Origin of the sequence: Halomonas binhaiensis, assembly GCF_008329985.2 — a bacterium.
Lineage (GTDB): Bacteria > Pseudomonadota > Gammaproteobacteria > Pseudomonadales > Halomonadaceae > Halomonas > Halomonas binhaiensis.
The window spans coordinates 1,957,705-2,073,047 of the sequence record NZ_CP038437.2; the positions used below are offsets into that span (position 1 = coordinate 1,957,705).

Annotated in this window: 104 protein-coding genes and 4 tRNA genes (2 of these 108 only partly in view); 68 read left to right on the forward strand and 40 right to left on the reverse strand. The window is 57.3% G+C overall.

What is annotated here, in order from left to right:
• The 3 genes in view from E4T21_RS08520 to E4T21_RS08530 are tightly spaced (at most 2 nt apart) and all read left to right on the forward strand, a layout consistent with a single transcriptional unit that may run on beyond the window.
• On the forward strand, positions 1-1,197 hold the 3' portion of the coding sequence (locus E4T21_RS08520) for a hypothetical protein (RefSeq protein WP_240349335.1). It extends 222 nt beyond the left edge of the window; 1,197 of the gene's 1,419 nt are visible here — the last part of the coding sequence; the start codon falls outside the window, past its left edge; its stop codon occupies positions 1,195-1,197.
• A 2-nt stretch (positions 1,198-1,199) separates the two neighbouring features.
• Positions 1,200-2,081, forward strand: a complete 882-nt coding sequence (locus E4T21_RS08525; RefSeq protein ID WP_240349336.1) for a hypothetical protein — start codon at positions 1,200-1,202, stop codon at positions 2,079-2,081.
• Positions 2,078-7,057, forward strand: a complete 4,980-nt coding sequence (locus tag E4T21_RS08530) for a coiled-coil domain-containing protein (protein WP_149284589.1) — start codon at positions 2,078-2,080, stop codon at positions 7,055-7,057. Before E4T21_RS08525 ends, E4T21_RS08530 begins: the two co-directional genes overlap by 4 nt.
• Before the next feature lie 177 nt (positions 7,058-7,234).
• Here the strand turns inward: E4T21_RS08530 and cfa are convergent, their stop codons facing one another.
• Positions 7,235-8,386 carry a cyclopropane fatty acyl phospholipid synthase gene (cfa, locus tag E4T21_RS08535; protein ID WP_149284590.1) on the reverse strand — a complete coding sequence of 384 codons (1,152 nt, stop codon included), beginning with the start codon at positions 8,384-8,386 and terminating at the stop codon, positions 7,235-7,237.
• Between the two features lie 541 nt (positions 8,387-8,927).
• On the opposite strand from cfa, the gene E4T21_RS08540 reads away from it, so the two are divergent.
• Positions 8,928-9,230 (forward strand): MTH1187 family thiamine-binding protein, encoded by a 303-nt coding sequence (locus E4T21_RS08540; protein ID WP_149284591.1) that lies wholly within the window; start codon positions 8,928-8,930, stop codon positions 9,228-9,230.
• An 87-nt stretch (positions 9,231-9,317) separates the two neighbouring features.
• On the opposite strand, the gene E4T21_RS08545 is transcribed toward E4T21_RS08540, so the two are convergent.
• Positions 9,318-10,202 carry a LysR family transcriptional regulator ArgP gene (locus E4T21_RS08545; RefSeq protein ID WP_149284592.1) on the reverse strand — a complete coding sequence of 295 codons (885 nt, stop codon included), beginning with the start codon at positions 10,200-10,202 and terminating at the stop codon, positions 9,318-9,320.
• Positions 10,203-10,339: 137 nt separating this feature from the next.
• Between E4T21_RS08545 and E4T21_RS08550 the strand changes: the two genes are divergently transcribed.
• The 5 genes from E4T21_RS08550 to E4T21_RS08570 all read left to right on the forward strand — a co-directional run bounded on the left by E4T21_RS08550 (position 10,340) and on the right by E4T21_RS08570 (position 15,694).
• Positions 10,340-10,954: a LysE/ArgO family amino acid transporter gene (locus E4T21_RS08550; protein ID WP_149284593.1), complete on the forward strand. Its 615-nt coding sequence runs from the start codon at positions 10,340-10,342 to the stop codon at positions 10,952-10,954.
• A 246-nt stretch (positions 10,955-11,200) separates the two neighbouring features.
• Positions 11,201-12,292: a 4-hydroxyphenylpyruvate dioxygenase gene (gene hppD / locus E4T21_RS08555; RefSeq protein WP_149284594.1), complete on the forward strand. Its 1,092-nt coding sequence runs from the start codon at positions 11,201-11,203 to the stop codon at positions 12,290-12,292.
• 183 nt (positions 12,293-12,475) lie between these two features.
• On the forward strand, positions 12,476-13,942 hold the full coding sequence (locus tag E4T21_RS08560; protein WP_149284595.1) for a sodium-dependent transporter: 1,467 nt from the start codon (positions 12,476-12,478) through the stop codon (positions 13,940-13,942).
• Positions 13,943-14,184: 242 nt separating this feature from the next.
• On the forward strand, positions 14,185-15,039 hold the full coding sequence (cobA, locus tag E4T21_RS08565) for a uroporphyrinogen-III C-methyltransferase (protein WP_149284596.1): 855 nt from the start codon (positions 14,185-14,187) through the stop codon (positions 15,037-15,039).
• Between the two features lie 238 nt (positions 15,040-15,277).
• Positions 15,278-15,694 (forward strand): septal ring lytic transglycosylase RlpA family protein, encoded by a 417-nt coding sequence (locus E4T21_RS08570; protein WP_420827731.1) that lies wholly within the window; start codon positions 15,278-15,280, stop codon positions 15,692-15,694.
• Between the two features lie 211 nt (positions 15,695-15,905).
• Here the strand turns inward: E4T21_RS08570 and E4T21_RS08575 are convergent, their stop codons facing one another.
• The 4 genes from E4T21_RS08575 to E4T21_RS08590 are packed head-to-tail and all read right to left on the reverse strand — an operon-like array spanning position 15,906 to position 19,718.
• On the reverse strand, positions 15,906-16,988 hold the full coding sequence (locus E4T21_RS08575) for an ABC transporter substrate-binding protein (protein ID WP_149284597.1): 1,083 nt from the start codon (positions 16,986-16,988) through the stop codon (positions 15,906-15,908).
• Complete coding sequence (locus E4T21_RS08580) at positions 16,985-18,427, reverse strand: sensor histidine kinase (protein WP_149284598.1); 1,443 nt, start codon at positions 18,425-18,427, stop codon at positions 16,985-16,987. Before E4T21_RS08580 ends, E4T21_RS08575 begins: the two co-directional genes overlap by 4 nt.
• A gap of 32 nt (positions 18,428-18,459) precedes the next feature.
• A complete protein-coding gene (locus E4T21_RS08585; RefSeq protein WP_149284599.1) occupies positions 18,460-19,122 on the reverse strand; it encodes a response regulator transcription factor in 663 nt (220 codons plus the stop codon).
• Entirely contained in the window at positions 19,119-19,718 is a 600-nt protein-coding gene (locus tag E4T21_RS08590) for a helix-turn-helix domain-containing protein (RefSeq protein ID WP_149284600.1), read from the reverse strand. Before E4T21_RS08590 ends, E4T21_RS08585 begins: the two co-directional genes overlap by 4 nt.
• Before the next feature lie 483 nt (positions 19,719-20,201).
• On the opposite strand from E4T21_RS08590, the gene E4T21_RS08595 reads away from it, so the two are divergent.
• From E4T21_RS08595 to E4T21_RS08680, 18 genes are all read left to right on the forward strand, one after another.
• The gene (locus E4T21_RS08595; protein ID WP_149284601.1) at positions 20,202-21,206 is read left to right on the forward strand and encodes a Bug family tripartite tricarboxylate transporter substrate binding protein; all 1,005 of its coding nucleotides are present in this window, start codon (positions 20,202-20,204) and stop codon (positions 21,204-21,206) included.
• Entirely contained in the window at positions 21,203-21,658 is a 456-nt protein-coding gene (locus tag E4T21_RS08600; RefSeq protein ID WP_149284602.1) for a tripartite tricarboxylate transporter TctB family protein, read from the forward strand. The genes E4T21_RS08595 and E4T21_RS08600 overlap by 4 nt, the downstream gene beginning before the upstream one ends.
• Positions 21,658-23,175 carry a tripartite tricarboxylate transporter permease gene (locus E4T21_RS08605; protein ID WP_149284603.1) on the forward strand — a complete coding sequence of 506 codons (1,518 nt, stop codon included), beginning with the start codon at positions 21,658-21,660 and terminating at the stop codon, positions 23,173-23,175. The genes E4T21_RS08600 and E4T21_RS08605 overlap by 1 nt, the downstream gene beginning before the upstream one ends.
• 382 nt (positions 23,176-23,557) lie before the next feature.
• Entirely contained in the window at positions 23,558-24,868 is a 1,311-nt protein-coding gene (urtA, locus tag E4T21_RS08610) for an urea ABC transporter substrate-binding protein (protein WP_187775136.1), read from the forward strand.
• A gap of 77 nt (positions 24,869-24,945) precedes the next feature.
• Positions 24,946-26,562 (forward strand): urea ABC transporter permease subunit UrtB, encoded by a 1,617-nt coding sequence (gene urtB, locus E4T21_RS08615; RefSeq protein WP_149284605.1) that lies wholly within the window; start codon positions 24,946-24,948, stop codon positions 26,560-26,562.
• A 3-nt stretch (positions 26,563-26,565) separates the two neighbouring features.
• Positions 26,566-27,696, forward strand: a complete 1,131-nt coding sequence (gene urtC / locus E4T21_RS08620; protein ID WP_149284606.1) for an urea ABC transporter permease subunit UrtC — start codon at positions 26,566-26,568, stop codon at positions 27,694-27,696.
• Positions 27,693-28,526 carry an urea ABC transporter ATP-binding protein UrtD gene (gene urtD / locus E4T21_RS08625; protein ID WP_149284607.1) on the forward strand — a complete coding sequence of 278 codons (834 nt, stop codon included), beginning with the start codon at positions 27,693-27,695 and terminating at the stop codon, positions 28,524-28,526. The genes urtC and urtD overlap by 4 nt, the downstream gene beginning before the upstream one ends.
• Positions 28,526-29,218 (forward strand): urea ABC transporter ATP-binding subunit UrtE, encoded by a 693-nt coding sequence (urtE, locus tag E4T21_RS08630; RefSeq protein WP_149284608.1) that lies wholly within the window; start codon positions 28,526-28,528, stop codon positions 29,216-29,218. Before urtD ends, urtE begins: the two co-directional genes overlap by 1 nt.
• A 208-nt stretch (positions 29,219-29,426) precedes the next feature.
• Entirely contained in the window at positions 29,427-30,320 is an 894-nt protein-coding gene (locus tag E4T21_RS08635) for an urease accessory protein UreD (RefSeq protein WP_149284609.1), read from the forward strand.
• A 53-nt stretch (positions 30,321-30,373) separates the two neighbouring features.
• Positions 30,374-30,676 (forward strand): urease subunit gamma, encoded by a 303-nt coding sequence (gene ureA / locus E4T21_RS08640; RefSeq protein WP_149284610.1) that lies wholly within the window; start codon positions 30,374-30,376, stop codon positions 30,674-30,676.
• Positions 30,677-30,757: 81 nt separating this feature from the next.
• Positions 30,758-31,138 (forward strand): urease subunit beta, encoded by a 381-nt coding sequence (locus E4T21_RS08645; protein WP_149284611.1) that lies wholly within the window; start codon positions 30,758-30,760, stop codon positions 31,136-31,138.
• The gene (gene ureC / locus E4T21_RS08650; protein ID WP_149284612.1) at positions 31,135-32,838 is read left to right on the forward strand and encodes an urease subunit alpha; all 1,704 of its coding nucleotides are present in this window, start codon (positions 31,135-31,137) and stop codon (positions 32,836-32,838) included. The genes E4T21_RS08645 and ureC overlap by 4 nt, the downstream gene beginning before the upstream one ends.
• Before the next feature lie 51 nt (positions 32,839-32,889).
• Positions 32,890-33,429, forward strand: coding sequence for an urease accessory protein UreE (ureE, locus tag E4T21_RS08655; protein ID WP_149287116.1), 540 nt, complete (start codon positions 32,890-32,892; stop codon positions 33,427-33,429).
• Positions 33,389-34,120: an urease accessory protein UreF gene (locus tag E4T21_RS08660; protein WP_420827732.1), complete on the forward strand. Its 732-nt coding sequence runs from the start codon at positions 33,389-33,391 to the stop codon at positions 34,118-34,120. Before ureE ends, E4T21_RS08660 begins: the two co-directional genes overlap by 41 nt.
• 88 nt (positions 34,121-34,208) lie before the next feature.
• A complete protein-coding gene (gene ureG / locus E4T21_RS08665; protein WP_149284613.1) occupies positions 34,209-34,889 on the forward strand; it encodes an urease accessory protein UreG in 681 nt (226 codons plus the stop codon).
• A 69-nt stretch (positions 34,890-34,958) separates the two neighbouring features.
• Positions 34,959-35,567, forward strand: a complete 609-nt coding sequence (locus E4T21_RS08670; protein WP_149284614.1) for a HupE/UreJ family protein — start codon at positions 34,959-34,961, stop codon at positions 35,565-35,567.
• Between the two features lie 116 nt (positions 35,568-35,683).
• Positions 35,684-37,141, forward strand: coding sequence for a phospholipase D-like domain-containing protein (locus E4T21_RS08675; RefSeq protein WP_149284615.1), 1,458 nt, complete (start codon positions 35,684-35,686; stop codon positions 37,139-37,141).
• Between the two features lie 53 nt (positions 37,142-37,194).
• Complete coding sequence (locus E4T21_RS08680) at positions 37,195-37,533, forward strand: LapA family protein (protein WP_240349337.1); 339 nt, start codon at positions 37,195-37,197, stop codon at positions 37,531-37,533.
• Here E4T21_RS08680 and E4T21_RS08685 read toward each other — a convergent pair.
• Positions 37,466-38,455 (reverse strand): YihY/virulence factor BrkB family protein, encoded by a 990-nt coding sequence (locus E4T21_RS08685; protein WP_149284616.1) that lies wholly within the window; start codon positions 38,453-38,455, stop codon positions 37,466-37,468. The two genes, E4T21_RS08680 and E4T21_RS08685, sit on opposite strands and share 68 nt — an antisense overlap.
• Positions 38,456-38,581: 126 nt before the next feature.
• Here E4T21_RS08685 and apbC point away from each other — a divergent pair, with 126 nt between their 5' ends.
• Positions 38,582-39,388, forward strand: coding sequence for an iron-sulfur cluster carrier protein ApbC (gene apbC, locus E4T21_RS08690; RefSeq protein ID WP_187775172.1), 807 nt, complete (start codon positions 38,582-38,584; stop codon positions 39,386-39,388).
• 111 nt (positions 39,389-39,499) lie between these two features.
• Positions 39,500-40,066 (forward strand): dCTP deaminase, encoded by a 567-nt coding sequence (gene dcd / locus E4T21_RS08695; protein WP_149284618.1) that lies wholly within the window; start codon positions 39,500-39,502, stop codon positions 40,064-40,066.
• Positions 40,067-40,213: 147 nt separating this feature from the next.
• On the opposite strand, the gene purN is transcribed toward dcd, so the two are convergent.
• Both purN and purM read right to left on the reverse strand, forming a co-directional pair.
• The gene (gene purN / locus E4T21_RS08700; RefSeq protein ID WP_149284619.1) at positions 40,214-40,936 is read right to left on the reverse strand and encodes a phosphoribosylglycinamide formyltransferase; all 723 of its coding nucleotides are present in this window, start codon (positions 40,934-40,936) and stop codon (positions 40,214-40,216) included.
• Positions 40,933-41,994, reverse strand: a complete 1,062-nt coding sequence (purM, locus tag E4T21_RS08705) for a phosphoribosylformylglycinamidine cyclo-ligase (RefSeq protein ID WP_149284620.1) — start codon at positions 41,992-41,994, stop codon at positions 40,933-40,935. Before purM ends, purN begins: the two co-directional genes overlap by 4 nt.
• 207 nt (positions 41,995-42,201) lie before the next feature.
• Here purM and E4T21_RS08710 point away from each other — a divergent pair, with 207 nt between their 5' ends.
• Both E4T21_RS08710 and hda read left to right on the forward strand, forming a co-directional pair.
• Complete coding sequence (locus E4T21_RS08710) at positions 42,202-43,326, forward strand: AI-2E family transporter (RefSeq protein ID WP_149284621.1); 1,125 nt, start codon at positions 42,202-42,204, stop codon at positions 43,324-43,326.
• Positions 43,323-44,024 (forward strand): DnaA regulatory inactivator Hda, encoded by a 702-nt coding sequence (gene hda, locus E4T21_RS08715; protein ID WP_149284622.1) that lies wholly within the window; start codon positions 43,323-43,325, stop codon positions 44,022-44,024. Before E4T21_RS08710 ends, hda begins: the two co-directional genes overlap by 4 nt.
• 27 nt (positions 44,025-44,051) lie before the next feature.
• Here the strand turns inward: hda and E4T21_RS08720 are convergent, their stop codons facing one another.
• Positions 44,052-44,639, reverse strand: a complete 588-nt coding sequence (locus tag E4T21_RS08720) for a carboxypeptidase regulatory-like domain-containing protein (RefSeq protein ID WP_149284623.1) — start codon at positions 44,637-44,639, stop codon at positions 44,052-44,054.
• 165 nt (positions 44,640-44,804) lie between these two features.
• Complete coding sequence (locus E4T21_RS08725; RefSeq protein ID WP_149284624.1) at positions 44,805-45,188, reverse strand: phasin family protein; 384 nt, start codon at positions 45,186-45,188, stop codon at positions 44,805-44,807.
• A gap of 369 nt (positions 45,189-45,557) precedes the next feature.
• Between E4T21_RS08725 and E4T21_RS08730 the strand changes: the two genes are divergently transcribed.
• Entirely contained in the window at positions 45,558-46,937 is a 1,380-nt protein-coding gene (locus E4T21_RS08730) for a class II fumarate hydratase (protein WP_149284625.1), read from the forward strand.
• A 171-nt stretch (positions 46,938-47,108) separates the two neighbouring features.
• Here E4T21_RS08730 and E4T21_RS08735 read toward each other — a convergent pair whose 3' ends face one another.
• Together E4T21_RS08735 and argF are read right to left on the reverse strand one after the other, a co-directional pair.
• Positions 47,109-47,798, reverse strand: coding sequence for a response regulator (locus tag E4T21_RS08735; protein WP_149284626.1), 690 nt, complete (start codon positions 47,796-47,798; stop codon positions 47,109-47,111).
• 378 nt (positions 47,799-48,176) lie between these two features.
• Positions 48,177-49,097, reverse strand: a complete 921-nt coding sequence (gene argF, locus E4T21_RS08740) for an ornithine carbamoyltransferase (RefSeq protein ID WP_149284627.1) — start codon at positions 49,095-49,097, stop codon at positions 48,177-48,179.
• Positions 49,098-49,339: 242 nt separating this feature from the next.
• Between argF and grxD the strand changes: the two genes are divergently transcribed.
• Positions 49,340-49,687 carry a Grx4 family monothiol glutaredoxin gene (gene grxD / locus E4T21_RS08745; RefSeq protein ID WP_149284628.1) on the forward strand — a complete coding sequence of 116 codons (348 nt, stop codon included), beginning with the start codon at positions 49,340-49,342 and terminating at the stop codon, positions 49,685-49,687.
• Positions 49,688-49,786: 99 nt separating this feature from the next.
• On the opposite strand, the gene rnt is transcribed toward grxD, so the two are convergent.
• Positions 49,787-50,455, reverse strand: coding sequence for a ribonuclease T (rnt, locus tag E4T21_RS08750; protein WP_149284629.1), 669 nt, complete (start codon positions 50,453-50,455; stop codon positions 49,787-49,789).
• A gap of 201 nt (positions 50,456-50,656) precedes the next feature.
• On the opposite strand from rnt, the gene E4T21_RS08755 reads away from it, so the two are divergent.
• From E4T21_RS08755 to E4T21_RS08775, 5 genes are all read left to right on the forward strand, one after another.
• Positions 50,657-51,874, forward strand: coding sequence for an argininosuccinate synthase (locus tag E4T21_RS08755; RefSeq protein ID WP_149284630.1), 1,218 nt, complete (start codon positions 50,657-50,659; stop codon positions 51,872-51,874).
• A gap of 26 nt (positions 51,875-51,900) precedes the next feature.
• Positions 51,901-52,209: an HlyU family transcriptional regulator gene (locus E4T21_RS08760; RefSeq protein WP_149284631.1), complete on the forward strand. Its 309-nt coding sequence runs from the start codon at positions 51,901-51,903 to the stop codon at positions 52,207-52,209.
• A gap of 147 nt (positions 52,210-52,356) precedes the next feature.
• Positions 52,357-53,322, forward strand: coding sequence for a sulfurtransferase (locus tag E4T21_RS08765; RefSeq protein WP_149284632.1), 966 nt, complete (start codon positions 52,357-52,359; stop codon positions 53,320-53,322).
• A 20-nt stretch (positions 53,323-53,342) separates the two neighbouring features.
• Positions 53,343-54,551, forward strand: coding sequence for a YeeE/YedE family protein (locus E4T21_RS08770; protein WP_149284633.1), 1,209 nt, complete (start codon positions 53,343-53,345; stop codon positions 54,549-54,551).
• Between the two features lie 18 nt (positions 54,552-54,569).
• Positions 54,570-54,761: a hypothetical protein gene (locus E4T21_RS08775; RefSeq protein ID WP_149284634.1), complete on the forward strand. Its 192-nt coding sequence runs from the start codon at positions 54,570-54,572 to the stop codon at positions 54,759-54,761.
• 102 nt (positions 54,762-54,863) lie between these two features.
• Here the strand turns inward: E4T21_RS08775 and E4T21_RS08780 are convergent, their stop codons facing one another.
• From E4T21_RS08780 to folD, 9 genes are all read right to left on the reverse strand, one after another.
• Positions 54,864-55,163 (reverse strand): hypothetical protein, encoded by a 300-nt coding sequence (locus E4T21_RS08780; protein ID WP_149284635.1) that lies wholly within the window; start codon positions 55,161-55,163, stop codon positions 54,864-54,866.
• 117 nt (positions 55,164-55,280) lie between these two features.
• The gene (gene nth / locus E4T21_RS08785) at positions 55,281-55,916 is read right to left on the reverse strand and encodes an endonuclease III (protein WP_149284636.1); all 636 of its coding nucleotides are present in this window, start codon (positions 55,914-55,916) and stop codon (positions 55,281-55,283) included.
• 142 nt (positions 55,917-56,058) lie between these two features.
• Positions 56,059-57,060 carry an RnfABCDGE type electron transport complex subunit B gene (locus E4T21_RS08790; protein WP_240349338.1) on the reverse strand — a complete coding sequence of 334 codons (1,002 nt, stop codon included), beginning with the start codon at positions 57,058-57,060 and terminating at the stop codon, positions 56,059-56,061.
• Positions 57,061-57,070: 10 nt separating this feature from the next.
• Positions 57,071-59,113 carry a methionine--tRNA ligase gene (gene metG / locus E4T21_RS08795; RefSeq protein ID WP_149284638.1) on the reverse strand — a complete coding sequence of 681 codons (2,043 nt, stop codon included), beginning with the start codon at positions 59,111-59,113 and terminating at the stop codon, positions 57,071-57,073.
• A gap of 91 nt (positions 59,114-59,204) precedes the next feature.
• On the reverse strand, positions 59,205-60,698 hold the full coding sequence (gene thiI / locus E4T21_RS08800) for a tRNA uracil 4-sulfurtransferase ThiI (RefSeq protein ID WP_149284639.1): 1,494 nt from the start codon (positions 60,696-60,698) through the stop codon (positions 59,205-59,207).
• Between the two features lie 186 nt (positions 60,699-60,884).
• Complete coding sequence (locus E4T21_RS08805; protein WP_149287119.1) at positions 60,885-61,166, reverse strand: hypothetical protein; 282 nt, start codon at positions 61,164-61,166, stop codon at positions 60,885-60,887.
• A 161-nt stretch (positions 61,167-61,327) separates the two neighbouring features.
• Positions 61,328-62,068 carry a 5'-methylthioadenosine/S-adenosylhomocysteine nucleosidase gene (mtnN, locus tag E4T21_RS08810; protein WP_149284640.1) on the reverse strand — a complete coding sequence of 247 codons (741 nt, stop codon included), beginning with the start codon at positions 62,066-62,068 and terminating at the stop codon, positions 61,328-61,330.
• 37 nt (positions 62,069-62,105) lie between these two features.
• A complete protein-coding gene (locus E4T21_RS08815; RefSeq protein WP_149284641.1) occupies positions 62,106-62,573 on the reverse strand; it encodes an S-ribosylhomocysteine lyase in 468 nt (155 codons plus the stop codon).
• Positions 62,574-62,768: 195 nt separating this feature from the next.
• Positions 62,769-63,632, reverse strand: coding sequence for a bifunctional methylenetetrahydrofolate dehydrogenase/methenyltetrahydrofolate cyclohydrolase FolD (gene folD, locus E4T21_RS08820; RefSeq protein WP_149284642.1), 864 nt, complete (start codon positions 63,630-63,632; stop codon positions 62,769-62,771).
• Positions 63,633-64,020: 388 nt separating this feature from the next.
• On the opposite strand from folD, the gene E4T21_RS08825 reads away from it, so the two are divergent.
• From E4T21_RS08825 to E4T21_RS08875, 11 genes are all read left to right on the forward strand, one after another.
• Positions 64,021-64,097 (forward strand) — tRNA-Pro (locus E4T21_RS08825).
• 68 nt (positions 64,098-64,165) lie between these two features.
• Positions 64,166-64,242: transfer RNA gene (locus tag E4T21_RS08830), tRNA-Arg, on the forward strand.
• 60 nt (positions 64,243-64,302) lie between these two features.
• Positions 64,303-64,377, forward strand: a tRNA-His gene (locus E4T21_RS08835).
• 103 nt (positions 64,378-64,480) lie between these two features.
• A tRNA-His gene (locus tag E4T21_RS08840) sits at positions 64,481-64,555 on the forward strand.
• Between the two features lie 391 nt (positions 64,556-64,946).
• Positions 64,947-66,287, forward strand: a complete 1,341-nt coding sequence (gene tig / locus E4T21_RS08845; RefSeq protein WP_149284643.1) for a trigger factor — start codon at positions 64,947-64,949, stop codon at positions 66,285-66,287.
• A 79-nt stretch (positions 66,288-66,366) separates the two neighbouring features.
• The gene (gene clpP / locus E4T21_RS08850) at positions 66,367-66,987 is read left to right on the forward strand and encodes an ATP-dependent Clp endopeptidase proteolytic subunit ClpP (RefSeq protein WP_149284644.1); all 621 of its coding nucleotides are present in this window, start codon (positions 66,367-66,369) and stop codon (positions 66,985-66,987) included.
• A 79-nt stretch (positions 66,988-67,066) separates the two neighbouring features.
• Positions 67,067-68,365 carry an ATP-dependent Clp protease ATP-binding subunit ClpX gene (gene clpX, locus E4T21_RS08855; RefSeq protein ID WP_149284645.1) on the forward strand — a complete coding sequence of 433 codons (1,299 nt, stop codon included), beginning with the start codon at positions 67,067-67,069 and terminating at the stop codon, positions 68,363-68,365.
• Positions 68,366-68,559: 194 nt separating this feature from the next.
• Entirely contained in the window at positions 68,560-70,968 is a 2,409-nt protein-coding gene (lon, locus tag E4T21_RS08860) for an endopeptidase La (protein WP_149284646.1), read from the forward strand.
• A 177-nt stretch (positions 70,969-71,145) separates the two neighbouring features.
• On the forward strand, positions 71,146-71,418 hold the full coding sequence (gene hupB / locus E4T21_RS08865; protein WP_149284647.1) for a nucleoid-associated protein HU-beta: 273 nt from the start codon (positions 71,146-71,148) through the stop codon (positions 71,416-71,418).
• Positions 71,419-71,552: 134 nt separating this feature from the next.
• The gene (locus E4T21_RS08870; RefSeq protein WP_149284648.1) at positions 71,553-73,373 is read left to right on the forward strand and encodes a SurA N-terminal domain-containing protein; all 1,821 of its coding nucleotides are present in this window, start codon (positions 71,553-71,555) and stop codon (positions 73,371-73,373) included.
• 276 nt (positions 73,374-73,649) lie between these two features.
• Positions 73,650-74,708 (forward strand): CobW family GTP-binding protein, encoded by a 1,059-nt coding sequence (locus E4T21_RS08875; RefSeq protein WP_149284649.1) that lies wholly within the window; start codon positions 73,650-73,652, stop codon positions 74,706-74,708.
• A 41-nt stretch (positions 74,709-74,749) separates the two neighbouring features.
• Here E4T21_RS08875 and E4T21_RS08880 read toward each other — a convergent pair whose 3' ends face one another.
• Positions 74,750-75,520 carry a UDP-2,3-diacylglucosamine diphosphatase gene (locus tag E4T21_RS08880; protein WP_149284650.1) on the reverse strand — a complete coding sequence of 257 codons (771 nt, stop codon included), beginning with the start codon at positions 75,518-75,520 and terminating at the stop codon, positions 74,750-74,752.
• Between the two features lie 66 nt (positions 75,521-75,586).
• Positions 75,587-76,078, reverse strand: coding sequence for a peptidylprolyl isomerase (locus tag E4T21_RS08885; RefSeq protein ID WP_149284651.1), 492 nt, complete (start codon positions 76,076-76,078; stop codon positions 75,587-75,589).
• Positions 76,079-76,281: 203 nt separating this feature from the next.
• Here E4T21_RS08885 and E4T21_RS08890 point away from each other — a divergent pair, with 203 nt between their 5' ends.
• A complete protein-coding gene (locus E4T21_RS08890) occupies positions 76,282-77,961 on the forward strand; it encodes a glutamine--tRNA ligase/YqeY domain fusion protein (RefSeq protein WP_149284652.1) in 1,680 nt (559 codons plus the stop codon).
• A 1-nt stretch (position 77,962) separates the two neighbouring features.
• A complete protein-coding gene (gene cysS, locus E4T21_RS08895; RefSeq protein WP_149284653.1) occupies positions 77,963-79,402 on the forward strand; it encodes a cysteine--tRNA ligase in 1,440 nt (479 codons plus the stop codon).
• Positions 79,403-79,486: 84 nt separating this feature from the next.
• On the opposite strand, the gene E4T21_RS08900 is transcribed toward cysS, so the two are convergent.
• Positions 79,487-80,497: a DUF1853 family protein gene (locus tag E4T21_RS08900; RefSeq protein WP_240349339.1), complete on the reverse strand. Its 1,011-nt coding sequence runs from the start codon at positions 80,495-80,497 to the stop codon at positions 79,487-79,489.
• A 203-nt stretch (positions 80,498-80,700) separates the two neighbouring features.
• Between E4T21_RS08900 and osmF the strand changes: the two genes are divergently transcribed.
• From osmF to E4T21_RS08940, 8 genes are all read left to right on the forward strand, one after another.
• The gene (gene osmF / locus E4T21_RS08905) at positions 80,701-81,612 is read left to right on the forward strand and encodes a glycine betaine ABC transporter substrate-binding protein OsmF (protein ID WP_149284655.1); all 912 of its coding nucleotides are present in this window, start codon (positions 80,701-80,703) and stop codon (positions 81,610-81,612) included.
• An 18-nt stretch (positions 81,613-81,630) separates the two neighbouring features.
• On the forward strand, positions 81,631-82,806 hold the full coding sequence (locus tag E4T21_RS08910; RefSeq protein ID WP_149284656.1) for an ABC transporter permease: 1,176 nt from the start codon (positions 81,631-81,633) through the stop codon (positions 82,804-82,806).
• Entirely contained in the window at positions 82,803-83,747 is a 945-nt protein-coding gene (locus E4T21_RS08915; RefSeq protein ID WP_149284657.1) for an ABC transporter ATP-binding protein, read from the forward strand. Before E4T21_RS08910 ends, E4T21_RS08915 begins: the two co-directional genes overlap by 4 nt.
• Positions 83,740-84,477 (forward strand): ABC transporter permease, encoded by a 738-nt coding sequence (locus E4T21_RS08920; protein ID WP_240349340.1) that lies wholly within the window; start codon positions 83,740-83,742, stop codon positions 84,475-84,477. Before E4T21_RS08915 ends, E4T21_RS08920 begins: the two co-directional genes overlap by 8 nt.
• Positions 84,478-84,608: 131 nt before the next feature.
• Positions 84,609-85,823 (forward strand): thiamine pyrophosphate-dependent dehydrogenase E1 component subunit alpha, encoded by a 1,215-nt coding sequence (locus tag E4T21_RS08925; RefSeq protein WP_149284658.1) that lies wholly within the window; start codon positions 84,609-84,611, stop codon positions 85,821-85,823.
• 1 nt (position 85,824) lies between these two features.
• On the forward strand, positions 85,825-86,802 hold the full coding sequence (locus tag E4T21_RS08930) for an alpha-ketoacid dehydrogenase subunit beta (protein ID WP_149284659.1): 978 nt from the start codon (positions 85,825-85,827) through the stop codon (positions 86,800-86,802).
• 56 nt (positions 86,803-86,858) lie between these two features.
• Entirely contained in the window at positions 86,859-88,562 is a 1,704-nt protein-coding gene (locus E4T21_RS08935) for a dihydrolipoyllysine-residue acetyltransferase (RefSeq protein ID WP_149284660.1), read from the forward strand.
• Between the two features lie 11 nt (positions 88,563-88,573).
• Positions 88,574-90,499 (forward strand): protein kinase domain-containing protein, encoded by a 1,926-nt coding sequence (locus E4T21_RS08940; RefSeq protein WP_149284661.1) that lies wholly within the window; start codon positions 88,574-88,576, stop codon positions 90,497-90,499.
• Here E4T21_RS08940 and csiR read toward each other — a convergent pair.
• The 4 genes from csiR to rarD all read right to left on the reverse strand — a co-directional run bounded on the left by csiR (position 90,465) and on the right by rarD (position 95,107).
• On the reverse strand, positions 90,465-91,181 hold the full coding sequence (gene csiR, locus E4T21_RS08945; RefSeq protein WP_240349341.1) for a DNA-binding transcriptional regulator CsiR: 717 nt from the start codon (positions 91,179-91,181) through the stop codon (positions 90,465-90,467). The genes E4T21_RS08940 and csiR overlap by 35 nt on opposite strands.
• Before the next feature lie 87 nt (positions 91,182-91,268).
• Positions 91,269-92,984, reverse strand: coding sequence for a SulP family inorganic anion transporter (locus tag E4T21_RS08950; RefSeq protein ID WP_149284662.1), 1,716 nt, complete (start codon positions 92,982-92,984; stop codon positions 91,269-91,271).
• 128 nt (positions 92,985-93,112) lie between these two features.
• Complete coding sequence (locus tag E4T21_RS08955) at positions 93,113-94,204, reverse strand: NAD(P)/FAD-dependent oxidoreductase (RefSeq protein ID WP_149284663.1); 1,092 nt, start codon at positions 94,202-94,204, stop codon at positions 93,113-93,115.
• 9 nt (positions 94,205-94,213) lie between these two features.
• On the reverse strand, positions 94,214-95,107 hold the full coding sequence (rarD, locus tag E4T21_RS08960; protein WP_149284664.1) for an EamA family transporter RarD: 894 nt from the start codon (positions 95,105-95,107) through the stop codon (positions 94,214-94,216).
• A 178-nt stretch (positions 95,108-95,285) separates the two neighbouring features.
• Here rarD and E4T21_RS08965 point away from each other — a divergent pair, with 178 nt between their 5' ends.
• Positions 95,286-96,101, forward strand: coding sequence for an amidohydrolase (locus E4T21_RS08965; protein WP_149287122.1), 816 nt, complete (start codon positions 95,286-95,288; stop codon positions 96,099-96,101).
• Positions 96,101-96,802 (forward strand): pseudouridine synthase, encoded by a 702-nt coding sequence (locus E4T21_RS08970; protein ID WP_149284665.1) that lies wholly within the window; start codon positions 96,101-96,103, stop codon positions 96,800-96,802. The genes E4T21_RS08965 and E4T21_RS08970 overlap by 1 nt, the downstream gene beginning before the upstream one ends.
• A gap of 5 nt (positions 96,803-96,807) precedes the next feature.
• Here the strand turns inward: E4T21_RS08970 and E4T21_RS08975 are convergent, their stop codons facing one another.
• From E4T21_RS08975 to gloB, 7 genes are all read right to left on the reverse strand, one after another.
• The gene (locus tag E4T21_RS08975) at positions 96,808-99,021 is read right to left on the reverse strand and encodes a GGDEF domain-containing protein (RefSeq protein ID WP_149284666.1); all 2,214 of its coding nucleotides are present in this window, start codon (positions 99,019-99,021) and stop codon (positions 96,808-96,810) included.
• Between the two features lie 218 nt (positions 99,022-99,239).
• Positions 99,240-100,835 (reverse strand): ABC transporter ATP-binding protein, encoded by a 1,596-nt coding sequence (locus tag E4T21_RS08980; protein WP_149284667.1) that lies wholly within the window; start codon positions 100,833-100,835, stop codon positions 99,240-99,242.
• Positions 100,825-101,976 (reverse strand): ABC transporter permease, encoded by a 1,152-nt coding sequence (locus E4T21_RS08985; RefSeq protein ID WP_149284668.1) that lies wholly within the window; start codon positions 101,974-101,976, stop codon positions 100,825-100,827. Before E4T21_RS08985 ends, E4T21_RS08980 begins: the two co-directional genes overlap by 11 nt.
• Before the next feature lie 2 nt (positions 101,977-101,978).
• The gene (locus E4T21_RS08990) at positions 101,979-103,058 is read right to left on the reverse strand and encodes a microcin C ABC transporter permease YejB (RefSeq protein ID WP_149284669.1); all 1,080 of its coding nucleotides are present in this window, start codon (positions 103,056-103,058) and stop codon (positions 101,979-101,981) included.
• Between the two features lie 35 nt (positions 103,059-103,093).
• The gene (locus E4T21_RS08995; protein WP_420827740.1) at positions 103,094-104,887 is read right to left on the reverse strand and encodes an extracellular solute-binding protein; all 1,794 of its coding nucleotides are present in this window, start codon (positions 104,885-104,887) and stop codon (positions 103,094-103,096) included.
• Between the two features lie 125 nt (positions 104,888-105,012).
• Entirely contained in the window at positions 105,013-106,230 is a 1,218-nt protein-coding gene (locus E4T21_RS09000; protein ID WP_149284671.1) for a transglycosylase SLT domain-containing protein, read from the reverse strand.
• A gap of 91 nt (positions 106,231-106,321) precedes the next feature.
• On the reverse strand, positions 106,322-107,089 hold the full coding sequence (gene gloB, locus E4T21_RS09005; RefSeq protein WP_149284672.1) for a hydroxyacylglutathione hydrolase: 768 nt from the start codon (positions 107,087-107,089) through the stop codon (positions 106,322-106,324).
• Positions 107,090-107,248: 159 nt separating this feature from the next.
• Here gloB and E4T21_RS09010 point away from each other — a divergent pair, with 159 nt between their 5' ends.
• The 4 genes from E4T21_RS09010 to nudC all read left to right on the forward strand — a co-directional run bounded on the left by E4T21_RS09010 (position 107,249) and on the right by nudC (position 110,257).
• Positions 107,249-108,073, forward strand: a complete 825-nt coding sequence (locus E4T21_RS09010; protein ID WP_240349342.1) for a class I SAM-dependent methyltransferase — start codon at positions 107,249-107,251, stop codon at positions 108,071-108,073.
• A gap of 86 nt (positions 108,074-108,159) precedes the next feature.
• Positions 108,160-108,624, forward strand: a complete 465-nt coding sequence (rnhA, locus tag E4T21_RS09015) for a ribonuclease HI (protein WP_149284673.1) — start codon at positions 108,160-108,162, stop codon at positions 108,622-108,624.
• Positions 108,625-108,701: 77 nt separating this feature from the next.
• Positions 108,702-109,484 carry a DNA polymerase III subunit epsilon gene (gene dnaQ, locus E4T21_RS09020; RefSeq protein ID WP_149284674.1) on the forward strand — a complete coding sequence of 261 codons (783 nt, stop codon included), beginning with the start codon at positions 108,702-108,704 and terminating at the stop codon, positions 109,482-109,484.
• Positions 109,484-110,257 carry an NAD(+) diphosphatase gene (gene nudC / locus E4T21_RS09025; RefSeq protein ID WP_149284675.1) on the forward strand — a complete coding sequence of 258 codons (774 nt, stop codon included), beginning with the start codon at positions 109,484-109,486 and terminating at the stop codon, positions 110,255-110,257. Before dnaQ ends, nudC begins: the two co-directional genes overlap by 1 nt.
• 82 nt (positions 110,258-110,339) lie before the next feature.
• Here nudC and E4T21_RS09030 read toward each other — a convergent pair whose 3' ends face one another.
• Complete coding sequence (locus E4T21_RS09030; RefSeq protein ID WP_149284676.1) at positions 110,340-110,642, reverse strand: SCP2 sterol-binding domain-containing protein; 303 nt, start codon at positions 110,640-110,642, stop codon at positions 110,340-110,342.
• 168 nt (positions 110,643-110,810) lie between these two features.
• Here E4T21_RS09030 and sohB point away from each other — a divergent pair, with 168 nt between their 5' ends.
• The gene (gene sohB / locus E4T21_RS09035) at positions 110,811-111,842 is read left to right on the forward strand and encodes a protease SohB (RefSeq protein WP_149284677.1); all 1,032 of its coding nucleotides are present in this window, start codon (positions 110,811-110,813) and stop codon (positions 111,840-111,842) included.
• A 198-nt stretch (positions 111,843-112,040) separates the two neighbouring features.
• Here the strand turns inward: sohB and E4T21_RS09040 are convergent, their stop codons facing one another.
• On the reverse strand, positions 112,041-112,370 hold the full coding sequence (locus E4T21_RS09040) for an ArsR/SmtB family transcription factor (RefSeq protein WP_149284678.1): 330 nt from the start codon (positions 112,368-112,370) through the stop codon (positions 112,041-112,043).
• A 465-nt stretch (positions 112,371-112,835) separates the two neighbouring features.
• Here E4T21_RS09040 and E4T21_RS09045 point away from each other — a divergent pair, with 465 nt between their 5' ends.
• Positions 112,836-113,531: a 7-cyano-7-deazaguanine/7-aminomethyl-7-deazaguanine transporter gene (locus tag E4T21_RS09045; protein WP_149284679.1), complete on the forward strand. Its 696-nt coding sequence runs from the start codon at positions 112,836-112,838 to the stop codon at positions 113,529-113,531.
• A gap of 31 nt (positions 113,532-113,562) precedes the next feature.
• A complete protein-coding gene (locus E4T21_RS09050) occupies positions 113,563-114,330 on the forward strand; it encodes an alpha/beta fold hydrolase (RefSeq protein ID WP_149284680.1) in 768 nt (255 codons plus the stop codon).
• A gap of 196 nt (positions 114,331-114,526) precedes the next feature.
• Here the strand turns inward: E4T21_RS09050 and E4T21_RS09055 are convergent, their stop codons facing one another.
• Positions 114,527-115,343: the 3' portion of an ABC transporter substrate-binding protein gene (locus tag E4T21_RS09055; protein ID WP_149284681.1), read on the reverse strand. Its footprint extends 284 nt past the window's final position; 817 of the gene's 1,101 nt are visible here — the last part of the coding sequence; its start codon lies beyond the right edge, outside the window; its stop codon occupies positions 114,527-114,529.

Consider the following 115,343-nt stretch of genomic DNA (forward strand, 5'->3'; position numbering starts at 1 on the left):
GCATTGCGTGAGTATTATCCAGCGCTTTGCCATGATGATCTGAGCTTTGTGATCAATCTGCTCGCGACTCCCAGTGAGCTTCATCTGCGGGACGAGGGAGAAGACATCGAGCGCGTACGACGCAGTACCAAGCGTACAGCGCTGGTGGAGAAGCAAGGGCAGACCGGGCAGGTGCGTCTGACGGCCAGTGGGCGCCAGGCCGTGACGCTGGCCAGTGCCGTAGAGGACCTGCTGTATTCCGAATATGATGCAGCCAAGGTGCTGGCGGCTTTGGCCAGGGATGACTTTGGCCGGGTACCAGATATCACCAATCAGATTCTGCTGGCCATTCGCGGACTCACCCAGGAGCTGCGTCGGGTCCGGGAAAACCCCACCCGAGAGGGCAAGCTGTCGGTACTGCTCGACAACGAACGCCATTATCACAATGCACTATCGAGCATTCAGCGCACCTTGCTGGATGCCCGGGCTCAACTGGCCAGCCCTGCGCTTGGCGAGCGTTTTGATGTCTGGTGCTCGAACCAGGACGACGAATGGGATCTGCGTGTGCTGTCCAGTGCCATCGGTCGAGTGCTGACAGCCATTGAAAACCTGTCGCGGCGCTTGTCCGAACTGATCGCGGATATTGCCGAAGGGCGGGTACAGTCCATGGGCGTAGTGGACTTCAGTGCGCTTGCGGCACAGATACTTCAGGCACCACTTCCCGAAAGGCTGGCCGAGCCAGTGGTCAAGCGCATGATGCCGTTCTTTCAGGGGGTTTCCTTTCCTCGCGTCATGCCTTTGGTGCCATTGCTCGAGACGCGTCGTGCCGAGTCCAGTCCAGTGGCTCTGGTATATGACGAGGCTGGTGATACGCACCTGGAAGAAACGCAGTTGGCGCGTTATCTCTCATCGCGGGGCACAGAACTGCGCCAGCGGGTTGCCCAGGCGCCATTGTCGCTGCCCGATGCATTGTCTGAAGGCTGGCATCTGTGCGAGCTGGGGGATTGTCTGCCGCAGCTGATCAACACCTTTGTCGATACTGGCCTGCTGTCCGAGTCCCTGGTCGTGGGCGTCGAATACAAGCCCTTTCGTCTCGTCCTGCCTGATGGAAGGGTAATCGATGGCCCCGTGACGCCGACGCTACGTCTGGCGGCCGACGGCATTGTCCATCACGCTGCCGAAGAGGCTCTACCTCCCACCTCTGCCAAGGAAGTTTGATCATGAACATGACGGAAATGGGCGAGGTGGTCGCCTACCTGCTGCGTTATCGTGCTGTTGAACGCCTGCCGTCAGGAGGGCGCAAGCGCCGGGCGGCGAGGGACGGTCAGCTGTCGGAGCGTGATGTCTGCGCTCTGATTGATGATGCCAGTGACCTCGAACGTGAGAACCTGAGGGATTTTCTTGCCGGGCAGGGCTTGAGGCTGAAGGTATTCGAATCCGGCGATTATCCAGGGATTGCGCCGGGGTCTCGCTACTATGCCCTGTTGCCAGATCCGGACATGGACCAGCCACCGCTGTATACCCGTGAACCGGTATTCGATGCATTGCGCCTGCGCCAGGAAAGCCGTGCTGAGCTGGCGACGTGGTATCTGCAACTATGGCTGTTGATGCACACCCTGATGTACACCCGCTATAACCGAGCGCTGTCTGACGTCAGCCGCTATCAGGAAGCCACTTTCAGTGGCGCGGAGCTGCTCGACCTGCTGCGTGACCAGGTCGAGACATTACGAAGCCTGGGCGATGGTGCCAATGAGGTCCAGCGTAGTCTGCTGGATGAGCGGGGCGAGGACCTCAGCCGGCGAGTGAGGGCCTTCATTGACCTGCATGTGAGAGCGGGATTTCTGGAGAGCCTGCGGGATGATGACCCGTTGGCCGGAGATGTCTGGCAGCAGACATTGCTGGGGGCGTTGGAGAGCGAACAGGTTGGCGTGCATCAGTTGGAGCACTTGCAGGCATTGGCGGATGGACGGTCCGTCGATGGCCATGTTGCGGGCCGGGAAGACATGGTCGCGGATGATGTGGGCCAGGGCGGTATGGATCAGGATGATATGGACCAGGGCACTGGCGGTCAGCGGGTGGTGAGCCAGGAGGTGACGCAATGAGTGTGATCAATCGCATCGAAGTCGCCAACCTGCTCAACAAGCATGGCGATGTTTCCTCGCCATGGGATGCCAAGATGCGCCATCTGATCCTTGATCTGCGTGGCCAGTCGAGTGCGGTCAGCATGGAAAACGGCTTCGGCAAGACGACTCTGGCGGAAGCTCTGATCGGCCTCCTGTCACGCGATCGCACGCTGCTGTCACGAACCCGGCGCAAGTGTTCACCCTCCAGCGTAGAAGGGCGTGGCCGCAGTTGGTCGCACTTGCGTGTGGAGTTCCGCAGTCGCTCGGAGCAAGGCGGCCAGGAAGATCTGCTGGCCAGTGCTGGGGAAGAAGTTTCCGGCGCCACCTTCGTGTTCGGTTTCTATGGTTACAGCGATGGCAGTGGTCTGTCTTTCTATCACTATGCCGGGCGTCTCGAAGACGTGCCGGTGCATCACCTGACCCAGGACGCCAAGCTGGCGCTGTATGCCAATGCTGATGTGAAGCAGGCCATGGGTCGCCATGGGGTGCGACTGACGCACAATCGCGATGAGTGGCTGGATGCCATCAACGCGCATGTCTCACGTCGGGAACTGGCCCAGTTGGCTGCTTTCCAGAAGGAAGGGGGGGCCGACAAGAGTCAGATCTTCAATGCGATAAAGCCTCGTGGTGGAGAAAAGCCTGACCAGGCCTTCTTCTTTGAAGTGCTGGCGCCGGAGATCCTGGCGGGTGCTACCCGAGGCGAGACGGATGAAGGCGAGGAACTGATCGAGGAAGTCATTCTCAATTCCGGCACCAACATCACTGAATTGCGCCACCGCCTCGAGGATGCCGAGACGGATCAACGCCGTACTGAAGCGAAGGTGGCCTGCCTCGATGAAGTCCGGGCCCTGGGTATCTCACTGATCGAGGAGCGTGCCAGTCTGGCGCGCTTGGATGATGGTCTGATGCTCAGCGAGCGCCTGCTGGCCGGCCAGGTGCTCGCAGGTTTGCCGGGTATTCCACGCTTCCCTGATGAGAGTGCTGGTGAAGGGGTTGATAGCAAGGATGTGGTTGATAGCAAGGATGTCGCAGGCTTGGCATGGGTTCGGGGCGATACAGGGAGGCCGCGAGTATCCGTGTGGCTGCTGGCTCGGCTCAGTCGTCAGTCGGAACGTCAGGTGCGCGAGGCCCTGAGCGAGCTCGGTGTGCGCCTGGATGCTCACCGCCAGTTGGTGCATCTGGCCGATGCCGAATGGCCCGCCAGTCGTGAGCCGCACCATCTGGCCTTCGATGCCGCTCGTGCCTGGCTGGACGATAGCCATGCGTTTACCGACGATGCCGCGCGTTATCGTGCCATCAAGCGTCTGGATGAGGCTGCCGAGGCCTTTGAATCCCTGGATGGCAATGTCTTTCGCGACGAGGTGGTGGCCGATGGGCTCTATCGCAATGAGCTGAAGTCGGACATCCAGGCCCTGGAAGCCCGTATCGAGTCAATGGACCAGGAGCGGGAAAGCCTGGCCTCCCGCCAGCGGGAGTTCGTCGATAATCAGAGTTTCTATACCCAGGCGTTGGCAGAAGGTCTGTTCAGCGAAGCCGAACTTAACGCGCCTGAAGCGACGCTCGAGGGCGCACAGCAGGAGCAGCAGCAAGTCCGCGATGCGCTGTCCCGCCATCTTGGGCGCATTGGCGAATATCGTCGCCTGGATGCAGATTACCGTGCTTTTTGTACGGCCAATCCCAGTGTGGAACCGGCACAGCTGCTGGCCGAGAAAAGTGAGCGACTCGAGGCCCTGGACGAGCGCCTGGCGGAGCTGCACGAACAGGTGCAGCATTCGCGGGAAAGCCTGGAATCTGTCCGGCAACAACATGAAGGCCTGATTTCCGAGCGTGCTCGACTTGAAGGTGAGCTGGCACCGCTACGTGAGGGACAGTCCGCCTGGGAAGCCTACCAGGAGGCCTGGCCGGATACTCCGGTAGAGGGGCTGTGGGCCAGCCGTCAAGCAGCATTGTCCAAGCTCGAGGCAGAAGTGGAGCGCCTGGAGAACCGCCAGCAGGCGGCAGGGCAGCTACGCAAGCGGCTGGTGCCATTGGCGGAGTCTGCCGAGTCATATCGACAGGTGCATGGTGACGACGAGCCCGTGCATCTACGTGATCGCCTCTATGCCCAGGCCAGAGAACTGGATGATGAGCGCCACCGTCTACAGCGTCAGGAAGAGCAGTGTCGCCAATTGCATGCTGCCCTGATGGCGTTTCGCCAGCAGCACGACGGCAGCCCTGAAGATTGGCTGGGGGAAGCCCGGGCAGGCTATCCGCGCTTGCTTGGCGAGCGTGAGGTTCTGGAGCAACGCATTGCGGCACGGGAAAGCTATCTGGAAACGTTGGCGGGAGACCCGCTTGCCCGCCAGGTTGCCGAGAGTGAAGCACAGCGCCGCCTGGATGCCGAAGGTATCACCTTTTCGCCCTTGCACCAGGTGTTGGCTGAACTGGCTGACAATGACGCTTGTCGGCGTGACTGGCTGATACAGGCGGCAGGCCAGCTGTTTGCCCCTGTGGTCGTGGAAGATCAGGCCGATATGGCGGCCCGATGCATGATCGAGCATGGCCTCAATGTGCCGGTACTCAGTCGAGAACGTCTTGCGACCTGCCTGTCGCAAGGGCAACCGCCGTTGGGTGCTATCTGTGGCGCAGAAACCTTGGCCGTCAAGGCTGCCCTGAACCCTGAATATCTGGTCGAGCTGCGCAGTGAGACTCAGGCCCGTCTGGCCCAGGAGCAGGAAGAGCGCAAGCGTCTGGATGCCGACATTGCCCGCTTCGATCCACATGGAGAGACATTCCTGCAAGCGCTGGCCGCTCGTCAGGCAGTGGCGGAAGATGTGGAAGGCGAACTGGAACGCATTGATGTGCGCCTGACGGAGCTGGATGCTTTGGCAGCGCTGTTGGCCCCGCGTATCAGCGAGGCAGCCTTGCAGTTGATCGACGATTTTCAGCGTTACCTGACAGAAGGCGGTGACAAGGCGCTGCAGGAAGCCAGCGAGACGTTGGCTGAAGTGGATATCGAGCTGGCGGCGTTGGCCCCCAGGCTGCAACAGGCCCGGGAAGAGTTCTCTGTCCATGCTGATGCCTGGCTGGCTGCCGAGGCGTTCAAGGCGGCAGGTGGTGTGGAACGCCTGGCCTCCATTGATCATCGTTTGCTGGAGCTTGGTGAACGTGAGGCCGCTGCGGCACAGCAACGTGCTGCGGCAACCGAGCAATGGGAGTTGCTCAGCCGCGAAAGTGAAGCGATTTCCGGTCAGCGTCAGGCAGTGTTTGATGATGGGGAGCGGGATCATCTGGCCACCCTGGAACGTTATGTCGAGACAGGCGGCCCGGATTTCATGGCGACGGCGGAAGACGTCCAGGCCGAACTGGAAAGCGCGCTGCAACTGGCCCAGCGCCGAGCCAGCCTGGATGTCAAACGCATTCGCGCCTATCTGGATGTGCGTGACGAGAAGGGCGCGGGCACGATGCTGGCTTCACGCATTGCCAGGCTCAAGAAGGAACGCGATGAGCTCAATGCCGAGCGGCGCTCCAAAGGAGCTGAGCTGGTTGATGTGGAACGGCGCCTGGATGTTCAGCGCCAGGCCCTGAACCTTTGCGACGAGCTGGCCATCGCCTGGTTGACGACATTGCGTGAGCTATCTTCCGGCTGGCGCGAGCGTCTCCAGGGAGTGGATGGGCGCGGTTGTTCGTGGCCTGCCGATCATCCAGATGTCGATGCACTCGATCAGGCTCTGGAGCAATGGTGGCTGCTGGCGAGTGGCAAGCATCAAGATGACGGCGAAAATGTCGACCATGAGCTCAGGTTGGAAGGGCTCTCCCAGAGTGCCAGCCAGTTGCAGGATGGCTTGACCCGCCTTGGGCTGGGCGAGCGAGCCCGTGTACGCGAACGTCAGACCAAAGAGGTTCAGGCGCTGGAGCAGCGCCTGGGCAGCGCGCTGGAGGAAGCGGCAAGCAGCCGCCTGTTCAACGAGACCGAGCGAGCCCGCCTGGGTGTCATTTCCGGACCGCAGCACAATTCCGGAGCGCAACATCATGGCGCAGGCAATGCGGCCATCGAGCAACTGACAGCACTGCATGCTCAGTTGGAGTCTCAGCTAGGTACTCATCGTGAGCGGGTGGCTCATCTGCAGACTTCACGCCAGCATATCGAAGGCACTCTGGTCGAGCGTCTTGGCTCGATCATCAGTGATGCCGCCGGCAACCTGGATATCCTCAAGCGCGTTGCCCGCAAGGGGAGTGAACTCTCTCGAGAAGGTGATACCCAATCCGGGGCCTGGTTCGAGGTCAAGGCAGCCTTGATCGACAGCGATGCCCTGCGTGAGCTGATCATTACCCTGCTGGCAGATATCGATGAGCACCAAGCGGCCGTGAAGCGACGTGCCGAGCGTGATGGCATTGCCCTGGAAGAAGGCGAACGCCTGCGGCGTGATGATGACCTGCTTGGACGTATTCGCCGGCGCATCTATCGTGGCCTGTTCAAGGATGTGACCATCCGCCTGCGCCATCCCGCCATTCGTCCCCATGGGCGCCTGTTCTCCTTGAATGAGGCGATGTCCGAAGGACAGCGTGAAGCGGTGTCGTTGATGTGGCTGGTCAAGTTGTCCGAATTTGCCATTGAGCGTGAATTGCATGAGTTACCTGGCCAGCGTCGCCGTGCCCGCGCCATGCGCGAAAGTGTCATCCTCCTCGATGGACTGTTCTCCAAGCTGTCCCATCGACGCCTGATCCAGGATTCTCTGGAGTCCCTGCGTAATACACGTGGCCGCTTCCAGATGATTGGCCTGATCCATAACCCCAACTATGAGAACGACCCCGAGATCTTCCCCACTTACCTGGTCGGCAGTGTTATCGGCGGTGGTCAGGGGGGGCACGTGATGGTGCGCGATGGCAAGGCGCTGGCGCCGGAGGATCAGGGCAGAAGTGTGGGCGAGGCAAGCCTGTTCGGCATCCATGTCACGGCAGCCGAGGCAACCTGAATGCTGTGTGTCGATCATGGCCGGTATCAGATGATACTGGCCATGATCCAAGCCTTGGCGGCAGAAGCCTTGATGTTGAAACCCAGATGCTGAAACCTGGGAGTTGAAACTCAAGTGCTGAAGCCGTTGGGAGCATGAGCATTAGCAAGCGTAGGCACAGGCACTTTTGCACAGGGCCTAGCGCGGAGCGTCATAACGACCGCTTTTACCCTTGGAAAACGCCACTTGCCATAACTGCAGATTGCGTGCACGGAAGGCCCCGGCGCATACCGATAGATAGTAGCGGAACATGCGGTGGGTTCTTTCGTTGTAGTTGTGCGCTATCTGGTACCAGGTGGCATCCAGGTTGTGCAGCCAGGCCATCAGCGTGAGATCGTAATCGGCACCGAAGTTCTGCCAGTCCTCCATGACGAGATAATCTTCACTGGCCTGGGAAATCTGGCGTATTGATGGCAGCACGCCATTGGGGAAGATGTAGCGGTTGATCCAGGGGTCGGCGGAGACGCGAGAGGTATTCGAGCCGATGGTGTGCAGCAGGAACAGGCCGCCATCCGGCAACAGGCGATCTACCGTGCGGAAGTAGGTGTCGTAATTGCGCTGACCGACGTGTTCGAACATGCCGATGGACACGATACGATCGAATTGACCTTCCAGTTCGCGATAATCGGTCAGGCGAATCTCTACCGGCAGCCCATGACAGCGTTCCCTGGCCAGCTCCGCCTGCTCCTTGGAAATAGTGATGCCAGTCACCTTGGCGCCGTGATGGCGGGCGGCATGTTCGGCGAAACTGCCCCAGCCACAACCGATATCCAGCACGTGCATGCCTGGTTCGAGCTTCAGCTTTCTGCATGCCAGTTCCAGCTTGGCTTGCTGGGCTTCGTACAGGTTCGATGCCTTCTTCCAGTAGCCGCAGGAATAGGACATGGTGGGATCGAGCATACGCTCGAACAGGTCATTGCCCATGTCGTAGTGGGCTTCGCCGACGATGTAGGCACGTGCCTTGCTTTGCAGGTTGAAAAAACCTGACTGAAGGCGATACATCAGTCTTTCTGATGGTGTATGGGCCCGCTCGCCAAGACCATGACGCAACACCAGGTACGTGAATTCATCGATGCTGTCGGCTTCCCACCAACCATCCATGTAAGCCTCGCCAAGCCCCAGAGTGCCTTGGTGCAGCACTCGGCTGAACAGGTCCGGGTGATAGACCTTGAGATCCTGAGGAGCATCGCCGTTCAAGCGCACTCCGGAGCCTTTCAGCAGATTTTCCACCACGCGCCGGGCCCGGGTATCGGGCAATGCGATGGGGTGAGGACGTGAGTCGCTGGTCATGGAACCTCCCCTTTCCGTAGGCGGCGACACGCCGGTGAGCCATGCCGGGTGAGCGGGACACCCGGGAGGGCGCTATGTTTACGCTTCAGGAAACACTGAATAAATATCTGTGCTACGAGTCTGCGCCCTGGACACCTTTCGACCCACATGGATGTGAGAAGTGCGATCGTTGGTCAGGAACGAACGTAGCCGCTTGAGCATGCTCGCCGAGTTATTCAGTACTTCCTTGGGAACTCTGTATAAATGTCTGCGCAGACGAATTGCTGCGTTGCGCGGTGCTCGAAGGCTCGCCTAACCCCATGTTATGTCTCGCCTTCTGTGCTCCGTGCGCCTTGCACTTCATCCTGCTCGTCGAGTTATTCAGCGCTTCCCTTGGTACGGGTTGTTTCAGTGAAGGTTTAATTTCTGCATATGTTGCAAAACAGCATAGACCAGTCATTCAGAAAAGTGAGTGATGGCCATGCACAGGCATGAGTGAATGTCATGCCCAATGAGTTCAAGTAATAGCACAATGTCGCCATAAAGTTTAGGAGACTAACAAATGTATGTCATCGTCGATCTATGCGTCGTGCCCCTGGGAGTCGGAGTCTCCGTGTCCGAGCACGTTGCAGCGTGCCAGAAAGAGATTCGGGCTTCCGGATTGAGCCACCACATGCATGCCTATGGCACCAATATCGAGGGGCCGTGGGATGAGGTCATGGCGGTGGTCAAGCGTTGCCACGAAGTGGTCCATCAGATGGGAGCGCCACGCATCACCACCACCATGAAGCTGGGCACGCGCACCGATCGTGACCAGTCGATGGCCGAGAAGGTCCAGAGTGTGCATGACAAGCTGGACACATGATGTACAGGAGCATGTAACCGTAGCCCCTGGGAACGTAGCCCCTGGGAACGTAGCCGCTGGCAACGTAGCCCCTGGAATGTGCTGAATTCAGAGCGGGGTGAGCGAGTGCTGCGCTTCCTTGGCCAGGTGGCTGGCAAGGGCTGACAGCAGGTCGCCGCCATGTCGCCAGTAATGCCAGTACAAGGGCACATCAAGGTGGATGCCAGGAACGACGTCTACCAGTCGACCTGTTTCCAGTTCCTGATGCGCTTGGATTTCCGGCATCAGGCCAAAGCCGATTCCCGCCAGGGCGAGTAGCAGGAAACCCTCGACAGAGCCGCACAGATGATGGGGGAATGGGCTTTCTACGCCAAGCTGTGCCAGGTAGCGGTGTTGTAGCTGGTCGTTAGGACCGAAGACGATGACAGGTGTCGTCTTCAGGTCCTCTGGCCTCGGCCCATGTGGCAGGTGTTTGGCGATGAAGTCCGGTGTCGCCAGGGCGCGATAGCGCATCACTCCCAGGCTGACCACGCGCGCGCCTTGCACGGGTTGATCACTTGCACACAGGCAAGCTGCCACTTCTCCCTGGCGCATGCGCTCCAGGCCGACGTCCTGGTCTTCGATGACCAGGTCGAGCTCTATGGAATGCTGCTGCACGAAAGGTCCCATAGCCTGGGGCCACCAGGTTCCCAGGCTGTCTGCGTTGATGGCAATGCGCAGGCGCTGACGCTCTCCGGCCAGTTGAGGCAGGGAAGTGGCCAGCTCGTTCTCCAGCAACTGGACCTGTTGTACGTGGTTGAGCAGACGCCGGCCAAGGTCGGTTGCCTTTGGTGTCGGAGTGCGTATCAGCACAGGCTGGCCAAGCCGTGCCTCCAGCAGTTTGATGCGTTGCGATATGGCGGATTGGGTTAGCCCCAGGGCCTTGGCCGCGCGTTCGAACCCTTGGTGATGCAGCACAGCAGCAAGGGCTTCGAGCAGTTTGTAATCCAGCATAAGAAACTCTAATGGGTCATTTCTAAGATTCGTTTCTCTTATTTAAGCCTCATCGGTAGTGTGCGTAAACAACCGCCAGACACAGATGATGATGTTCTGGCCCGGGCACATAGAAAAACCGTAGAGGAGGCGCAAGGATGTGGTGGTCACTATTGCATGGACTGGGTACCGGGGCAGGACTGATCGTCGCCATCGGGGCACAGAATGCCTTTGTACTGGACAAGGGGTTGCGTCGCCAGCATCCGTGGCGGGTGGCGTTGATCTGTGCCGCCTGTGATGCCGTGCTGATTGGCCTGGGTGTGCTGGGGCTGGGCACGCTGATCGCCCAGAGTGAAACGGCCATGAGCGTGGCGCGTTTCGGTGGTGCCGCTTTTCTGCTGTGGCTGGCCTGGGGAGCACTGCAGAGAGTGTTACGCCCCAAAGGGCTGGAGGCACAGTCGAGCGTCATGGGGCGGCGCCAGGTCATGCTGGCTACCTTGGCGGTGACCTTGCTCAATCCACAGGTATATCTGGATACGGTCGTCATGTTGGGAGCCATTGGCGCGGTGCAGTCACATCCCGTTGCGTTCTATGCAGGAGCAACATTTGCCTCCTTTACCTGGTTCTTTACATTGGTCGGCGTTACCGGCTATCTGGCACCGCGGCTGAAAAGCCCGCGAGTGTGGCAGGTCATTGATGGCAGCATCGTTGTCATCATGCTGGTGGTGGCATGGCAACTGCTTTCTCTCACTCCGCCACAAGCCGCGCTGTAATGGTCGAGCTGTAACGTATTTCTTACGCGATGTAAGGATTATTTTACGCCTGGAGGGCAGAACAACTGGGGTTATCGAGGGTGTCAGAAAAACGATACGCCTGGGGCAGAAAAACAGTGGCTGAACAAGGCTGAGTAGGACGTTGGAGCGATTCCGGTACTGGCCGAGCCGCTCTAATCTGGGGGCATCCGAGGAGAGACTTCCTTTCTGACAACGACAATTCTGATAATCCCTGGAGGCATCCCCATGACCGCAGTCGCTCCCATCAACACGGCCAATCCTATCGGTACCGACGGTTTCGAGTTTGTTGAGTTCACGGCGCCTGATGCTGCTGGTATCGAGGCCCTGCGCGAACTGTTCGTGAAACTGGGTTTTACCGAGACTCGCCGTCACAAGAGCAAGAATGTCAGCCTGTTTCAGCAGGAAAACGTGAACTACGTGCTCAATGCCGAGCCTGACAGTCATGCTGCTGAATTTGCCAAGATCCATGGCCCCAGTGCCTGCGCCATGGCCTGGAAGGTCGCTGATGCCAACCAGGCGCTGGAATACGCCCTGGCCAATGGTGCCGTCCGCGTCGACAACCCGGTTGGGGCAGGAGAAGTCGGCATTCCTGCGGTGCGCGGCATTGGTGGTTCACTACTGTACTTCGTCGACAACAAGGTCGATGACCAGGGCCGCACCATCTATGACATCGATTTTGATCCGGTTCCCGGCACCAGTGCACAGGATAATAGTGTCGGCCTCGAGGTGCTGGATCACCTGACGCACAATGTCGAGCGTGGCCAGATGGATCCATGGGCGGATTTCTATACCCAGATTGCCAACTTCCGTGAGAACCGCTATTTCGATATCGAAGGCAAGAAGACTGGCCTGCATTCCCGGGCCATGACGGCACCCTGTGGCAAGATGCATATCCCGATCAACGAGTCTGCGGACGACAACTCCCAGATTGCTGAATTCATCCGCGAATACAAGGGTGAAGGCATCCAGCACCTGGCCATGGCGACCGATGACATCTACGCCACGGTACGCAAGTTGCGCGCCAATGGCATTGCCTTCATGTCCACGCCAGATACCTATTACGAAAAGATTGATGTGCGAGTGCCTGACCATGACGAGGATGTCGAGGCGCTGCGTGAGCTCAGCTTGCTGATCGATGGGGGCAAGGGCCAAGGGGTATTGCTGCAGATATTCACTGACACGGTGATTGGCCCGATCTTCTTCGAGATTATCCAGCGCAAGGGCAATGATGGCTTTGGAGAAGGTAATTTCCAGGCATTGTTCGAATCCATCGAGGAAGATCAGATCCGTCGTGGCGTGATCAAGGCGGATGACTGATAGCGACCCTGCGCTAGCGTGATACGCCAGTGCCCAGGCCAGTGCCGCTCGAATCAGAACAATTTGTCACTGGCCTGCACAATGACAACAAATTCCGTCACAATAGTGGTCGGGGACGGTATCCCTTGTTCCCAACCATGCCGATAGGCGGGTCATAACAAGCAGAGCGATGTCTGGTGATTCATGACGACCAATGAACAACCCCGTACCCAATGGCTTGGCCGTTGGGGATTCGTGCTGGCTGCTACCGGTTCTGCGGTAGGGCTTGGCAATATCTGGAAATTTCCCTACATGACTGGTGAGTACGGAGGAGGGGCCTTCGTACTGGTTTATCTCGCCTGTATCCTGTGCATCGGCATGCCGGTGATGATGGCTGAAATAGCGCTGGGGCGTCGCGGTCGCGGAAGTCCCATTGATGCCATTCGTCGTGTCACTACGGAATCTGGCCGTAGTTCAGCCTGGTCGCTTTTAGGCTGGATGGCCATGGCCTGTGGCTTCATGATCCTGTGCTTCTACGTCGTGGTCGCAGGTTGGGCGTTTTCCTATCTGTGGAAGATGCTTTCCGGGGGCTTGGCAGGTACCAGTGTCGATGACATGGCCGCCATCTTCGGGGCCAACAATGCCAATCCCTTCAATCTTGGGGCATGGAGCACATTGGTCACGGTGGCCACCATGGTCATCGTCGGCAAGGGCGTGCAGGCAGGTATCGAAAGAAGTGTCAGCTGGATGATGCCTGGCATGGTGGTCATGCTGTTGATCATGATTGTCTATGGCATGTTTTCCGGCGGTTTTGGCGATGCGCTGCACTTCCTGTTTGCGTTCAATGCCTCGGACCTGTCCAGTGAAGGCACCCTGGCCGCAATGGGACATGCTTTCTTTACTCTGTCGTTGGCGTCAGGCGCAATTCTGACCTACGGCAGCTATCTGCCACGCAATGCATCCATCGGTCGTACCACCTTGGCTGTGGCGGCGGCAGATACGGCGGTCGCGTTGATGGCGGGGCTGGCCATCTTCCCGGTGATCTTTGCCAATGGCATGGAGCCGGGTAGCGGTCCCGGCCTGATCTTCATGAGCCTGCCCTTGGCCTTCCAGGCCATGCCCTTTGGGACGCTGTTCGGCATCCTGTTCTTCATCATGCTGGCCATGGCGGCGCTGACATCGTCCATTTCCATGGTCGAGGCCACGGTGTCCTGGTTGACGGACAACAAGGGAGTCAGCCGTCGGGCGGCTGCCTGGGGAACGGGTATCGTGTTGTGGATCATCAGCACGCTGGCCATGCTGTCGTTCAACCTGGGTGCGGACTGGACCGTGGCAGGCAAGAACTTCTTCGATTGGCTGGACTTCCTGACATCCCGTTTCATGATGCCATTGGGTGGCCTGGGCATGGTGCTGCTGGCTGGTTTCGTGCTGAAGAGCCAGGTCATGCGTGATGAGCTTGCGTTGTCACCTTTTGTCCATGGCCTGTGGCTGTTCATGGTTCGCTATGTCAGCCCGCTGGGGATCCTGGTGATCTTTGTCGATGCCCTGGGTTGGATCAGTCTTGATTTTAGCCTGCACTGGTATTGGCTGGCGCTGATCCTGATCGTCATTACCGTTATCGGTGAACTGGCAAGTCCGCGTTTGTGGCGGCTGGCTGGCTCCAAGGCTTGATGTCAGTCTGAAGTGAATTGCCTGGTTGTGAGATGCCCGGCCATGCATGAATAAAGCTTCTGCTGACCGTTAAATGCCGTGCCTTCGGGCACGGCATTTTTGTTGGCGAGATCCCGTCTCTGGAGAGGTCACTATTCGATGGGGAGGTTAAATGAGGAATAAGGATTCTAAGGTTTAATTCCTATGTGGCATAATTGGTAGTCTCATGCCATGCCTCATGCCCGCGTTTCCGGAGTTGTTTCATGATCACATCCCAGGCTTCCTCTCAAGTGCCGATGCCGCCTGCCAGTTCTTTTCCTCAGGGGCATGTCTGTCTGGTCGGGGCTGGCCCTGGAGACCCCGAACTGCTGACGCTGAAAGCCTGGAGGCGCTTGGCTCAAGCGGAAGTGGTGCTGCATGACCGCCTGGTCAGTGAAGAGATTCTGGCGTTGGTGTCGGATACGGCTCGCTGTCTCTATGTGGGCAAGGAGCGCTCGCATCACAGTGTGCCGCAGGATGGTATCAATCAGGCCCTGGTAGAGTGGGCCAGGCAGGGCAAGCGAGTGGTGCGCCTGAAGGGCGGGGATCCTTTTGTCTTCGGTCGTGGTGGGGAAGAGCTGGAAGCGCTGGTGGCAGCGGGAATTCCCGTGGAAGTGGTTCCAGGTATCACGGCGGCTGTTGGCTGCGGTGCCTATGCTGGTATTCCTCTGACGCACCGGGAGCATGCCCAGTCGGTGCGCTTCATTACCGGCCACCTCAAGGAAGGCAACTGCGATCTGGATTGGCCGACGCTGGCAAGTCCTGGCCAGACATTGGTTTTTTATATGGGGCTGGGCAGCCTGGCCATCATCAGTGAAGAACTGCGTCGCCATGGGCTGGCTGGCAGCACTCCTGTGGCATTGATCGAGCAAGGCACCACTCGGCGTCAGCACGTGCATGTTTCCACTTTATCTAATTTGCCCGAGCTCCAGGGACAGGATAATATTCGACCGCCCACATTAATCATCGTTGGCAGTGTTGTTTCGCTGCATAAAAAGTTGGCCTGGTTTGATCATGAGCAAGCTGGAAGCCGTGGGTGGGTGCACGGCAAGCATCCTTCGCCGTCCGAGCGCTCCTGATCCCGGCACCTTTGGAAGAACTGACTATACTGGCTGTGTTCGAGGCTGGTTTGCTGGCCCGTACATTTGCACATGAGAGCTAGGTGGCTGTTGCCTGCGTGGTCTATTGGCAACAGCACTCTGCTGTCAGCTTCTAGGTTGAAATCTTTTAAAGATGGACAGCTTTCTAGGCTGAAAGCGAGAGGAGTCAGTAGTTCTTCCTCGGATGTATCCCCATTGGGGCTTCATGAGGCTAAGGATGAGAAATGTCATCAGGTTGATGCGATCGGTACGCCCGACGCTAAGCGCTATGATCATGACCGCGGCACTTGCCGCTAGCGTTTTCCCTTCCGCCGCGATGGCGCACGGGGCCGACGACCAGGACGTAATTCAGCAGGGAACAGCTTCTTACTACGCAGACAGGTTCCAGGGGCGACGCACTGCCAGTGGTCAGCCATTCGACCAGCGGCAACTCACCGCTGCACATCGCTCTCTGCCATTCGGGACCAAAGTGTTGGTCACCCGAGCAGATACCGGGCAGTCGGTGGAAGTGACGATCAATGATCGTGGCCCGTTCGTGAAAGGCCGAGTGATCGATCTGTCGAAGAGTGCGGCAGATGAACTGGGAATGCTCTATCGTGGTACCGCGCCGGTGCGCCTGACATATCTGCCCTGAAATCGCTCGTCGAAGAGCAGGGACTACAGTAGTCAGACCCACCGGTACGATGAAGGAGGCGTACCACCCGCACATCACTTGGCAGAAGCCAGGGGATGGGCATGTGGAAATGCACTTCTCGAAATGTCTGTCGTGGTTATATCAATCCCCCAGGGCTTTACGGCCTTGGGGGATTGTTTTTGGATGCATGGAAGGCCTTATGGTGAAGGCTTTATGGGAATAGCGTCTGCGGCCCACTGAATTCGCGTTGCCATCGGCTCAGTAATGCGCGGCGCTTGAGATCGTCCAAGGTGGTCAGAAGCCCGGGGCCAAGCGGAGTTGGCCTGAGCCCCTCTGGTCTCAGGCGGTACAGTGCATTGGCGGTACCAGGTCCATCAAGCTCAGGATGCAGAGCGCCGAGATGCCCTTCCTTGGCCAATATGTCCTGACCATTGACGCTCAGCAGGTAGTCGAGGAAGTGTTTGGCGTTGATGGAGTGAGGTGCCTGACGAGGCACAAATGCCAAGCGCTGAATCACCAGGGCATAGTCGTTGGGTATTCGCCATTCCAGGTCGGGATCGGCGTCGATGTCCTGGCGAACATAACTGCCAAGCAAGTTGTAGCCGATCAGATAGCGGCCATCCTTGAGGCCTTCCATCATGGCTCCCGTTGTGTTGACCAGCGCCGCGTCGGCATGCCCGAGTGCTGCGATCAGATCCCAGTATTGAGGGGAGAGGCGAGACTCTTCAATGGCATAGGTGTAACCCGCCCCGCTGGCAACAGGGTCGTAGGTAACGACCTTCCCGCGTAGTTCATCTCCATGATGGCGCAGAAGATCAAGCAGATCGGCATGGCTATCAACGGGCCCATAGCGCTTGATGATGGCGCGGTTGACGACCATGATCACGGGCTCAAAGGTGAAGGCAAACAGTTCCTGGCGCCATTTGGCTTCTGCCGGCCAGCGCCGAGTGACAGGCGTATCCACCGCCTGGGCATAGCCATCGTTGGCCAGGCGATACTGCCAGGGCATGGCAGAAGAGATCATCAGGTCCGCTTCGTCGGGGGCCGCAAGAAAGCGCTCATCCAACTCCAGCGTGGCGAAGTTGCGATAGGTGATATCGTATTGGGGATTGCGCTGGTGGAAGTCTTCCAGCAAAGGTCTGACATAGGGCAGGTCCAGAGCGGCGTGAATCACCAGAGGAGCAACTGGCTCGCGTTCTGCCGGCAGGTGCAATTGCTCGAAAGCACTGGCTGTGAATGGCCAAGCCAGAGCAGTGATGATAGTAGCCATAAGGAACAACGAACGCAGCCTCATGATGTCCTCCTTGTGCCAGTGGACGGAGAGAAGTGCAGCTCCACCGACAACCCCGGAGGCTGAGCATCGCTGGCATCTTCCAGGACAAGCTGCGCACCGAGGCTTCTGGCAATGCCATCGACAATGGCCAGCCCGAGCCCCGAACCATCAACAGAGGGGAGGGAGGGGCCCTCAGCGGTTTTGGGACAAGAGCCCTCAGACAATACACTCCCTCGATGGAAAGGCCTCAACATCAATAAACGTTGTTCAGCCGGTATACCGGGGCCATCGTCTTTCACCCACAGCGTCGGTGGGCTGGCATTTACCCCTACGGTGACCTGCTGCGCACCATACCGGCATGCATTATCGATCAGGTTGGCCAGGACCTCGGCCAATTGCCAATCCTGCGCATCCACCATTACCGGGGTGTCCGGTGCCTCGAGCCCCAGGTCCACACCCTGACGCTGGCAACTTGGCCAGTGTTCCTTGACGGCCTCCCTGGCCACGTCGGTGAGATCGGTAGATACCAGTTCGGGTTGGTACTCCGGGTTGCCCAGGCGAGTCAGGGACAAGAGTTGCACCGCAAGTCGCGAGGCCTTCTGACTAGTGTCCTGCATGGCGAGCAAGGCCTCCCGCCAGGCTTCGGGATTATTCTGGCGCAGGGCCAGTTCGGCCCGAGCAGACAGCCCGGCCATGGGCGTTCGTAGCTGATGAGAGGCATCACCGATGAAGCGCTCCTGATTAGCCTTCACTCGGCGCATGCGGGCCAGCAGTTCGTTGAGTGTGTCACGCAGTTCGGCCAGTTCTCGCGGTAGGCTGAGTTCCAGCGGAGTGAGGGTGCGCGGGTCTCTGGCTCGAATGTGGCGGCGCAGTCGGGTCAGAGGGGCAAGTGCCAGGCGAATGGCTACCAGCAGCGCAACGATGGACAGGGCGGCGAGTGCCAGCAGGTAGGCCAGGCTCTGGCGAAACAGCTTCCAGGTCAAGGCGTCGCGTCCCTCGCGAGTGTGGGCGACACGAACCTCGTAGGCTTCGCGTACACTCCAGTTCTCCAGGCGCGCCTTGCGTACCCCCAGGCGCAGGGGCATGCCGTTCCATTCGATGTTGCGAAAGGCCAGGGGAGCATCTCCTGTGCCTGTCGTGCGTGCAATGCCGGGAAGATCTGCATTTCCGGTGACGACTTTCCCCTGAGCGTCCACCAGAGAATAAAATACTCGCTCATCATGTTGGGTGGCGAGCATTTCCAGAGCCGCAGGAGGCAGATCAAGCCATAAACGATTTTCCTGCCATTGCGTCTGTTCGGCGATAGCCAGGGTGGAGGCTTCCAGCAGTCGATCGAAGGCTCGGTCCGCCGTGCGATGAGCATCCAGCCAGGCTTGCCACAGCACTAAGGCACCCACCACCGCCATGGGTAGCAGCAGCCAGGTGAGCAAGCGCCGGTTAAGAGAGTCGGAGCCGAACATGAGCTTTCAAGTGTTCATTAGGTTTCAAATGTTCACGAAGTTTCAAGTACATAGCCCAGTCCTCTTACGGTTCGCAGGCTGATGTCATGCCCGGCAAGGCGCTTGCGCAGGCGGTGGATATACACCTCGATGGCATTGTCACCAACGGCATCATCATCGCCAAAGGCCTGCTCCACGAGTGTGGCCTTGTCTACCGGCTGGCCAGCATGGCGCATCAAGTAAGCGAGCAGGCGCTGTTCCCGGGGAGGAAGGGCGAGGGGCTCTGCATTCAGCGTGAAGCGTTGGGCCAGGCTATCGAACCCCAGGCTGCCAATGTTGAGCTGGGTCGTGGAGCCGCTGCGACGCAGCAGGGCTCGAATACGTGCCTCCAGTTCCTCTAGAGAGAACGGTTTGGCCAGATAATCGTCAGCCCCCAGGTCCAGTCCTTTGACTCGGTCTTCGATGGCCGCCCGGGCAGTCAAGATCAGGACGGGGGTATCGCGATCATGCTGACGCAGGACTTCCAGCACCTCTAGCCCTGTGCGGCCAGGCAGGTTGAGATCCAGAAGTATCAGTTGGAAGTGGTGGCCATTCTGCAGGGTGGCATAGGCCGCATCGCCATCACCCAGGTACTGCACCTGATGCCCACTATCTATGAGTGCGTCGCGCAAAGTGGATGCGAGTAGCGCATCGTCTTCCACCAGCAGAAGGTTCATGGCGCCTCTCCTTCCAGCCTTGCCGCCATTATCTCCAGGTGCTCTGCGAGCTGTTCGGCATCAAGACGTCCCGAAGGGCCCGACAAGGCCAGCCACAGCCGCGAATGGTGCGCTGAATGACTGGCCAATGCCAAGGGGCGGCAGATCATCAAGCCTCCATTCAATTGCTGGGCGGGAGAGGCATCGTCATTGAGTGGCCAGTGGCTGCCCGTGACAAGGTCGTGCCGCAGGCTGGTGTCGGGAAGGGCAGCCAGTTTGCACGAGACGGTATCTCCGACGACCTCCAACAGGCTGGCGGTTTCGCCGCATTGCCGGGCCAGGGCGGTCAGCACTGGCTGTACCCGGACCGCCAGGTCGCGACTGGGAGGGTGGCGCTGTGCCAAGCGCACCGGTGCGCTACCCAGCATCCAGCGACCGTCTTCGCCACGTTCGGTGTAATGGAAGCGTTCCAGGGAGGCCAGCAGACGCAACAGGGTACTTTTGTAATACCCCGTGGCCTGGGCCAATTCTGCCAGACTAAAACTTTCCTGTGCCGAGTCGAAAACATCAAGCACGGTGAGGGCGCGTTCGACGGCCTCTACGCGATCCTGTGCCATAGCCGTTTATCTCTGTGGTGCAAGTCATCCAAGCATGGGCTGCTTGGTCAAAGGGCTAAATCAAAATCCAAAGGCTGAATCAAGACCCAAAGACTAAGGTAAAGCCTAGGGCTCGCTGAAAGCAGACGGCTCTCATGAACCAAGTAACGCCATTCGGGTTGCATGAGGCGTTTGGTCCGGACTGTTCGTGCGAGCTGCTTCGGCACACATCGTAGCCTTCTGTACAGGTGCTGCTCGACAGGTGTTGCCGACAGGTGCTACTAGCATTCAACTTTGGTCGGAATTGTGCATTAACGCGTTGACCCGACCCAGGGTCGCCATTAGCTTTCCACTCTAAGGAACGATGTTCTGCCTTACAGAATTGTAAGGAAAGTGTCAGGTTCCAGCAAGCCTTAACTTATTTTGCTCCGTTTAAACCTGAAGATGTCACGTCATATGAGTTCTGACCGTGATACGACGCCAACTATAAAAGGGGATATCTCCATGGCACGCTCCAAGTACTCATTCAAGGTCATTGCGATTGCCGCACTGGCTGGCTCGGCAGCCCTTGCAAGCACCACCGTTCTGGCATTTGAGCCGAAAGGCAAGGTTGAGTGTATTGCTCCCTCCGACCCGGGTGGCGGCTGGGACTTCACTTGCCGTAGCGTTGGCACGGTGCTGGAGGAGCTGGACCTGGTTCCGCGCAGTGTGCAGACCGTGAACATGGCGGGTGCGGGTGGTGGCGTGGCATACGCGCATACTGTCAGCAAGCGCGCTGGTGATGAGCAGTTGTTGGTGGCGGCCTCTACCGCGACTACCACACGCCTGGCTCAGGGACAGTTTCCGGGCATGGATGCCGAAATGGTGAATTGGATCGGTGCTCTGGGGGCAGATTATGGCGTCATCGCAGTGTCGGCCGACAGTGATTACCAGACCCTCAATGACCTGATGGACGCCTTGAAGGAAGACCCGCGGGCCGTCAAGTTCGCAGGGGGGAGTGCCAAGGGCGGCTGGGATCACCTCAAGGTGCTGATTGCCGCTCAGGCTGCCGGTGTCGAGAACCTGCCGCGTATCCCGTACCTGTCCTACAACAACGGCGGCGAGGCCATGACGCAGGTGATCGGCCATCATGTCGATGCCTTCACCGGCGATATCACTGAGGCGCAGGGCTTCATGGAATCCGGTGACCTCAAGGTGCTGGCAGTACTGTCTGACGAGCGCCTGCCGGGTGAGTTTGCCGATATCCCTACGGCCAAGGAGCAAGGTATTGATGCCGTTGGTCCGAACTGGCGTGGTTTCTACATGCCGGCGGATATTTCGGACGAGGCCAAGGCTTATTGGACGGAATCTCTGGATAGTCTGTACGACAGCCAGCAATGGCAGGATCTGATGTCTGCCAATGGCCTGATGCCTTTCCACATGAGCGGTGATGAGTTCGACACCTACGTCAAGGAACAGATCGCCGAGATCAAGCAACTGTCTACCGATATCGGACTGATCCAGCAATGAATACCATCAACGACCGTATCTTCGGGGTCCTGATGATCGTCCTGGCCGTCGCGTACGGCTGGGGCGCTACCCAGTTTCCGGAGCCGTTCGGGGGCACTGAAGTGGTAGGCCCCAAGACGTTCCCTTATCTGTTGGCTGTAGTACTGGGCCTGTCGAGCCTGTATATGGTAGTGCGCCCCGATCCGGATAATGCCTGGCCGTGGAGCCGTACCGGTGTCGAGTTGATCATCGCACTGCTGGTACTGGTGCTGTACGCCGCGTTGCTGCAGCCGCTGGGCTTCATCATCAGCACCACCCTGGCCGTGGGCACGCTGTGCTGGCGCATGGGCGCACGTCCGCTCAATGCCTTCATCACCGGAGCGCTGGCCGGCGTGGTGGTGTTCTTCCTGTTCAACTTTGCGCTGGACCTGTCACTGCCGCTGGGTCTGCTGTCCTTCCTGGAGGTGGGTTGATGGAAATCTTCGGCTATCTGATCGATGGTTTCGGGGTCGCGTTATCCCCCGATAACCTGATGTTCGCGCTGCTGGGGGCTTTCCTCGGCACGCTGATCGGTGCCTTGCCCGGCCTGGGGCCGGCCAATGGTGTAGCGATCCTGATTCCGCTGGCGTTCTCCCTGGGCCTGCGTCCGGAAACAGCGTTGATCATGCTTACCTCGGTGTATGCCGGGGCCATGTATGGCGGGCGCATCTCGTCCATTCTGCTCAACATTCCCGGCGACGAGCCAGCGATGATGACCTGCCTGGATGGCTATCCCATGGCCCAGAAGGGCAAGGCCGCCGAGGCCCTGGCCATCTCCGCCATCGCCTCCTTCATCGGCAGCCTGATCGCTACCATCGGCCTGATCCTGCTGGCACCGATCCTGGCGGACTTCGCCCTGACCTTTGGTCCGGCGGAATACTTTGCCCTGTTCATGCTGGCCTTTGCCACCCTGGGCGGCATTACCGGCAAGAACCCGATGAAGACGGTGGTCGCGGCCTGTCTAGGTCTGATGATCTCGACCATGGGCATCGACAGCACCGGGGTGCAGCGTTACACCTTCAATGTGCTGGAGTTGTATGAAGGGATCGACTTCATCATCGCCATCGTCGGTCTATTCGCCATTTCCGAGCTGCTGTTCTTCATCGAGGACCGGGTCGGCAAGGGCAGGAAGACCATCGCGGTGAGCAAGCTCAAGCTGAGCTGGTCGGACATTCGCGGCATCTTGCCGTCCAGTCTGCGCGGCGGCGTGCTGGGTTTCATTGCTGGCGTGTTGCCGGGAGCCGGGGCCTCGCTGGGCAGCTTCATCAGCTACACCCTGGAGAAGAAGATCGTCGGCAAGAAGGGCCACTTCGGTGAAGGCGATCCGCGTGGCGTGGCGGCGCCGGAAGCCGGCAACAATGGGGCTTCCAGTGGGGCGCTGGTGCCCATGCTGACCCTCGGCGTGCCGGGCAGTGGCACCACAGCGGTGCTGCTGGCGTTGTTGATCTCGCTCAACATCACCCCGGGCCCGCTGATGTTCACCCAGCATGCGGATATCGTGTGGGGCGTGATTGCGGCGCTGCTGATCGGTAACTTCCTGCTGTTGCTGCTGAACATTCCGCTGGTGGGCATCTTCGTCAGACTGCTGTCGGTGCCGCCGATGTACCTGCTGCCGATTGTCACCATGGTGGCCTTCGTCGGTATCTATTCGATCAGCAACACCACCTTCGATCTGTACTTCATGGTCGCCTTCGGTGTCGCGGGCTACTTGCTGCGCAAGCTGGAAATCCCGCTGGTGCCGGTCATCCTCGGCCTGCTGCTGGGTCCGGAAATGGAGAAGAACCTGCGCCACGCCATGGACATTTCCGATGGTGACTGGATGGTGCTGTGGAGCAGCGGCCTGTCCATTGGGCTGTGGGCTTTCGCCATTGCCGGTCTGATCCTGCCGTATATCGTCGGGCCGATCCTGCGCCGGCGCATGGCATTGAAGACAGAAGTGACGGGCGATTGATTCCCGTGTGACTGATGCAGGGCTTGATGCCCTCGTCCGACACCTTTTGGGCACCTCGACGGTGCCCTTTTTTTGTGTCTTTCGCATGGGCTGCACCGGCGCGGTGCCAGGCATTTTGTTCATGCACGGTAATGAAGCGCTGCATGCTCACAAGTTCTCAGGAGAGAGCACGATTGGTGCAGCAAGGAGTTGCAGGAAGAACCGTTGGAAAGATAGGTATAAAGGCAGGTGTCAGGACAGCAGGAAGACGATTGGCATGACAGTTAGCAAGAAGTTGGCAGGACTCTTGCAGTGTGTAGAAGGCATAGAACATGCCTAGAGCATGTATAGAACATTTATAGAACAACAAGCCTCGCACACAACAACAATGCTGGAGAACACCATGTCACGCATTCCTCTGTCTCTCGTTCATGCTCTCAGCGTCACTGCCCTGACTCTGGGTAGCAGCGGATTTGCCCTGGCGCAGGATGATGGGCCGATCAAGGTCGGTATCCTGCATTCGCTTTCAGGCACCATGGCCATCAGCGAGTCGACGCTGAAAGACACCATGCTGATGCTCATCGAACAGCAGAACGAAGCGGGAGGATTGCTGGGACGAGAGCTTGAGCCTGTCGTTGTCGATCCGGCCTCCAACTGGCCGCTGTTTGCGGAGAAGGCCAGGGAATTGCTGGCTCAGGAAAAAGTGGATGTCATTTTTGGCAACTGGACGTCAGTGTCACGCAAGTCGGTATTGCCGGTCGTAGAAGAGCTCAATGGCTTGCTGTTCTATCCCGTCCAGTATGAAGGCGAAGAATCTTCCGAGAATGTCTTCTACACGGGGGCAGCGCCGAACCAGCAGGCAATTCCTGCGGTGGACTACCTGATGAATGAACTGGGCGTGGAACGCTGGGTATTGGCTGGCACTGACTATGTCTATCCGCGTACTACCAACAAGATTCTGCAGGCCTATCTCAAGTCCCATGGCGTCGCTGAAGACGACATCATGGTCAACTACACACCTTTTGGTCACTCCGACTGGCAGAACATCGTTGCCGAGATCAAGCAGTTCGGTAGCACAGGCAAGAAGACGGCGGTGGTCTCGACCATCAATGGCGATGCCAATGTACCGTTCTACCGGGAACTGGGTAACCAGGGTGTCGACGCGGCGGATATTCCCGTCGTGGCTTTTTCAGTGGGCGAGCAGGAGCTGTCGGGTATCGACACCGCGCCACTGGTCGGACACCTCGCGGCCTGGAACTACTTCATGAGCGTGGATGACGATGCCAACTATGACTTCATCGATGCCTGGTATGAGTTCACTGGTGACGACAACGCGGTGACCAACGATCCCATGGAAGCCCATTACATCGGCTTCAACATGTGGGCCGAAGCAGTGCGCAAGGCTGGCACCACAGAGCCGGATGCGATCAAGGAAGCGATTATCGGTGTCAGCGTACCCAATCTGAGTGGCGGCTACGCCACCATGATGCCCAACCACCATATCACCAAGCCTGTTCTGATTGGTGAGATTCAGGATGATGGCCAGTTTTCCGTTGTCTGGCAGACACCATCCTCCGTGGCAGGTGATGCCTGGTCCGATTATCTGGAAGGTTCCAAGGACCTGATCAGTGACTGGAGGAAGCCTCTGGAGTGCGGTAACTACAACGTGGTCAAGGGCTCCTGTGGTGGTGCTGAAGTCGCAACGGCCGAGTGAAGTTCGCCTACCACATGCCATGGGCGGGGGTGTCACCGGTGTTGAGACACCCCGCCTCACGTTGAAGGAAACTCTCGATGAGACGATTGTCTTGCGGTCGCAGGCTGTGCATTGGGCTGGCCATGATCTGCATGCTGCTGCTCGGCCAGGGCGTCAGCGCCGCTCCAGCCAGTGATGATCCTGGCGCTATGCTGCTCGAGAATCTGGCAGAGGCCAGTTTTCGCGACAAGGAAGCGGCTATCGACAGCATTGCGTCCAGCGGCGATGAACGCGCCCAACAATGGCTTGAAGCCTTTGCCGATGGACGGCTGCAACAGGTCAAGGACAGTGGGCAGTTTGTCATTGTTCTGGAAAGTAGAGGGCGTGAGTGGCCGATTGCCGACGCCTTGACACTGAAACCCATCGGCGAGATGTCGCGCCGTGATCTTTCCCGCATCAGGATCAACAATGCACTGCGCAGCCATCTCGATGGCATGCAGACGCTTCTCGACTTGAATGCCGAGGATGCCGAGCTACGCCTGAAGGCAGCCCGTGATCTGTTGGGCGAGGTTAGCCAGGATAGCCGCGAGGACATTGCCCGGCTTGCACAAGAGGAAGAGGATGCAGATGTTGCAGCAGCCTTGAATCAGGCCTTGGCCATCTATGCCCTGGGGCAGGGCAATGCCTCGGCCATCTCAACGCTTTCCGGCAGTTTGAATCCCAAGGTGCGTGCGGCGCTGGTACAGGCGTCCCGCAGCGAGGATGGCTATCTTGCTGAACGGGCTTCTCAGGCCTTGGCGGATATCGAACAGTTGCTGACGCTGAATCGTGCTGCTGAAACACTGTATTTTGGCCTGTCTCTGGGATCGGTGCTGGTACTGGCCGCCATTGGCCTGGCGATTACCTTTGGTGTCATGGGGGTAATCAACATGGCCCATGGCGAGTTGATCATGCTGGGAGCCTACACCACCTGGGCCATGCAGCAGCTGTTGCCGCATCAGCCTGGGGTTGCCTTGCTGCTGTCGATTCCTGCCGGCTTTCTGGTGGCTGCCCTGGTTGGCGTCGCTATCGAGCGTGGTGTCATTCAGTTCCTCAAGGGACGTCCTCTCGAGACACTGCTGGCTACCTTCGGTGTCAGTCTGATTCTTCAGCAACTGGTGCGTACGTTGGTCTCTCCACTCAATCGCAGCGTGGTGACGCCAGAGTGGATGAGTGGTTCGGTGATGATCAATGACGCGCTGTCGTTGACGTTGAACCGCCTATATGTGCTGGGCTTTGCGCTGGTGGTATTTGCGGCCTTGATGCTGGTGATGCGGCGTACTCGCCTGGGCCTGGAAGTGAGAGCAGTGACACAGAATCGTGCCATGGCTCGAGCCATGGGAATTCGTGCGACTCGAGTCGATATCCTGACGTTTGCCTTGGGCTCCGGCGTTGCCGGCCTGGCGGGTGTGGCGCTGTCGCAACTGACCAATGTGGGACCCAACCTGGGCCAGAACTACATCATCGATTCCTTCATGGTGGTGGTGTTCGGAGGTGTGGGTAATCTGTGGGGCACGCTGGTGGCGGGGCTGTCGCTTGGGGTCATCAATCAGGTGCTGGAGCCGTGGGCAGGCGCTGTGCTGGCCAAGATTCTGGTACTGGTGCTGATCATCCTGTTCATTCAGAAACGCCCGCGCGGAATGTTTCCGCAGAAGGGCCGTGCCGCAGAGGGCTGATGCATGTGGCTGACAAGACCTTTCAGTGAACGCTCGACGCTTGTCTTCATGGCGGTGCTGGTCGCTGCCATGGCGCTCGTGGTGGCGGCAAATCTTCTGATCCCGGCAGATCATCCACTGCATGTCTCGACTTATACCGTTACCTTGCTGGGCAAGTATCTTTGCTACGCCTTGCTGGCGGTGGCGGTGGATCTGGTGTGGGGCTATCTCGGCATCCTGAGTCTTGGCCATGGGGCTTTCTTTGCCCTGGGTGGCTATGCCATGGGCATGTACCTGATGCGCCAGATCGGTGATCGAGGCGTCTATGGAGACCCTGTTCTACCGGACTTCATGGTGTTCCTCGATTGGGACACATTGCCATGGTACTGGCAAGGCTTCGACATGGCGGGCTTCGCCTTCTTGATGGCGATGCTGGTGCCCGGTGTACTGGCCCTTGTCTTCGGTTTCCTGGCTTTTCGCTCACGGGTCACGGGGGTTTATCTATCGATCATCACCCAAGCGTTGACCTTCGCACTGATGCTGGCCTTCTTCCGCAATGAAATGGGCTTCGGCGGCAATAATGGCCTGACGGACTTCAAGGAGCTGTTGGGGTTCAATATTGCCGCCGACTCCACTCGTATAGGACTGTTCATCGCCTCTGGCCTTGCCTTGGGATTGGGCTACGTCCTGTGCCGGGCAATCGTTGCCAGCAAGTTGGGCCGGGTATGCGTGGCGGTGAGAGACGCTGAAGCCCGTACGCGCTTCCTTGGCTACCGGGTCGAGCGCTATCAACTGTTTGTGTTCGTGATATCGGCCATGTTGGCAGGGGTGGCGGGGGCGCTGTACGTGCCCCAGGTAGGCATCATCAATCCCAGCGAATTCTCCCCGTTGTTCTCTATTGAAGTCGTGATCTGGGTAGCCCTGGGAGGGCGTGCCACGCTGTACGGTGCAGTGATCGGAGCCCTGGTGGTGAATTATGCCAAGAGTGTCTTCACCGGGGTGATGCCGGAAGCCTGGCTGTTTGCCCTGGGGGCGCTCTTCATTCTGGTGACGGTATTGCTTCCCAGGGGGATTGCGGGGCTGCTCAGGCAGCGTCAGCGAGGTGATGAAGAGATGCAGGATGAGACTGCATTGACCAGGGAGGTCGGCGCATGAATTTTCTATCCCACCTTGCCGACCGAGAGCATGTCTTTGATTTTCTGATTCCAGAGGATTCTCCCGTCGATGTGCGCCATGGGCCGATCCTGTATCTCGAGGATGTGTCGGTCAGCTTCGATGGTTTCAAGGCAATCAACGCTCTCAATCTGACTATCGATGATGGCGAGTTGCGTTGCATCATCGGGCCTAATGGAGCTGGCAAGACCACCATGATGGACATCATCACCGGCAAGACTCGGCCCGATAGCGGAAGTGTCTGGTTCGGCAGCCGCCATGACCTGCTCAACATGGACGAACCACAGATAGCTCGCCTGGGCATCGGGCGCAAGTTCCAGAAACCTACGGTATTCGAAGCCCTCAGTGTATTCGAGAACCTTGAGCTGGCCATGGCCACGGACAAGCGCCTGTGGCCGACGTTGACGGCGAGGCTGACGGGGGAAACGCGCGATCGTATCGATGAAGTGCTCGACACCACCGGGCTCACTGCCTTGGCGCGGCGCGAGGCTGCCATTCTGTCCCATGGTCAGAAGCAGTGGCTGGAGATCGGCATGCTACTGATGCAGCGGCCGCGTCTGTTGCTGGTCGATGAACCTGTGGCCGGCATGACCGAGCAGGAAATGGAGCGCACCGCTGAGTTGCTGATGGGGCTCGCTGGCCGCCACTCGGTGGTGGTCGTCGAACATGACATGGGGTTCGTACGCTCCATCGCGCGTACGGTGACTGTGCTTCACCAGGGCAGTGTGCTGGCTGAAGGCAGCATGGACAAGGTGGCCAGTGACCCCAAAGTCATCGAGGTCTATTTGGGTGGCGAAGAGGAGGTGGCCTGATGCTGAGTATTCAGGGGCTGGACCAGTATTACGGTGAAAGTCATACCCTGTGGGACCTTGATCTGGACGTGCCGCGAGGTGCCTGCACCTGTGTATTGGGACGCAATGGTGTGGGCAAGACCACCCTGATGAAGGCAATCATGGGTGAGGTGCCGATACGTGGCGGGCAAATGCACTATGCCGGAGAAATGGATCTCGGAAGGCAGCGAATGGAGGCCCGTTCCCGCCTGGGAATCGGCTATGTGCCTCAGGGACGACAAATCTTTCCCTTGCTCAGCGTGGAAGAAAACCTGCGAACAGGTCTCGCTGCCAGTGGGCTCAAGACAATTCCTGAACGTATCTATGAGTTGTTTCCTGTACTCAAGGAAATGCGTCAACGCCGTGGCGGTGATCTATCGGGTGGGCAACAACAGCAACTGGCCATTGGGCGGGCGCTGGTGCTTGAGCCACGCCTGCTGATTCTCGATGAACCAGGAGAGGGCATTCAGCCCAATATCGTCGCCCAGATTGGCGAGGTGATCCGCCAGTTGATAGCCGATGATGGTCTGACTGTCCTGCTGGTGGAGCAGAAATTGCCCTTTGCACGAAAATATGCCGATTACTTCACCATTCTTGATCGCGGGCGCCGTGTGGCCAGCGGTGATATCGATGCCCTCGATGAGGCCATCATCAAGCGGTATCTGACGGTCTGAATCAGCTCTGCCTCAAAAAGGTGCATGTCGATTCGATATGCACCTTTTTTGTGAGAAAACAACATGTTGTATACAGGGTTGTATTGAGTTCTTGATTCTTAAGGTTTTGATAATAAAAGGTTTCATAGCCTGTCAGTTCAATTTGGTACAGCAGTTGCACCGTAATTGAGCAAATGAAATACCTTGGGTCGTGCATTAGGGGAGTCATATGACTGCGCAGCAACCACCTCAGCGTAGTGCCTGGTCATCGGGGCATCGTTTCGATGACCAGCGTTGCTGGGAGGCCCGCTTGCGCCTCGGCTTCCAGGAAGACGGCGGTGTGACCCGCCTGAGAGATGTGGATCATCACGGGCCCCTGCGTGTGCAGCGCCCCTTTTATCCCGAAGGTAACCATGGCCCTTGTCATGTCTACCTGCTGCACCCACCGGGTGGACTGGTCAGTGGCGACAGGCTGCATGTCGATGTTCGTGTGGAGCCAGGTGCCTCTGCGTTGCTCACCACCCCTGCAGCGAACAAGCTCTACCGCGCCGACAGCCATGGCGTGGCCTGGAAACAGCACACGCGCCTCAATATCGCCGATGCGGCCTTTGTTGAGTGGCTGCCTCAGGAAACCATTGCCTTTGACGGTTCTCGCGGCATTCAGGAAACGGAAGTGGTGCTGGAGAAAAGTGCCCGCTGTCTGGGCTGGGAAGTCCTGGCCCTGGGACGTCCTGCGAGCCAGATGCCATTTGTCAGTGGTCATCTAGAGCAACGCTTTCGTCTGACGCTGGATGGACGCCCATTGTGGCTGGAACGTCAGCCTCTGGATCCGTTGCATCGCCGCTTCCATGGTCGTTGGGGCCAGGGTGGACACCAGGTTCAGGCCACTCTGTGGGCCGCGGGGCTGGCCGATCCCTTGGCTGCGGTAGAGGAGATACGTCGGCAACTGGACAAGATGGCCTCTCCTGGCTGGGCGGTGACCCAGCGTCATGGCGTGTTGTTATTGCGCTACCTGGGAGACTCGCGCGCTCAGGCCTGGGGGCTGTGTGAGGCCGCCTGGGCAGCGCTGCGCCCGCTGTTCAACGGTCGCGAAGTGTGCCCACCACGCATCTGGCGAACCTGAAGCCTGCCACGAACGATCATTCATTTAACTGCATCTTGAAGGAGACGACAGCCATGGAGCTGACGCCAAGGGACAAAGACAAGCTGTTGCTGTTCACGGCTGGGTTGTTGGCAGAACGGCGCCGGGCCAAGGGGCTCAAGCTGAACTACCCGGAAGCGATAGCCCTGATCAGCTGCGAGATCATGGAGGGTGCACGGGAGGGGCGCTCGGTGGCAGAGATGATGGGGGCTGGTCGGCGCATCCTGTGTAGAGAGGACGTGATGGATGGTGTGGCGGAAATGGTGGATGAAGTGCAGGTCGAAGCCACTTTCCCTGATGGTACCAAGCTTGTCACCGTCCATAACCCGATCACCTGAGCCGTCGAATATTCCAAGCGTCTGTCATTTCAATCGTCTTCCACGTCAACAACTTGCCGTGTCAACAAGAAGGAAGTCGCGATGATTCCGGGTGAATACCAATTGAACAGCGACGACATTGAGTTGTGCAAGGGCCGTCCACGCCGAACCCTTGATGTCGCCAATACCGGCGACCGCCCGATTCAAGTCGGTTCCCACTACCATTTTGCCGAAACCAATCCAGCGCTGAGCTTCGATCGTGCGGCTGCGCTTGGTCACCGTCTGGATGTGCCAGCAGGAAGCGCTGTGCGCTTCGAGCCTGGGCAGACACGTGAAGTGGTCCTGGTGCCTTTCAGTGGGCGTCAGTACATCTATGGTTTCCGGGGAGAGGTCATGGGCAAGGTCTCGATTGCCGCAGACAGCGCCGGCAGTGCCGTGCAGGACCCGCTTTCCCGTTCGCCTGACCAGGGAGCTGAACAATGAAGATTTCACGTCAGGCCTATGCGGACATGTATGGTCCTACGGTTGGCGATCGGGTACGTCTCGGCGATACCGAGCTATGGATCGAAGTGGAGCAGGATGCCACCCATTATGGGGACGAGGTCAAGTTCGGCGGTGGCAAGGTCATCCGCGATGGCATGGGACAGAGTCAGCGTGCCGATGATGCTGTCATGGATACTGTCATCACCAATGCGTTGATTCTCGACTGGTGGGGCATCGTCAAAGCGGATGTAGGGCTTCAAGCCGGCCGCATTGCCGCTATTGGCAAAGCCGGTAATCCAGACACTCAGAGCGATGTGGACATCGTCATTGGACCAGGCACGGAAATTATCGCGGGAGAAGGCAAGATCCTCACCGCGGGTGCCCTGGATGCCCATGTGCATTTCATCTGTCCTCAACTCATCGATGAAGCCCTGGCCAGTGGCATTACCACCATGCTGGGTGGCGGAACGGGGCCGGCGACAGGCACCAATGCTACCACTTGTACACCAGGCGCCTGGCATATCCACCAGATGCTCAGGGCTGTCGATGAGATACCCATGAACATCGGTTTCCTGGGCAAGGGCAATGCCAGCCAGCCCGAAGGCCTTGAAGTCCAGCTCAAGGCGGGGGCCATGGGGATGAAACTCCATGAAGACTGGGGAACCACGCCAGCAGCCATTGATAACTGCCTGAGCGTGGCCGAGCGTTACGATGTACAGGTTGCGATTCATACCGATACGCTCAATGAAGCCGGGTTCGTCGAGGATACGCTGGCCGCTTTCAAGGAGCGTGCCATCCATACCTACCATACCGAGGGGGCAGGGGGCGGCCATGCGCCGGACATCATTACTGCCTGTTCGAAACCCTACGTGTTGCCATCCTCGACCAATCCGACACGGCCCTACACGGTCAATACCGTGGATGAGCATCTCGACATGCTGATGGTATGTCATCACCTCGACCCGAATATTCCTGAGGACGTGGCCTTCGCCGACTCGCGCATTCGCCGCGAGACCATCGCGGCCGAGGATATTCTCCAGGACCTGGGCGTGATCTCGATGATCTCCTCCGACTCCCAGGCCATGGGTCGTATCGGTGAAGTGATCTGCCGCACCTGGCAGACCGCACACAAGATGAAGATCCAGCGCGGCCTGCTTGCTGAAGATGCTGAACTGGGCGCCGACAATCTGCGTGCCAGGCGCTACGTGGCCAAGTACACGATCAATCCGGCCATCACTCATGGTATTGCCCATGAAGTGGGTTCGGTGGAGGTCGGGAAGCTGGCGGACCTGGTGTTGTGGGATCCGGCTTTCTTTGGTGTGAAGCCCGCGTTGGTGCTCAAGGGCGGCATGATTGCCATGGCGCCCATGGGCGATGCCAATGCCTCGATTCCAACGCCTCAGCCTGTCCATTACCGGCCGATGTTCGGCTCCCTGGGGCGAGCCGCCAGCGCTACCCGGGTGAGCTTCGTTTCCCAGGCTGCGCTGGATGCGGGTGTCGGCGATGAGCTGGGGCTCAATAGCCGCCTGGTGGCCTGTCGCAATACGCGTTCCGTGCGCAAGAGCGATATGAAACTCAACGATGCTTGCCCACAACTTGAAGTGGATCCCCAGACCTATGAGGTGAGATGCGACGGTGAACTGCTCAGCTGTGAGCCGCTTGCCGAGCTGCCATTGGCACAGCGCTATCACTTGTTCTAGGCGCGCTTCCATCCATCGGGGAAGGCCATACACAAGGAACCTTATATGAGCATGCTTCAATTGACTGAAAGGCTGGGGCCCATCGCCGCGACAGATGCCGACGATAGCTTGACCCTGCGTTATGACGATCGCATCAAGGGGCGCCTGCGGGTGACCCTGGACAGCGGGCGTGAGGCTGGCCTGTTTCTCGACCGTGGCCCGGTGCTGCGCCATGGAGATGGGCTGCTGGGTGCCGACGGTAGCCGCGTTCAGGTACTGGCTGCAGAAGAGCCTGTAGTAACGGCACGAGTCGAGGCAGGATTGCCCTTGGCGCGCCTGTGTTACCACCTGGGCAATCGCCATGTGACCCTGGGCATCGGAGAAGATGAGCAGGGAAGCTGGGTACGCATCACCCCGGATCATGTGCTGGAAGATCTGGCCGAGCGCCTTGGCGCCAGACTGAAGCATCATCAGGCGCCTTTTGACCCCGAGCCAGGTGCCTACACCATGGCGGGACATTCCCACGGACATTCCCACGGACATTCCCACGATCATTCCCACGGGCATTCGCATGCCCATGATCACTCGCATCCCCATGACCATGCTCACTGAGAAAAATGACACAGTCCCGGTGGCAAGCGACCTGGCGCTATTGGGACTGATGCAGTTGGTCAGCCCTGCGCTTCCTATTGGCGCCTTTGCCTGGTCTCAGGGGCTGGAAAGTGCCTTTGAACTGGGTTGGGTGAGCAACGAAGACGAGCTGGGCGCATGGCTGGAAGGCGTGCTGGACGATGGCCTGACTCATGCCGAACTGGCAGTGATTGCCCGCATGGTGCCGGCCTGGAGGCAGGGGGATAGTGCCGTCATCGCCGAATGGGATGGCTGGTTGGCCGCTTGTCGCGAGACCCATGAACTGGCAGAGGAGGATCGTCAGTTGGGGGCTTCACTCCTGCGTCTGATGACCAATCTGGATATGGCACCGGCTGCCGAAATGCTTCCCGACAATGCCGGCTACGTCACTCTGTTCAGTGCCATGGCGGCCATCCGGGGAGTTGGCACTCATGATGCCATGCTCGGTTTTGCATGGGCTTGGCTTGAAAACCAGCTGGCAGTGGCCTGCAAGGCATTGCCGTTGGGCCACAGTGCTGCCCAGCGCCTGATCGAACGATTGCGACCTGCGCTGGTTGCTGCGGTGGCGCGTGCCGAAGCCCTTGAAGACGATCAGCTTGGCCCTGCACTACCGGGCCTGGCATTGGCCAGTGCCCAGCATGAGACCCAGTATTCGAGGTTGTTTCGCAGTTGATCGCTGCAGCGGTGAACCCGCGGTCACGCTGGACTAGCCGGATCAGTGAATCAATGACGTACCTCATGATGAACAACAGGAGAACACCATGACTTCAATTGCCACCTCTCAAACAGCGCGCCACTGCCTTCGGGTCGGTGTGGGTGGCCCGGTGGGTTCCGGCAAGACAGCGCTGTTGAAGCAGCTGTGCCTGGCATTGCGTGAACATTACGACATTGCCGTGGTGACCAACGATATCTACACCCGAGAAGATGCAGACTTTCTCACCCGTCATCAGGCCCTGACTCCTGATCGTATCCTTGGCGTCGAGACTGGTGGCTGTCCGCATACCGCCATACGTGAAGACGCATCCATGAACCTGGCTGCCATCGATGACCTTCAGGCGCGTCACCCAGGGCTGGAGCTGGTGCTGGTGGAATCCGGGGGAGACAACCTCTCTGCCACCTTCAGCCCGGAACTGTCTGACCTGACTCTTTATGTGATCGACGTTTCTGCTGGGGACAAGATTCCGCGCAAGGGCGGCCCCGGCATCACCAAGTCCGATCTTCTGATCATCAACAAGATCGACATTGCCGAGCAGGTGCACGCATCCCTGGAGGTAATGGAACGGGATTCACGCAAGATGCGCGGCGAGCGTCCCTTTGTCTTCACCAATCTCTATGACGGTGTTGGTCTGGACACCATCGTCGATTTCATCATCGAGCAAGGCATGTTGCCTGCACGGCTGGCACGGCCGGACAGCGCAAAGGTCGAGAAGAGTGATGCCTGAAGTGGAATTGCTCTGACGGCATCACGTGGAACCCGATAAATTTTTGATCATTGAGCAAGGAGACATTGCATGGAACCTAAAACTGTCGCGGCATCGACCAAGCGTCGCTGGACCTGGTTGGGGGCTCTTCCCTTGGTGCTGGCTTCTGGTGCTGCGCTGGCCCATCCCGGACATGAAGTTGGGCACGTTGGGTTCGTTGCTGGGCTTGGCCATCCCTGGCTGGGGCTGGATCATCTTCTGGCCATGGCCGCCATCGGGTTGTGGAGCCTGAAGCAGACGCCGCGCTTAAGAGGCGCCACTCCTTTATTGATGGTGCTTGGTATGGTGGCTGGCGCTGGGCTTTCGCTTTTCGGTGTGGCAGTGCCTGGTGTCGAGCAGGTGATTGCCTTGTCGGTGTTGTTGGTGGGTATCCTGCTTGCCACGTTTGCACGAGTGCCCGCAAGCGCGGGTGCCATTCTGGTCATCGCCTTCATGATGTTCCATGGCTATGCACATGGCAGCGAAATGCCGATGGGCAGTTCCTTGCTTGCTTATATTGCGGGCTTCACGGTTTCCACTCTGGTCATCACTATGTTGGCACGGCATTCAGGGGCCTGGCTGATGCAGCGCGAGCAACGCGTCCTGCGTGTCATCGGGGGCTTGATCGCGGCCTGCGGAGCCTTCTTCGCATTTAGTTGATATTAGTCTCGTTCAGTCATCATGCCCGGCAGACATGCCGGGCATTTGTGTTTATGCGCACGGCAATCGATCATTGTCGGCAAGGCAGGTCGAGTCGACGCGTCAGGGACGATGATATGGGCAAGCGTTTCAAGCTGATTGGTATCAAGTGGTTGGGGGCGGGATTGGCCCTGGCCTGGTTGAGCATGGGGATATGGCAAAGCGTGAAGCCGTTACCTGAGGGGATAGGCAAGGCGTGGCCGGAACGCAAAGTGACAGATGTGCGCTTCCTGGCAGATCGGACCTGGTATGACGCCCGTGGCAAACGTCATATGGATCAGCATATTTTTGATGAAGCCTTGTCCATGATCCTTGGGGCACGCCGCCTGATCGTGATGGACATGTTCCTGTTCAATGCCCTGGAGGGGCAGGATGCGCCTGTCGGCTTGCGACCCATCGCCGAGGAACTCAGCGATGCGCTGATCGAAGCCAAGCAGCGTCACCCCGATATGCAGGTGGTCATGATTACCGACCCTCTGAATACCGTCTACGGAGGGGTGCGTCTGAAGCACCTCGAACATATGAAGGCGGCTGGTATTGATATAGTCATCACTGACCTGGATCGCCTGCGGGCATCGAATCCACTGTATTCGGGGCTCTATCACCTAGGGTTAGACAGGCTCGGTAATGATCCGGATGGTGGCTGGTTGCCCAATGCCTTCGGTGGTGATCCGGTGACATTGCGCAGTTATCTGGCGCTACCCAATTTTCGCGCCAATCATCGCAAGACGTTGGTGGCCGATGACGGTCAACAGTGGGCCGCACTGGTCGGCAGTGCCAATCCCCATGATGGCAGTAGCCGGCACGGTAATGTGGCCTTGCGCGTGGAAGGCGAGATGGCCCATGACCTCGTTGCCTCGGAGGCTGTGCTGACCTCTTGGGCGGGAGTCGAGCTTGCCATGCCGACGACACCTGCCATCCATCCTGCGGAAGAGAAAGTCTCCACTGGTGCCACCGTTCAACTGCTGACGGAGGGGGCAATTCGTGATGCCTCCCTTGAAATGATCAATGCGGCAGGTCAAGGGGATCGGCTGGATCTGGCCGCCTTCTATATTTCCCATCGCCAGGTCATAGAAGCACTGAAAGGTGCGGCTGCCCGGGGCGTCAATGTTCGTGCCTTGCTGGACCGCAATCGTGAAGCCTTTGGTTTTGACAAGGGAGGCTTGCCTAACCAGGCTGTAGCGGCTGAGCTGGCCGCAGCAGGCATCCAGGTGCGCTGGTGCCTGACGGCCGGAGAGCAGTGCCACAGCAAGGTATTGAGACTGCACTCGGCCGCATCTTCGGATGAAGCGATCCTGGGGTCTGCCAATCTGACGCGGCGTAATATCGATAATCTCAATCTGGAAACCAGTGTGTTGCTGAAAGGGGAGGCAAATCTTCCGGCCCTGCGTGATCAGGCGGGCTGGTTTAATGAACGCTGGGCGTCATCGCCTGATCATCGGACCAGCCTTGCGTGGGAACCCGATGATGATCCTGGGCGATTTTCTGCCTGGCGCTATCGAGTAATGGAGGCGATCGGGCTGTCCACTTTCTAGCCAGGGGCGCGTCCTGGTTGCCAATACTCTCGTAGTACTCGCAAGTGGCTGACTTGACAGCAATGGTCGAGGATTCCATGTTCCTCAAGCGTCTCGATGTGTTTTCAACTTACTTGCTCCCTTGGGGAGAGGTAGGAACGCTCGGGGATATTCAAGGAGAAAAGGTCATGGACAAGTTCTGGTTGGCAGTAAAGGTGGTTATCCTGGCGCTGATCGTTGTTCTGGTAGTGCAGAACATCGAAGTGGTTCATGTTCAGTTGCTGGGCTGGACCATCGGCATGCCGATGGCGCTGTTGGTGGTGATCATCTATTTGCTGGGGATGATCAGCGGTCGTGGCTTGATGGGGTTGATTCGCCGCCTGAGAGGGAAGCAGGGCTCTCATCATCATTGATGGCATCCTGGTCATGATACTTGTGTCCAGGATCCTGATACCACGGTAGCCCCAAGCGGGCATTGTGCTCCAGCTCAGCAATGACCTGGGCGCCAAGCAACACGATGGCTGCGCCGATTTCCTGGCTCAGTAGTAGGACGATCAGCGTGGCCAGTGGCCCGTAGACATCGCTGACGAGCGACAGGTTGGCAAAGTAATAGACCAGGGCGAAACGTGCGCCTTCCCATAACAGGGCCGCGGCGAATCCTCCCGCCAGTGCCCGGCGCAGCGAGATGCTGACAACGGGCAGAATCTTGTAGATGGCGCTGAACAGTAGAAAGACGCCGATGAAGCTGCATAGATTGAGCACTTCTTCCGACAAGGATGCCACTATCAGTTCCTTGCCATGCATCACCATCCACATCGCATTCATAGTGCTGGCCAGGCTGACTGCAATGGCCAGGGCCAGCAACAGCATGCTTAATACCAGCATGAAACCGTAAGGCAGCAGAAAGGATACCCAGACACTGCGGGTGTCCTTGACGTCTGGCTTGTGGAAAATGACTGACAAGGCATTCTCAAGCATGCGAAATGCCACCGAGCTGAACAGCAACAGTACTGGAAGGCCATAGAGACTGATGATCTCGCGGGAATTCAGCAGAGCCTGGACCGATTGCAATACCACATCGGCATGACCCGGTGCGATATGGCGGGCTTGAATGCTGATCAGCATGAACAATTGTTGTTCGTCGACCAGTTGGGCCAGAACCACCACGATCAAGGCAAACAGCGGAATACTCGACAGCAGAAGATTGAAACCTACCCCACTGGCCAGCAACATGCCTCGGTTGTGCAGGAAATTGGTGATGACTCGCCAGGCGAACATGGCCAGATGCGGCAGCAGGGTGAAGAGAGCATGGTGATACCAACGGGATTTTGTCATCTACCAGTTCATCCGTGACGGTGAGGAAGACACCGTTAAAGTCTGACGAGTATACTCGGGTATTGGAAGTTTTCCGGGTAGTGGGGATTCCGGCTGCCCGAGCCCAACGTATAGGAGCGATTCGTGATCGAAGGAGTCAAGCATATCGTTGCAGTAGCCTCCGGCAAAGGTGGTGTCGGCAAGTCTACCGTGACGGTCAATCTGGCCTTGGCCATGGCTGCCGAGGGGTATCGGGTTGGTGTCCTCGATGCTGACATCTATGGTCCCAGTCAGGCACAGATGCTGGGAGTCGGCGAGGGCGTTCGGCCTCAGGCGGCAGGGGAGAACCGTTTCCTGCCCTTGGAAGCTCATGGTATCCAGGCCATGTCCATGGCGTTCATGGTCGACGTGCGCGAGCCCATGGTATGGCGGGGGCCGATGGTTGCAGGTGCTTTCCAGCAGATGCTGACCCAGACCAAATGGGATGATCTGGACTATCTGTTCATTGATATGCCACCGGGTACCGGGGACGTTCAACTGACACTGGCCCAGAAGGTGCCGGTGGATGGTGCGGTGATTGTCACGACGCCCCAGGATATCGCGCTGCTGGATGCTCGCAAAGGCATAGAAATGTTCCGCAAGGTCAAGGTCCCGGTACTGGGGGTGGTCGAGAACATGAGTCTTCACACTTGTTCTCAGTGCGGCCATCAGGAGCCGGTCTTTGGCGCTGGAGGCGGGGAGCGCATTGCAACAGAGTACGACACCCGAGTATTGGCGCGCCTTCCTCTTGCCCTGTCGATTCGGGAACAAGTGGATGGTGGACGCCCCAGCGTAGTGGCTGAGCCAGAAGGTGACATTGCTGCCAGTTTCCGTGACATGGCCCGGCAGGTGGCCGAGCAGATTGCGGCATCGGTTGGTGACAGCGGTCCCTCCATCAGTTTCAGTGAAGAGTAGAGAAAGTCTTACCCTTCGTGACGCCATCGTCTGGGGCCGCTATCATAAGACCCCGATTTTCCCGGCTCCATGTTGTTGAGCCACTGTAACCGTTATCCACCAGGAAATCCCATGAGCATCAAGTCTGACCACTGGATTCGCCGCATGGCTGAACGCGAAGGCATGATTGAGCCTTTCGAGGCCGATCAAGTACGTTACGTCGATGATCGACGGGTCATTTCCTATGGAACTTCGAGTTACGGTTACGATGTACGTTGTGCCGATGAATTCAAGGTATTCACCAACATCCATTCTGCGGTAGTGGATCCCAAGGCCTTCGATGAGAAGAGCTTTGTAGATGTCAAAGGGGATGTCTGTGTGATTCCGCCGAATTCCTTCGCATTGGCACGCACGGTAGAGTATTTCCGCATCCCGCGTAGTGTGCTGACCATTTGCCTGGGCAAGTCGACCTATGCTCGTTGTGGCATCATCGTCAATGTCACTCCGCTGGAGCCGGAATGGGAAGGGCATGTGACGCTGGAATTCTCGAATACCACCAACTTGCCGGCCAAGATCTATGCCAATGAGGGAGTAGCCCAGATGCTGTTCCTGGAGTCCGATGAGGTATGCGCGACTTCCTACAAGGATCGTGGCGGCAAGTACATGGGCCAGCGTGGCGTGACGCTTCCGAGGACATAAGTCCGAGTTGCGAGCCACGAGCTTCGAGCAGTAAAGAGACAGCCCCATAGGTATGTGCCTATGGGGCTGTCTTGTTGGCGTACCAGCCATCGGCAGGTGATGGCCTAAGTCAGACACCGATTACATTATTGTGCTCGAAGCTCGAAGCTACTCGTCTTCGTCCAATTCGTCGGCTGCATCTTCATGGGACAGTCGCATACCACAAAGCGGTAGTGGCTGGCCATCGATCGTTGCCAGGTTGCCTTGCAGCTGCAGGCGGCCTTCCAGAAACCAGCGTACGGCGATGGGGAAGATCAAGTGCTCGCGGGTCAGAACTCGAGCCTTGAGATTGTCCTCGTCATCATCTGCAAGAACCTTCACGGCTGCCTGCACGATGACAGGGCCACCATCGAGTTCTTCCGTCACGAAATGCACACTGCAGCCGTGTTCTTCGACACCATCCGCCAGGGCGCGAGCATGAGTGTGCAAGCCCTGGTATTCCGGCAGCAGAGATGGGTGGATATTGATCATCCTCCCTAGAAATCGCTGCACGAAGCGCGGGGTGAGGATGCGCATGAAACCGGCCAGGACCACGAGATCTGGTTCATGGCGCTCGATCACCTTTATCAAAGCACCATCGAAAGCATCGCGGGTCTCGTATTCCTGGTGAGGGAGTACCACGGCATCAATGCCTGCATCCCGGGCTCGCTGCAGTCCGTAGGCATCGGCGACATTCGACACTACTGCCACGATCTCTCCACCCAACTGGTCATGAGTCTGGGCATCGATCAGAGCCTGAAGGTTGCTGCCGCCACCGGAGATCAGCACGACCACTCGAGGCTGGGTGGCTTCTTCTGGAGTGAAGCCGTTCAGGGTGTCGTCACCATTCATGCCAACTGGACCTGTTCTTCATCACCTTGGCGCGGAGCAATCTGGCCGATACGGTAGACCTGCTCACCCAGGCTCTCGAGCTTGGTGACAGTAGCGTCGGCCTTCTCGGCGGGCACCACCAGCACCATGCCGATACCACAGTTGAGTACGCGATACATTTCACGCTCAGCCACGTTGCCTTTCTGCTGCAGCCAGTTGAATACAGCCGGGCGCTGCCAACTGGACGTATCGACATGAGCGGTCAGGTCTTCGGGCAGCACGCGAGGCAAGTTTTCCAGCAGGCCGCCTCCTGTGATGTGGGACAGAGCATGGATGGCATAATCGTCGCTGCGCAACAGCTCAAGCAGTGACTTGACATAGATACGGGTAGGCGCCATCAGGGCATCGGCCAGGGGCTTGCCGTCAATCTCGGTCGTCAGGTCTGCGTTACTGACCTCGAGGATCTTGCGGATCAGTGAGTAGCCGTTGGAGTGAGGGCCAGATGAGGCCAGGCCAAGCAGAACATTGCCCTGTGCCACTTTGCTGCCATCGAGGATGTCGCTTTTTTCCACTACTCCGACACAGAAACCTGCCAGGTCATAGTCGTTGCCCTCGTACATGCCGGGCATCTCGGCGGTTTCTCCTCCGACCAGAGCGCATCCGGCCTGTTCACAGCCAGCGCCGATACCGGTGACAACGTCGGCGGCGACATCGACATCCAGCTTTCCGGTAGCATAATAGTCGAGGAACAGCAGGGGTTCGGCACCGGCGACGACCAGATCATTGACGCACATGGCGACCAGGTCGATGCCGATCGTATCATGGCGGTTGAGATCCATGGCCAGGCGCAACTTGGTGCCGACTCCATCGGTACCGGAAACCAGTACTGGCTCGCGATAACCGCTGGGCAGCTGGCACAGGGCGCCGAAACCACCGAGTCCCCCCATGACTTCTGGGCGAGCAGTGCGTTTGGCAACACCCTTGATACGGTCGACAAGAGCATTTCCGGCATCAATATCGACACCGGCGTCCTTGTAGCTGAGCGAGGCCTGTTCGGGGCGGGAGGAAGAGTCGGTCATGACGGATCCTGTGGATTCAGTCGTCCCACGCAGTACGAGATCAAAGGTTAGCGGTCTGGTATTGCTGCGTGGTGGTGACATGAGACAATGAGACGTTGGGGGCCGGATTGTAGCACTATTTTCAATCGTTATGCTGCGTATCCCGCAAAGCGGATCATGCGTTGCATGAAGAAAACAGGCATTACGCTTCATTTCAGGGAGAACAGAATGCGTAGGCAATGGTGGGTCGTCGCGGTCGTAGTGGCCATCGCGCTTTGGTTTTTCGCCAATATAGAGCCGGTTCTGGCTCCCTTCTTCATCAGTGCTGTGCTGGCTTATCTGGGGGATCCGATCGCTGACCGCCTGGAGACTTGGGGGTTGTCCCGGCGCTTGTCGGTCACGGTGGTATTTGTCCTGCTAACCTTTCTCATCTGCTTGACGTTGTTGCTGGTGGTGCCCGCCCTCGGGCGTCAGATCGGCCAGTTGGCTGAAGCCATTCCCGCCATACTGAACTGGGTGCAGGAAAGTGTACTGCCCAAGCTGCAATCGCTTACGGGCCTCGACTTGAATACCGATTTTGACCAAATGAGAGAGGCATTGGTAGCCAACTGGAAGGAGACCAGCACCGTGGCTGCGACGGTATTGGCCCAAGTTTCCCGCTCCAGCCTGGCGCTGGTTGCCTGGATAGGAAACCTGGCCTTGATTCCAGTGGTCACTTTCTATCTATTGCTTGATTGGGACCGCCTTGTGGCCAAGCTGCGGGACTCTTTGCCACGCCGTTGGGAGCCCGCTGCAGTCCGCTTGAGCCGGGAGTGCGACGAGGTGCTGTCGTCCTTCCTGCGCGGACAGCTGATCGTAATGCTGTGCCTGGGAGTGATCTATGCTGTCGGCCTGACGTTGTTCGGTATTCGTTTTGGCCTGTTGATCGGCTTGCTTTCGGGCCTGGCCAGTATCGTGCCCTATCTTGGTGTGATCGTTGGCATCACGGTGGCGGGTCTTGTGGCATTCTTCCAGTTCCATGATCCACTAATGCTGTTGGCGGTGCTGGGTGTGTTCGGTTTCGGACAGCTTGTCGAAAGTGTGGTCCTGCAACCGAAGCTGCTGGGTGACAAGATTGGCTTGCATCCGGTGGCTGTCATCTTCGCTGTTCTGGCGGGAGGGCAGTTGGCTGGATTTACTGGCGTATTGCTGGCTTTGCCTGTCGCTGCTGTGGTAATGGTAGTGTTGCGTTATCTGCATGAAAATTATAAAAAATCTTCTCTGTATGATAGTTCGGAAAAGATCGGTGCCGAGGAGCCGCACCAGTCAGAGGAGATTCCCCCTTCAAGGGGAGACAATGAGGAACCTTCATGAGGCGTGCGCCCTCACAACTGCCATTGGGGCTCGGTCTGCGTGACGATGCCACCTTCAGCAATTTTTTCCCTGGTGCCAACGAGCCGTTGGTCGGACGCTTGCTGCATCAGTTCGACGCGGACGGGGAACCATTTCTGTATCTATGGGGGCCGCCCGGGGTGGGGCGCAGTCACCTGTTGCAGGCGGCCTGTCATCAGGCTTCTGCTCGGGACCTGCGCACGTTGTTTTTGCCGCTTGAGGAGTTGGGGCATTTCCCGCCACTGATGCTGGAAGACGTGGAACGGCTTGACCTGCTGGCCATTGATGATCTGGAGCGGGTCGTCGGACGAAAGCGCTGGGAAGAAGCGCTGTTCCATGCTTTCAACCGACTTCGTGACAGTGGAAAGCGGTTGGTAATTGCTGCTGACAGACCGCCTCGCCAGCTTGACGTGCAACTGGCAGATCTGGCTTCACGCCTGACCTGGGGCGTGACTTTTCATATGGGGCTGCCGGGGGACGAAGAGCGCCTGGGAGCCCTGCAATTACGGGCATCCTTGCGTGGTATGCAATTACCTGATGAAGTGGCTCGTTATATTCTGCATCGTGGGCCTCGGCAATTGGGAGATTTACTGCGCTGCCTGGACGTTCTCGACAGCGCGTCACTCTCCGCCCAGCGCAAACTGACGATTCCTTTCGTCAAGAATGCACTGGGTTGGTAACCGCCGGGGTGGAATTGCGCTGAAGGTCTAGCGAGTCAGTTCAACTTCTGTTGTTCGATCGTTGCTCAGGGTTGCTTCCTTGATGATGATCTCACGTTCACCGGTGCTGGGGTTTTCCACGATACCGGAGACATAGAAGTTGCCAGGCGGCAGGTTGCTGAGTATGAAGTAGCCGTTTGCATTAGTGCGGGTGCTATGGGTGTACTCCTGGGCTCGGGGGTCGGCGCGTTCGACAGTCTTGCCTGCCAGTGCCTGCTCAACGGCTTCTGCGGAGTAAGGGGTTACGGGGGCTACGGAAACACCCTGTTGTGAACCGATGACAACCCCGTTGCTGGTGTTGAGCGTCAAGCGGCCAGTCACTACCGCACTACCTGTCTTGGGCAACTGTGCATACACTGCTGGATCGAACGCTACCGTGCGGCTGACTCGCTGCACGGGAGGTGGGGTGGTAGGTTTCTCTGCGGGGGGTGGTTGGCTTGGCTCGGTCTGGCCGATGTCAACCACATCGGGCCCCTGGCCTCTATCGGTTGGAATGATGCTCTGGCAACCTGCAAGAGCGATCGCTAACGTCGCCAAGGCCGTAAGCGGCAAGTAGCGGCTGGATAGCTGGGTCATCTCCGTATCCCTCATGACAAACTGGGTGTGTTGATTCCGCAAGCACTGGATCTTGCCGGAATCGTTCCTTTTTTATGCCCTGTGCCATGACAGCCTAATACAAAACCGGCTTTCGATGGGTATCGAAAGCCGGTTTTGATTATCTCGCTAGTTTCAGCACATGTTTTATTGTGCAGTGCTAGCCTTGGCCGCTGTGTCACTCGCCTTCTTGACGTTGGCTTCAGCCAGTTTCTGGCTTTCTGTCACGAAGTCTCGCTGCAGAGCGACGACCTTTTCGGCGTCGCCCTTCATGCGCTCTGTCAGATCCTTGGCGACTTTCTGCTGGCCTTCCATGTAAGAGCGCAGGCCATCGACGTCCTTGACGGCAGTGAAGGCACGAACCTGAGCCAAGCCGGTCTCAGTATAGGCTTTGGCAGCATCAAGCTGGGCATTGGTCAGCTTTTCGGCAAAGTCGACGGATAGAGTGGCATAGGCGCGAGCAGGGGCGAAAAACAGTTCTTCCAGCTGCTCGTTGTTGAATAGGGTCTTGGCGTCGAATGTACGGACCATGGTGATGTCTCCTGCTAATGGGTAGATGTTGCGTTTATCTCTGTCGCTTGAAGGCATTGCCCACCAGGGCCGGAGCCTTCTACTCACATTTCGACTTCTGTTGCAGTGCACAATAGCACTGCGAACCATGCGCTGCAATATTTTTTGTGCGATGCAGCATAAAGCATGTGATGAAGGAACTGTCAGCATAGATCCGGGGTATGACGAAGCTGTGACTGATGTCCTGGAAAGTTGTGACGCATCTCCTGTAACGCGACGATGCATGCCCTGAATGGCCACGATGTTCACCATTGTCGTGACGCTTGTCATGGGAAGAGGGAGTTGCCATTGTGAAGGGAGATGTCGGTATGTTCACCAATGGAGGTTCCAATGCATCACTCTCGGATAGAGCGCGATAGCATGGGAGAGTTGGAGGTGCCAGCAGATGCCCTTTATGGCGCTCAGACCCAGCGTGCGGTCAATAACTTTCCTGTCTCTGGCCAGCCAATGCCTGCGCCTTTCATTCATGCCATTGCCCGGATCAAGCGAGCTGCTGCCAAGGTGAATCACGACCTTGGCCTGCTAGATGAGGCACGTTGCCAAGCTATCGTCACAGCAGCCGATGCGATCATCGCGGGGGGGCATGATGATCAGTTTCCCATCGATGTGTTCCAGACCGGTTCCGGCACTTCCAGCAACATGAATGTCAATGAGGTGATTGCCCACCTGGCCTCGACCGATAGTCTCGAAGTAAGGCCCAACGATCATGTGAACATGGGGCAATCGAGCAATGACGTGATTCCTACAGCGCTACACTTGTCTGCAGCCCTGGAAGTCGTCAATGTCCTGAAGCCAGCCCTGGAGCACTTGCGAAAAGTGATCGAGACCAAGGCTCAGGAGGTCGGGAGCGTGGTCAAGACCGGTCGTACACACCTGATGGATGCCATGCCTCTGCGCTTGAGTCAGGAACTGGAGGGGTGGGCGAGTCAGGTGGGGCAGGCCATCGAGCGCCTGGATAGCGCACTGGTGCGCCTATGCCGACTGGCTCAGGGAGGGACTGCGGTAGGAACGGGCATCAATGCACATCCGGAATTTGCCACCCGCATGTCCATTGTTCTGTCGCGTCAGACAGGCTTGTCTCTTGTACCCAACGACAGTTTCTTCGCAAGCCTGGGGTCGCAGGATGCTGCGGTAGAGCTATCAGGGCAGTTGCGCGGACTGGCCTGCGTGGTCATGAAGATCGCCAATGATCTGCGCTGGATGAATTCTGGGCCTCTGGCCGGTCTTGGCGAGATTGAACTGGAGGCTTTGCAGCCAGGGAGTTCGATCATGCCTGGCAAGGTAAATCCGGTCATTCCAGAATCTGCAGCTCAGGCTTCTGCCCAGGTGATCGGATTGGATACGGCTGTGACCGTAGCAGGGCAGAGCGGTAACTTTCAGCTCAATGTCATGTTGCCGCTAGTGGCCAGCAACCTGCTTACCGCGATCAAGCTGATGTCCAATACCTCGCGCTTGTTGGCCGACAAGGCCATTGCCTCGTTTCGTGTACGTGAAGATCAATTGCAAGGCCCTCTGGCCCGAAACCCGATTCTGGTAACCGCCTTGAATTCGGTCATTGGCTACAATGCTGCCGCAGCTATCGCCAAGAAAGCGTATCAGGCAGGGCGTCCTATCATTGATGTCGCATTGGAGGAGACGGAGCTATCCCGTGACGAGCTGGAGCGCTTGCTGGATCCTGTTGCCCTGACTCATGGCGGGATTCCCCACTAGGCCCCAACCAAATGTGTCTGATAAGACGCCGCTGCAAGAGTCTGGTTGCCTATCGTCATGAAAGCAGCTGGATAGAACGGGTGCCTGGGAAAGAAGTGGTATCAGAAAAGGTAAACGGGCTGCCGGTGCTGCCCGTTTATCTCTGGAATCATCGCTGGGTCGTCTGCCTGGTTACTTGGTCATGCCGTCGTACAGGTTGTGCCGTTTGGCGACATCAGCGAGGTCAATGATGTTACTGACATTGAGCTTTTCGAAGATTCTCTGTTTGTAGGTGCTGATGGTCTTGTTGCTCAGCAGCATCAGGTCAGAGATTTCCTTGTTGCTCATTCCCTTGAGCAACTGCTGCAGGACGATCAACTCGCGATTGGAAAGCTTGTCGGCGACATCTTCGTCATCGTTGATCTGTTCGTACTTCTCTGAAGTAACGGAGCTGGGGAAAAACGTATATCCATCGACGATGCATTGCACTCCTCGGACGAGCGCAGACATGTCCAGGCTCTTGTTGATGAAGCCCGAAGCTCCGGCCTTGTGGCATCTACGGGCATAAACATCTCCGTCGAACGATGTCAGCACCAGGATGCCAGGGGGATTGTCCAGGGCCTTGGTGCGCTTGATGACAGTCAACCCATCCAAATTGGGGATGCCAATATCGAGGATCATGACATCTGGGGTGAGCTGTTTTGTCAGTTGGATGGCGTCTACACCGTTGTCTGCTTCTGCCACGACATTCATGCCTGAGCGTTCCAGTGTGATGGCAGCGGCCATGCGGATCATCGGATGGTCATCCACAATGATCACAGAGGCCTGACGTCGCCTGCTTTCATAGCTTGCCTTCGACCTTCTTTGTGTCTTCTGCTCCATAATGAAACATCCTTAATCTCATTGTTGTGTGGAATGTTCTTATTGTTTCAGGATGGTTAATAACAGTTCAATTGTGTAAATTCTGATTCTGTTTGTAAGAAAAAGACTAAAAACGATGTAATCTGTGCCGTATAGAGCGGGAAATGCAGGAAAAATGGTGAGAGCCTCAAGGAGGAGGGCTGGGAAAAGGTTGGAAGGGTGGAGGAGGGCAGGAACGAGGAATATGACGGATGGGGAGAGCGATGCAGGATAGGGCAACAAGTGTTCCGGGATCATCTGGGCAGCGAGCCACTTCCACCAGGCCAACGGTCACGCTCCCCTTGAACAGGAAAGGCCCGCCATCATGGCGGGCCTTTCCTGTTCAAGGGGAGGCATCGGTCAATGGTTGACTTGTCCCAGCAACAGAAACTCGATCAATGCTTTCTGGGCGTGCAAGCGATTACCTGCTTCCTGCCAGACGACCGCACGTGGATCGTCAAGCAGTGTCGTGCTGATTTCCTCGCCCCGGTGAGCCGGCAGGCAGTGAAGGAACAGCACGTCATCGGCAGCCGTATCGAGCATGGATTCTGTGACCTGGAAGCCGGCGAAGTCCGCCTCGCGCTTGGCTTGCTCTTCCTCCTGGCCCATGGACGCCCATACATCGGTCGTGATCAGGTCTGCACCTTGAGCGGCTGCCATGGGGTCGCGCATCAGAGTGACGTGATCACCTGCTGCGGCCATGATGTCTTCTCGAGGTTCATAACCTTCCGGACAGCAGACTCGCAGGTTGAAATCAAACTGGCGTGCAGCATTTATCCAGGAGTGGCACATGTTGTTGCCATCACCGATCCAGACAGCCGTACGACCCCGAACGCTGCCGCGCAGTTCGGTCCAGGTCATCACATCGGCCAGCAGCTGGCAGGGATGATAATCATCCGTCAGGGCATTGATGACAGGCACAGAGCTGGCGGCAGCAAATTCTTCCAGCCCTGCATGAGAGAAGGTGCGGATCATGACGAGATCGACCATTTCCGATAACACTCGTGCGGTATCGGATATGGGCTCCCCCCGGCCGAGCTGAGTGTCACGGGGGGATAGAAACAGTGCATGGCCACCGAACTGCGCCATGCCTGTCTCGAAGGAGACCCGCGTGCGAGTGGATGACTTCTCGAAGATCATGGCCATGGTGCGATTGGTGAACGGAGTGTAGGTCGGGCCATGAGCCTTGAGGCCGTTCTTGATGGTGATTGCGCGTTGAATCAGATAACGCAGTTCTTCGGGACTCAGGTCCAGAAGCGTCAGGAAGTGGCGTGGGCCCATGACTGCTCTCCAGCGGAAAAAAGAAACCATCCTATGACAGGCCTTCAATGATGCGCAATGTGCGCTATGGACGTACAATGCGCGCAACAATAAAGTTGAGTAATATCGTCGGATATGGTCAAGGCCGGATTCATGTAACCATCTTGCCCTTGAAGACTTGCTCTTGAAGTCAGGGCAAGCGCCCCCATGTCACAGGTAATGCCTAAGCGTTACTGTAAAGCACTATTTATCAAGGAGCCGTGATGAGCACTACTCTCGACAACATTCAGCGCCAGATCAGCGAGAACCCGATTCTTATCTACATGAAGGGGTCTCCGCAGCTGCCGCAATGCGGCTTCTCTGCGCGTACCGTTCAGGCTCTGATGTCCTGTGGTGAGCGTTTCGCTTTCGTCAATATCCTGGACAATCCTGACATTCGCACCGAGCTGCCCAAGTTTGCCAACTGGCCAACTTTCCCGCAGCTGTGGGTTGAAGGGGAGCTGGTCGGCGGTTGTGATATTGTCCTTGAAATGCATGGCAATGGTGAACTTGAGCCGCTGATCAAGCAGGCTGCCGAGCGCGCCCGTCAGCAGGAAGAAGGGCAGGCCTGACAGTTTCCTGATGCCAGCCTAAGACCACAAGGCCCTGCCGGTTATCCGCCAGGGCCTTGTGCATTTTGAGGCGCACGTCACAGTGAGCGCCGTGTTGATTCAATCGTCGTCCTCGAAGCCTTGTTCCTGCAGGGCCAGTCGCCAGCCGCCCAGGTCCTTGTAGCGATTGACCATGGCGCAGAACAATTCGGCGGTACGTTCGGTATCGTAGCGAGCAGAATGGGCGGAACTGTTGTCGAATTCGATGCCAGCAGCCCGACAGGCCCGGGCCAATACGGTCTGGCCGTAGACCAGCCCCGCCAGGGAGGCGGTATCGAAGCTGGAAAATGGGTGAAAAGGATTGCGCTTGATATCACATCGGCTTGCAGCGGCATTGAGAAAGCCGTGGTCGAAGGCAGAGTTGTGTCCAACCAGAATGGCCCGGGTGCACCCGTGGGCTTTTACGGCCTTGCGGACCGGGCGAAAAATCTCGCCCAGGGCTTCGTCTTCGCTGACAGCAACTTGTTGGCGTAGTGGATCATCAAGGCGAATGCCGGTGAAGTCCAGTGCTGACTGTTCGACATTGGCACCTGTAAAAGGTGTCACGTGATAAGCATAGGTCGCATCGGGCAGCAGGTTGCCCTCGGGATCCATGGTCAGCGTCACGGCAGCAATTTCCAGCAGGGCGTCCTTGTGCGGATCGAAACCACCTGTTTCGATATCTACCACTACGGGCAGGAAGCTGCGAAAGCGTTGAGCCATGAGTTCGCGGGCAATCAGCTCGCTCATGCACCTCTCCTTGGGATATATACGGATGAATGCTGAATACAGGGACGAAAGTGGCGAAAGTCTAGCAGCTTAGGGTCGTGGCGTCCCGTTGACGGTATTCGTGGCGCGCCTGGCGCGCTATAATCGCCCCTCTGTCGGCGTCCCTGACGCCCACCATGGTTGACCCCTCATATTACCCCTCAATAAGAAGGAGCCGCTCGCATGTCCGATGTCAAGAAGGTCGTGCTCGCCTATTCCGGTGGTCTGGACACCTCCGTAATTGTCAAATGGTTGCAGGAAACATACGACTGTGAGGTGGTGACCTTTACTGCTGATATCGGCCAGGGGGAAGAGGTCGAGCCAGCACGTGCCAAGGCCGAGGCTCTGGGCGTGAAAGAGATCTACATCGAAGATCTGCGCGAAGAGTTCGTGCGCGATTATGTATATCCGATGTTCCGTGCCAACACCATCTATGAAGGTGAGTACCTGCTGGGTACCTCTATTGCGCGCCCTCTGATTGCACGTCGCCTTATCGAAATTGCCAACCAGACAGGGGCCGATGCCATCTCTCATGGTGCAACCGGCAAGGGCAATGACCAGGTGCGTTTCGAGCTGGGTGCCTATGCCCTCAAGCCGGGGGTCAAGGTTATCGCACCATGGCGGGAATGGGACCTGAATTCCCGCGAGAAGCTGATGGCCTACTGTCAGCAGCACGACATTCCGGTGGACTTCTCCAAGAAGAAGAAGTCGCCATATTCCATGGACGCCAACCTGCTGCACATTTCCTATGAAGGTGGAATCCTCGAGGATCCGTGGGCAGAGGCCGAGGAAGACATGTGGCGCTGGAGCGTATCTCCGGAAGCTGCCCCGGATGCCCCGACCTACGTCGAGCTGACCTACGAGCGAGGGGACATCGTTGCCCTTGACGGCGTGCCGATGAAGCCCCATGAAGTGCTGGCCAAGCTCAATGAACTCGGGGGTGCCAACGGTATTGGTCGCCTCGATATCGTCGAGAACCGTTATGTCGGCATGAAGTCTCGTGGCTGCTACGAAACACCAGGGGGCAGCATCATGCTTCGCGCCCATCGTGCCATCGAGTCCATCACTCTGGATCGTGAAGAGGCACACCTGAAAGATCAACTGATGCCGAAATATGCCGAAGTCATCTACAACGGCTATTGGTGGAGCCCGGAGCGCCGTATGTTGCAGGCTGCCATCGATGAGACCCAGAAGAATGTCTCTGGCGTGGTACGCATGAAGCTGTACAAGGGTAATGCCAGTGTGGCCGGTCGTCGTTCGGATGCCTCCTTGTTCGATGAGTCCATTGCGACTTTCGAGGACGACCAGGGTGCTTACAATCAGAAAGATGCCGAAGGCTTCATCAAGCTCAACTCCTTGCGTCTGCGTATTGCGGCAGGTAAAGGGCGTCGTCAGGACTGACTGTTTTTGGCAGGGAGGTATCGCTCATGTTGAAGAAGCTGCTGGGTGGTTTGTTCAAGGGCGGTGAGCATCACTCAGAAAATGAAACCACGGGGACGGAGTACGAGTACCGTGGTTATCTGATCACCTCCTTGCCGCAGCAGCAGGGAGGGCAGTATCGGGTGAGTGGCATTATCCGCAAGTCGGCAGGAGACGGTGAGTTCGAAGAGGCTTTCGAATACCGTTTTGAACGCTCAGATATACTGTCTACTCGCGATGCCTGCGATGAACTGATGCGGCAAAAGGCCGAACGCTTCATCGATGAGATAGGCGACGATATGTTCTCTGAGCGATAGACTGTCCGAAACACCGATAACGCCCCCATGCTCCACGAGCATGGGGGCGTTGCTTATTGGCGACGTATCAATGGGGCAATGTCGTTGAGTTTATGAGCATCAGTCGCATAATAGATGCATGAATAACCAGGCAAAGGGGTCAAGATTATGCTGAGATCACTGATATTGACAGGTGTCCTGATGGCGGCCAGTCAGGCATATGCCGGTAATGTGGAGCCTTTGGTCAGCTCGGAGTGGCTGAATGATCACCTGGGTGACGAGGGGCTAGTGGTACTCGATGTCCGTTCAAGCGTGGATGATGGTGGTGACCGCTCCGATTATGAAGCTGCTCATATCCCCGGCAGTATCTATTCCAACTACAGTGAAGATGGCTGGCGTGAAACCCGTGATGGTGTTGTCGGAATGCTGCCTCCAGTGTCGAGTCTGGAGCGTCTCATCGGTAGCCTGGGGATTGGCAATGACGATACCGTCGTGATCGTACCTGCGGGTACTGGGCCTACCGACTTCGGTAGTGCTGCCCGGGTCTACTGGACCTTCAAGGTCCTCAGCCACGATGAAGTGACGATTCTTGATGGCGGTTTTGCCGGTTGGCAGGAGGCTGGCCTGGAAGTGGCCAGTGGTGAGGAGGAATACGGTGATCCGGTGCGTTTCGAAGGCAGACTGGATGAGTCATTGATTGCCACTACCGACGATGTCATGGCTGCCCGTGAAGCGGGGGAGCAACTGGTGGATGCCCGTCCGCAAGATTTCTTTGCCGGCCGGACTCAGGCCCCGGATGCCAAGGCTCCAGGTACTATCCCGGATGCACTCAACCTTCCTAATCAAGATTTTCTCTCCAATGATGATGGTGCCTGGTATCTGAATACGGCAGAGGTTGAGGCGCGTATCCAGGCTGCAGGTCTGGACCCCAGTCTGCCGACCGTGTCCTTCTGCAATACTGGACACTGGGCGTCCACTGACTGGTTCGTGCTGAGTGAAATTGCCGGTTTTGACAATGTCGCTCTCTATGATGGCTCCATGGTCGAATGGACTCAGGATGATGGTCGTCCCCTTGCCGTGGCCAAGAAAGGCCTGGGCAAGATATTGGACGCGTTTGGCGTTGGTAAAGAGTAAGCAAAAGGGCCTTGGATCTAATGACTCAGTCATCCTCTGTAATGACAGCTGCGGAGCGCCCGGTAGTTGATACCTTTGTAGTGGGCGTGGCATTGGTGGGAATGCTGGTTCTGGGCGGATTGATCTGGCTTGAAACCGCACCATTCCTCGTTGCCCTGTTTGCGGTCGGTATTGTGCTTGGCGTAGCCCTTTATCATGGCGCCTTTGGCTTCACCGCCGGCTGGCGCAATCTGGTGACCACCAAGCGTGGTGCTGGAATGCGTGCTCAGCTGATGTTGTTTGCTCTAGCCTCTCTGATCATGATTCCGCTGCTGGGTAGTGGTCAGCCGGGCATGACCGGAGCTGTGGCTCCTATTGGAGTGTCCCTTGTCGTAGGGTCCTTCATGTTTGGCATCGGTATGCAGCTTGGTGGTGGATGTGGCTCCGGTACGCTCTTCACCGTAGGGGCGGGCAATATTCGCATGATGGTGACGCTGCTGTTTTTCATCGTTGGTGCGGTGCTGGGTTCCATTCATCTTCCCTGGTGGCTGGACCTGCCAGGTTTTGATCCGGTGAATCTCATCACGCTCATGGGGGTTCCCGGTGCTATCGCTGTGCAGTGGCTCGGTCTGGGGCTGGTGCTGTTGTGGGTCAATCGTGTCGAGCGACGTGCTCATGGCAGTGTTGAGCATGGCGAGTTGCGCGTGATGCCCGTGGATGGCGGCGTGTGGCGTACCTTGTTGACAGGGCGCTGGCCTTTTGTCTGGGCGATTGTGGTGCTGGCGTTGGGCAATGCGGCAACACTGGCCATCGGAGGGGCGCCATGGGGAATCACCTTTGCCTTCAATCTGTGGGGGGCCAAGGCATTGCAGGCATTGGGCGTGGACATGAGTCAGTTCGAGTTCTGGACCTGGGATTATCCCGCCATGGCGCTGTCGGACTCGGTATTGGTCAACATCACGTCGGTGATGAATTTTGGCCTGCTGTTGGGTGCCATGTGGGCCGCCGGCATGGCCAACAAGTTCAATGCCGCCAGCAATCAGCCCCTGGTCGCTCGTCAGTTCATTGCGGCTATCGTCGGAGGCCTGCTGCTGGGCTACGGCGCACGTCTGGGGTTCGGCTGCAACATCGGGGCACTGTTCTCAGGGTTGGCATCGGGTAGCCTGCACGCGTGGGTATGGTTCGCCTGTGCCTTTGCCGGTTCGTTGATCGGCATTCGCCTGCGCCCGTTTTTCCGCCTGGCCAACTGATGACTGTGAGGAAGTTCCATGAAAGGCATGTATAAACGTCACCGAGTGCTCGGCATCCTGCTGGCAGCTCTGGTGCTGATCATGATGGATCACCTGCACAGTCCGACCTTTGCCTTCAATATGGGGGATGGGCATGCCAAGGCATCCTTGAATCAGCGTGACGCTTCGGCTTGTGCACCTTGTGGAGCGCCGTGCCCCTCAAAGCGATGAAGGGTGTCAGGGCACTGAGCTCCCTTGTGCAAGTGTCCATTGAGTGCAGATATGAATCAGGCGCCACCGAAACGGTGGCGCCTGACGTATGCATGCTGACGATCAGTGATCGTTGTCTGGTGTCCTGGAAGGTTGTGCGATCTTGGGGCCCAAGGGACCTAGCCATAGCCAGACTTGCAGTACCACCAGAATGGGCAAGAGCCAGGCAGGAGCATCGAAAGTCCATACTAGCACTCGATGGATCATGAAGGCCGTGATGCCACCCAGCAGGCCAAGGATTGGAAACATCAGTGGGCGTTGACTCCCCGGTCGGCCTGTAAGACGGAACAGGGAGCCAGTGAAGGCGCCGAAGCTGGCTGCCATGGCGAAAGGAATCAGCAGTTCGTGTACAGCGTCCTGCATCGCTAAATGCTCATGTCGAGAGAATGCCTTTAGCCTAACGGCTTGGCAGGACAAGGGCGTTACCACTTTGGCATGACAACCATGGCATGACGACCACCATGGCATGAGTGGCAGCCCCTAGAGCTCGGTCTTGTCCTTGAACTCGCACAGATCCTCAATGACACAACTCCCGCAACGGGGCTTGCGAGCCACGCAGGTGTAGCGGCCATGCAGAATCAGCCAGTGGTGAGCGTCCTTCTTGAACTCCTTGGGGACGTGGCGCAGCAACTTTTGCTCCACTTCCACAACGTCCTTGCCCTTGGCGATGCCGGTGCGGTTGGACACTCGGAAGATATGTGTGTCCACGGCGATGGTGGGCTGGCCGAATGCAGTGTTGAGAACCACGTTAGCCGTCTTGCGTCCGACTCCTGGCAAGGCCTCCAGGGCAGTGCGTGTTTGGGGAACCTCGCCGTTGTGGCGCTCCAGTAGAAGATGGCAGGTCTTCATGAGGTTTTCGGCCTTGGTATTGAACAGGCCAATGGTCTTGATGTGCTCTTTGAGACCATCGATACCCAGGTCGATGATGGCCTGTGGCGTGTTGGCTACCGGGAATAGACGGGCAGTCGCCTTGTTGACACCCACGTCAGTGGCCTGGGCGGATAACAGCACCGCCGCCAGTAACTCGAAGGGCGTAGACCAGTTCAGCTCGGTAGTAGGCTCGGGGTTATGTTCGCGTAGGCGTGTGAAGATTTCGAGGCGTATCTGGGCATTCATGAGTGAGCCGATATCAGAAGTAAGGACAAGGGTTGCGTCGTCCCGGCGCCTGAGGTGATGCCGGGACGTCACAAGGCCCTGTAGCGTCATCAGCGCCGATTATACATTACCGCTCCGATGGGCTCGCCTATCCAGATGGACATCAGGACGGTTGGGCGGCACGAGCATCGGCAAGTATCTGCTTGGCCTGTTCAAGCTGTTGTTGCGCATTGGCGATGGCCGCAGGGTCGTTCTGACGCACAGCGTGGGCAAGTTGCTGCTGGGCTCGGCGCAGTGATTGCTCCGCTGCACTGACGGCAAAGCGGCGCTGACGCTGGCCTGGACCGGGCTGAGCTGTGCTGGTATTGCTCAACTGCTGATCGATATCGGCGAGGCGTGTGCGCAACTCGGCTGCACGCCGCTCCAGCTCGGCACCTTGAGCATCCGTAAGCCCATTCTGTTGCTGCTGTCGGGACACACGCTTGAGACTGGCCAGCAAACTGACGCGTTTGGTGCGCAGGCTGCTGGGTGACACGCTTGATGCATGCGCTGGCTGGCCGGTGCTCTGGTCTGCGCACGCATGTGCATCTTTTTCCATGCCTTGGCTGGTATTTCGACTTGCCAGACGTTTGGCGCGACGTTGGCGGCGTTCTTCTGCCTGTCGGGCCAGTCGCTGGTTGCGTGCCAGGAAGCGCTGGCGGGCATTGCTTGCGCGCTGAGCGAGGTAAGCCTGGCGCTCGGTATCATCGTTGGCCGCTTGCCAGCCGGGGTGCGGCAACAGGTCGATGCAGTCAACCGGGCATGGCAAGATGCACAGTTCACAACCAGTGCACTCGTCAGTGATGACCGTGTGCATATGCTTGGCTGCCCCCAGAATGGCATCGACAGGGCAGGCCTGAATGCACTTGGTACAACCAATGCACTCGTCTTCACGTATCCACGCTGTCAACGGTGACTGAGCAGGTTGTTCGAGCGGCAGGATGGCGCGGTCGGTGAGTTCGGCAAGCCGTACGATGGTTGCTTCTCCACCGGGGGGGCAGCGATTGATGGGTTCTCCGGCCGCGATGGCTTCGGCATAGGGGCGGCAGCCGGCATGCCCACACTTGCCGCATTGAGTCTGCGGCAAGGTGGCATCGATGGCTTCGATCAGGGCGTGCTGATTCATCACCGTTGGCTTAGCTGACGCGCTGGCCCGGCTTGGCGCCGCTATGGGGTTCCAGTAGGTAGATGCCATCGTTGTCGCCGGCAGCCAGGACCATGCCTTCTGACATGCCGAAACGCATCTTGCGCGGAGCCAGGTTGGCAACCATCACGGTCAGCTTGCCTTCCAGTGCTTCAGGAGCATAGGCCCGGCGAATACCGGCAAACACTTGGCGGGTTTCACCGCCAAGGTCCAGCGTCAGCTTCAGCAGCTTGTCGGCACCTTCCACATACTCTGCCTTTGCAATGCGCGCAATGCGCAGGTCGACCTTGGCAAAGTCGTCAAAGGTGATCTGTTCGGCAATGGGGTCATCTGCCAAGGGGCCCTTGGGTGCCTCCTTGAGCTTTTGTTCTTCCACCAGATCCTCCTTCGATGCTTCGATCATGGCATTGATACGATCTGTCTCGACGCGGGTCATCAGTGGCTTGAACTTGGCGATCTCATGGTCAACCAGCCACTGTTCGCGGCTGTTCCAGTCCAGAGAGTCAAGCTTCAGGAAGCTGGCCGTCTGTTCGGCCATGGCCGGGACCACGGGAGCCAGATAGACCATCAACTGGCGGAACAGGTTGATTCCCATGGAGCAGATGTCCAGCACTTCCTGTTCGCGGCCATCTTCCTTGGCCAGGGCCCAGGGAGCCTTGTCGGCAATGTAGGTGTTGGCCTCGTCGGCCAGCTCCATGATCAAGCGCATGGCACGGGCGAATTCCCTGTCTTCATAGTAGCTCGCGATTTCCTCGCCAGCCGTGATGAAGCGTTCGCGCATCTGAGGTTCGGTGCACTCGGCGGAAAGACGGCCACCGCCGAGCTTCTTGACGAAGCCGGCGCAGCGGCTGGCGATATTGACGACCTTGCCTACCAGGTCGGAATTGACGCGCTGGGCGAAATCCTCGAGGTTGAGGTCAAGGTCATCTACGCGGCTGCCAAGCTTGGCCGCGAAGTAATAACGCAGATACTCCGGATTGAGGTGTTCAGCGTAGGTTTCTGCCTTGATGAAGGTGCCGCGAGACTTGGACATCTTGGCACCGTTGACGGTGACGAAACCATGGCAGTTCACGGCGCTGGGAGTACGCATTTCGGCACCATGCAGCATGGCCGGCCAGAACAGGGCATGGAAATAGACGATATCCTTGCCGATGAAGTGGTAAACCTCGGCATCGGAGTCCCTGCGCCAGTAGCTGTCGAAATCGAGACCGTCGCGCTCGCACAGGTTCTTGAAGCTGGCCAGATAGCCGATGGGGGCATCCAGCCAGACATAAAAGTACTTGCCTGGAGCGTCGGGGATCTCGAAGCCGAAATAGGGGGCATCACGGGAGATGTCCCATTCATTGAAGCCGGACTCGAACCATTCCATCAGCTTGTTGCGAATCTGGGGCTGCACGTGTCCGTCATCGATCCAGGATTTCAGGAAGTCAGCGAAGTCCGGCAGCTTGAAGAAATAATGGGTAGAACTGCGGACCTCTGGCGTAGCACCGGAAATGGCCGATACCGGATCAATAAGGTCAGCCGGCGTATAGGTGGCGCCACAGGCTTCACAGTTATCGCCGTACTGATCTGCGGTATGACACTTGGGGCAGGTGCCTTTGATGAAACGGTCAGCCAGAAACAGTCCCTTGACCGGATCGTACATCTGCTCGATGTCACGCGTGGCAATATGCCCCTTGTCGCGTAGGCGCTTGTAGATCAATTCGCTGAAGTAGCGATTTTCTTCGGAATGGGTCGAATGGTAGTTGTCGAATGCCACGCCAAAGCGGGAGAAATCGCGTTGATGTTCCTGCGACACGCGGTTGATCAGTTCTTCGGGGGTAACGCCTTCCTGTTCGGCCCGTAGCATGATGGCAGTGCCATGGGCGTCGTCAGCACACACATAATGGCACTGGTGGCCGCGGCTCTTCTGGAAGCGCACCCAGATGTCAGTCTGGATGTATTCCAGCAGATGACCCAGGTGGATGGCACCATTGGCGTAGGGCAGGGCACTGGTGACCAGGATCTTGCGCGAGGCAGGTGTGGCGTTGGACATGGCAGTACAAATATCCCGTTAAAAATAGGCGACGATTGTAGCTAGGATCCAGCCTCAGGGAAACGCTGGATCCTCCGTATCGGTGATGACCTCAGGCCTGGCTCGACTTGCTGCTCAGCACGGCAACATGGACGAATCCCTGGCTCCTGAGATGTAGTGCCTGCAGGCGGCTCATGATGCCCTGTTCGCAGTACAGGACGTAAGAGCCTTGCGGATCAAGCAGGCTACCCTGTGAGGCAAGCTCGTAGAAGGGGATATGCCGTATATCCCAGTCATCGAGTTGAAGCGGGTTGGCTTCTGCCTGGTCCGGGGCCCGGACATCAATGACTTGAGGTCTTGGCCCGCTCAACTCATGCAGTTTGGCAAGGCTGATGGTGTCGATCTCGTCGGAGTCCTGTGCGTCATCAGGTTCCATGGGGGCATCAACAGCACAGCGATGTAGATTGGCAATGGCCTTGTCGAGTAGATCCTCCGGCAAGGCGGCTTCTGCTGCTTCCACAAGTGGCCAGGGCGCTTTGACGTGAGGCTTGCGTGAGATGACGGCGCAATATTCAGGCATCACCTCGGATAGCTCAGCTGTTTCAATGTGTCTTGCGATATCGATGATGTCCTGCTTGTCATCCGTCAGCAAGGGACGCAGGATCGGCAGGCGACAGGCCCCATCGATCAGGCTCAGGTTGGCCAGCGTCTGGCTTGATACCTGGCCGATGGCTTCACCCGTGACCAGTACGGGCAGGCGGGCACGTATGGCAACCCGTTCGGCGGCACGCATCATCAGGCGTTTCAGTACGACACCCATCAGGCCGTCGGGAACATCACGGCGAATAGTATCGATAACGTCTTCGAAAGGTATCGTAGTGAAGGTGATATTGTGAGAAGAGCCATGCAATTGCCATAGGCGCAAGGCAATGGCTCTTACTGCGCGCTCCTGATCTTCTCCGGCAAAGCGGAACAATAGAAAGTGGCATTTGATGCCGCGCCGCATCATCTTCCACGCTGCCACGGGTGAATCAAAGCCACCAGACATCAGTACCAGAGCCTGGCCTTGAGTGCCAATGGGGAAGCCTCCGGCGCCAGGCCAGTTTGTGTCTTCCTGCATGACGATTTGCTGGTCGATGCGCAAGCGCACATCGACTTGTGCTGCGGTCAAGCTGACACGGGCATCATCGGCGCGTTCAAGGAGGGCGGTTCCCAAGCGGCGCTCCAGGTCAACCGAACGAAAGTCGTGCTGGCCGCTGCGCTTGACGCTGACCCGAAAGCTGTTACCGGAGATGCGTGGTGCCCATTCATCCGCCACCTTTTCAATCAGCGTGTCCAGATCACCAAACTCCGACATTCTTACCCGGGAAATGCGGTGGATTCCTGGTATTCGGGTCATGGACTTTTCGAGAATTGCGCGCAGGTCAGCAGAGAGTTTCTGGGGAAGGCGCACGATCAATTGGTCCCACTGATTCAATACGACAGCCTGAGGCTCTGAGCGGCGCAATGTATTGCGGACATTGCGGGCCAGGCACTTTGTCAGGTGGCGGCGTACCGAGCGGGACTTGATAGTGATGTCAGGAGCAAGTGTGAGGTGATAGTCCATGGGAAACTTCAGATAAGAAAATGCAAGTCCGGCAACGGATTTAGTGAGCGAGGTAAAAGAAGCCAGGGCGAGTGGTGGATGGGAACATGTGGGCCGCGACCGACAGGCCACGGCGTTGCTCTCTATGATGTACTGGCCTGATGCGCTGTTCTGATGAACCGGGAGTCAGTCGTTTCGAGTGCGCTGTCAGTAAAGGGCCTGTTCTTCCTGTATGACTTCTTTCAGCAGCTCCAGGAACAGTTTATCGGCTTCCGAATGATCGTCGGGGTTTTCGGGAATATGGATGCTGGTGGTGTCGGATATTTCGTTGGCAATGGCGGCCATGACGTCGCCTTCGGCATTTTCGGACAGGTGCCGGCGGGCGATTTCCAGAGAGGCATCGAGAATCTTGGGATCCTGGAGCAGCTTTCTGATAAACCCTTTTAGCTCATTGATAATCCGGGTTTTTTGAATTTCGGAAGATGCCATTGGCGCGTTCCTCATGGGCAAGCTAAGCAATGTGCCACCAAAATACCACGTTTGGTGGGCGTGCGTGACAGTGACGCCGCGACGAAGCCGCCGGGCTGACCATTTCATGATAGCGTCCAGGCAGATGGTGCGACGCTATCATGTTTCGAGTCTGGAGCTGCTCAGGCCTGTTCGGCGGGCGTGTCGATTTGAGTGGCCGGGGAGGCCAGGCGCGCCACCATGGCACCGACCATGCGACTGGAATGTTCGGCAGCCTGCTCGAGGAAATCCTCGAAGGATAAATGGTTGTCTCCTTGACCAGCGATGTCAGAGAGCGCGCGGATGACCACGAAAGGGCAGCCATAGAGATGGCAGGTCTGGGCAATGGCTGCAGCTTCCATCTCTGCTGCCAGCATGGTCGGGAAGCGGGTACGGGTGCGGGCAACGAGATCTGGGCAAGCCATGAAGACATCTCCAGTGGCGATCAGGCCTTCGGTGACCTTGACCTCGCCCATGGCCTCGACACATTCGGCTGCCACCTTTACCAGGCGCTCATCGGGGAGGTAGGCGGCTGGCATGTTGGGTACCTGGCCGTGCTCATAACCGAATACCACAGCATCGACGTCGTGATGGCGAACTTCGCTGGAAACGACGATGTCGCCAATATTCAAGTCCTCGCCAAACCCGCCGGCAGAACCGGTGTTGATGATGGCTTCTGGCTGATAGTTATCCAGCAGCAGTGTCGTGCCAATCGCGGCATTCACCTTGCCAATGCCGGATTGCAGCAGGATTACCTCTGCGCCGTGCAAGCGGCCTATGTGGAAGGTGGAGCCGACATGGGTGCGAGTGGTAACGTCTTCCAGTTGGCTGGCCAGAATGGCAACTTCCTGAGCCATGGCGCCAATGATGCCAATACGTTTCATATAGGGTGGATTCTCCTGAACGAAGTGAAATGAGGGCTCAGGCGAAGACCTGGGTCCATTCGTCACGCTTGGCCAGGAGGTCCCTTGCCAGTGCCTGGGCGCCTTCCAGGCTATGGCTCGCAGCCCAGCCGCACTGCACTTCATTGCAGGCAGGCACTTCTGTTGCGGTGAGTACATCCTTGAGAGTGTTCTCGATCAGGCTGAGGACATCGTCATAGTCATCATGATTGATCATGGCAACATAGAAGCCGGTCTGACAGCCCATGGGGCTGATGTCCACTACCTTGTCGGAGTGATTGCGTGACAGCTCGGCCAGCAGGTGCTCCAGCGAGTGGAGTGCAGGCATTTCCATGTGTTCGCGGTTCGGCTGGCAGATGCGCAGATCGTACTTGTGAATACGGTCACCATTCTCGCCAGTCTTGATGTCGGCCAAGCGGACATAGGGGGCCTTCACCTTAGTGTGATCAAGGTTGAAGCTTTCGACATTCATCTTCTTGTCGCTCATGGCGCGGACCTCGCGAGAAACTGATGTAACGATAAAAGAAAAAGTGGGCGCTCATTCTACTAAAGTGTTGAGGCGTCCGCACCAGAGGACGCCTCAGGGAAGCACGACATGTATTCCTATGCCTAGGAATCAGCAGATTGCGCACGGATGATGCCTTCAATCTTGTTCAATAGAACTGGCTGTCCATGCAGATGATCAGACTTGCTCGGCATCATGCAGTTCTGCTGCCATCAGCGTGTTCTCCAGCAGGCTGGCGACAGTCATGGGGCCGACGCCGCCCGGTACGGGAGTGATGTAGCTGGCGCGCTCTGAAGCGGTGGCAAAGTCCACGTCACCTACCAGAGTGCCATCTTCCTGTCGATTGATCCCCACATCGATGACGATGGAGCCTTCGCGAATCCACTCGCCCTTCACCAGGCCGGGCTTGCCGACAGCGACGACCAATACCTCTGCACGGCGGACATGCTGTTCGAGGTCTCGGGTGAAGCGGTGGCATACCGTGGTGGTGCAACCTGCCAGCATCAATTCGAGTGCCATGGGGCGACCGACAATGTTGGATGCCCCGACCACTGTGGCATTGAGGCCGCGCACCTTGAGCCCAGTGTGCTGGAGCAGGGTCATGACGCCCTTGGGAGTGCAGGGGCGAAGCAGAGGAAGGCGTTGTGCCAGGCGGCCCAGGTTGTAGGGGTGAAAACCGTCTACATCCTTGCTTGGTAGAATGCGCTCGAGGATTGGGCGGGAGTCGAGGTGGTTCGGTAGGGGGAGCTGAACCAGAATGCCGTCAATGCTGGGGTCTGCATTCAGCTGGTCGACCAGTGCCTCCAGTTCTGCCTGAGTCGTGGACGCTGGCAAGGTGTGCTTGACGGAGTGCAGGCCCGCTTCTTCGCATGCCTTGTGCTTGTTGCGCACATAGACCTCGGAAGCGGGGTCCTCTCCGACCAGCACGACCGCCAGTCCCGGGACCCTGGCGCCGGCTTCACGGCGTGCCTGCACTTGGCGGGCAACTTGCTGGCGAACAGAGGCGGCTATCGATTTACCATCGATGAGTTGGGCGGTCATTGGCTTCCCTCAGCACAAGAAAAGTGGATAGGCACAAAAATGCGCAAGGATTTTCGCATGCCGGGTCGTTCAGTGGAACCGGCTTGTTGCATGACTTCCTCTCAGTATCTTCTGTATCTCCGGATCATGCATAGAGAGATGGGCTCCTTGATGCGGAGGCTGATGTCCCAGGGTGTCGAAGGGTAGGGGGCATGGCGATGCACAGATTGAGTGTGTAGGTATATGACGGATTGAGCGCGTTGGCATATAGATGTAGGCGTTGTGTCGTTGCATAGTGTTTACAAGGAATTTTATCTATCCGCTTGACGCCGGGTCAGATTTCCGTAGAATACGCAGCGCTTGGCAAGACCTGTGAAGGCAGCGTCAAGGGCCGTGCAACTTGTGCCGACGGGGTGTAGCGCAGTCTGGTAGCGCGCCTGCTTTGGGAGCAGGATGTCGGGGGTTCGAATCCCTCCACCCCGACCACAACTTGTTGATTGTATTGAAGAATATTCTTCGGCAAGGTTGTGGTGAAGCATGTGGTTGTGTAGTATGCGCCCATAGCTCAACCGGATAGAGCAACGGCCTTCTAAGCCGTAGGTTGCAGGTTCGAGTCCTGCTGGGCGTGCCACGTCGTGTGGCGGCCAATCCTGGGTCTTCCGGTGGTGTCAGGCAAGCTGTTATCGATATGGTGGATGTAGCTCAGTGGTAGAGCCCCGGATTGTGGCTCCGGTGGTCGTGGGTTCGATCCCCATCATCCACCCCACTCGATGCAGTAACTGATTTTGTAGTGACTTGCTGGTCCATGTCTCGTGTAGACGATGATCTGGGTTGGCTGAAGGTCTACAAGGCAGATCTTCAAGGTTGTGGTGGATGTAGCTCAGTGGTAGAGCCCCGGATTGTGGCTCCGGTGGTCGTGGGTTCGATCCCCATCATCCACCCCATTGCCTTGACCTTTCCTGTATGCTTCTCTTTCTTCTCGGTTCTCCTTCGCCAAGGCGCTTGCGCTGGCGTGCTCTGCTGGCAAGGTTTGCTAGAACACATCTCGTTCCTGGTCTTCTGGCCTCTGATTTTCATGTGGATGTTGTCGATCCTGCAGGCTGCCCTCATTGTTTCGTATTGTATTGATGCACTGTGTTGGGCATGGTCGACATGATCCGGCATCGTCATCACGACAGTTTTTGCGCATGTTGCCATGGTTTTGCCCTTGTAATAGTGAAAAGGGGCCCCATAGTGGTAGGGTTCGCGCTTGCCAGTGCTCAAAGGGATTCATAAAATCCTTTCTTTGATGTTTTACATTGTTCCAGTACGACTCCAGTCGGTAGAGGATTATTCATGCAAGTTTCCGTCGATACGACCTCCCAGATCGAACGCCGCGTCAACATCCAGGTGCCGGCCGCCGAGATCGACGAGGCCGTAGCCGCCCGTCTCCAGGATGCCGCCAAGAATGTCCGTCTCGACGGCTTCCGCAGGGGCAAGGTGCCGATGTCGGTAGTTCGTCAGCGCTATGGTCAGGAAGTACGTAACGAGGTCGTGGGCGAAGTGATGCGTGAGCGCTATGTGCGCGCCATCACCGATGAAAAGCTCAATCCGGCTGGTTGGCCCCAGATCGAGGCCAACGTTAATGAAGCCGGCAAGGACCTTGAGTTCACTGCCGTCCTCGAGGTGTACCCGGAGATCGAGCTGGCGTCTATCGAAGGCGCAGAAGTCGAGCGTCCGGTGGTCGATATTGCCGATAGCGATGTCGATGAGATGATCGAGACTCTGCGCAAGCAGAATGCCGCCTGGGAAGATGTCGAACGTGCTGCGGCCGATGGTGATCAGGTCAGCATCGATTTCGAAGGTTTCCTCGGTGATGAAGCTTTCGAAGGTGGCAGCGCCAAGGGCCACAACCTGGTGTTGGGTTCTGGCAGCTTCATTCCTGGTTTCGAAGATCAGCTGATCGGTGCCGCTGCTGGTGAGGACAAGGAAATCAAGGTGACCTTCCCCGAGGATTACCAGGCCGAGAACCTGGCGGGCAAGGAAGCAACTTTCAAGGTCAAGGTGCATGGCGTCCAGGGTCAGGCTCTGCCTGAAATCGATGCGGACTTCATCGAGAAGTTTGGCGTCGAAGGCGGCGATGTCGAGGCCTTCCGTGCCGAGATCAAGAGCAACATGAGCCGCGAAGCTGGCCAGGCGGTGGAAAACCGCGTCAAGAGCCAGGTACTGAGCGCTCTGCAGAAGGCCAACGATATTCCAGTGCCTCAGACATTGATCCAGCAGGAAACCGATGTCCTCAAGCGTCAGGCTGCTCAACAGTTTGGCTTGGGTGAGGACTTTGATGTCAGCCAGCTGCCTAACGAACTGTTTGCTGACCAGGCCAAGACCCGTGTCAAGGTTGGTCTGCTGCTGGCCGAAGTGATCAAGGCCAACGAGCTGGAAGCCAGCGATGATGAGATCAAGGCCAAGGTCGAGGACCTGTCCAAGCAGTACCAGCAGCCGGAAGAGGTTGTCGAGTACTATATGAACAATGAGCAGATGAAAACTCAGGTGAAATCTGCTCTGCTTGAAGAGAAGGCTGTGGCTCAGTTGCTTGAGCAGGCTACTGTGAAGGACGTGGAAATGTCCTACCAGGATGCTCTGGCGGCAGCGCAGCAGCCGGGCGATGACGACGAGCAGGAAGGCGAAGACGCCTGATAGCACGCCGCAGGCCGGCCCGCTGGGCCGGCCTTGTCGTCTCTTCCCCCAATCACACCGGATGTAAGGACATCTTCCCATGCACAACGAGTTCGACATTCGCGCCGCCGGGGGCCTGGTGCCCATGGTCGTCGAGCAGAGCGCCCGCGGCGAGCGTGCTTATGACATCTATTCCCGCTTGCTCAAGGAACGCGTGATCTTCCTCGTGGGACCGGTGGAAGACTACATGGCCAACCTGCTGGTGGCCCAGTTGCTGTTCCTCGAGTCCGAAAATCCGGACAAGGATATCCATCTCTACATCAATTCACCGGGCGGTTCGGTAACGGCGGGTATGTCAATCTATGACACCATGCAGTTCATCAAGCCTGACGTGTCTACTGTATGTATTGGTCAGGCAGCCAGCATGGGTGCGTTGCTGCTGACTGGAGGCGCAGCCGGCAAGCGTTACTGCCTGCCCAACTCACGGATGATGATTCATCAGCCCTTGGGTGGTTATCAGGGGCAGGCCACGGATATCGAGATTCATACCCGTGAGATCCTGGGAATCCGTGAAAAGCTGAACAAGATTCTGTCCCATCATACTGGTCAGGACCTTGACACCATTGCCCGAGATACTGACCGTGATAACTTCATGAGTGGCGCTCAGGCTGCAGAGTATGGCCTGATCGACGCAGTGCTGGATAAGCGGCCAGTATCCTGATAGCGTGCAGTCTTGCGCGCTGTGAATACGTGATTTCCCGGTGGCCATTCGTGGCCACCGCTGTCAGAGAGGTACGCGAATGGCCGACGGCAAAGGCAAGGACGACAATGGCAAGCTGCTGTATTGCTCGTTCTGTGGCAAGAACCAGAATGAAGTACGCAAGCTGATTGCCGGTCCTTCCGTGTATATCTGCGATGAATGTGTCGACCTGTGTAACGACATCATTCGCGAAGAAGTTCTCGATGCCGATGCCGAGAGTGAAGAGGAGCGTCTGCCCGTTCCGCGCGAGATTCGCCACACTCTCGACGATTATGTGATCGGCCAGGACCGCGCCAAGACGGTGCTGTCTGTGGCGGTCTACAATCATTACAAGCGTCTGCGTCATGGGGCGAAGAGTAGCAGCAAGGATGACATCGAGCTCGGTAAGTCCAACATTCTGCTGATTGGGCCAACGGGGAGCGGCAAGACGCTGCTTGCCGATACGCTTGCGCGCTTGCTCAATGTTCCCTTCACCATTGCTGATGCCACCACGCTCACTGAGGCGGGGTATGTCGGCGAGGATGTCGAGAATATCATCCAGAAGCTGCTGCAGAAGTGCGATTACGATGTGGACAAGGCCGAGAGGGGTATTGTCTATATCGATGAAATCGACAAGATTTCACGCAAGTCCGATAATCCTTCCATCACCCGTGACGTATCGGGAGAAGGGGTGCAGCAGGCACTGCTCAAGCTGATCGAAGGCACGACGGCTTCGGTACCTCCACAAGGTGGACGCAAGCATCCGCAGCAGGAGTTCCTGCAGGTTGATACCAGCAATATCCTGTTCATTGTTGGTGGCGCTTTCGCTGGCCTCGACAAGGTCATTCGCGACCGTGCCGAGACCGGTGGCATCGGCTTCAATGCTGAGGTCAAGAGCAAGGATGAGAGCAAGGGTGTCGGCGAGCTGCTTGGTGAGGTGGAGCCAGAGGACCTGGTCAAGTTTGGCCTGATCCCTGAGTTTGTCGGCCGTCTTCCCGTGATTGCGACGCTGACAGAGCTGACCGAGGATGCCTTGATCCAGATCCTCACTGAGCCGAAAAACTCCCTCGTCAAGCAGTACAGCCGCTTGTTCGAGATGGAGGGTGTCGAACTGGACTTCCGTGAAGATGCGCTCCAGGCTGTGGCCCGCAAAGCCATGGCTCGCAAGACGGGTGCTCGCGGTCTGCGTTCCATCATGGAATCGGTGTTGCTCGATACCATGTATGAAATCCCTTCTTTGGAGGGTGTCTCCAAGGTGGTCATCGATGCCTCGGTGATCGGAGGAGAAAGTGACCCTCTGCTCATCTACTCTCAGGCTGAGCAGGAAGAGCAGGCCCGCGTTGATGGCACCGATGGTTGATGTCACACATTCGTGCGTGACGCCGGTCGTCGCGACACTGCTTGCATGATGCAGAATAGGGGGCCGCAAATGCGGCCCCTTCCATCTGCAACACTTTTACCAAGTCCCGGCCAATGGTGTCACTCCCCTTGCAATTCCAGTGGTGTGCCCCCATTCCTCTGGTATTAACCCGCCATGTTTGAGGAACGTCTGCGATGCAGCAGAACGCCGAACAGACCCTGAGTCTGCCCCTTTTGCCGCTGCGTGATGTCGTGGTATACCCGCAGATGGTTATCCCCCTGTTCGTCGGTCGAGAGAAGTCGATCCAGGCGCTGGAAACGGCAATGGCCAACGACAAGCGGGTCCTGCTGGTGGCCCAGCGCGAAGCGAGCAAGGACGATCCTGATAACGAGGACCTGTTTTCCATCGGTACCGTTGCGGAGATCATGCAGCTGCTCAAGCTGCCTGATGGCACTGTCAAGGTACTGATCGAAGGAGAGTCCCGCGCCGACATTCAGGAAATCATCACTAACGAAGATGGCTTCAGCGAAGCCGTCGTCATGTTGCGTGATAGCGAACCGCTCAGCGAGCGTGAGCAGGAATCTCTGGTGCGCGTATTGCTCAATCAGTTCGAGCAGTACGTCAAGATGTCCAAGAAAGTGCCTAATGAGGTTCTCAATTCCCTTTCTGGTATCGAAGACCCCAGTCGCCTGGTTGATACTATCTGCGCCCACCTGTCGCTGAAGATCGGCGATAAGCAGGAATTGCTCGAGATGGATCGGGTGCGTGATCGTATTGAGCACTTGATGGCCCTTATCGAGGCCGAGATCGATCTGCTTCAAGTCGAGAAGCGCATTCGCTCTCGGGTCAAGGACCAGATGGAGAAATCTCAGCGCGAGTATTATCTCAATGAACAGCTCAAGGCCATCCAGAAAGAGATGGGTGATCTGGAGAACTCGCCAAACGAGGCTGATAAGTACGAACAGGCCATCGAAGAGTCGGGGATGCCCAAGGAAGCAGCCGACAAGGCGCGCCAGGAGCTGGGCAAGCTGCGCATGATGTCACCATCTTCCGCAGAGGCTACGGTGGTGCGTTCTTACCTGGACTGGCTGGTGTCGGTGCCATGGAAGAAGCGCACCAGGGTAAAGCATGACCTGCTTCATGCACAGAAAGTGCTTGATGAGGATCATTATGGCCTGGAGGAAGTCAAGGAACGTATCCTTGAGTACCTTGCGGTGCATAAGCGTGTGAAGAAGCTCAAAGGGCCGGTACTGTGTCTGGTCGGGCCTCCCGGCGTCGGCAAGACCTCTCTGGGCAAGTCCATTGCACGGGCAACTAATCGTCAGTATGTGCGTCTGGCCTTGGGTGGGGTTCGAGATGAATCCGAGATCCGTGGCCACCGTCGCACTTATATCGGCTCGCTGCCAGGCAAGCCTATTCAGCGTATGGCCAAGGCGGGTGTGAAGAACCCGCTGTTTCTGCTGGATGAGATCGATAAGATCGGCATGGACCATCGTGGTGATCCGGCTTCGGCGTTGCTTGAAGTGCTTGATCCGGAACAGAACAATACTTTCAGTGACCACTACCTGGAACTTGACTACGACCTGTCCGAGACGCTGTTCATCTGTACTGCCAATTCGATGAACATCCCAGGGCCTTTGCTGGACCGCATGGAGGTCATCCGGCTGCCAGGCTATACCGAAGACGAGAAGCTGGCCATCGCGACTCGCTATCTGGTGCCGAAACAGCTCAAGGCCAATGGTTTCAAGGAAGACGAAATCACCTTTGGCCAGGATGCATTGCTTGAATTGATTCGTTACTACTCCCGCGAGGCAGGGGTGCGCGAGCTGGAGCGTCAGATTGCCAAGGTCTGCCGCAAGGTGTTGCGCGAACGTCTGGAGAAGGAAGGCAAGGAAGGGGCATTGGCCCCGCAGGCGCTGGCGGCGGAAGACATCGAGGCCTATGCCGGCGTACGTCGTTATAGCTATGGACTGGCTGACCGTGAAGACCAGGTTGGTCGTGTCACTGGGTTGGCCTGGACATCGGTTGGTGGCGAGCTGTTGAGCATCGAGTCTGTTGTCACTCCCGGAAAAGGGCGTATCAACAAGACAGGATCCCTTGGCGATGTCATGAAGGAATCCGTCAGTGCTGCTCACACGGTTGTGCGTGCGCGTGCTAAAGCACTGGGTATCGATCCGGAGCGTTTCGAGAAAGAAGATCTGCATATTCACGTACCGGAAGGCGCAACGCCCAAGGATGGTCCCAGTGCCGGCGTTGCCATGGTGACGGCCATGGTGTCCGCATTTACGGGCCGTGCAGTGCGGTGTGATGTCGCGATGACTGGTGAAGTCAACCTACGTGGTGAAGTCATGCCCATCGGCGGACTGAAGGAGAAATTGCTGGCTGCAAGGCGTGGTGGTATAAAGACTGTGCTTATACCTGAGGAGAACCGCCGAGATCTCAAGGAGGTTCCCGCGAATATCAAGGATGCCTTGGATATTCGCCCGGTTCGCTGGATTGATGAGGTTCTCGAGGTAGCGTTGTCGGATAAGGTGGATCCTAAAACAGATGATTCATTGGCCTCCGATTCTGCTTCGTCTCATTCAATGGTCAGCACACACTAATGCCTTTTTATGCATGATGATGAGAGTAAAATCCCGTCATCACGCGGATTGGCAGGGAAGGTTGCTTGACAGATCTTTCGCAGCATTGCTATAAACTGTCGCCATGCTGCGATCGTGCCTGTCGGCAGGAATAATCGCTGTTTAGTATCATTATCCGTAACAGTTAAGGGGTGAAGTGTGAATAAGTCCGAGCTGATCGATGCCATTGCTGCGTCTGCCGATATCCCGAAAGCCGCTGCTTCTCGTGCACTGGACGCCATGGTGGATTCCGTCACTGAAACTCTGAAAAGCGGTGGCAGTGTATCTCTGGTAGGTTTCGGTACCTTCTCCGTCAAGGAGCGTGCTGCACGTACTGGCCGTAATCCGCAGACCGGCAAGCCGATTCAGATTGCCGCGGCCAAGGTCCCCAGCTTCAAGGCTGGCAAGGCCCTGAAGGATTCCGTCAACTAAGGTATTGCTCCTGGTTGCGTGCTCCGGCCAGGCCTATTGCTGAGGCCGGTTGCTGAAAGGCGCACCGCTTTGGCGGTGCGCCTTTTTTCGTATAATGTGTCGCGACCCGACTAAACTCTTTCGCAGAGGCGTGCATGCTGCAAAGTATTCGAGAGCGCTCCCAGAGCTGGATCGCCAAGATCATCATCGCTGTACTGGTGCTGGCCATGGCGCTGTTCGGAGTGGAATCTCTGATCAGCGTGTTCGGAAAATCCGGCGACGAGGTCGCCAAGGTCAATGGCGAGCCCATTACGCGCCAGCAGGTGGAACAGACAGTGCAGAGAGCCCTGCGCAGTGGTCAGGTTCCTCCTGAACAGGAGAGGGCATTGCGTGGTCAGGTGCTGGACAGCCTGATTGCCGAGCGCCTGATGGCCAGCTATGCCGAAGATGGTGGGCTGGCCATATCCGATGCCCAGCTTGATCAGGTCATCGTGAGTTTGCCTGAGTTTCATGATGCACAGGGCAAGTTCAACCAGGACCTGTTCCGTAGCCGTCTGAATGGCGCTGGTTATTCACCGCTGACTTTCCGGGCTCAGCTGCGTCAAGATCTGGTAGCGCAGCAGATTCAACAAGGCTTGATCAGTAGTGATTTTGTCCTGCCTGAAGAGCAGCAGTACCTGCTTGATCTGCAGCGTCAGACGCGTACCTTCCGCTATCACACCTTGACCGATGCAGATCTTGAGCAGCCGGTGACTGTCAGTGAGGCTGAGCAGTCGGCCTATTACAATGAGCACCAGCAGGATTATCTGCGCCCCGAGCAGGTCAAGGTGGCATATGTCGTGCTGGATCGTCAGGCCATGGCGGCAGATGCCGAGGTTGACGATGAGGCGCTGCGCAAGGCGTGGGAAGCCCAGGCCGCGCAGGCGGATCGTCGTGTGTCACATATCATGGTGAATGTCGGCGGAGACCGCAGTCGTGAGCAGGCGGAGACAGAGCTTGCCGAGGTCAAGCAACGTCTTGAAGAGGGTGAAAGTTTCACGGACCTTGCTGCTGAGTATTCCGATGATGCTGCTACCAAGGACAAGGGCGGGGACCTGGGGGTTGTCGTCAAGGGTATCTTTGGCGAGGCCTTCGACAAGTCAGCTTTCTCTCTGCAGGAAGGTGAGGTGTCCGATATCGTCGATACAGGCGATACCTTGCACCTGCTCAAGGTAACGCAGATCGATTACCCGAGCTTCGAGGAATCCAAGGACGAGCTGCGTGACCAGGTTGCTCAGCAGCAGATCGAGCGCGCTTTCAATGACAAGGCACAACAGCTCATCGATGAGAGCTTTGCTGCTGAGGATCTCAAGAGCGTTGCTGATGATCTTGACCTGAAGCTTGAGCAGAGCGATTGGATTGCCCGTGACGCAGGCGAGGGTGTCCTGGGGGAGCCGGGAGTCATGGATCAGGCGTTCAGCGAAGATGTGCTGAATAATGGCTACAACAGCGAAGTCATTGAGCTGGATGATGATCGGCGCATGGTTCTGCGCATCACTGACCATCGCGAGGCAATGACATTGCCTCTAGAAGAGGTCCAGGAGCGTGTGACCGAGGCTGTGCGTCAGGACAAGACTCGAGACGCTCTGATGGAGATGGCGGCCAAGCTGGCGGAGCAGCTCAAGGATGGTCAGGAGTTGGATCTTTCCTGGCAGGCAGCTTCCAATATCACTCGGCAACAGACCAGCCAGGTACCTGAGGCGATCGTCGAGACGGCCTTCCAGTTGCCTCATCCTGATGAGGCGGGCTCCTTGGTGTATGGGCGTGCCGTGGATGGAGATCAGGTCACTCTGATTGCCCTGGAGTCGGTGACGAAAGGAGAAGCCAATGAACAAATGGAAGGTTACGTGACTTCCATGAGTCGTCGGCTTGACGCCCAGGCGATGATTCAGGGGCTTATGGAATACTTGCGTACCACAGGTGATATTGAGCGCTAGACGCGCACGATAGCACTGCAGGTTCGCAAGCAAGAACAGAAGGGGCGCCTATGGGCGCCCCTTTTGCGTCGCTTCCAGGCGGCATTCTGCCGTAGCTGATGCGAGAGGCCTGGCCAGGTATCGGTTGGTATTGCTGACAGTTATATTTATACCGTTATCTAAGTTGCTAAAAAAACCGAACTCGAATAACCCCGTGAACAGTGTGTGAAGGGGAGTATCGCTGGCATGAGGTGTTGGATATGTTATTGTTACTATATAACATTTAAGGAGGCGTCAATGGCACCCCATTCCCGGATTCCCACCCATGTCATTACTGGTTTTCTCGGTAGCGGCAAAAGCAGCCTGATTCGTGAACTCATTGCCCAGAAGCCTGAGGGAGAGCGCTGGGCGATTCTCGTCAATGAGTTTGGTCAGGTGGGGATCGATCAGGCCATGTTCGAGGACAAGCCAGAGCAAGGTCGTTATGAGGGAGAGGTGCATGTTGAAGCGATGGCTGGGGGATGCTTGTGCTGCCAGTTGTCGATCGTGTTACGGGCGACGCTGATCAGGCTGGTGACACGCTATCGGCCAGACAGGCTGATCATTGAACCGTCCGGGCTTGGGCATCCATCCGGGCTGGTGGAAGTGCTGCAGGATGAGCACTTCTCTGAAGTGCTGGAACTGAATGACATCCTGGCATTACTGGATCCGCGGCGTCTAGATGACCCCAGGTCCCGGGATCACGAAACATTTCGTGACCAGCTGGCACTGGCAGATGCGCTCGTCATCACGATGGGGGATCTTGCCACTGAGGAGCAACGCCAGTATGTGGATGAATGGGTTGCCAGGCGCTGGCCTGCGCCGCGCTGGGTGGCCTGGGCAGAGCACGGGCGGCTGCCCATCTCACGCCTGCTTGAAGGTGCCGGACGGCATGATGAAGGCCATTCGCAGGCATTACCTCAGCCTACCAGCCATCGCATGGCAGCCGCCGTAGAAACAGCGCCACCCATGGTGTTCATGGAAGAGGCGGCACCTGCTCCGGGCAAAGGTATCAGCTCTCATGGAAGTGCCTTGGGTTACATCACGCTGGGGCTGCGCTGGCATCCTTCTGAACGCTTCGATCTGGACCGCTTGAGCCTTTATCTGAGTGCCTTGCCAGGAGAGTGTCGCATCAAGGCGGTGATGCATACTGATATCGGCTGGCGGCTGTACAACAGGGGAACAGGGCCATCAACATTGGCTGCGAGTAGCTGGCGACGAGATTCGCGCCTTGAGATCATCTGGCCGCAGGAGACCCATCTTGATCCGGAGGAGGTGACAGCTGGCATTGAGGCACAGCGGCTTGGTCGTGCATGAGCCTCAATGACTGCCGGGATGATACACTGGATGTCAGAGCATCAAGGCTGCTCTTCGTAGGCAAAGCGGCTGAGCTTCAGCGGCTGGCCGGGTTCCGAGCGAATTTCCCAGCCATGGGTGCGACCCCAGTCTCCCAGCACATATCGCTTGCCGATAGTGTCAGGCAGGTTGATATCATGCACATCAGGGCGATGTGTATGTCCATGAATCAGGGTGGAGACACCCTGTTCGGTCATGATGCGAATCACCTCATCCGGCGTGACGTCCATGATGTCTTCGGCTTTGTTGCTGTTGGCTTCTCCGGATTGCTCACGCAGCTTCTGGGCCAGGGCCAGACGCTCAGGGATCGACATGGCCAGAATGCCTGCTTGCCATTGTGGGTCGCGAGCCTGGGCCCGAAACGCCATGTAGGCAGCGTCCCTTGTGCATAGGCTATCACCATGCATCAGCAGGACATTGTCGGTGCCGAGCTTGACAAGAGTGGGGTCGCCGATAAGTTCGGCGCCGGCAGCGCTGGCAAAGTGCTCGCCGAGCAGGAAGTCACGGTTGCCATGCATCAGCTTGATCCGAGCGTCACGCTCGCTGGCAGCTCTCAGACGGCGGGCGACTTCACAGGCTAGAGTAGCATGGCCGGTAGGGTCGTTATCCCCCAGTGCCATCAGGTCGTCACCGATCCAGGCGTCGAAAAAATCCCCGAGGATATACAGTTCCGCTGGTGACTGGGTGTTGCGTTCGAGCCAGGCGAAGAAACCTGCGGTTATCTCGGGAGCGGCGGGGGTCAGGTGAAGATCGGAGATCAGCAGAGTGGTCATGGCGTGTCATGGGTCCTTGACGGATCACGCCCGCTGGAAGGCGGGCGTGAGAAAGGGCGGACGTGCTTACTGGATATAAGCGCGCTCGATGATCACATCCTCTTCGGGTACATCGGCGTGCATGCCTCGACGCGTGGTAGCAACGTTCTTGATCTTGTTGACCACGTCCATGCCGTCGACGACGCGGCCGAAAACACAGTAGCCCCAACCTTGCATGCTCTTGCTGGTATGGTTGAGGAAATCGTTGTCAGCGACATTGATGAAGAACTGTGCAGTGGCAGAGTTCGGGTCCTGGGTACGGGCCATGGCCAGTGTGCCGGCATCGTTCTTGAGGCCGTTGTCGGCTTCGTTCTCAATGGGGTCGCGAGTGGGCTTCTGCTCGAAGTTGGTGTCGAAGCCACCGCCCTGGACCATGAATCCGTCGATGACACGGTGGAAGAGGGTACCATCGTAGAAGCCATCCTTGACGTACTGCTCGAAGTTGGCTGCGGTCTTGGGGGCTTCGTCGTAGTTGAGTTCGATGCTGATATCACCGAAATTGGTCTGCAGAATGATCATGGGCGGGACCTTATTGATTACTGGCGCAGGAGTGTTCCACTTGTCACGGAAGATTACCCCTGATTATGTCTGACATGGCTTGGCGCCTTGCCATTGCGTGACGTTATAATACCGGTTTTGCTTCATATCGCGAAACGGGAACGCGGCCGTTCCTTCATCCTGCGATTCGTCAAGACACAGCCACCAGAGGTTGACTCATCAACATGACCACCGAGACCACCAGCGCGCCAAATTTCATTCGCAATCAGATTCGCGAGGAAATTGAGGCCGGACGGTCACAGAAGATCGTGACGCGCTTCCCGCCCGAGCCGAACGGCTTTCTGCATATCGGGCATGCCAAGTCGATCTGCCTCAATTTCGGCCTCGCGGAGCAATTCGGTGGTGATTGTCATCTGCGCTTCGATGACACCAACCCGGCCAAGGAAGAACAGGAATATATCGACGCCATCAAGGAAGACGTGCACTGGCTGGGTTTCCAGTGGAGCGGTGATGTCCGGCATGCTTCCGATTACTTCGACCAGCTGTATGCCTGGGCTCAGCACCTGATTCGTGAGGGCAAGGCCTACGTCGATGACCTGTCCGCGGAAGAAATCCGCGAGTACCGTGGTACCTTGACCGCGCCGGGTAAGCCGAGTCCCTATCGTGAGCGCAGTGTCGAGGATAACCTCGATCTGCTCGAGCGCATGCGTACGGGCGAGTTCGCCGAAGGTGAGAAGGTATTGCGTGCCAAGATCGACATGTCTTCACCCAATATCAATCTGCGTGACCCGATCCTTTATCGTATCCGCCACGCGCAGCATCACCAGACCGGCGACAAGTGGAAGATATATCCATCCTACGACTTCACTCATGGGCAGTCCGATGCGATTGAAGGCATCACTCACTCTGTGTGTACTCTGGAGTTTGAGGACCATCGTCCGTTGTACGAGTGGTTCCTGGATAATCTACCGGTACCCGCTAAACCGCGCCAGATCGAGTTTGCACGGCTCAACCTGAATTACACTCTGACCTCCAAGCGCAAGCTCAAGATGCTGGTGGACAACGGAATCGTGGATGGTTGGGATGACCCGCGCATGCCGACCATCTCAGGCCTGCGTCGCCGTGGTTATACACCAGGGGCGATCCGTAAGTTCTGCGAAATGATCGGTGTGACCCGGGCCGATGGCGGCCTGGTCGATATCGCCATGCTGACGCACGCAATCCGTTCGGACCTGGAAGATAACGCGCCGCGTGCCATGTGCGTGCTCAAGCCGCTCAAGGTAGTGCTGACCAATGTTTCTGAAGAGCATGAGGAAGTCTACGAGGTGCCAGGACATCCGGCGCGTGATGATTTCCCTGTGCGTCGGATCCCGTTCACCCGTGAACTGTGGATTGATCAGGACGACTTCATGGAAGATGCACCGAAGAAGTTCTTCCGCCTTGCCCCTGGCAAGGAAGTCCGTTTGCGCAACAGCTATGTGATTCGTTGCGATGATGTGATCAAGAACGCTGCCGGTGAAGTGGAAGAACTGCGCTGCAGCGTGGATTTCGACACCTTGGGCAAGAACCCGGAAGGGCGCAAGGTCAAGGGGGTTATCCATTGGGTCAGTGCCAAGCACGGTGTGCCTATGGAAGTGCGCCTGTACGACAACCTGTTCCTGGTCGAACAGCCCGACAAGGACAAGGATGCGGATTTCCTCGACCACCTGAATCCCGAGTCCCTGGCCGCTGTTCAGGCGATTGGCGAGCCGAGCTTGGCGACGGCCAATGGCGAGGACCGTTTCCAGTTCGAGCGCGTAGGCTATTTCTGTGCTGATCGCCACGCCAGTCGCCCGGGTCACCTGGTGTTCAACCGGACCGTGGGCCTCAAGGACAGTTGGGCCAAGATTCAGAAGAAGGGCTGACATGCAGATCTACAACACACTGACTCGCACCAAGGAAACCTTCACCCCCATCGAGCCGGGGAAGGTGCGCATGTATGTTTGTGGCATGACGGTCTATGACTACTGCCATCTGGGACATGCTCGGGTGATGGTGGCCTTCGATGTGATCACTCGTTATCTGCGCTATCGGGACTATGACGTCACATATGTGCGCAATATCACGGATATTGACGACAAGATCCTGCGTCGTGCCGATGAGAATGGCGAGACCATCGGTGAGCTGACCGAACGCATGATTGCTGCCATGCATGAAGATGAAGGACGCCTGTTCGTCAAGCGTCCTGACCATGAGCCTCGTGCGACGGGGCATGTGGCCGAGATCATCAGCATGGTTCAGACCTTGATCGACAAGGGCTATGCCTATGCTCCGGGTAATGGCGATGTCTATTACCGGGTACGTAAGTTCGAAGGCTACGGCAAGCTCAACAACCGTGACCTGGATGAGATGCGAGCGGGTGCGCGTATCGAGGTCGATGAACACAAGGAAGATCCACTGGACTTCGTATTGTGGAAAGCTGCCAAGCCTGGCGAGGCACATTGGCCATCTCCCTGGGGCAATGGGCGTCCGGGCTGGCACATTGAATGTTCTGCCATGTCCACATGTTGTCTGGGCGATACCTTTGACATCCATGGCGGTGGTCCTGACCTGACCTTTCCGCACCATGAGAACGAGATTGCCCAGAGTGAAGCGGCAACAGGCAAGCCTTACGTCAATACCTGGATGCATGCAGGGGCGGTGAGAGTCGATAGCGAGAAGATGTCCAAGTCCTTGGGCAACTTCTTCACTATTCGTGAGGTGCTCGAGGAGCATGATCCTGAGGTGGTGCGCTATCTGCTGGTGGCGAGTCATTATCGTAGTGCCATCAACTATGCTCCGGCCTCTCTGGGAGAGGCTCGCAAGTCCCTTGAGCGGTTCTATACGGCTCTCGAAGGGCTGGAAGCTGTGGAAGAGAATGCTTCAGATAGCATTTCTTCGGGTAGCCTTTCTTCAGATAGCATTTCTTCAGATAGCTACGCCGAGCGTTTCACGGCTGCCATGGACGACGACTTCAATACGCCGGAAGCCTTGTCTGTTCTGTTCGAGCTGGCGCGTGAACTTAATCGGGCCAAGCAGGGTGAGCAGGCCGATGCTGATCGTGCAGCTCGGCTGGCTGGGGAGCTCAAGCATCTCGGTGGAGTGCTGGGACTGTTCAGTCAGGACCCGGCCACTTTCCTCAAGGGGGCTGCCGGTTCACTGGCCTTGTCTGCCGAGGAAATCGAAGCTCGTATCCAGGCTCGTGCCGAAGCCAAGAAAGCCAGGGATTTCGCGGCGGCCGATCGCATCCGAGATGAGCTTGCCGAGCTCGGCATCATCCTCAAGGATTCCCGTGAGGGAACCACCTGGGTCGTGGAAAAAGGTTGAAGCCAGAACAGAGCCAGAAGCGTTGGGGAGAAATTCCAGGACAGCCTTGCTGATAGCCGTGGGAAGTGTCCTGGAAGAATCGCTCTAGGCCAGTGGGGGCAGAGGAATCTGCCTTGGCCAGTCGTCCCCTACCACAAAGACGCGTCGTCCAGCATATTTGGACGGCGCGTCTTTGTTTTTCTCGTCGGCATGACATTGAAGCGTGAAAGGAAGGTCGGAGAAGTACTGTGGTTCGGCACACAGCATCAATTGCAAAGGTGTGGCATAGGTCGCGAAATGCGCTGCCAGGGTGCGGCTCAGAGAGGTGCGCGACATCCAGTGGGGCGGCAGCGGTGGTGCAAGCCAGTGAGGCTTGGCCAGGCAAGTGCCAAAGCGCATCTCATCCAGCTCTGAGCACAGTCGTGACCAGTCGCTCCAGTGACACCAGAGCCCCTGATAGGCGTCGGGATTGAGTTCATCGGGCACGGGCAAGGGGTGATTCCAGGGCGAAAAGAGCACTCCGGGCATGGCCAGTTGCACTTCGGGGCAAGACGTTGCCAATGCATTCCGTGTTGCCGGTGCTGCTCCGGGCAGTTCACTCAAGACGTCATTCAATACCTGGCGGGCTTCCTTGGTCTGTGTCAGTGGCAATTGGTGGTGCAGCAGGTGATGAACCTTGAGTGACAAGCTGTCCAGGCCACCGGGGCCTATCCAGCGTGCCATGTCGTTCGGAGAGCGGGGGCCATGAATGAGTCCAAGGAAGAATTTCACGGCAACTTCGAGATGCACCACGGTACCATCATGCTTGCGATAGACCAGATCCAGCTCACCCAGCGTACGCCGATCGGCACGGACCGGGATATTGTGGGCAAGTAGTGTCGTGGCAGGCGCTGTGTCGAGAAGAAACTGCCAAAGGCGTTCATGATACTGGCCCAGGCGGGTAAAAGCCGCCTTGCCCGTGTGTTGCTCCAAGGACTCAGGATGTCTTTCGACACGAGCAAGATAGCTGGCCAGCACACCAGGGTCTTCCAAGCCCAGGTCATGGCGTGTAGGGCGTCCGGGCCAGGTCGTGTTAACAAGATCCGGTGCGCCAATCAACCATGCTAAATCACGCACCAGTGGGTGGACCAGTGGCGGCCTATTTGAGGCAGGCGAGAAGAGATGGCATGGTGACATGAACAATACCTGATGCTGAAGTGTGTCTCGTTCTTACCTCTTCTGCTTAACATACTTCTATATTGGCTAGCGACTCTGATGACAAGAACGCGGTTGGTTCATGTTGTAACGGAACTATAATCACTACGGATAAGAATACTCTCATGAAAGCATCTCTTGCGCTTGTTTCCGTGACTGTCTTTTCAGCGATGATGTCCGCTACTGCAGCTCAGGCTGCGGATGCAGTGGTGGTGTCTTCCAAGATCGATACTGAAGGTTCGGTATTGGGGCAGATGATCCTGCAGCGCCTGTCTGCTGCTGACATTGAGGTCGAAGACCGCTTGCAGCTTGGGGGCACCAGCGTGGTGCGGCAGGCCTTGCTCAATGATGAGGTCGATATATATCCGGAATACACCGGTAATGGTGCTTTCTTCCACGATATGACCGACAGCGACGTATGGCACGATGCGGCGGCAGCCTTTGATACCGTCAAGCAGAAGGATGCCGAGCTTGGACTGGTGTGGCTGACTCCCGCTTCAGCCAACAACACTTATGCCATCAGTGTGCGTGGTGATGTTGCCAGGGAAAATGAATTGACCACCCTTGATGACATGGCGGCCTACATCAATGACGGTGGTGATTTCAAACTGGCAGGAAGTAGCGAGTTCGTTGAATCGGACTTTGCGCTGCCTGCCTTTCAGGAGGCCTACGGTTTCACCCTGGATGAAGACCAGCTACTGGTGCTGTCTGGAGGCAACACGGCTGCCACCATGCGAGCTGCTGCCCAACAGACCAGTGGGGTCAATGCCGCCATGACCTACGGTACCGACGGTGGCCTGCAAGCCCTGGATCTGCTCGTGATGGAGGACACCAAGGGAGTACAGCCGGTTTACCAGCCAGCGCCGGTGATTCGCCAAGCAGTACTTGAAGCGCATCCGGAAATTGCTGACCTGTTGGCACCCGTATTCGAATCCCTCGACCTGGAAACACTCCAGCGCCTCAATGGCGAGGTGGCAGTCAATGGCCTGGACCCGGCCAAGGTCGCAGGGGACTATCTGGCCACTCTCGAGGAATGACAGATCGAGCAATCTGATATGCCACAAGGACAGGCCCAGGGACGGGCCAACTTCGTGCTGTTGAGCCTGCTGCTGCTTGCCATGCTGGCATGGTGGAGCCTACCCAGTGTCAGTCTGGCGCCGAATCGCATTGTACCGGGGACGAACTATCATGCCTGGGCTGTGGCGGGTTGGTCACTGGCCATCGCGTGGGCTTTGCCATTGGCGATGGGGGCCTGGTTGTGCAGAAACTTCTCACCCCGACATGCCAGGGCAGTGCTGGCGCTGGTCACGATCAGCCTGATCGGCTTGCCACTATGGATGACATTGGCGTCGCGGCAACTGGTAGACCCTGATTTGCCCCAGGCGCGTCTTGGTATTGGAGCCAGCCTGTGGGTGCTGTTGTTTGTTCTGCTGCTGGCCATGGTCGAATTGCGTTCGTACCTGAAGTTGGCTGCCTGGCAAGTATGGCTCTGTGTGTTATCTCCCGTGGTAGTGGGGGCTATCTGTATTCCTCTCGGTCTTGATTCTCTGGCGCTATGGCAGGAGTACCTTGGGCGTCGCGAAGGCTTGTACAAGGCCGTCGTCGAGCACTTGCTGCTGGTCAGCGCAACCGTCGTGCTGAGTCTTTCATTGGGTATCGCCATAGCCCTGGCAATACGTGCCGTACCTCGTTTGCAGAGCTCTGCCTTTGCTGTATTGAACTTCTTTCAGACGGTGCCAAGCCTGGCATTGTTCGGGCTTTTGCTTGGCCCCTTGGCCTGGCTGGCCCATCACTACACTTGGCTGGCGAATCTTGGTGTCAGCGGAATTGGTTGGGCTCCTGCGTTGATTGCCCTGGTGATATACAGTCTGCTGCCGATGGTGCGTAATACATTTGTGGCGCTGGAAGGCGTCGATGAAAGTGTCATTGATGCCGCTCGTGGTATGGGAATGAGCCGCATCCAGATATTTGCCCAGGTCCGGGTGCCATTGGCCTTGCCAGTGATGCTCGAAGGTGTCCGCATCACAACGGTACAGGCTATTGGCCTGGCTGCTGTCGCGGCTCTGATTGGTGCCGGAGGGTTAGGCAGGTTCATCTTCCAGGGCCTGGGACAGGCGGCCATGGACATGGTGCTGCTGGGGGCTTTACCGATCCTGCTGATGGCGGTGGCTGCCGATGCCCTGTTGGCTGCGTTGTCGCGGTGGGTGCGAAGAGCGGAGGACGCAAGTTGATCGAGCTGATTCATGTCACTAAGCGATTCTCGGCGGCGACAGCTGTCGATGATATATCGCTCACGGTGAAAAATGGCGAATTCTGTTGCCTGATAGGGACCTCTGGCTGTGGGAAGTCGACCACGTTGCGCATGATCAATCGCTTGATCGAACACAGCGATGGTGAAATCCATATCGACAATCAGCCAATTCGCAGCTTTCGTGGGGAAACATTGCGACGGCGCATTGGCTATGTCATCCAAAGTACTGGTCTGTTTCCTCATTGGACGGTAGCACGCAACATTGCTCTGGTGCCGAATCTGCTGAAGTGGTCTGGATCTCGTATTGAACAGCGTGTCGAAGAGCTGATGGAGTTGCTCGGTCTGCCGGTCGCCGAGTTCGCCAGCAAGTATCCTCATCAATTGTCTGGAGGCCAGGCCCAACGTGTCGGTGTGGCCAGGGCTCTGGCGGCAGACCCTGACATACTGTTGATGGATGAACCCTTCGGTGCCCTGGATCCGATCACCCGCGAGGCCTTGCAGTTCGAGTTGCGCGAGCTGCAGTCTCGCTTGAACAAGACTGTGGTCTTTGTCACCCACGATATGGACGAAGCCCTGCGCCTGGCCGACCGGCTGGTCGTGATGCATCAAGGGCGTATCGTGCAGCAGGGACATCCATTGGAACTACTCCGGCAGCCTGCTGATGATTTTGTCGCTTCCTTGCTCGGTGGTGAGGACCGCGGTCTCAAGGAAGCGGCCTTGTTGCCGGTGCATGAACGCATGACACCACTGGGGGCTGGAGGAGTGGCCAAGCATCGTATTGCTCAGGACGCCTCCTTGCGTCAGGCGCTGTCGATGATGCTCTGGCAGCGTGTCGAACGGCTGGCCGTCGTCGATGAGGACGATATTCCCATCGGGGAGCTGAGTTTTCGGCGCCTTGCAGGAGCACAGAGTAATGACTGATCAGGCAGTGGGGCGTCCGCTTGCCTGGCGTTGGCTGATGCCTCTGGTGTGGTGGTCGCTGTTGGTGGCAGGTTGTCTGATGATGGATTGGCTCGAGCCGTTGCTGAGATTGATCGAGCCTGATAATCGTCAGGTGGTATATGCCCGGACCGACCTGTTGGTGCTGCTGGGGCGGCATCTGCTGGTGGTGGGAGTGGCTGCACTCCTGGCCGTGGTAATCGGTGTGGGAGCGGGAATTGCCGTGACGCGTGCCTGGGGGCGCGATTTTCTCCCTCTGGTGAGCCAAGTGGCATCCCTGGGTCAGACTTTCCCGCCCGTGGCGGTGCTGGCGCTGGCAGTACCTGTCATGGGCTTTGGCACCTTGCCGATCATTGTGGCGCTGTTGCTCTATGGCCTGTTGCCTATCGTGCGCAATACCCTGGCAGGCATCGAGGGCATTGATCCTTCGATCAAGGAAGCGGCACGTGGCATGGGCATGTCAGCAAGGGAGGTGCTGCTCCAGGTGGAACTGCCTCTGGCGGCTCCCGTCATCTGGGCGGGTATCCGGACTTCCGTGACGATCAACATTGCTACAGCCGCACTGGGCGCGACAGTAGGGGCCAGTAACCTGGGTGATCCCATCATTGCCGGTATCGTCAACGGTAACATGGCTTATGTAGTGCAGGGAGCCGTGCTGGTCGCGTTATTGGCCCTGAGCGTGGATAGCGTCTTTGCACAATTGTGCGACTAAAGTCTCGTCTATTAACTTCTTTCAGTTTACGTTAACGTCACATCGTGCGTTGACCGTTCGCAGGGCAATCCCCTGGCGAGACGGGGAAATAACGACAACACTGCCCTCAAAAAGGGTAAAGGAACAGCACGATGACAACGACAGCTCAGATTCACGAGCCGGACTTTCTGGCCGGCGACGAATTTTTCATCCCGACCTACAGTGTCCTGACTCAGGATGGCACGCTTTTTCCTGGCGCCACGGCACCTGATCTGGGCAAGGAAAAGGCTCTGCGTATCTATCACACCATGGTGAAGACCAGAGTGCTGGATGAACGCATGATGGCGGCCCAACGTCAGGGACGCCTGAGTTTCTACATGCAGTGCACCGGTGAAGAAGCCGCAGTGATTGGCAGTGCTGCAGCTCTCGATGATGCCGACATGATCATGGCTCAGTATCGAGAGCAGGGCGCCTTGATGTATCGCGGTTTCAGCATCGATGAGTTCATGAACCAGCTGTTCGGCAATGAACTCGACTACGGCAAGGGCCGCCAGATGCCGGTCCATTACGGGTCGCGCAAGCTGCATTACATGACCATCTCATCGCCTCTGGCGACTCAGATTCCTCAGGCCACTGGCTATGCTTATGGCCAGAAGCTGGCTGGCAATGGTAACTGCACCATCACCTACTTTGGTGAGGGAGCTGCCTCAGAAGGTGACTTCCATGCCGCCCTGAACATGGCTGCGGTACATGAAGTGCCAGTGATCTTTTTCTGTCGCAATAATGGCTACGCGATTTCCACGCCATCAGTGGAACAGTTTGCTGCGGACGGTGTGGCTCCCCGGGCTTTCGGCTATCGCATGCACGTGATCCGTGTCGATGGCAATGACGTGCTGGCGGTGTATCACGCCACCGAGCGCGCACGTCAGCTCGTGGTGGAACATAACAAACCGGTACTGATCGAGGCGATGACCTACCGTCTCGCAGCGCACTCATCCTCTGACGATCCCTCTGGGTATCGCTCACGCAAGGAAGAGGACGCCTGGCGCGAAAAAGATCCGCTTCGTCGCATGCAGGCCTGGCTGGAGCATCAAGGCTGGTGGGACGAGGAGGAGGAAAAGGCTCTTCAGGATAGTCTGCGTCGTGAAGTGCTTGAAACCATGAAGCGCGCCGAGAAACGCCCGCCACCTGCATTGGATACTCTGGTGACTGAGGTCTACGCCGAGGTCACGCCGGCCTTGCAACATCAGTTGGATGCGCTCAAGAACCATATCCGGCATTACCCCGAGGCCTACCCGCGTGGTGCCCGTTTCCTGGATACCACGCTGCAGGAAAAGGATGCGGATAACGAGCAGGGAGGTGCTTGAGATGCCGACGATCAACATGCTTCAGGCCATCAATCAGGCATTGGATATCGCCATGGCCGAAGATGAACGTGTGCTGTGCTTCGGTGAGGATGTGGGCGGGTTTGGCGGCGTATTTCGTGCCACCAGCCACCTGCAGGAAAAATATGGCAAGGCCCGCTGTTTCAACACCCCCCTGGTGGAACAGGGCATCATTGGTTTTGCCAATGGCCTGGCGGCTCAGGGTTCTGTGCCGGTGGCCGAGATCCAGTTTGCCGATTACATCTATCCGGCCTTCGACCAGATCGTCAACGAAACGGCGAAATATCGCTACCGCTCAGGTGATCTGTTCAATGTCGGTGGGCTGACCATTCGTACACCATACGGCGGCGGCATCTCCGGTGGCCATTATCACTCTCAGTCACCAGAAGCCTATTTCGCGCATACTCCTGGTCTCAAGATTGTGGTGCCCCGTAATCCCTACGAAGCCAAGGGGTTGTTGCTGGCATCGATTCGTGATCCTGATCCGGTCCTGTTTTTCGAGCCCAAGCGTCTGTATCGCGCCGCTGTCGGCGAAGTGCCGGAAGAAGACTACCAGCTGCCCCTCAGTGAAGCGGAAGTGACCAAGGAAGGCAGTGACATCACCGTGCTGGGCTGGGGCGCTCAGATGGAAGTCATCGACAAGGCTGTGGAAATGGCCGAGAAAGATGGGGTGTCATGTGAAGTCATTGATTTACGCACCATCCTGCCCTGGGATGAGGATACTGTTGCTGAGTCCGTACTGAAAACCGGGCGTCTGGTGATTACTCATGAGGCGCCACGTACTGGTGGCTTTGCAGGTGAAATTTCCGCCACCATTCAGGAGCGTTGTTTCCTGTACCTGGAATCTCCCATTCAGCGGGTGACCGGGTTGGATACGCCTTTTCCTCTGACACTGGAAAAGGAATATCTGCCAGACCATCTCAAGATCTACGAGGCCATTCGTGCCGCAATGAATTACTGAGCCGCCAGCCCGCCGAAGGTGGCTCGTTGAGACAGGTACGGACAGGAGAGACAAAGATGACGGAATTCAAATTGCCCGATATCGGCGAAGGCATCGTCGAATGTGAGGTCATTGAGTGGAAGGTGGCCGAGGGCGACACCATCGTCGAAGACCAGCCGGTGGTGGAGGTGATGACCGACAAGGCCCTGGTCGAAATCACCGCACCGACGGATGGACGCGTGACGCAGTTGCATGTGGCCAAGGGTGAGATGGCCAGGGTGCACGCGACATTGTTCAGTTACGATGCCCTTGATGGCGAAGGTGAAAGCACGACTGCCGGCAAGAGCCAGGAGCCAGCAGAAGACAGTGCGGCACGCTGGGAAACGCCTCTCGAACATGGTTCCTCGCAAGTGGCGAAAACCAGCGCTGGGGCAGTGGACTTCATTTTGCCGGATATTGGTGAAGGTATTGTCGAATGTGAGGTGGTCGAATGGCATGTCGCCGTAGGTGATCGCATCTCTGAAGACCAGCACCTGGTCGATGTAATGACTGACAAGGCCATGGTCGAGATCACTGCTCCGGAAGATGGCGAAGTCAGCGCATTATATGTTGCCAAGGGGGAAATGGCCCGGGTCCATGCTCCGTTGTTTGCCTACCGTGCAGAAGGCAGCCACTCCGCTGTCGAGACGACCGAGAAGCAAGAGAGGTTCGCTCCTTCCGCCGCGATGGATTCTGTGGTGGCATCGGGGTCGCATGCGCCAGATTCTCGTATGCCGGGTGGTGTTGAGGGCGCTGGCGTCAATGCCACTACGGGAAAAAATGCCACTACGGGAAAAAATGTCACTACGGGAAAAGGAGCCCATGGGCGTACACCGGCGAGTCCTGCCGTGCGCCGCCTGGTGCGTGAGCATGGCCTCAAGCTTGAGGTGGTTCCTGGTAGTGGCCGTATGGGTAGGGTACTGAAGGAAGATGTATTGGCCTATCTGGCGCAGGCCGAGAACACAGAGATCAGGCATCCTGGCGAGAGACCATCCGACAGGGCAGTCGTACAATCGTCAGCGACGGGGTCCGAGAACATTTCGCACACCGAGCCCATGCGGGGCATTCGTGCAGCCATGGCTCGCCAGATGGTGGCTTCTGTCAGCACCATTCCCCATTTCCACTACGGGGAGGAAATCGATGTCACAGAGCTTTTGGCGTTGCGTCAGCGTCTCAAGCCCCAGGCTGAGCTACGACAACTACGCCTGACATTGATGCCGTTCTTCATGAAGGCCATGGCCCTGGCCGTACGCGCCGAGCCTATTCTCAATGCACGCCTGAGCGAAGATGCCAGTGAGATCCAGTATCTGGCCCGTTGCAATATTGGTATGGCGGTGGATGGCAAGGCCGGGCTGATGGTGCCGAATATCAAAGGGGTCGAAGGTCTCAGCGTGCTGGATATTGCTGCCGAGGTTCAGCGCCTGACCGAAGCTGCCCGAGAAGGGCGTGTCAGTCAGGAAGATCTCAAGGGCGGCACGATCAGCATTTCAAATATTGGCGCCATGGGAGGAACTTACGCCGCGCCTATCATCAATGCCCCGGAAGCGGCTATTGTGGCTATCGGCAAGAGCCAATGGCTGCCCCGCTTCGATGAACATGGTGAGGTGACTCGGCGGGCAATCATGACGGTGACATGGGCCGGTGATCATCGTTTGATCGATGGCGGGACCATTGCTCGCTTCTGTAATGTATGGAAAGGTTTCCTGGAAAGCCCGGAAACCATGTTATTGCATCTGTCCTGATGCCTCTGTAGATGTCCCAGGCCCAGTTACAGCAGTTCTACATTCCCGAAGAGCAGTCGATTTATCTGCTCAGTCAGGATGATGCGCGCAAGCTCAAGGAGTGGGTTGCACTATGCCAGGCCCAGCTTGAGCAACTGGGCTACCGTGATATCGGGTTGATCGGCAAGGGCGCCTATGGCTTTGTCTTTGCCGGTATCAATAGCATGACCACGGCATCCCGAGAACATTACGTATTCAAGTTCTCTCGGGTGACACTACCGCAGCACCTGCAGGATCGTCTTGAAGAAGAGGCGTTCATGCTGGAGCAGGTGGATCACCCCCGGGTGCCCCGATTGGTGGCTTTCCAGCGAGTGCGTCATCAATCGATCATGGTCATGCAGCGGGCTCCCGGTATCAATCTGGAAGAGTTCTCGCTGCATAATGGGCGCCTGCCGCCGCGTCTGGTGGTGCGAATTGCCGATCAGCTGGCAGATATCCTGCGCACCTTGCGCCAGGAAAGGACACCAGAAGGCAACCCTCGGCGTCCGGTGGTGCACGGTGACATCAAGCCTTCCAATCTGGTGTTCGATGAACAGCATGAGACCGTTGCACTGATTGACTGGGGATCGTCCGTATTCGCCCAGCTTGATGCCCGTCTACAGTTCGTTACCGCCAATGTCATGGAGCTGATGTCGGATAACCTGCAGCAGACCAATGCCCGCCTGGGAGATGTCTATTTCATTGGCGATGACCAGTTGAATGGTGCCTTGTCGTCTCCACGTTTCGACGAGCAAGGGGTGGCCGGCACGCTCTATGCCCTGGCGTCGGCTCAGTCCTGCCGTTTTGGCCAACGTGCTATTCCGGCACGTTCGCTTGGCTTGCCCATGGAGTTTGCACGGGTGCTGGACGGTATGCTGGATCCTGACCCCCAGACACGCCTCAAGGCCGGGGATTATTTCCTGCGTGAGATGCCGCGCATGGGACGTCTGGTGATGCTTGACCTGCCGACCTCGCCCGAGGCCCCGCTTGTGCCGGTCTGGAGTCGGGCAGCGACCCGCGAGATCGACTGTGTGGTGTACAGTTCACGCAAGTCCTTTCTGCGTGAAGAAGGCGTGGAAGAAACCCTCAACGACGTCAATGACGTGCAACTGGACCGCTATTACCGCAACTTCATGCAAGGCATGGGAGAAACCGAAAAGGCCTTTCTGGCCTCGGTCAGCCGCCTGGGCAAGTATCCGCTTGTCGGTGGGCTGGCGGTTCGCTGGGAAGCGGATGGGGTCTATATCGATTCATCACTGAATCTCTACGACCCACAACTGAAGCCCGCTTTCGTCACGGCAGTGAACAATATGGTGACCCTGGCCAGGGCCATCCATCGCCGAGGGATTTTCAAGAGTTGCCTGTTCAATGCCAGGGATACGCTGCACCTGGAGCGGGAGGGGGTCGAGTACCCCTTCATTGTCGACCCGACCATGCACCTGTCGTATGAAGTGAGTGCGGTACCTGAGCTGGAAGACCGCTCACGGCTGCATAGCTACTTCGAGGATGGCCCGGATCCCGAAGAACTGCTTGTCCTGCCGGAGGCCATCATCAGTGCCTTGCAGGAGCTCAACGAGATCCACCATACCGGTATGATCATCTTCGAGTCCCTGCCTGCCCATCTGAAGATTCATCACCATTACCGCTTGCTTGACCCATCTCGGGAAGAAGAGTTTCGTGATCGCCTGGAGGATATCCTCGATGCCGTGCGGCTGATCGAGGGGCTGGGCATTTCCGGCTTCATGAAAATGCCCTACAAGGACACGCGTTTCTTTCCCCATGTGGCCAGCCAGCCCGAGCGCTATTATCCACGTGACCCCAGGGCAGCACTGGCCAAGTGGCAGGAAACATCCTCCCTGCAGGCATCCCCGGCAGCATCGGGTGCTATGCCAGACCCTGGCGAATCATCACCTCCGTGATGATCGGAACGGGGCTCATCAAGTGTTCACGCATCATCTGGCGGGCCTTGGCCTTGTTTCTGGACAGTACGGTTTCGGTCAAGGCGGCATGTTCGTCACGCTTGGCTGCCAATGCGGCGCTCGACAGCACGATTTCGCGTAACCACAGGTGACGATAGCGCTCGACCTGATCGAACAGTGTCTGGCGTACCTGCAGCAGGTGAGGAGAACGACAGCCTGTGACGATAGCGGTGTGATAAGCCTTGTGGCGGGCATCCCACACATCGAGCTGTTCTTCCAGGCCACTGACCTTGACGACCTTGGACAGAGTGTGCGCGCAGGCCAGTATTTCCGCTTCCCAGTCATCATCGCCACGCTCCATGGCCAGTTCCAGCATCAAGCCTTCCAGTTGGGCGCGAGCGTCGTAAAGATCGTTGAGTTCGTCAAGAGACATGGGAGCAACACGATAGCCGCGTTGGCTGATAGCCACGACCAGGCGCTCGGCGACGAGTTGAGACAGGGCTTCGCGTAAAGGTCCGGTGCCTAGCGCATAACGCTCCTTGAGCCGTGCCATCAGCAGTTTCTCGCCAGGAAGGAACTGCCCCCGAATGATGTCCTGCTTGAGTAGTCGGTAGCCACTGATGGCGAGGTTCTGCTTGCCTTGTGGTTCCATGTCTGGCTGTTCCATATACGGCTGTTCCATATCCAGCGTTGCCCCTTGGATGAGGCATTCATGATACCAAATTGCTCAGCATATCCAGATTCGCCAGCAGGGCATCAGGTTTCGTGTTCATGCATTCCTGGGCTTCTTGAGTTCTGCCCAGGCTGCATAGGTGCTGAGAAAGACCCGGCCCGTGAGGTCGTCAAGGAAGTCTGATCGCTTCAGGCGATCCATGACAGGGCCTTTGACCTCAGCCAGATGCAGAGTGACTCGTGAATCCTTCAGGCGCGCATTGATGGCATCCAGGCTTTCCAGCGCAGAGGCATCGATGAGATTGACCGCTGAGCAGATCAATACCACATCAGTGAGTTCGGGACGTTGTGCCACCAGGGCGTACAGGGTGTCTTCCAGATAACGGGCGTTGGCGAAATAGAGGCTCTCGTCGATGCGCAGCAAGGCCAGATGGCTGGCAGTCTCGACTTGATGACGAGTGACCGAGCGAAAATGTTCGCTGCCGGGAATGCGTCCGACGATGGCACTGTGAGGACGGCTGGTGCGATACAGGAACAGGCCGATGGACAAGACGACACCGACGATGATGCCTGCTTCGACACCTTCCGTCAGTGTCAGTGCCATGGTGGCGGCGAGGGCCGAGAAATCGCTGCGCGAATAGCGCCATGTCTGTCGAATCAGAGGGATGTCGACCAGCGTCAGAATGGCAACGGTGATGGTAGCTGCCAGGGTGGCAATGGGCAGATGCTCAAGCAGTGGTGTCAGGAACAGGGTAATAATACCGATGCCGAGGGTAGCGAAGATGCCGGCAAAAGGGGTCTGAGCACCTGACTCCTGGTTGATCACTGTGCGCGAGAGCCCTCCGGACACTGGCATGCCACTGGTAATGGCGGCGGCGATGTTGGCGCCTCCGAGTCCGATCAGTTCCTGGTTGGGGGATATGCGTTCGCGGCGCCTGGCAGCCAGCATCTGGGCCATGGAAATCGACTCGACAAAGCCCACGATGCTGATCAACAGGGCGGGAACAAGCAGGGCATGCCATATGCGGGTGTCGAGCAGGGGAAAACTCAGGCCTGGCAACCCGGAAGGTACCTGCCCTACGGTGGCCACTCCGCTGGCTGCCAGGTCAAAGTGCCAACTGATCAATGTGGCCATCACGACAGCGACCACTGGACCGGCACGAACGAGAAGAGCGGCGATGGCATCCGGAAGCAACAGCGCTTTCAGGGCACGCAGGCCGTACAGGCGAACAAGATAGAGGAAAAGCAGGCTACTGATTCCGATGCTCGCAGTAGGCCAGTGAAAACTGTCCAGATGGCGTAACAGACTGCCTGTCAGCTCAAGGCCGTTATAGCCACTGGCTTGCATGCCGAGAAGGTTGGTCAACTGGGTCAAAGCGATCAGCAGGCCGGAAGCAGACAAAAAACCACCGATCACCGGATGGCTCAGGAAGTTGGCGAAGAAGCCAAGGCGCAGAAAACCCATGGCGGCCAGCATCAGGCCAGAAATCAACGATAGTGCCAGCGCCGCTTGTAGATACTCTTCGCTGCCCGGTGCCGCCACTCGCGAAAGAGCAGCACCGGTCATCAAGGCAATGATGGCCACGGGGCCCACCGCAAGGGTGCGACTGGTTCCGAATAGGGCATAAATGACGACGGGCAGCAGACTGGCATATAGCCCGACTACGGCAGGCAAGCCGGCAAGAATGGCATAACCCAGGGACTGTGGAATCACCATGACCGTCACGATGAGCCCGGCAAGGAGGTCGGCACCACATAGACGTCGATTGTAGTGAGGTAACCAGGCGAGGATCGGCAGGTAGCGCTTGATCATTCCGGAGGCAGGCCCTTGGCTTATAAGATTATGTCGTTATGACCTTTCCAGATTAACGCAAACGAGTTCCCTGGTAGAGAGGGTGCAGGGGAAAAGTTCGCGCAGTGAAACCGGTCATGCAAAGGTGTTCAATCGGGCGGAGAGCGGCGCAAGTGATCGAGAAAGCGTCGGTCAAGATGGCTCTTGAACAGGCTGGCGAGTCGTCCGCCCCACCACCAGCGGCCATAGAGGGCGAGTCCTTCGCCGTCTCCCAGATTGAGAATCGACAGTGCCCGTGGCTGCGGCTGATAGTGGCGTGGCGGTGAGCCCTGTAGCTTGGCGAGCAGATTATGGAGAAGAATCGGCCCCTGGCGTACGCCGTAAACACCAAGACGCGGCAATACATGACCTTCCATTGCTGCACAGTCGCCAGTGGCGAAGATGCGTGGATGATCGATGACTGTCAGGTCGGCATGGATACGGAGGCCACGGTTTATCACTGGCAAGCCGATGTCGAGGGTAGTAGCGGTGGGTCTGAGCCCTGTGGCAAGGATGCGATGATCGACATGTTGGTCGCTGCTGCGTATTCCGGTTATCTCAATGTCTCGTCGAGCCAGGCGTTCAGTTAACCAGTTCTGGGCATTTCGAGGGATTTCTGGCATTAGCCCCATGGATGTTTCAGTGGCATGGTGGATGAGACGAATGAACAGGCGACGCTCGTTCACCCCCAGGCGCTTGCCCAGTGTCCGCAGGGCGCAGGCAATTTCCACGCCACTGGCACCCGCTCCCACCACCTCCACCGAGAGAGACTGGCCCTGATTGAGCTGGCGAGTGATGCGGCGCTTGAGCCTGAGTAACTGGGGAACCGGCTTGACTGGCCATTGTTCCGGTCCTTCACCCGATTGAGGCAAGCTGGCTGAGGCAGAGCCAAGGTTGAGGCTCAAGAGGTCGTAGCGCAGGTTGTTCCCATTGCCGAGCGTGATGGTCTGTGCGGGATCATCAAGTGCCACCATGCGTTGGCGCAGCAGGGTGACGCCCCGCTGCCGACAAAGGCTCACAGGGTCCAGGCGATCATCTTGCGGAGGCACCTCGCCAGCCAGCATGGAACTGGCCAGGCCTGAATACCAGAAGGCACCAGGCTCTACCAGAGTGAGCCTGGCGCTGCGCAATTTCTCTGCCTGGTCCAGCAGGTGAAGGTGGGCATGTCCTGCCCCGACCAGCACAATATGAGGGACGATCACCTGGGCTCCTTAAGTTGAGGCCGCCCTGGAGGGGCGCTTCCAGGAGGAAAGACTATAGAGAGCCAGGCTCACCCAGATCAGCGCGAAAGTGGTGAGCTGTTCTATCTGCAGAGGTTCGCCGAATACCCAGATGGCAATCAGGAACTGCAGCGTGGGGTTGATGTACATGAGGAAGCCCAGGGTTCCCAGGGGCAGGCGTCGGGCTGCGCCGGCGAAGGCCAGCAGCGGCACAGCGGTAATGATGCCACTGGCGATCAGCAGCATGCTGGTATGGGTTGCGGAGAAGAAGTGAGACAGCTCCTGATGGCTCAACCACACCAATCCTATTCCGGCCAGGGGAAGCAGTAGCAGGGTTTCGACGAAGAGCCCGGATAATCCATCGAGCTTGACCTGCTTACGCAGCAGCCCATAGACGCCAAAGGAAATGGCCAGTGCCAGGCTGATCCAGGGCAAGTGGCCGAGTTGAATCAACTGCAGCAGGATGGCAGTACCTGCAAGAGCAATGGCAATAAGCTGAAAGCGGTTGATGCGTTCCTTCAGCACCAGCATGCCAAGTGCGACATTGACCAGCGGTGTCATGAAGTACCCCAGGCTGGCCTGCAGCACATGACGGGTTTCGACAGCGTAGATGTACAAGCCCCAGTTCACAGCGATCAGAATGGCACAACCAAGGACACGCCATAGCCCGGAGGAGTGTGCAAATGCCGCCATGACGTGATGCCAGCGTTGCAACACACTGATCACCAGAATGAGGAAAAGGCATGACCAGAGAATGCGATGAAGCAGGATTTCCAGTGCTGGCACACCATCGAACATCGCGAAGAACAATGGAAAGCATCCCCACATGCCGTAGGCCAGCAAGCCATACATGACTCCCTGGCGCGATGCCGAGCGCTGTGTCATTCCTTTTCCCCCATGCGAAAAGCATAAGGTAACATAATCAGTAGGTTCCTAAGGAAACATGCACTTCAATCAATGAAGAGGATAGCGAGCGTCACGCAACAGGGTACGGTAACCTAGTAAGCAGAGTACTGGCTTCATACACCATCAGACGAGCCTATCCATGTCTCAGTTGCAAACGATGTCCCAGTTGCGAACCACCCTGGTGCAGTGTGACCTGCGCTGGGAAGACCCTGCCACCAATTGTCGTCAGCTTGAGGACAAGCTGGCTGACCTGAGCTTTGCTGATACCGACCTGATCGTTCTGCCGGAGATGTTCGCCACAGGCTTCACCATGAATTCCCGGGAAATGGCCGAACCCATGGAAAGCAGTCTGGCAGTGGACTGGCTCAAGCGTCAGGCCATGAAGCGTGGCTGTGTCGTGACGGGCAGTGTGGCAATCCAGGAGCAGGATGACTACTTCAACCGCCTGGTGTGGGCGCGACCGGATGGAGAATTGATCTGGTATGACAAGCGCCACCTGTTTCGCATGGCCGGTGAGCATGAACGCTATGCCATGGGAGAACAGCGCGTCATCGTCGAACTCAATGGCTTCAGAATCCTGTTGAGTGTCTGCTATGACCTGCGCTTTCCGGTATGGCTGCGTCAACAGCCCTCTGCTGGGGAACATTTCGAGTATGACGCTATCTTGTGCGTGGCCAATTGGCCGGCTCCCAGGCGGCATCCCTGGCGCACGCTGCTGCAGGCCAGGGCAATCGAGAACCTGTGTGCTGTGATCGGTGTCAATCGTGTCGGTCAGGATGCCAACGGGCTCGATTATGCCGGGGACTCCATGCTGATCGATGCCAAGGGAGTGGCGCTTGTCGACCAGCCGGAAGGCCAGCCGTTCATCCAGACAGCCGTGCTGGATGGCGAGGAACTGCGCCAGTTTCGCGACAAGTTTCCTGCCTGGCGTGATGCTGATCACTTTTCTCTCAGTTGTGGAGTAGGTTACTGATGCGCCTTGATCGCTTCCTGGCGGAAACCACGGATCTGACACGCAGCCTGGCCAAAAGGGCATTGTCCAATGGAGAAGTCCAGGTCAACGGTGAAGCCGAGAAACGCCCGGCTCGCCACATCAATGAAGATGATGCAGTTGCCTGGATGGGAGAGCCCCTTGCCCTGGTCGGGCTGCGTTATGTGATGTTACACAAGCCTCTCAATGTGGAATGTACCGCACGCAGAGGCTTGTATCCGCGCGCGATGGATCTCATCGATCTTCCCAAGGCTGAACGCCTGCAGCCAGTTGGACGCCTGGATGTGGACACCACCGGCCTGTTGCTGCTCAGTGACGATGGTCAGTGGTCCCACCGGGTGACATCGCCGCGTCATCGCTGTGCCAAGGTCTATCGCGCTCACCTTGCACGTTCGCTGGAAGGTCAGGCCGCGTTGGATGCTGTCGAGGCCTTTGCCCACGGCGTGTTGCTGGAAGGCGAAGACACACCGACACGACCTGCTGAGCTTGTCTGCCTTTCTGCCCAGGAAGTACTGCTGACGGTACACGAAGGGCGCTACCATCAGGTGCGTCGCATGTTTGCCGCCATTGGTAACCATGTAGAGGCATTGCATCGGGAATCCATCGGTAAACTCAAGCTGGATCCGCAGCTGGCACCGGGCGAATGGCGAGAACTGACTGAAGAGGAAGTGGCTCTGTTCTGACGGAATCATTCCGCCATGGTGATGCGAGCGCGACCGGATTGCTTGGCGCGGTACAAGGCATTGTCAGCAATTTCCAGCAGGGTATGGGGGTCAGAAGTGTGACAGGGAAAGCTGGCAATGCCACAGGATAGCGATACCGTACCCAGTGGCTGGTGAGCATGCTTGAAGTTGGTACTTGCCAGTATTTGAGTCATCTGGTCGATGCGCATGAGTGCATCATTGGCTTGTGCATGTGGCAATAGGATGACGAACTCTTCACCGCCCAGTCGACATACCACGTCATTATCGCGAAAACTTTCCGCAAGAAGCTGTGCCACACCACATAACACGACATCTCCCGCAGAGTGACCAAAGCGATCATTGAACAACTTGAAATGATCAATATCCACGATCGCCAGAGTCAGAGATGTCTGATTCCGCAATGCTGATACCGCTTCATGAAACATCAGCTCTTCGAAGTACCGCCGGTTGCGCAGGCCTGTCAGTCCATCGTTATAGGACAGCGTGGCAAGCTTTTCCTGAAGTGAAATGCTGGATAATACCAACGCTACCCGAGTGATGCCGGTTTCGATAAGACGCCGGGTCCGTTCGTGATACTCCGAGTTCGGTAGTAACCGAGTATTCGGTTCCAGCCACAATATTCCAAGGTGCAAGGCGTCTTGTTGCGGACGCGGAATATCCAACGGAAACAGCCAGGATGGAGGTCGATTGTCAGTGCCACCCGATGGAGATGAAGGGAGGGTGGCTGGGACCTGGTAATCCTTGGGCCAATGATGTGTGAGGCTCAACAGCGGCTCATCAGTGTTCTGTCGATAGAATGCCCCACGTAGAGGGCTCGTCAGTTCTGGCAGGGCATCCACGATGATTTCCAGTGCATGCTCCAAGGCAGCGGTTCCTTGCAGGCGATCGATCAGGTCGGCGAGTGCCTGGCTTTTGCTGTGTTCCAGGGCGATCAGCGATGCACGCTGGTGCTCTTGCTTCACATGACTTTGCAACTCGCTGGTGCGTTCGGCAACTTCACTCTCCAGGAAACGGTTGAGGTGGTTGAGCTCGCGCTGAGTCTGGGTGTAATGGCGTAGGGAGATGATGACCATGGAGAGGGTGAAAGCCAGGGCCCCAAAATGTACTGGTACCTCGAACCAGTCAATGATGCTGTGAGCGACAGCCATGTCCAGCATCAGGATGAAGACAAAGGCAGCATAGCTTGCGAGTACCAGGTACTGGTGAATATTGAAAGTATGGCACCGGCGGAGCGCTAGCAAGGCCATCAAGATGGTCGAAATCAACAGCAGGACGTCAAACGAGGGAAAGGTCGAGGACAAGGAAATCATTCCCATCAATGACATGCTCAGAGCGATGGTGAGATAGGCGAGCAGGGCCAACCAGATGAGACGCAAGAAACGAGTGCGAACCTGAGGAAACCAGTGCTCCAGGATCAAGCCCATGGCGATGGGTAGTGAAAAATAAGTGGCAGCAGCCAGATAGTTCCACAGTAAAGGAATATCCAGCAACAGTTTGCGTGAGTCGTTCTCGGCCAACAACATGATGCCGATTGCCAGGGAAAAGAAGCCGACACTGCCCAAACGCCATTGTCGAGGAGGAGACAGTACCAGCAAGCTGGCGAGAGAACCGACAATCAAGCAGAAAGTGGCGACAACCAGTCCTTCCCAGGAAGTGGCTAGAATCATCGGCAGCACGGCACTTTCGTCCATGATGGCGACTTTTCCCCATAGCCCGATATCAGAGTAATCGGAGTGGATCCGCAGATAGAGAACCTTTCCTTCAGAAACGTCGGGCAGTGGAATGGTGTGCCAGCTCCAGCCGGCAAACTGTACTTGGCCGTTTGAGTCCAGAGAGCCATGTCGAAAGATTTGCTGGTTGTCGATATAGGCTTCACCGATCAGGTCGATACTGGAAACGAACAGGACAGGGTGGTGCCATTCCCCGGCAGGTAGCTGGTGACGCATCCATAGCGTTTCGTTGCCATGCCGGTGCGGGGGGTTGGCTGTGCCGGACATGGGTAACCAGCCAGATGTGCCAGTAGGCTCACTGGCCCACAGGAAATGCCCGTTGGCATCCTGAGGCGAGTCTCCCCAACGATATTCCCAGCCGTTGCGGAGGGAGGTTTCAGTGGCCAGGGCCGCCTGAGGGAAAAACCAAATCCCAAGGGTCAGCCACAGTATTGCTAATAACCCAAGCCGATGGTGCTTGCGGGTCATGATAGGTACCGGCGTGAAGAAATTTTCCGGCAGTATAGAAGATGATGGCTCCGGGGAGTGGCCTGTCTCATCTATTTGCCAACCTCTTTGCAAGTTGGCTTGTCAGCGAGACATCTTCTTGCCTGCATCCTGCAGGCAGTTGCCGGAATCGATGAGCAGTCAGAGAAAATGCCTCAAGAAACTGCTGTGATCAAAAGGGGGCTGGAGGTCGTAGACAGCTAGATAGCAACTTCCCTCGCCAGGCTGGAGGCAGCAATCAGCGCTCTGGTGTAGGCACTCTGTGGTGTAGCAAGCACCTTGTCACAGTCGCCCTGTTCGATCACCTTGCCTTCTTTCAGCACCATCACACGATGGGCCATGGCGCGTATCACGGCCAGGTCATGACTGATGAACAGGTAGCTGAGGCCGCGGCGGTGCTGCAGTTCTCGCAGCAGAATGATCAACTGTTTCTGAATCGTGCGATCCAGGGCTGAAGTCGGCTCATCAAGGATGATCAGGCGTGGTTCGAGAATGATGGCGCGTGCGATGGCGATACGCTGGCGCTGGCCTCCGGAAAACTCGTGAGGATAGCGCTGGCTGACATCTTCGGGTAGGCCTACTTCATGCAGGGTGTTGCGTACGCGGCGGTCAATTTCCGCTTCCTGCAGATCAGGCTGATGAAAGCGCAGTCCTTCACTGATGATGTCGGCAACCGGCATGCGAGGTGACAGGGAGCCATATGGGTCCTGAAATACTACCTGCAATTGGCGTCGTTGCTGGCGCAAGGGGTTGCCGCTGAGCAGGTCCAGGCGGGTGCCATCGAAGTTGATTTCTCCTTGGCTGGTTACCAGGCGCAGCAGGGCGAGTGCCAGCGTGGTCTTGCCTGACCCGGATTCTCCGACAATGCCGAGCGTTTCGCCTGGAGCCACACTAAGGTCGATGGGAGACAGAGCTTCGAAGGCCGGAGGTCGACGTTGGAACAGGCGCTTTGGGCGTTGGAATTGTACGCCAAGAGACCTGGCCATCAATAACGGCGTCGAGTCCTTGATGGCGGAGGGACGGCCTTCTGGTTCTGCGCTCAGCAGTGCTTTGGTGTAAGCGCTCTGTGGCGAACGGAAGACATCTGCAACAGGGCCCGTTTCCTGCACTATGCCATGCTGCAGAACGCACACGCGGTCGGCATGACGACGTACCAGATTGAGGTCATGGGTGATGAATAGTATTCCCATACCATGATGGTCTTGAAGATCCGTGAGCAGTGCCAGGATTTCCTGTTGCACCGTGACATCCAGTGCCGTGGTCGGCTCATCGGCGACCAATAATTCTGGCTGGTTGGCGATCGCCATGGCAATCATGACGCGCTGGCGCTGCCCGCCGGAAAGCTGATGAGGCCAGGCATCTAACAGCTCTTCAGGACGGGGCAGCCGGACCTGCTCAAGCAGCTCCTGACAGCGATGGCGTGCTGCCTTGCCATGCAATCCCTGGTGTAGGCGCAAGGCTTCGCCCAATTGGCGGCCAATGGTATGCAGGGGGTTGAGTGATGTCATCGGTTCCTGAAACACGAAGCCGATGCGGTTGCCTAGGAGTGCCTGCCATTGGCGCGAATCAAGTGTCGAGAGGTCGGTATTGCCCAGGCGTCGAGTTCCCTTCACCTTGGCGTTGGCTGGTAACAGATTGAGAGCACCCAAGGCAGATACTGACTTGCCGGAGCCGGATTCTCCTACCAGTGCCAAGGTCTCGCCTCGAGCCACGCTCAGAGACATGTCCTTCACCACAAGCTGATCGTCGAAAGAGATGGATAGCTGATCAAGGATGAGCAAGGGCTCAGCGGACATGGCCATCACCTCCTTTGGCAATTTGCTGTGCATGGTCTGGTGCTATCGAGCCCGGAGATATCTGGGTTGGGCCTTGCTGCACATGGCGAGGGTCGAAAGCGTCTCGTATCCCTTCACCGATGAATACCAGCAGGGACAGCATGACCCCCAAGGTGGCAAAGGCGGTGATCCCTAGCCAGGGGGCCTGGAGGTTGTTCTTGCCCTGGGCGACCAGTTCACCAAGTGAAGGAGAGCCAGGTGGCAATCCGAAGCCAAGAAAGTCCAGGGCTGTCAATGTGGTGATGGCGCCGGTGAACAGAAAGGGGACAAATGTCAGTGTGGCCACCATGGCATTCGGTAGCACATGGCGCCACATGATCAGCCTGGATGGCAGGCCCATGGCCTTGGCGGCACGCACGTATTCCAGGTTGCGTGCGCGCAGGAATTCGGCGCGCACGATATCCACCAGGCCAAGCCAGGAAAACAGCAGCATAATGCCGAGTAGCCACCAGATATTGGGTTGCACCAGGCTGGCGAGGATGATCAGCAGAAACAGGACAGGTAGCCCGGACCATATCTCGATGAAGCGCTGTCCGATGAGGTCGATCTTGCCGCCGAAGTATCCCTGGATGCCGCCAGCCATGACGCCAAGGATCAGTGAGCCTGCCGTCAGTGCCAAGGCAAAGATCATGGAAATACGGAAGCCGTAGATGACACGGGCAAGCACATCGCGACCTTGGTCATCGGTACCTAGCCAGTGCGTGCCGTCGGGTGGTGAAGGCGCGGGATGGTCCAGGTGCATGTCCAGCGTGTCATAGGTGAAGGGGATCAATGGCCAGAGCGCCCAACCATTCTCTTCAATGGCCTCGCGAGTGAAGTCATCACGATAATCTGCCGGTGTAGGCAGGAAACCACCAAACTCGGTATCAGAGTATTCCTGCAGCAGAGGGAAATACCATTGCTGCTGATAATGGATGACCAGCGGTTTGTCGTTGGCGACCAACTCAGCCCCCAGGCTGATGGCAAATAGAATGGCGAACAACCACAGTGACCACCAGGCCCGGCGTTGCTGACGAAAGACCTTCATGCGCCGGCGGGTAATGGGTGACAGCCTTGAGCGTGTGGATCGCCCGGAATCCGGGCGTCGTGAAAATATCGCCATGCTCAGGACTCCCTCGTTGCAAAATCGATGCGGGGATCAACCCATACATAGGTCAGATCCGAGACCAGCTTCAACACCAGTCCGATCAGGGTGTAGAGATAAAGCGTGCCGAAGATTACGGGGTAGTCCCGCTGCATGACGGCTTCGAAGCCGAGCAGGCCAAGGCCATTGAGGGAGAAGATCACTTCGATCAGCAAGGAGCCAGTAAAGAAGATGCCGACAAGTGCCGAGGGCAGCCCGGCGATGATGAGCAACATCGCATTGCGGAATATGTGAGCATAGAGAATGCGCCGTTCGCTTGCGCCCTTGGCACGGGCGGTGAGCACATACTGGCGATGAATTTCGTCGAGAAAGCTGTTCTTGGTCAGCATGGTCAAGGTTGCGAAGCTACCAATGGTGGAAGCGGTGACGGGCAGTACGATATGCCATAGATAGTCCTTCACTTTGCCCCATGCCGACAGGTCGGCAAAATCCGGCGAAGTCAGCCCGCGGAGAGGAAAGACTTGCCAATAACTGCCTCCGGCAAACAATACGATCAGCAGGATGGCGAAGAGAAAGCCGGGAATGGCATAGCCGCCGATGACCAGACCCGACGTCCATACATCAAAAGAGCTGCCATGTCGCAATGCCTTGCGAATGCCCAGGGGGATGGATATCAGGTAGACCAGCAGAGTTGTCCATAGCCCCAGGGATATCGACACTGGAAGACGCTCCAGCATCAGGGTGGTGACCTTTTCGCCACGGAAGAAACTTTCTCCAAAGTCAAAGGTGGCGTAGTTCACCACCATATCGAAGAAACGCTCATAGGCCGGCTTGTCGAAACCAAACTGTACTTCCAGATGCTTGATGTACTCTTCCGGTATACCTCGGCTTCCGCGCGAGGTTTCTCCGGCGGGGCCGGCAACAGTGTCAGCGCCGCTTTGGAGACGAGTGCTGGCATCAACCGAAAGCCCTTCATAACGAGCCAATATCTGGTCGATGGGGCCGCCGGGAGCGGCCTGGACGATGATGAAGTTGAGCAGCATGATCCCCAGCAGTGTGGGGATCATCAGCAGCAGGCGGCGCAGGATATAGGCGGCCACATGGTATCCTTATGCGTTGCTGATAGCGGCAATGGTCAACGGTTCTTGATGGCCTTGGCCTTGTCGGGGGCGACCCACCAGACGCTCAGGTCCAGATTGTACTGCGGGAAAGGCTCTGGCCAGCCAAACTTGTCCCAGATAGCGACGCGAGTGGCAGGAAGGTGGTACATGGGAACCACATAGAACCCCCAGCGCAGCACGCGATCCAGAGCTCGGGCCGCCGTATCCAGACTTTCCCGTGTATCGGCGGCATTGATGGCGTCTACCAGAGCGTCAATGGCAGGGTTCTGCAGTCCGATCAGATTGCGGCTCTGGGGTCTGTCGGCATATTCACTGCCCCAGTATTCACGCTGTTCGTTGCCCGGATTGAGTGATTGGGCGAAACCACCAACGACCATGTCGAAATCGAAGCTGCGCAGCCGGTTGAGATACTGGTTGACGTCGACGATACGAAGATTGCCCTTGATCCCGAGGCGCGCCAGATTGCGCAGCAAGGGTTGAGCGACGCGTTCGAACTGCGCGTTGTAGAGCAGTATCTCGATGTTCAGTGGTCTGCCACTATCGGCATTGACCATGGTGCCGTCCTTGAACGTGTAGCCGGCTTGTTGCAGCAACTCCAGTGCCTTGGCCAGGCGTTCACGCAGCCCCTCGGGTTCGGCAATGGGCAGCGCTTCATCGAATACCTGCGAAGGCAACTTCTCGCGCCAAGGCTCGAGCAGGGCCAGTTCATCCGCTGAAGGCAGGCCGGTTGCCTCCATTTCTGAATTCTCGAAGTAGCTGTCGGTGCTGGTGTAGGCGTCGTAGAACAGATTCTTGTTCAGCCAGGGGAAATCGAAAGCCAGGTTGATGGCCTCGCGTACTCGGACGTCCTGAAACTTGTTGCGGCGCAGGTTCATCACGTAGGCCTGCATACCTGCCGGCTGGCCGTCTGGAATCATCAGCTTCTTGACCAGACCCTGCTCCATGGCTGGAAAGTCGTAGGCGGTGGCCCAGTTGGAAGCACTGGATTCTATCCGGATGTCGATATTGCCGGCCTTGAAGGCCTCCAGGGCGACCGTTTGGTCACGGTAATAATCGTAGATCTGTCGATCGATGTTGTGACGCCCACGATTGAGGGGAAGGTCCTTGCCCCAATAGTCTTCGACGCGCTGATAGACGATGCGCTTGCCAGGATCGACCTGAGCAATCCGATAAGGGCCAGAGCCAAGCAAGGCGTCGCGGGTGACTGCTTCGAAGTTGCGACCTTCCCAGAAATGCTTGGGCAATATCTGCATCTGGCCCAGGATCAACGGCAGTTCACGGGATTTGGTATCTCCCAGATCGAAGTGCACGGTGTCTTCGTCAACGGCGATGGCCTTGGTAACATCGTGATAGTAGGCTCGATAGAAGGGAGCGCCTTTGCTGACCAGCGTCTCGAAAGAGAACACGACATCTTCTGCAGTGACTGGCTCGCCGTCATGGAAGCGGGCCTCCGGACGCAGGTCGAACTCCACCCAACGGCGCTGGGGATCGAGGCGGATGCCCTCGGCCAGCAGGCCATACATGGTGAACGGTTCGTCGGCACTTGATTCGAGCAACGTATCGTAGATCTGCATCGACCCGGCTGCGGGGGTGCCTCTTACGATAAAAGGGTTGGTCGAATCGAAGCTGCCCTGGGCAGCACTGATCATGCTGCCACCCTTGGGAGCTTCCGGATTGACGTAGGGAAGGTGATCGAAATCGGCAGGAAGCGCCGGATCACCGTAGAGCGCAAGGGCGTGAACCGTTGGAACTTCCTCCGGTTCAGCCGCCTGGAGCAGGGCGGGCCATGAGCTTATCAGGCCCAGCATACCGATACCTGCACTCAGGCAAACACCAGTCACCGTGAATCGCATGCAGCCACATCCTTTTAAGCAGGTGATTCGTCGACGTTCAGGAAGACAGTCGCTAGATGATCTTCGCTGAACGTCTGCTGTCAACTACCGGAAAGTGTCAGTTGCTGTCCTGGTTGTAAAGCCTCTGGATTGGAGATGCCGTTCCAGCGAGCGAGATCGGTCATCGACAGGTCATGCTTCAGAGCAATCTTGGACAGAGTCTCGCCATGTTCTACGACGTGCATGCCTGTTTGGCTGGTGTTGGCGGCAATGTTGATGGCCTCACGGCCAGAGGAGAGTGACGCGAGCCCTTCTCGAAGCGTAGCAGCCTTGTCAGCTGGCACCAGAAGTTGCTGGCTATGACTCGGGTCAATGGTAGACGACTTGAGCCCTGGGTTGAGTTCCGCCAGCTCGATAGTGGAGACGCCGGCCATGGTAGCGGCTTGTGCCAGGCTGATGGGGTTGGTCAGAGCCACCTTGGCGAAGGCGGCATTGCCATCGATCTCTGGCAAGGCGATACCATAATGCTCTGGGTCATTGATGATTTGGGAGATCGCCAGCAGCTTGGGAACATACGCCATGGTTTCCTTGGGTAAGCGTAGATCCCAGTAGCCACCTTCCAAGCCACGAGACTGGGCGGAGCGACGTGAACGATTGACGTTGCCGGCACCGGCGTTATAGGCCGCCAGGGACAGCATCAGGTCGCCGTCGTACCATTCGTCAGCCTGCATCTCGATGTAGTCAAGTGCAGCTTTCGTGGACTTGACGACATCCACTCGCCCATCCCAGGCGGAATTGCGCTGCAGGCCAAGTGCATCACCTGTTCTTGGCATGATCTGCCACAGGCCGGCAGCACCGAAGTGGCTGCGTGCCTTGGGGTCGAAGGAGCTTTCTACAAAGGGAATCAGAGCGATTTCACCAGGCAGGCCACGTGCCTCGACCTGTTGTGTGATCCAGGCAATCCAGGGTCGGGCACGTTCTGTAATTTCAACAATGTTTTCAGGCTTGGAACGGTAATATTCGATCCATTCCTGTACCCGCGCATTCATGGCTTCATTCTGCCATTGAAAATCGTCACGCAGCTTGGTCCAGGCATCCTGCGACTCAAGCTGCAGTTCATCCCAGAAACGGCGGGTGAGCTGCGATGATGCACTGTCGGCGATTGATGCAGGTGGTGTGAGATTGGTCAATCCAAGCTGTCCGCTCGTGGTCTGAGTGGATGCATAGCTGTTGGCCAGGGCGACCAGCGTCAAGGACCCCATCAGGGCCAGGCTGCTGGCGGCACCAAACAGTCGTCGTCGTGCAGTGTAAAACGTCATGCGTAAGGGGTCTCCTGGCCGCTGCCATGGGCAAATCGACCTTGACTGAGTAATGGATATTGGGGACGCAGGCGCATTCGTGGGAAGGTCTTCAAAAACTGTCCTTCCAGGCGCGTAACGTGGCAAAAGTGGCGTCCTTGCTATCAGTTGACCCATGGGCCGAGGCAGCTTTCCTGACACCCGCATCATCACAACGTAAAAAAGGGTTGATGCGCCGCTCGCGTTCCAATGTCGAGGGCAAGGTTGGGCGGTCAAGTTCGCGCGCGCGCTCACATTCCTGGAGAGCCTTGGCCACGTCCTTATTGTCTGGGTCAGCGGCTTGTGCGAAGGCGAGATTGGCAAGCGTGTATTCGTGTGCGGCGAATACCAGGGTATCGGCAGGCATCTCGTTGAGCCGTTCCAGAGAAGCATTCATCTGCTCTGGCGTTCCTTCAAACAGCCGACCGCAGCCAGCACTGAACATGGTGTCACCGCAGAACAGCAAGGCGGGGATTCCAGAGGTGAAGAAGGCCAGATGATCCAGGGTATGTCCTGGTACGGCAATAACTTCAAAACGGCGGCCCATGACACGAAACTCATCGCCATCGGCGACACGTTCCTGAATGCCTGCAATACTGGGATTGTCGGGGCCAATGACACGTGGTGAATAGCGTTTTATCAGTTCGGCCAACCCACCGGTATGGTCGTGATGGTGGTGGGTGATAAGCACACAACCCAGGGTAAGTCCCTCGCGTTCGAGCACCTCGATGACCGGTGCCGCATCACCAGGATCCACTACGCATACCTCTTGGCTCGAGTCCTGGCGCAGCAGCCAGATATAGTTGTCGCTAAAGGCAGGGATCGGTGTCACGCTTAACATGGATTGATGCATTCCTTGATGCGAGCGGCTCAGATTGAGGGGTCCCGTCGGAGTCGGAGACTCTGGCTCTCGCTGGTTATTCGATCACGGATTGTTCAATAAAACGGTTCGCTGAGTTTACGTAATATGCTATGCAAAATCCGACACTGTGGGGGGTAGATGGCTATCATGTCAAATGCGCCAACACCGATTGACCTGGCGGAACTGATCTCAATGGGTCGCCAGTTCTGGGCCTCCGAGGGTGGTCGGGCGATCCGTCGGGCTGAACGAGCGTGTCTCGGTCCCATGACGGAGCGTTGGGCTGGCGTACATGGTCTGGAGATGTCCCTGGGCGCGCCCATCGTAGATATGTCTACCATTCCCCACTTGATTCGATGGTCTCCGACCCGCGAGTGTGCGGAAAGTTCCTCCACGTTGGTGTGCCACCCTGATGCCTTGCCCCTGCCCAACGGTTGTCTTGACCTGGTGGTGCTGCATCATGTGCTTGAGGTGATGCCTGAGCCTCACCATGTGTTACAGGAGGCGGCCCGGGTGACGGCACCGGGGGGGCGTTTGATCATTGTGTCGTGGTCGCCGCTTTCGCCAGCAGGCATGGCGCGTTGCTTGCCTGGGCACAAGCAACGCTTGCCGGGGCAGGGGAGCTGGCGGCGGCCAGGCAGGTTGCGTGACTGGTTGGCATTTGTGGAGTTCGAGATCGAACGGTTAGACTATTGCGGCTTTCATTTGCCCGGTATGACGCCGCGTAATGCGGTACTGGAAACCTTGGGGCGGCGCCACAATCTGCCCATGGGAGATAGCTACATCATCCAGGCCCGCTGTCGTTCCCGGTTGGCACGTCACCAACCCCAGAGACCCCTTTTCGGTGCGGTTGTCGGGGCGACACGGCTGGGGCTGGATTCCCGCTCTCGGGATGTCGCCGCCCGCACGAGTCAGGACAATGCTATATCTGTTGCACAAGGGGCGGCCAATGAGGATGTTGGCTGACGTTGCTGCAAGTAGCGATCCGTGACCAGGTGGCCAGCGAACAACCGGGCAATCCACTCTGAAATTCGGACTTCAAGGCGGCCCTTTTGACACAGGCTTCATCTTCACTTCCTAGCGTCATCATTTATACCGACGGCGGCTGCCGAGGTAACCCTGGGCCCGGTGGTTGGGGCGCTTTGCTGCGTAGTGGCGAGCATGAAAAGACGCTCAAGGGGAGTGATGCATCGACCACCAACAATCGAATGGAGCTGACTGCAGCGATCATGGCCCTGAAGGAGCTGAAACGCCCCTGCAAGGTGGTGCTGTGGACAGACTCACAGTACCTGCGCAAGGGGATCACAGAGTGGATTCACGGCTGGATCAAGAAAGGCTGGAAGACCGCTTCCAGGCAGCCGGTCAAGAATGCGGATCTGTGGCAGCAGCTGCTTGAACAGACCGAGCGCCATGAGATCGAATGGCACTGGATCAAGGGGCATAGTGGTAACCCAGGGAATGAGACCGCCGATCGTTTGGCCAATGAAGCCATCGATGAATTGCTCGAAGGCGCCTGACATCTCTCTGTGTCTACGGAAAGAACTGGATAAATCAGTGGTTCCTTGAGGAACCTAACGTTAGGAAAGAGTCCGAGATGCGTCAGATTGTACTGGATACCGAAACGACAGGTATCGAGACCCGTGATGGACACCGCCTGATCGAGATCGGGGCTGTGGAGGTGATTAACCGCCGCTTCACCGGAAACACTTATCACCAGTACATCAATCCAGAGCGGGAAATTGATGCTGAAGCGATAGAAGTCCACGGCATCACCAATGAGCGTGTTGCCAACGAGCCCGTATTTGCCGAGGTCGCCCAGGAGTTCTGGGATTTCATTCGTGGTGCGGAGCTGGTGATTCATAACGCTCCCTTCGATGTTGGCTTCATTGACCATGAGTTCAACCTGCTCAAGGCTGTGCAGCCCGAGCTTGATCTTGGCCCTGTACGTGAGCATTGCCGTGTCCTCGATACGCTGGTGATGGCACGTCAGATGCATCCTGGTCAACGCAACAGCCTGGATGCGCTATGCAAGCGCTATGACATCGATAATGGGCATCGTGTATTGCACGGCGCCTTGCTCGATGCCGAGATCCTTGCTGATGTCTACATGGCCATGACGGGTGGCCAGACAGCCTTGACCCTGGATGCAGGAGATGACGAGCAACAGAAGGCAACGACTCCGGGAGAGTTCTCGGTGCGTCGCTTGTCGTTGCCGACAGGACGGCTGAAAGTGGTACGCCCTGATGATGGAGAACTCGCGGCGCACCAGGCCAAGCTTGAAGGTGTCAGGAAACAGGCTGGGGAATGCCTGTGGGATAGCCTGCCAGAGCACTTCGGCGGGCTTGGAGTCAGTGCTGCCAATCAGGACGTCGAGTAATGCTGCGTCGCGAGCTACCGCTGGGTGAGACAAGAGGACGTATTATTCGCTTTTCCCAGGGGCGCATTGCTCCTGGCGTGAATCGTACTCCTCTCATGGAAGAGAGTTTCTGGGGAACTGAGATTCAGCCACTCTGCTGGTGGCATGATGAACCTGTAGGGCTGCTGATTGAAAATCAGCCTGATGATGACTGGCCAGATGGCCGTGCATGGTTGGCAGAGTTGCCAGAGTCCTGGTTCCCCCTGATTTCCACTGTACTGCAGGTGGCCGAGTGGTCACGCAACCATCGCTTCTGTGGGCGTTGTGGCGCCTCGACCCGAAGGGTGGATAGCGAATTTGCCATGCATTGCGATAGCTGCGGCCATCGTAACTATCCACGCATTTCCCCATGCATCATCACGCTGGTCACTCATGGGGAAGACCTTTTGCTGGCGCGCAGTCCGAGGTTTCCACCCGGCAGGTACTCGACCCTGGCTGGTTTCATCGAGCCAGGAGAGTCTGCTGAACAGGCTTTGCATCGAGAAGTCTACGAAGAAGTTGGCCTGACCATAGGGCGGATGCGTTATGTTCGCAGCCAGGCCTGGCCTTTTCCTCATTCATTGATGCTGGGGTATCTGGTGGAAGCGGCCAGCCGGCGGATCTGTATTGATGGTCATGAGATCGAGGATGCTGCCTGGTTCTCGCCGCGCCGCCTGCCACAATTGCCGCCTCCCTATTCGATCTCTCGAGAGTTGATCGAACTGCATCTGGCAGAGGTGCGTGACGGTCGTTGAATGCTGGAGCCAGGTAAAACGAACCCCGCCCTTCGGGGCGGGGTTCAGGCTTGGGTACCGCTGAAGCCAGGTCGGCGGAAGCTCAGGGAAACAGCTGGTTCAGTTTGGTCGCCAGCATGATATTGCCGGTGGCCTTGATCTTGCCGGTCATGAACGCTGTCATACCATTGACATCGCCGCTCATGAGACCTTTCAAGGTCTCGGTGCTCATCGACAGGCTGACGGAAGGATCGTCATGTTCACCCTGCTGGATGTCGAGATCGCCATCCTGGATGCTGACGTAATAATCGTCGGTATCGCTGAAATGGAACTGAAACACTTCGTTGAGGCCTTTTGCAGCCTCGGGATCGAAGCGGTCGCGCAGGGTATCGAGAGTTTGTGACATTGTGCCTCCTGAGTCAGCAGTCAAGCCTGGATGTGGTGTGTTTGGGCTCTTGGGAGCCTATTTCAAACAAGTGTTTTAATCAAGCCTGGATATTATTTCTCTGGTATCAGAGTCTCCAGGCAAGTTGAATGGACAGATCGCAGATATCTCAACGCAAGGAGAAGGGATATGGGGCAATGGTTGGCTGATATGGGGACCTTCCTGGTTCAGCTGGTTGCTGTCGGCGCCGTGGTAGCCGTCGTTGCACTATTGATTGGGCGTAGTCGTCGGGGTGATGCCTCCGTGGGGGATCGCTTGCGTATCATGGATCTGGGACGCCTCCTGGAACAACGCAAGCAACGTTTGTCGCTGGCCCTGCATGGGGCAAAAGCCCGGCGTGCGCTGCTCAGGCGCTTCAAGCGCGACACCAAGAAGGCCGACGCCAAGTCCGAAGAAGGCAAGGTGACGCATTGGGTTCTGGACTTTCACGGTAATATCAAGGCTTCAGGTGTCGAGCGTCTGGCCCAGGAAGTTTCGGCGCTGTTGCTGGTGGTGAAAGAAGGGGATGAAGTGGTGTTGAGGCTTGAGTCTCCCGGTGGCCTCGTGCATGCCTATGGCCAGGCGGCTGCCGAGCTTGACCGGTTGCGCCAGGCAGGTGTTCGTCTGACAGTGTGTGTCGACAAGGTGGCTGCCAGCGGTGGTTATCTAATGGCCTGCAACGCTGATCAGATTCGCGTGGCGCCATTTTCTGTCATCGGCTCGATTGGTGTGGTAGCACAAGTGCCTAACCTGCATCGCCTGCTCAAGCGGCACGATGTCGATGTGGAGCTGCATACCGCAGGACGCTTCAAGCGGACCCTGACAGTATTGGGAGAAAACACCGAAGAAGGCCGGGAAAAATTCCAGGAGGACCTGGAGGCAACTCACGAAAAGTTCAAAGGCTATGTGGCTGAGCGCCGCCCCGCCGTTGATATCGAGGCCGTTGCAACGGGTGAGATATGGTATGGCCAGGAGGCGGTCGACAAGGGACTTGCTGATGTGGTCGGTACCAGCGAAGCCTATCTGATGGAAGCGGCAGAGCAGGGGCGCGTGCTATCCGTGCGTCTTGAGCCAAAGCGTGGCCTGGGGGCTCGCTTTGGATTCGGTATTTCCCTTCTGGTCGAGCAGGTATGGGAACGCGTTGAAGAGCGCCTGGAAGCTTCGCGCTGGGAACGTCGCTGAGCCTTGGCAAGCTTGTAAAAGATAATAGAGAGAAATGCGAGAAGGCCGGCGCATGCATGCGATTGCAGCATAAGCCGGCCTTCTCGCATTATGAGTACACCTTTGTTGCTGGGCCCCTGTATGGCAGGGAGTTGTTGCTAAGCGTTGTTGCTGGGTGTTGTTGGGAGTTGACGTTGGGAGTTTTGTTGGCAGTTGCCATCAGGTGTCATTGGCGGCGTTGAGTTTCACAATGGCCGCAATCACCAGGCTTGCACTTTCTCCATTGAGCGAATAGTAGATCGTCTGAGAACAGCGTCTGGTGGCGACCAGGCTTTCACGGCGCAAGATCGCCAAGTGTTGGGAAAGTGCGGATTGGCTCAGATTCAGTTTCTGGTTGAGTTCAGTGACGGACAGCTCTGTGCCTTCCAGCAAGCAGAGAATTCGCAGGCGATTGTCATTGGCGATGGCTTTCAGCAAATTGCTGGCTTTGTCCATAACGGCGTCTCCGCCTTCCAGCAAACGACCTGCCACGCGCTGCGGGCTATTCATCGGCAGTCCCTCCTCCAATGAGACTTGAGGCGATCGTCAGGCGGCATGATTGTCATCCCATTATTCTTGTGCCTGTGTAGTACTGCTCAACACGTATTGTCTGGCACGTTATTGTTTTGTACTTCACGGCATGATCATAGGGCCGTTCATGCTGTGAGCGACGTGATTGACGTGCTACATCAATGCAACGCCAATACAGACATCCTAGATGTGCTTCAGTATTTCCAACATCATAGCCCATCGCTACTGTTAACGCGCCTTAAACGCTTGTTTATAGGCGATCTGGGAAAAAGCCGCCGGCTGTTGCTTGTTTAGTGGTTGATGGACAGGGCGGTGAGGTGGTTCAAGGGAGATGAGGTCGAACCCGACATAATGGAACAGGTTGCCCGGTTCACGTATACTGCGAGCCGTCTCTAGTCCAGTCGTTTATCAGGGTTCCCTCACCCCTGGCCAAAAAGGTGCTCCATGTTTGCCCTCTCTTCGTTGCAACGGCGTCGTCTCCTGACGCTGATGGTCAGTTTCCACATCACTGTCATTGCCGCCAGCAACTACCTGGTTCAGTTGCCTTTTACCATCTTTGGACTGCATACCACCTGGGGAGCTTTCAGCTTTCCGTTCATTTTCCTGGCCACTGACCTGACCGTTCGCTTCTTCGGTAAAGGTCCGGCCAGGGCGATTGTGATTCGGGTGATGTTCCCGGCGCTGTTGGTATCGTATGTGGTTTCCGTCGTTTTCCCCCAGGGCGGCTATGCAGGCATGTCAGCACTGGGTGAGTGGAATCTGTTTGTCGCCCGTATCGCCCTGGCGAGCTTCATGGCATACCTGCTTGGCCAACTGCTGGATGTCCAAGTATTCGACCGCTTGCGTCGGCTGTCCTTGTGGTGGGTGGCACCTGCGCTATCCACGGTATTTGGCAATCTGGCAGATACGCTGGCGTTCTTTGCCATTGCTTTTCATAATGGTCCGGACCCTTTCATGGCACAGCACTGGCCAGAAATTGCCAGTGTTGATTACGCCATCAAGCTGGTAATCAGCCTGCTGTTCTTCCTGCCGCTCTATGGCATTTTGCTACGTTGGTTCAGCCAGCGCCTGATGTCGCTGACAGATGAACGTGAGGGTGAGCACCGCAGGCAGAGCGGTGACGCTCCTGAGTTGCCATGAATAATCGCCCCTTGCCATAGAAGGAGCCAAGATGTCTGTCGCGCTGTATTTCACCGATACCGGAGGAGAAGGTATTCCACTGGTCATCGTGCATGGGCTGCTCGGTAGTGCCGACAACTGGCGCTCCCACATCAAGTATTTTTCCCAGCGCCATCGAGTGATCGCTCTTGATCTACGCAATCATGGTCGCTCTCCTCATGCCGAAGGCATGAGTTATGACGACATGGCGGCAGATGTTGAAGCGGTGCTGGATGCCTGCCAGGTAGAACAGGCCCATCTGCTTGGGCACTCCATGGGTGGCAAGGTCGTGATGAGTGTGGCACGACGTCGACCTGAACGTGTGGCTTCGCTGATGGTGGCGGATATTGCACCGGTGGCGTATGAGCATCATCACGATAGTGTATTTGCTGCATTGCGCCGGGTTGAGGAAGGCCAGCCAGAAGATCGCCGTGTTGCGGATGAGCTTATGGCCGAGTACGTTCACGATAAGCCCACTCGAATGTTTCTGGCGACCAATCTCAAGCGCGATGAGGGTGGTGTATTGCGCCTGCGTGTGGGAATGGACGAGATTGAACGTGGATATCCCGACATCATGCAAGTCCCGGCGGGAGAGGGTGCAGTACACCGGCCTACCGTGGTCATACGCGGAAGCCGTTCCGATTACGTCAGTGAGACGTATATGTCGGCTGTGCGTGAGGTTTTGCCCGAGGCCCGAATTGTGACGCTTGAAGCCGGGCATTGGTTGCATACGGAAAGAGCCGAGGAATTCCAAGGAGTTGTTGAGGAATTTCTCAGTTGATCAATGGCAGGGATAGGCACAAGAGATAGGCACAAGAGTGCGCCCGCAGTTCCACAGGGGCATCGGTTTCACAGGGGCATCGCAATGCCCCTATTTCATATAGGTTCATGTGAATGGCCGTAAGTGACTAAAACGTTCTGTGGTCCATGAATGTATTACATATCACCGGCTGTAATGTAAGGGTCGTGAGGCGAGCTTAACCTGGATCGATGGCAAGCTGGTCCGGGGGGGTCTGGTTGCCAATGATGTTCTGCTCCCAGAGGAAGCGCTCCATGCGCCGATAACGCGCCATGTCGACAGCTCCTGGGCGGAGGCTGAGTCGGCTGCGGATGTGTGGCCAGGCTTCGGCATTGGCGGCAGTATTGATCGAGGGTTCTCTTTCGACCAGCATGTCCCAGGCTTGGTTCGGGTGGTCGAGAATCCAGCGATCGGCTTCTCCCAAGGCATTGACCAGGCGTCGAATGGCATCGTGCTGCACAGCATAGTGGTTGCGATTGGCGACCAGAATCAGGCCATCGTGTATGGGGATGCCGAGGCGTTCGACGGGAATGACCTGTGTGGCGACACCAAGATCGGCCAATTGCCTGGGCAGGCCGAACCGTTGTCCATCTATCACCGCATCGATGCGTTTCTCGCTCATGGCAGGGATGACGCTGAAATGAACGTCGCGTGGTTCCACATGGGACAGGTTCAGCCCCTCCTTCTGCAGGATTGCTCGCATCAAGACGCTATAGCTGGTCTGCCTGGAATAACCGATGCGATGGTCGATCAGTGACAGGGAAGATTTGATCCCCGTGCTCTTGCGGGCAATCAGCGCAGCCATGGGGAGCTCAACCAGAGTGGCTACACGCACCAATGGTTTACCTTCATCGACTAGGCGGTGCAATGTCGGTTGATCGGTAATTGCCAGGGTCACGCGGGATGCCGCCACCAATTTGGGTGGCACGTCGGGATCTGCCGGGGTGCTTAGTCGCACCGTCAGGCCGCGTTGGCGAAACAAGCCAAGACCTTCG

Bases quoted from the DNA above. Each gene is read 5' to 3' on its own strand.
- E4T21_RS08525 (WP_240349336.1), top strand. From the start codon at position 1,200: ATGAACATGACGGAAATGGGCGAGGTGGTCGCCTACCTGCTGCGTTAT.
- E4T21_RS08530 (WP_149284589.1), top strand. From the start codon at position 2,078: ATGAGTGTGATCAATCGCATCGAAGTCGCCAACCTGCTCAACAAGCAT.
- cfa (WP_149284590.1), bottom strand. From the start codon at position 8,386: ATGACCAGCGACTCACGTCCTCACCCCATCGCATTGCCCGATACCCGG.
- E4T21_RS08540 (WP_149284591.1), top strand. From the start codon at position 8,928: ATGTATGTCATCGTCGATCTATGCGTCGTGCCCCTGGGAGTCGGAGTC.
- E4T21_RS08545 (WP_149284592.1), bottom strand. From the start codon at position 10,202: ATGCTGGATTACAAACTGCTCGAAGCCCTTGCTGCTGTGCTGCATCAC.
- E4T21_RS08550 (WP_149284593.1), top strand. From the start codon at position 10,340: ATGTGGTGGTCACTATTGCATGGACTGGGTACCGGGGCAGGACTGATC.
- hppD (WP_149284594.1), top strand. From the start codon at position 11,201: ATGACCGCAGTCGCTCCCATCAACACGGCCAATCCTATCGGTACCGAC.
- E4T21_RS08560 (WP_149284595.1), top strand. From the start codon at position 12,476: ATGACGACCAATGAACAACCCCGTACCCAATGGCTTGGCCGTTGGGGA.
- cobA (WP_149284596.1), top strand. From the start codon at position 14,185: ATGATCACATCCCAGGCTTCCTCTCAAGTGCCGATGCCGCCTGCCAGT.
- E4T21_RS08570 (WP_420827731.1), top strand. From the start codon at position 15,278: ATGAGAAATGTCATCAGGTTGATGCGATCGGTACGCCCGACGCTAAGC.
- E4T21_RS08575 (WP_149284597.1), bottom strand. From the start codon at position 16,988: ATGAGGCTGCGTTCGTTGTTCCTTATGGCTACTATCATCACTGCTCTG.
- E4T21_RS08580 (WP_149284598.1), bottom strand. From the start codon at position 18,427: ATGTTCGGCTCCGACTCTCTTAACCGGCGCTTGCTCACCTGGCTGCTG.
- E4T21_RS08585 (WP_149284599.1), bottom strand. From the start codon at position 19,122: ATGAACCTTCTGCTGGTGGAAGACGATGCGCTACTCGCATCCACTTTG.
- E4T21_RS08590 (WP_149284600.1), bottom strand. From the start codon at position 19,718: ATGGCACAGGATCGCGTAGAGGCCGTCGAACGCGCCCTCACCGTGCTT.
- E4T21_RS08595 (WP_149284601.1), top strand. From the start codon at position 20,202: ATGGCACGCTCCAAGTACTCATTCAAGGTCATTGCGATTGCCGCACTG.
- E4T21_RS08600 (WP_149284602.1), top strand. From the start codon at position 21,203: ATGAATACCATCAACGACCGTATCTTCGGGGTCCTGATGATCGTCCTG.
- E4T21_RS08605 (WP_149284603.1), top strand. From the start codon at position 21,658: ATGGAAATCTTCGGCTATCTGATCGATGGTTTCGGGGTCGCGTTATCC.
- urtA (WP_187775136.1), top strand. From the start codon at position 23,558: ATGTCACGCATTCCTCTGTCTCTCGTTCATGCTCTCAGCGTCACTGCC.
- urtB (WP_149284605.1), top strand. From the start codon at position 24,946: ATGAGACGATTGTCTTGCGGTCGCAGGCTGTGCATTGGGCTGGCCATG.
- urtC (WP_149284606.1), top strand. From the start codon at position 26,566: ATGTGGCTGACAAGACCTTTCAGTGAACGCTCGACGCTTGTCTTCATG.
- urtD (WP_149284607.1), top strand. From the start codon at position 27,693: ATGAATTTTCTATCCCACCTTGCCGACCGAGAGCATGTCTTTGATTTT.
- urtE (WP_149284608.1), top strand. From the start codon at position 28,526: ATGCTGAGTATTCAGGGGCTGGACCAGTATTACGGTGAAAGTCATACC.
- E4T21_RS08635 (WP_149284609.1), top strand. From the start codon at position 29,427: ATGACTGCGCAGCAACCACCTCAGCGTAGTGCCTGGTCATCGGGGCAT.
- ureA (WP_149284610.1), top strand. From the start codon at position 30,374: ATGGAGCTGACGCCAAGGGACAAAGACAAGCTGTTGCTGTTCACGGCT.
- E4T21_RS08645 (WP_149284611.1), top strand. From the start codon at position 30,758: ATGATTCCGGGTGAATACCAATTGAACAGCGACGACATTGAGTTGTGC.
- ureC (WP_149284612.1), top strand. From the start codon at position 31,135: ATGAAGATTTCACGTCAGGCCTATGCGGACATGTATGGTCCTACGGTT.
- ureE (WP_149287116.1), top strand. From the start codon at position 32,890: ATGCTTCAATTGACTGAAAGGCTGGGGCCCATCGCCGCGACAGATGCC.
- E4T21_RS08660 (WP_420827732.1), top strand. From the start codon at position 33,389: ATGCCCATGATCACTCGCATCCCCATGACCATGCTCACTGAGAAAAAT.
- ureG (WP_149284613.1), top strand. From the start codon at position 34,209: ATGACTTCAATTGCCACCTCTCAAACAGCGCGCCACTGCCTTCGGGTC.
- E4T21_RS08670 (WP_149284614.1), top strand. From the start codon at position 34,959: ATGGAACCTAAAACTGTCGCGGCATCGACCAAGCGTCGCTGGACCTGG.
- E4T21_RS08675 (WP_149284615.1), top strand. From the start codon at position 35,684: ATGGGCAAGCGTTTCAAGCTGATTGGTATCAAGTGGTTGGGGGCGGGA.
- E4T21_RS08685 (WP_149284616.1), bottom strand. From the start codon at position 38,455: ATGACAAAATCCCGTTGGTATCACCATGCTCTCTTCACCCTGCTGCCG.
- dcd (WP_149284618.1), top strand. From the start codon at position 39,500: ATGAGCATCAAGTCTGACCACTGGATTCGCCGCATGGCTGAACGCGAA.
- purN (WP_149284619.1), bottom strand. From the start codon at position 40,936: ATGAATGGTGACGACACCCTGAACGGCTTCACTCCAGAAGAAGCCACC.
- purM (WP_149284620.1), bottom strand. From the start codon at position 41,994: ATGACCGACTCTTCCTCCCGCCCCGAACAGGCCTCGCTCAGCTACAAG.
- E4T21_RS08710 (WP_149284621.1), top strand. From the start codon at position 42,202: ATGCGTAGGCAATGGTGGGTCGTCGCGGTCGTAGTGGCCATCGCGCTT.
- hda (WP_149284622.1), top strand. From the start codon at position 43,323: ATGAGGCGTGCGCCCTCACAACTGCCATTGGGGCTCGGTCTGCGTGAC.
- E4T21_RS08720 (WP_149284623.1), bottom strand. From the start codon at position 44,639: ATGACCCAGCTATCCAGCCGCTACTTGCCGCTTACGGCCTTGGCGACG.
- E4T21_RS08725 (WP_149284624.1), bottom strand. From the start codon at position 45,188: ATGGTCCGTACATTCGACGCCAAGACCCTATTCAACAACGAGCAGCTG.
- E4T21_RS08730 (WP_149284625.1), top strand. From the start codon at position 45,558: ATGCATCACTCTCGGATAGAGCGCGATAGCATGGGAGAGTTGGAGGTG.
- E4T21_RS08735 (WP_149284626.1), bottom strand. From the start codon at position 47,798: ATGGAGCAGAAGACACAAAGAAGGTCGAAGGCAAGCTATGAAAGCAGG.
- argF (WP_149284627.1), bottom strand. From the start codon at position 49,097: ATGGGCCCACGCCACTTCCTGACGCTTCTGGACCTGAGTCCCGAAGAA.
- grxD (WP_149284628.1), top strand. From the start codon at position 49,340: ATGAGCACTACTCTCGACAACATTCAGCGCCAGATCAGCGAGAACCCG.
- rnt (WP_149284629.1), bottom strand. From the start codon at position 50,455: ATGAGCGAGCTGATTGCCCGCGAACTCATGGCTCAACGCTTTCGCAGC.
- E4T21_RS08755 (WP_149284630.1), top strand. From the start codon at position 50,657: ATGTCCGATGTCAAGAAGGTCGTGCTCGCCTATTCCGGTGGTCTGGAC.
- E4T21_RS08760 (WP_149284631.1), top strand. From the start codon at position 51,901: ATGTTGAAGAAGCTGCTGGGTGGTTTGTTCAAGGGCGGTGAGCATCAC.
- E4T21_RS08765 (WP_149284632.1), top strand. From the start codon at position 52,357: ATGCTGAGATCACTGATATTGACAGGTGTCCTGATGGCGGCCAGTCAG.
- E4T21_RS08770 (WP_149284633.1), top strand. From the start codon at position 53,343: ATGACTCAGTCATCCTCTGTAATGACAGCTGCGGAGCGCCCGGTAGTT.
- E4T21_RS08775 (WP_149284634.1), top strand. From the start codon at position 54,570: ATGAAAGGCATGTATAAACGTCACCGAGTGCTCGGCATCCTGCTGGCA.
- E4T21_RS08780 (WP_149284635.1), bottom strand. From the start codon at position 55,163: ATGCAGGACGCTGTACACGAACTGCTGATTCCTTTCGCCATGGCAGCC.
- nth (WP_149284636.1), bottom strand. From the start codon at position 55,916: ATGAATGCCCAGATACGCCTCGAAATCTTCACACGCCTACGCGAACAT.
- E4T21_RS08790 (WP_240349338.1), bottom strand. From the start codon at position 57,060: ATGAATCAGCACGCCCTGATCGAAGCCATCGATGCCACCTTGCCGCAG.
- metG (WP_149284638.1), bottom strand. From the start codon at position 59,113: ATGTCCAACGCCACACCTGCCTCGCGCAAGATCCTGGTCACCAGTGCC.
- thiI (WP_149284639.1), bottom strand. From the start codon at position 60,698: ATGGACTATCACCTCACACTTGCTCCTGACATCACTATCAAGTCCCGC.
- E4T21_RS08805 (WP_149287119.1), bottom strand. From the start codon at position 61,166: ATGGCATCTTCCGAAATTCAAAAAACCCGGATTATCAATGAGCTAAAA.
- mtnN (WP_149284640.1), bottom strand. From the start codon at position 62,068: ATGAAACGTATTGGCATCATTGGCGCCATGGCTCAGGAAGTTGCCATT.
- E4T21_RS08815 (WP_149284641.1), bottom strand. From the start codon at position 62,573: ATGAGCGACAAGAAGATGAATGTCGAAAGCTTCAACCTTGATCACACT.
- folD (WP_149284642.1), bottom strand. From the start codon at position 63,632: ATGACCGCCCAACTCATCGATGGTAAATCGATAGCCGCCTCTGTTCGC.
- tig (WP_149284643.1), top strand. From the start codon at position 64,947: ATGCAAGTTTCCGTCGATACGACCTCCCAGATCGAACGCCGCGTCAAC.
- clpP (WP_149284644.1), top strand. From the start codon at position 66,367: ATGCACAACGAGTTCGACATTCGCGCCGCCGGGGGCCTGGTGCCCATG.
- clpX (WP_149284645.1), top strand. From the start codon at position 67,067: ATGGCCGACGGCAAAGGCAAGGACGACAATGGCAAGCTGCTGTATTGC.
- lon (WP_149284646.1), top strand. From the start codon at position 68,560: ATGCAGCAGAACGCCGAACAGACCCTGAGTCTGCCCCTTTTGCCGCTG.
- E4T21_RS08870 (WP_149284648.1), top strand. From the start codon at position 71,553: ATGCTGCAAAGTATTCGAGAGCGCTCCCAGAGCTGGATCGCCAAGATC.
- E4T21_RS08875 (WP_149284649.1), top strand. From the start codon at position 73,650: ATGGCACCCCATTCCCGGATTCCCACCCATGTCATTACTGGTTTTCTC.
- E4T21_RS08880 (WP_149284650.1), bottom strand. From the start codon at position 75,520: ATGACCACTCTGCTGATCTCCGATCTTCACCTGACCCCCGCCGCTCCC.
- E4T21_RS08885 (WP_149284651.1), bottom strand. From the start codon at position 76,078: ATGATCATTCTGCAGACCAATTTCGGTGATATCAGCATCGAACTCAAC.
- E4T21_RS08890 (WP_149284652.1), top strand. From the start codon at position 76,282: ATGACCACCGAGACCACCAGCGCGCCAAATTTCATTCGCAATCAGATT.
- cysS (WP_149284653.1), top strand. From the start codon at position 77,963: ATGCAGATCTACAACACACTGACTCGCACCAAGGAAACCTTCACCCCC.
- osmF (WP_149284655.1), top strand. From the start codon at position 80,701: ATGAAAGCATCTCTTGCGCTTGTTTCCGTGACTGTCTTTTCAGCGATG.
- E4T21_RS08910 (WP_149284656.1), top strand. From the start codon at position 81,631: ATGCCACAAGGACAGGCCCAGGGACGGGCCAACTTCGTGCTGTTGAGC.
- E4T21_RS08920 (WP_240349340.1), top strand. From the start codon at position 83,740: ATGACTGATCAGGCAGTGGGGCGTCCGCTTGCCTGGCGTTGGCTGATG.
- E4T21_RS08925 (WP_149284658.1), top strand. From the start codon at position 84,609: ATGACAACGACAGCTCAGATTCACGAGCCGGACTTTCTGGCCGGCGAC.
- E4T21_RS08930 (WP_149284659.1), top strand. From the start codon at position 85,825: ATGCCGACGATCAACATGCTTCAGGCCATCAATCAGGCATTGGATATC.
- E4T21_RS08935 (WP_149284660.1), top strand. From the start codon at position 86,859: ATGACGGAATTCAAATTGCCCGATATCGGCGAAGGCATCGTCGAATGT.
- E4T21_RS08940 (WP_149284661.1), top strand. From the start codon at position 88,574: ATGTCCCAGGCCCAGTTACAGCAGTTCTACATTCCCGAAGAGCAGTCG.
- csiR (WP_240349341.1), bottom strand. From the start codon at position 91,181: ATGGAACAGCCGTATATGGAACAGCCAGACATGGAACCACAAGGCAAG.
- E4T21_RS08950 (WP_149284662.1), bottom strand. From the start codon at position 92,984: ATGATCAAGCGCTACCTGCCGATCCTCGCCTGGTTACCTCACTACAAT.
- rarD (WP_149284664.1), bottom strand. From the start codon at position 95,107: ATGACACAGCGCTCGGCATCGCGCCAGGGAGTCATGTATGGCTTGCTG.
- E4T21_RS08965 (WP_149287122.1), top strand. From the start codon at position 95,286: ATGTCCCAGTTGCGAACCACCCTGGTGCAGTGTGACCTGCGCTGGGAA.
- E4T21_RS08970 (WP_149284665.1), top strand. From the start codon at position 96,101: ATGCGCCTTGATCGCTTCCTGGCGGAAACCACGGATCTGACACGCAGC.
- E4T21_RS08975 (WP_149284666.1), bottom strand. From the start codon at position 99,021: ATGACCCGCAAGCACCATCGGCTTGGGTTATTAGCAATACTGTGGCTG.
- E4T21_RS08980 (WP_149284667.1), bottom strand. From the start codon at position 100,835: ATGTCCGCTGAGCCCTTGCTCATCCTTGATCAGCTATCCATCTCTTTC.
- E4T21_RS08985 (WP_149284668.1), bottom strand. From the start codon at position 101,976: ATGGCGATATTTTCACGACGCCCGGATTCCGGGCGATCCACACGCTCA.
- E4T21_RS08995 (WP_420827740.1), bottom strand. From the start codon at position 104,887: ATGCTGGGCCTGATAAGCTCATGGCCCGCCCTGCTCCAGGCGGCTGAA.
- E4T21_RS09000 (WP_149284671.1), bottom strand. From the start codon at position 106,230: ATGACGTTTTACACTGCACGACGACGACTGTTTGGTGCCGCCAGCAGC.
- gloB (WP_149284672.1), bottom strand. From the start codon at position 107,089: ATGTTAAGCGTGACACCGATCCCTGCCTTTAGCGACAACTATATCTGG.
- E4T21_RS09010 (WP_240349342.1), top strand. From the start codon at position 107,249: ATGGCTATCATGTCAAATGCGCCAACACCGATTGACCTGGCGGAACTG.
- dnaQ (WP_149284674.1), top strand. From the start codon at position 108,702: ATGCGTCAGATTGTACTGGATACCGAAACGACAGGTATCGAGACCCGT.
- nudC (WP_149284675.1), top strand. From the start codon at position 109,484: ATGCTGCGTCGCGAGCTACCGCTGGGTGAGACAAGAGGACGTATTATT.
- E4T21_RS09030 (WP_149284676.1), bottom strand. From the start codon at position 110,642: ATGTCACAAACTCTCGATACCCTGCGCGACCGCTTCGATCCCGAGGCT.
- sohB (WP_149284677.1), top strand. From the start codon at position 110,811: ATGGGGCAATGGTTGGCTGATATGGGGACCTTCCTGGTTCAGCTGGTT.
- E4T21_RS09040 (WP_149284678.1), bottom strand. From the start codon at position 112,370: ATGAATAGCCCGCAGCGCGTGGCAGGTCGTTTGCTGGAAGGCGGAGAC.
- E4T21_RS09045 (WP_149284679.1), top strand. From the start codon at position 112,836: ATGTTTGCCCTCTCTTCGTTGCAACGGCGTCGTCTCCTGACGCTGATG.
- E4T21_RS09050 (WP_149284680.1), top strand. From the start codon at position 113,563: ATGTCTGTCGCGCTGTATTTCACCGATACCGGAGGAGAAGGTATTCCA.